The 115,343-nt window shown below is 46.0% G+C and carries 122 protein-coding genes, 1 tRNA gene, 3 pseudogenes, 2 riboswitches and 1 other annotated feature (2 of these 129 cut by a window edge); of the genes and pseudogenes, 98 read left to right on the plus strand and 28 right to left on the minus strand.

The features are described from left to right. From ACWA2B_RS20770 to ACWA2B_RS20790, 5 genes are all read left to right on the plus strand, one after another. Positions 1–74, plus strand: partial view of a copper amine oxidase N-terminal domain-containing protein gene (locus ACWA2B_RS20770; RefSeq protein ID WP_029517236.1) — the 3' portion only. 2,149 nt of this gene lie to the left of the window's left edge; only the last 74 of its 2,223 coding nucleotides appear in the window; its start codon lies off the left edge, out of view; the stop codon is at positions 72–74. Between the two features lie 253 nt (positions 75–327). Then, positions 328–819 (plus strand): Fur family transcriptional regulator, encoded by a 492-nt coding sequence (locus ACWA2B_RS20775; protein ID WP_039270917.1) that lies wholly within the window; start codon positions 328–330, stop codon positions 817–819. A 1-nt stretch (position 820) separates the two neighbouring features. Then, on the plus strand, positions 821–1,111 hold the full coding sequence (yidD, locus tag ACWA2B_RS20780) for a membrane protein insertion efficiency factor YidD (RefSeq protein ID WP_029517238.1): 291 nt from the start codon (positions 821–823) through the stop codon (positions 1,109–1,111). Between the two features lie 414 nt (positions 1,112–1,525). Continuing rightward, positions 1,526–3,544 (plus strand): methionine--tRNA ligase, encoded by a 2,019-nt coding sequence (metG, locus tag ACWA2B_RS20785; RefSeq protein ID WP_342434270.1) that lies wholly within the window; start codon positions 1,526–1,528, stop codon positions 3,542–3,544. 160 nt (positions 3,545–3,704) lie between these two features. Continuing rightward, the gene (locus tag ACWA2B_RS20790) at positions 3,705–4,421 is read left to right on the plus strand and encodes a cytochrome c biogenesis CcdA family protein (RefSeq protein ID WP_029517240.1); all 717 of its coding nucleotides are present in this window, start codon (positions 3,705–3,707) and stop codon (positions 4,419–4,421) included. Here ACWA2B_RS20790 and splB read toward each other — a convergent pair. Next, entirely contained in the window at positions 4,414–5,478 is a 1,065-nt protein-coding gene (gene splB / locus ACWA2B_RS20795; RefSeq protein WP_023989268.1) for a spore photoproduct lyase, read from the minus strand. The two genes, ACWA2B_RS20790 and splB, sit on opposite strands and share 8 nt — an antisense overlap. A 252-nt stretch (positions 5,479–5,730) precedes the next feature. Here splB and mntR point away from each other — a divergent pair, with 252 nt between their 5' ends. From mntR to ACWA2B_RS20810, 3 genes are all read left to right on the plus strand, one after another. Beyond that, on the plus strand, positions 5,731–6,156 hold the full coding sequence (gene mntR, locus ACWA2B_RS20800) for a transcriptional regulator MntR (protein WP_029517241.1): 426 nt from the start codon (positions 5,731–5,733) through the stop codon (positions 6,154–6,156). Between the two features lie 136 nt (positions 6,157–6,292). Then, the gene (locus tag ACWA2B_RS20805) at positions 6,293–8,035 is read left to right on the plus strand and encodes a family 10 glycosylhydrolase (protein WP_449292586.1); all 1,743 of its coding nucleotides are present in this window, start codon (positions 6,293–6,295) and stop codon (positions 8,033–8,035) included. Between the two features lie 95 nt (positions 8,036–8,130). Beyond that, complete coding sequence (locus tag ACWA2B_RS20810; RefSeq protein WP_165147072.1) at positions 8,131–9,120, plus strand: patatin-like phospholipase family protein; 990 nt, start codon at positions 8,131–8,133, stop codon at positions 9,118–9,120. 119 nt (positions 9,121–9,239) lie between these two features. On the opposite strand, the gene ACWA2B_RS20815 is transcribed toward ACWA2B_RS20810, so the two are convergent. The 3 genes from ACWA2B_RS20815 to ACWA2B_RS20825 all read right to left on the minus strand — a co-directional run bounded on the left by ACWA2B_RS20815 (position 9,240) and on the right by ACWA2B_RS20825 (position 11,727). Further along, the gene (locus ACWA2B_RS20815; protein WP_029517244.1) at positions 9,240–9,560 is read right to left on the minus strand and encodes a hypothetical protein; all 321 of its coding nucleotides are present in this window, start codon (positions 9,558–9,560) and stop codon (positions 9,240–9,242) included. 7 nt (positions 9,561–9,567) lie between these two features. Beyond that, positions 9,568–10,560, minus strand: a complete 993-nt coding sequence (locus ACWA2B_RS20820; RefSeq protein ID WP_029517245.1) for a DUF1385 domain-containing protein — start codon at positions 10,558–10,560, stop codon at positions 9,568–9,570. Between the two features lie 165 nt (positions 10,561–10,725). After that, entirely contained in the window at positions 10,726–11,727 is a 1,002-nt protein-coding gene (locus tag ACWA2B_RS20825; RefSeq protein ID WP_029517246.1) for an ABC transporter substrate-binding protein, read from the minus strand. Positions 11,728–12,012: 285 nt separating this feature from the next. Here ACWA2B_RS20825 and ACWA2B_RS20830 point away from each other — a divergent pair, with 285 nt between their 5' ends. The 35 genes and pseudogenes from ACWA2B_RS20830 (at position 12,013) to ACWA2B_RS21000 (ending at position 43,808) form a co-directional block, all read left to right on the plus strand. Continuing rightward, positions 12,013–12,594, plus strand: a complete 582-nt coding sequence (locus ACWA2B_RS20830; RefSeq protein WP_029517247.1) for a YqhR family membrane protein — start codon at positions 12,013–12,015, stop codon at positions 12,592–12,594. A gap of 81 nt (positions 12,595–12,675) precedes the next feature. Next, positions 12,676–13,749 carry a M24 family metallopeptidase gene (locus ACWA2B_RS20835; protein WP_029517248.1) on the plus strand — a complete coding sequence of 358 codons (1,074 nt, stop codon included), beginning with the start codon at positions 12,676–12,678 and terminating at the stop codon, positions 13,747–13,749. Positions 13,750–13,782: 33 nt separating this feature from the next. Then, positions 13,783–14,340 (plus strand): elongation factor P, encoded by a 558-nt coding sequence (efp, locus tag ACWA2B_RS20840; RefSeq protein WP_029517249.1) that lies wholly within the window; start codon positions 13,783–13,785, stop codon positions 14,338–14,340. A gap of 194 nt (positions 14,341–14,534) precedes the next feature. Next, on the plus strand, positions 14,535–15,788 hold the full coding sequence (locus tag ACWA2B_RS20845; protein ID WP_165147069.1) for an aspartate kinase: 1,254 nt from the start codon (positions 14,535–14,537) through the stop codon (positions 15,786–15,788). Between the two features lie 413 nt (positions 15,789–16,201). Next, positions 16,202–17,197, plus strand: coding sequence for a stage III sporulation protein AA (gene spoIIIAA, locus ACWA2B_RS20850; RefSeq protein WP_449292587.1), 996 nt, complete (start codon positions 16,202–16,204; stop codon positions 17,195–17,197). Continuing rightward, on the plus strand, positions 17,190–17,708 hold the full coding sequence (gene spoIIIAB / locus ACWA2B_RS20855; protein ID WP_029517252.1) for a stage III sporulation protein SpoIIIAB: 519 nt from the start codon (positions 17,190–17,192) through the stop codon (positions 17,706–17,708). The genes spoIIIAA and spoIIIAB overlap by 8 nt, the downstream gene beginning before the upstream one ends. 12 nt (positions 17,709–17,720) lie before the next feature. Further along, the gene (gene spoIIIAC / locus ACWA2B_RS20860; RefSeq protein WP_010345636.1) at positions 17,721–17,924 is read left to right on the plus strand and encodes a stage III sporulation protein AC; all 204 of its coding nucleotides are present in this window, start codon (positions 17,721–17,723) and stop codon (positions 17,922–17,924) included. An 8-nt stretch (positions 17,925–17,932) separates the two neighbouring features. Then, a complete protein-coding gene (gene spoIIIAD, locus ACWA2B_RS20865; RefSeq protein ID WP_013310826.1) occupies positions 17,933–18,322 on the plus strand; it encodes a stage III sporulation protein AD in 390 nt (129 codons plus the stop codon). A gap of 12 nt (positions 18,323–18,334) precedes the next feature. Next, a complete protein-coding gene (gene spoIIIAE, locus ACWA2B_RS20870) occupies positions 18,335–19,525 on the plus strand; it encodes a stage III sporulation protein AE (RefSeq protein WP_029517253.1) in 1,191 nt (396 codons plus the stop codon). A 39-nt stretch (positions 19,526–19,564) separates the two neighbouring features. Next, entirely contained in the window at positions 19,565–20,335 is a 771-nt protein-coding gene (gene spoIIIAF, locus ACWA2B_RS20875; RefSeq protein ID WP_029517254.1) for a stage III sporulation protein AF, read from the plus strand. 16 nt (positions 20,336–20,351) lie between these two features. Beyond that, on the plus strand, positions 20,352–20,993 hold the full coding sequence (spoIIIAG, locus tag ACWA2B_RS20880) for a stage III sporulation protein AG (RefSeq protein ID WP_029517255.1): 642 nt from the start codon (positions 20,352–20,354) through the stop codon (positions 20,991–20,993). 62 nt (positions 20,994–21,055) lie between these two features. Beyond that, a complete protein-coding gene (locus tag ACWA2B_RS20885) occupies positions 21,056–21,880 on the plus strand; it encodes a SpoIIIAH-like family protein (protein WP_029517256.1) in 825 nt (274 codons plus the stop codon). A 138-nt stretch (positions 21,881–22,018) separates the two neighbouring features. Further along, positions 22,019–22,510, plus strand: coding sequence for an acetyl-CoA carboxylase biotin carboxyl carrier protein (gene accB / locus ACWA2B_RS20890; RefSeq protein ID WP_029517257.1), 492 nt, complete (start codon positions 22,019–22,021; stop codon positions 22,508–22,510). A 61-nt stretch (positions 22,511–22,571) separates the two neighbouring features. After that, a complete protein-coding gene (gene accC, locus ACWA2B_RS20895; RefSeq protein ID WP_029517258.1) occupies positions 22,572–23,915 on the plus strand; it encodes an acetyl-CoA carboxylase biotin carboxylase subunit in 1,344 nt (447 codons plus the stop codon). 125 nt (positions 23,916–24,040) lie between these two features. Continuing rightward, positions 24,041–24,454, plus strand: coding sequence for an Asp23/Gls24 family envelope stress response protein (locus ACWA2B_RS20900; protein WP_029517259.1), 414 nt, complete (start codon positions 24,041–24,043; stop codon positions 24,452–24,454). 73 nt (positions 24,455–24,527) lie between these two features. Then, positions 24,528–25,068 (plus strand): annotated as a pseudogene (gene amaP, locus ACWA2B_RS20905) (alkaline shock response membrane anchor protein AmaP). A gap of 15 nt (positions 25,069–25,083) precedes the next feature. Further along, complete coding sequence (locus ACWA2B_RS20910; RefSeq protein WP_023989248.1) at positions 25,084–25,317, plus strand: DUF2273 domain-containing protein; 234 nt, start codon at positions 25,084–25,086, stop codon at positions 25,315–25,317. Positions 25,318–25,453: 136 nt separating this feature from the next. After that, on the plus strand, positions 25,454–25,903 hold the full coding sequence (gene nusB, locus ACWA2B_RS20915) for a transcription antitermination factor NusB (RefSeq protein ID WP_013310817.1): 450 nt from the start codon (positions 25,454–25,456) through the stop codon (positions 25,901–25,903). 37 nt (positions 25,904–25,940) lie between these two features. Beyond that, entirely contained in the window at positions 25,941–26,798 is an 858-nt protein-coding gene (gene folD / locus ACWA2B_RS20920) for a bifunctional methylenetetrahydrofolate dehydrogenase/methenyltetrahydrofolate cyclohydrolase FolD (protein WP_029517261.1), read from the plus strand. Between the two features lie 12 nt (positions 26,799–26,810). Next, positions 26,811–28,175, plus strand: a complete 1,365-nt coding sequence (gene xseA, locus ACWA2B_RS20925) for an exodeoxyribonuclease VII large subunit (RefSeq protein WP_165147057.1) — start codon at positions 26,811–26,813, stop codon at positions 28,173–28,175. Then, on the plus strand, positions 28,165–28,425 hold the full coding sequence (xseB, locus tag ACWA2B_RS20930) for an exodeoxyribonuclease VII small subunit (RefSeq protein WP_013310814.1): 261 nt from the start codon (positions 28,165–28,167) through the stop codon (positions 28,423–28,425). The genes xseA and xseB overlap by 11 nt, the downstream gene beginning before the upstream one ends. Next, entirely contained in the window at positions 28,397–29,320 is a 924-nt protein-coding gene (locus ACWA2B_RS20935; protein ID WP_069012726.1) for a polyprenyl synthetase family protein, read from the plus strand. Before xseB ends, ACWA2B_RS20935 begins: the two co-directional genes overlap by 29 nt. Before the next feature lie 107 nt (positions 29,321–29,427). After that, entirely contained in the window at positions 29,428–31,326 is a 1,899-nt protein-coding gene (gene dxs, locus ACWA2B_RS20940; RefSeq protein WP_318627127.1) for a 1-deoxy-D-xylulose-5-phosphate synthase, read from the plus strand. Positions 31,327–31,402: 76 nt separating this feature from the next. After that, the gene (locus tag ACWA2B_RS20945) at positions 31,403–32,254 is read left to right on the plus strand and encodes a TlyA family RNA methyltransferase (protein ID WP_029517267.1); all 852 of its coding nucleotides are present in this window, start codon (positions 31,403–31,405) and stop codon (positions 32,252–32,254) included. Between the two features lie 155 nt (positions 32,255–32,409). Next, positions 32,410–32,886: a hypothetical protein gene (locus ACWA2B_RS20950; protein WP_029517268.1), complete on the plus strand. Its 477-nt coding sequence runs from the start codon at positions 32,410–32,412 to the stop codon at positions 32,884–32,886. A 16-nt stretch (positions 32,887–32,902) separates the two neighbouring features. After that, complete coding sequence (gene ahrC / locus ACWA2B_RS20955) at positions 32,903–33,352, plus strand: transcriptional regulator AhrC/ArgR (protein WP_013310809.1); 450 nt, start codon at positions 32,903–32,905, stop codon at positions 33,350–33,352. Positions 33,353–33,410: 58 nt separating this feature from the next. Further along, positions 33,411–35,129: a DNA repair protein RecN gene (gene recN / locus ACWA2B_RS20960; protein ID WP_029517269.1), complete on the plus strand. Its 1,719-nt coding sequence runs from the start codon at positions 33,411–33,413 to the stop codon at positions 35,127–35,129. A 123-nt stretch (positions 35,130–35,252) separates the two neighbouring features. After that, positions 35,253–36,413 carry a SpoIVB peptidase gene (gene spoIVB / locus ACWA2B_RS20965; RefSeq protein WP_029517270.1) on the plus strand — a complete coding sequence of 387 codons (1,161 nt, stop codon included), beginning with the start codon at positions 35,253–35,255 and terminating at the stop codon, positions 36,411–36,413. 216 nt (positions 36,414–36,629) lie between these two features. Further along, positions 36,630–37,433, plus strand: a complete 804-nt coding sequence (gene spo0A, locus ACWA2B_RS20970; RefSeq protein ID WP_029517271.1) for a sporulation transcription factor Spo0A — start codon at positions 36,630–36,632, stop codon at positions 37,431–37,433. Positions 37,434–37,896: 463 nt separating this feature from the next. After that, a complete protein-coding gene (locus tag ACWA2B_RS20975) occupies positions 37,897–38,370 on the plus strand; it encodes a hypothetical protein (RefSeq protein ID WP_029517272.1) in 474 nt (157 codons plus the stop codon). 610 nt (positions 38,371–38,980) lie between these two features. Further along, complete coding sequence (locus tag ACWA2B_RS20980) at positions 38,981–39,295, plus strand: tyrosine-type recombinase/integrase (RefSeq protein WP_161626998.1); 315 nt, start codon at positions 38,981–38,983, stop codon at positions 39,293–39,295. 318 nt (positions 39,296–39,613) lie between these two features. Then, complete coding sequence (locus tag ACWA2B_RS20985) at positions 39,614–40,363, plus strand: class I SAM-dependent methyltransferase (RefSeq protein ID WP_449292588.1); 750 nt, start codon at positions 39,614–39,616, stop codon at positions 40,361–40,363. Positions 40,364–40,666: 303 nt separating this feature from the next. Continuing rightward, positions 40,667–42,367, plus strand: coding sequence for a methyl-accepting chemotaxis protein (locus ACWA2B_RS20990; protein ID WP_341070957.1), 1,701 nt, complete (start codon positions 40,667–40,669; stop codon positions 42,365–42,367). A 164-nt stretch (positions 42,368–42,531) separates the two neighbouring features. After that, positions 42,532–43,035: a hypothetical protein gene (locus tag ACWA2B_RS20995; protein WP_449292589.1), complete on the plus strand. Its 504-nt coding sequence runs from the start codon at positions 42,532–42,534 to the stop codon at positions 43,033–43,035. 368 nt (positions 43,036–43,403) lie between these two features. Then, positions 43,404–43,808 (plus strand): hypothetical protein, encoded by a 405-nt coding sequence (locus ACWA2B_RS21000; RefSeq protein ID WP_069012721.1) that lies wholly within the window; start codon positions 43,404–43,406, stop codon positions 43,806–43,808. 106 nt (positions 43,809–43,914) lie between these two features. Here the strand turns inward: ACWA2B_RS21000 and ACWA2B_RS21005 are convergent, their stop codons facing one another. Together ACWA2B_RS21005 and ACWA2B_RS21010 are read right to left on the minus strand one after the other, a co-directional pair. Beyond that, a complete protein-coding gene (locus tag ACWA2B_RS21005) occupies positions 43,915–44,691 on the minus strand; it encodes a sporulation protein (RefSeq protein ID WP_449292590.1) in 777 nt (258 codons plus the stop codon). 169 nt (positions 44,692–44,860) lie between these two features. Next, the gene (locus tag ACWA2B_RS21010) at positions 44,861–45,457 is read right to left on the minus strand and encodes a thymidine kinase (RefSeq protein WP_029517279.1); all 597 of its coding nucleotides are present in this window, start codon (positions 45,455–45,457) and stop codon (positions 44,861–44,863) included. 207 nt (positions 45,458–45,664) lie between these two features. Here ACWA2B_RS21010 and ACWA2B_RS21015 point away from each other — a divergent pair, with 207 nt between their 5' ends. The 6 genes from ACWA2B_RS21015 (at position 45,665) to lipB (ending at position 51,827) form a co-directional block, all read left to right on the plus strand. After that, the gene (locus ACWA2B_RS21015; protein WP_013310799.1) at positions 45,665–45,898 is read left to right on the plus strand and encodes a hypothetical protein; all 234 of its coding nucleotides are present in this window, start codon (positions 45,665–45,667) and stop codon (positions 45,896–45,898) included. A 126-nt stretch (positions 45,899–46,024) separates the two neighbouring features. Continuing rightward, positions 46,025–47,446 (plus strand): dihydrolipoyl dehydrogenase, encoded by a 1,422-nt coding sequence (gene lpdA, locus ACWA2B_RS21020; protein WP_069012719.1) that lies wholly within the window; start codon positions 46,025–46,027, stop codon positions 47,444–47,446. Between the two features lie 140 nt (positions 47,447–47,586). Beyond that, positions 47,587–48,615 carry a thiamine pyrophosphate-dependent dehydrogenase E1 component subunit alpha gene (locus ACWA2B_RS21025; RefSeq protein ID WP_029517281.1) on the plus strand — a complete coding sequence of 343 codons (1,029 nt, stop codon included), beginning with the start codon at positions 47,587–47,589 and terminating at the stop codon, positions 48,613–48,615. Between the two features lie 2 nt (positions 48,616–48,617). Continuing rightward, complete coding sequence (locus tag ACWA2B_RS21030) at positions 48,618–49,604, plus strand: alpha-ketoacid dehydrogenase subunit beta (protein ID WP_029517282.1); 987 nt, start codon at positions 48,618–48,620, stop codon at positions 49,602–49,604. An 87-nt stretch (positions 49,605–49,691) separates the two neighbouring features. Next, positions 49,692–51,083, plus strand: coding sequence for a dihydrolipoamide acetyltransferase family protein (locus ACWA2B_RS21035; protein ID WP_340932510.1), 1,392 nt, complete (start codon positions 49,692–49,694; stop codon positions 51,081–51,083). Between the two features lie 45 nt (positions 51,084–51,128). Further along, positions 51,129–51,827 carry a lipoyl(octanoyl) transferase LipB gene (gene lipB / locus ACWA2B_RS21040; RefSeq protein WP_029517284.1) on the plus strand — a complete coding sequence of 233 codons (699 nt, stop codon included), beginning with the start codon at positions 51,129–51,131 and terminating at the stop codon, positions 51,825–51,827. A gap of 120 nt (positions 51,828–51,947) precedes the next feature. On the opposite strand, the gene prli42 is transcribed toward lipB, so the two are convergent. Beyond that, a complete protein-coding gene (prli42, locus tag ACWA2B_RS21045; RefSeq protein WP_023989226.1) occupies positions 51,948–52,052 on the minus strand; it encodes a stressosome-associated protein Prli42 in 105 nt (34 codons plus the stop codon). Between the two features lie 85 nt (positions 52,053–52,137). Between prli42 and ACWA2B_RS21050 the strand changes: the two genes are divergently transcribed. Beyond that, positions 52,138–53,271, plus strand: coding sequence for a tripeptidase T (locus tag ACWA2B_RS21050; RefSeq protein ID WP_029517285.1), 1,134 nt, complete (start codon positions 52,138–52,140; stop codon positions 53,269–53,271). A 71-nt stretch (positions 53,272–53,342) separates the two neighbouring features. Here the strand turns inward: ACWA2B_RS21050 and mciZ are convergent, their stop codons facing one another. After that, positions 53,343–53,486, minus strand: a complete 144-nt coding sequence (gene mciZ, locus ACWA2B_RS21055; RefSeq protein WP_080658620.1) for a Z-ring formation inhibitor MciZ — start codon at positions 53,484–53,486, stop codon at positions 53,343–53,345. Between the two features lie 125 nt (positions 53,487–53,611). On the opposite strand from mciZ, the gene ACWA2B_RS21060 reads away from it, so the two are divergent. From ACWA2B_RS21060 to ACWA2B_RS21090, 7 genes are all read left to right on the plus strand, one after another. Next, on the plus strand, positions 53,612–54,223 hold the full coding sequence (locus ACWA2B_RS21060; protein WP_449292591.1) for an NUDIX hydrolase: 612 nt from the start codon (positions 53,612–53,614) through the stop codon (positions 54,221–54,223). Positions 54,224–54,227: 4 nt separating this feature from the next. Continuing rightward, positions 54,228–55,424, plus strand: a complete 1,197-nt coding sequence (locus ACWA2B_RS21065; protein ID WP_029517287.1) for an endonuclease Q family protein — start codon at positions 54,228–54,230, stop codon at positions 55,422–55,424. Positions 55,425–55,612: 188 nt separating this feature from the next. Further along, positions 55,613–56,266, plus strand: coding sequence for a stage II sporulation protein M (gene spoIIM / locus ACWA2B_RS21070; RefSeq protein ID WP_029517288.1), 654 nt, complete (start codon positions 55,613–55,615; stop codon positions 56,264–56,266). 99 nt (positions 56,267–56,365) lie between these two features. Next, positions 56,366–56,863: a ferric iron uptake transcriptional regulator gene (fur, locus tag ACWA2B_RS21075; protein WP_013310789.1), complete on the plus strand. Its 498-nt coding sequence runs from the start codon at positions 56,366–56,368 to the stop codon at positions 56,861–56,863. A 166-nt stretch (positions 56,864–57,029) separates the two neighbouring features. Continuing rightward, entirely contained in the window at positions 57,030–57,272 is a 243-nt protein-coding gene (locus ACWA2B_RS21080) for a YqzK family protein (RefSeq protein WP_341039548.1), read from the plus strand. 108 nt (positions 57,273–57,380) lie between these two features. Beyond that, positions 57,381–58,325, plus strand: a complete 945-nt coding sequence (gene xerD, locus ACWA2B_RS21085; RefSeq protein ID WP_029517290.1) for a site-specific tyrosine recombinase XerD — start codon at positions 57,381–57,383, stop codon at positions 58,323–58,325. Positions 58,326–58,397: 72 nt separating this feature from the next. After that, positions 58,398–59,222, plus strand: coding sequence for a purine-nucleoside phosphorylase (locus ACWA2B_RS21090; RefSeq protein ID WP_013310786.1), 825 nt, complete (start codon positions 58,398–58,400; stop codon positions 59,220–59,222). 124 nt (positions 59,223–59,346) lie between these two features. Here the strand turns inward: ACWA2B_RS21090 and ACWA2B_RS21095 are convergent, their stop codons facing one another. Beyond that, positions 59,347–60,558: an O-antigen ligase family protein gene (locus ACWA2B_RS21095; protein WP_449292592.1), complete on the minus strand. Its 1,212-nt coding sequence runs from the start codon at positions 60,556–60,558 to the stop codon at positions 59,347–59,349. Positions 60,559–60,761: 203 nt separating this feature from the next. On the opposite strand from ACWA2B_RS21095, the gene ACWA2B_RS21100 reads away from it, so the two are divergent. The 20 genes and pseudogenes from ACWA2B_RS21100 to ytfJ all read left to right on the plus strand — a co-directional run bounded on the left by ACWA2B_RS21100 (position 60,762) and on the right by ytfJ (position 80,305). After that, on the plus strand, positions 60,762–62,408 hold the full coding sequence (locus tag ACWA2B_RS21100; RefSeq protein ID WP_029517292.1) for a glycosyl hydrolase family 28-related protein: 1,647 nt from the start codon (positions 60,762–60,764) through the stop codon (positions 62,406–62,408). Between the two features lie 214 nt (positions 62,409–62,622). Then, positions 62,623–63,816, plus strand: a complete 1,194-nt coding sequence (locus ACWA2B_RS21105; RefSeq protein ID WP_029517293.1) for a D-alanyl-D-alanine carboxypeptidase family protein — start codon at positions 62,623–62,625, stop codon at positions 63,814–63,816. 96 nt (positions 63,817–63,912) lie between these two features. Next, a complete protein-coding gene (gene spoIIAA, locus ACWA2B_RS21110) occupies positions 63,913–64,266 on the plus strand; it encodes an anti-sigma F factor antagonist (RefSeq protein ID WP_013310782.1) in 354 nt (117 codons plus the stop codon). Beyond that, a complete protein-coding gene (gene spoIIAB, locus ACWA2B_RS21115) occupies positions 64,263–64,718 on the plus strand; it encodes an anti-sigma F factor (RefSeq protein WP_029517294.1) in 456 nt (151 codons plus the stop codon). Before spoIIAA ends, spoIIAB begins: the two co-directional genes overlap by 4 nt. An 11-nt stretch (positions 64,719–64,729) precedes the next feature. Beyond that, entirely contained in the window at positions 64,730–65,485 is a 756-nt protein-coding gene (gene sigF / locus ACWA2B_RS21120) for an RNA polymerase sporulation sigma factor SigF (protein WP_023989213.1), read from the plus strand. Between the two features lie 176 nt (positions 65,486–65,661). Beyond that, a complete protein-coding gene (locus ACWA2B_RS21125; RefSeq protein WP_029517295.1) occupies positions 65,662–66,315 on the plus strand; it encodes a stage V sporulation protein AA in 654 nt (217 codons plus the stop codon). Continuing rightward, a complete protein-coding gene (locus ACWA2B_RS21130; RefSeq protein WP_029517296.1) occupies positions 66,312–66,734 on the plus strand; it encodes a stage V sporulation protein AB in 423 nt (140 codons plus the stop codon). Before ACWA2B_RS21125 ends, ACWA2B_RS21130 begins: the two co-directional genes overlap by 4 nt. 26 nt (positions 66,735–66,760) lie before the next feature. Beyond that, positions 66,761–68,455: a spore germination protein gene (locus ACWA2B_RS21135; RefSeq protein ID WP_029517297.1), complete on the plus strand. Its 1,695-nt coding sequence runs from the start codon at positions 66,761–66,763 to the stop codon at positions 68,453–68,455. 110 nt (positions 68,456–68,565) lie between these two features. After that, positions 68,566–69,933, plus strand: coding sequence for a diaminopimelate decarboxylase (gene lysA / locus ACWA2B_RS21140; RefSeq protein WP_069012713.1), 1,368 nt, complete (start codon positions 68,566–68,568; stop codon positions 69,931–69,933). 162 nt (positions 69,934–70,095) lie between these two features. Further along, positions 70,096–70,530 (plus strand): peptidylprolyl isomerase, encoded by a 435-nt coding sequence (locus ACWA2B_RS21145; protein ID WP_013310775.1) that lies wholly within the window; start codon positions 70,096–70,098, stop codon positions 70,528–70,530. A 253-nt stretch (positions 70,531–70,783) separates the two neighbouring features. Continuing rightward, entirely contained in the window at positions 70,784–71,797 is a 1,014-nt protein-coding gene (locus ACWA2B_RS21150; RefSeq protein ID WP_029517299.1) for a 2-oxoacid:acceptor oxidoreductase family protein, read from the plus strand. Continuing rightward, a complete protein-coding gene (locus tag ACWA2B_RS21155) occupies positions 71,797–74,085 on the plus strand; it encodes a thiamine pyrophosphate-dependent enzyme (RefSeq protein WP_449292593.1) in 2,289 nt (762 codons plus the stop codon). The genes ACWA2B_RS21150 and ACWA2B_RS21155 overlap by 1 nt, the downstream gene beginning before the upstream one ends. A 219-nt stretch (positions 74,086–74,304) precedes the next feature. After that, complete coding sequence (locus ACWA2B_RS21160) at positions 74,305–74,769, plus strand: IDEAL domain-containing protein (protein WP_029517301.1); 465 nt, start codon at positions 74,305–74,307, stop codon at positions 74,767–74,769. Between the two features lie 71 nt (positions 74,770–74,840). Beyond that, positions 74,841–75,014: riboswitch (FMN riboswitch) on the plus strand. A 330-nt stretch (positions 75,015–75,344) separates the two neighbouring features. Beyond that, positions 75,345–76,010: a riboflavin synthase gene (ribE, locus tag ACWA2B_RS21165; RefSeq protein WP_449292594.1), complete on the plus strand. Its 666-nt coding sequence runs from the start codon at positions 75,345–75,347 to the stop codon at positions 76,008–76,010. Positions 76,011–76,070: 60 nt separating this feature from the next. Next, a complete protein-coding gene (ribB, locus tag ACWA2B_RS21170) occupies positions 76,071–76,754 on the plus strand; it encodes a 3,4-dihydroxy-2-butanone-4-phosphate synthase (RefSeq protein ID WP_449292595.1) in 684 nt (227 codons plus the stop codon). A 30-nt stretch (positions 76,755–76,784) separates the two neighbouring features. After that, positions 76,785–77,249 (plus strand): 6,7-dimethyl-8-ribityllumazine synthase, encoded by a 465-nt coding sequence (gene ribH, locus ACWA2B_RS21175; protein WP_023989205.1) that lies wholly within the window; start codon positions 76,785–76,787, stop codon positions 77,247–77,249. A gap of 174 nt (positions 77,250–77,423) precedes the next feature. Then, positions 77,424–78,218 (plus strand): segregation and condensation protein A, encoded by a 795-nt coding sequence (locus ACWA2B_RS21180; RefSeq protein ID WP_029517304.1) that lies wholly within the window; start codon positions 77,424–77,426, stop codon positions 78,216–78,218. Then, entirely contained in the window at positions 78,187–78,798 is a 612-nt protein-coding gene (gene scpB / locus ACWA2B_RS21185) for an SMC-Scp complex subunit ScpB (protein WP_029517305.1), read from the plus strand. Before ACWA2B_RS21180 ends, scpB begins: the two co-directional genes overlap by 32 nt. Positions 78,799–78,966: 168 nt before the next feature. Further along, positions 78,967–79,683 carry a DUF2953 domain-containing protein gene (locus ACWA2B_RS21190; protein WP_029517306.1) on the plus strand — a complete coding sequence of 239 codons (717 nt, stop codon included), beginning with the start codon at positions 78,967–78,969 and terminating at the stop codon, positions 79,681–79,683. 129 nt (positions 79,684–79,812) lie between these two features. Further along, positions 79,813–80,305: pseudogene (gene ytfJ, locus ACWA2B_RS21195) on the plus strand (GerW family sporulation protein). Between the two features lie 91 nt (positions 80,306–80,396). Here ytfJ and ACWA2B_RS21200 read toward each other — a convergent pair. Then, entirely contained in the window at positions 80,397–81,119 is a 723-nt protein-coding gene (locus ACWA2B_RS21200; protein ID WP_449292596.1) for a protein-glutamine gamma-glutamyltransferase, read from the minus strand. Positions 81,120–81,328: 209 nt separating this feature from the next. On the opposite strand from ACWA2B_RS21200, the gene ACWA2B_RS21205 reads away from it, so the two are divergent. From ACWA2B_RS21205 to ACWA2B_RS21230, 6 genes are all read left to right on the plus strand, one after another. After that, the gene (locus ACWA2B_RS21205) at positions 81,329–82,591 is read left to right on the plus strand and encodes a D-alanyl-D-alanine carboxypeptidase family protein (protein ID WP_340885749.1); all 1,263 of its coding nucleotides are present in this window, start codon (positions 81,329–81,331) and stop codon (positions 82,589–82,591) included. Positions 82,592–82,648: 57 nt separating this feature from the next. After that, complete coding sequence (locus tag ACWA2B_RS21210; RefSeq protein ID WP_209947367.1) at positions 82,649–83,398, plus strand: nucleoside recognition domain-containing protein; 750 nt, start codon at positions 82,649–82,651, stop codon at positions 83,396–83,398. A gap of 7 nt (positions 83,399–83,405) precedes the next feature. Beyond that, positions 83,406–83,936, plus strand: coding sequence for a spore maturation protein (locus tag ACWA2B_RS21215; protein ID WP_209947369.1), 531 nt, complete (start codon positions 83,406–83,408; stop codon positions 83,934–83,936). A gap of 78 nt (positions 83,937–84,014) precedes the next feature. Then, entirely contained in the window at positions 84,015–84,773 is a 759-nt protein-coding gene (locus ACWA2B_RS21220) for a pseudouridine synthase (RefSeq protein ID WP_023989197.1), read from the plus strand. 109 nt (positions 84,774–84,882) lie between these two features. Next, positions 84,883–85,599 (plus strand): response regulator transcription factor, encoded by a 717-nt coding sequence (locus tag ACWA2B_RS21225; RefSeq protein WP_029517311.1) that lies wholly within the window; start codon positions 84,883–84,885, stop codon positions 85,597–85,599. 1 nt (position 85,600) lies between these two features. Beyond that, positions 85,601–87,043, plus strand: coding sequence for an ATP-binding protein (locus tag ACWA2B_RS21230; protein ID WP_069012706.1), 1,443 nt, complete (start codon positions 85,601–85,603; stop codon positions 87,041–87,043). Between the two features lie 218 nt (positions 87,044–87,261). On the opposite strand, the gene serA is transcribed toward ACWA2B_RS21230, so the two are convergent. Then, on the minus strand, positions 87,262–88,854 hold the full coding sequence (serA, locus tag ACWA2B_RS21235; RefSeq protein ID WP_013310756.1) for a phosphoglycerate dehydrogenase: 1,593 nt from the start codon (positions 88,852–88,854) through the stop codon (positions 87,262–87,264). Between the two features lie 261 nt (positions 88,855–89,115). Next, positions 89,116–89,365: a binding site (T-box leader), on the minus strand. Between the two features lie 185 nt (positions 89,366–89,550). Here serA and ACWA2B_RS21240 point away from each other — a divergent pair. Together ACWA2B_RS21240 and ACWA2B_RS21245 are read left to right on the plus strand one after the other, a co-directional pair. Further along, positions 89,551–90,138, plus strand: coding sequence for a type II CAAX endopeptidase family protein (locus tag ACWA2B_RS21240; protein ID WP_165147012.1), 588 nt, complete (start codon positions 89,551–89,553; stop codon positions 90,136–90,138). Then, positions 90,135–90,476 carry a hypothetical protein gene (locus ACWA2B_RS21245; protein ID WP_029517314.1) on the plus strand — a complete coding sequence of 114 codons (342 nt, stop codon included), beginning with the start codon at positions 90,135–90,137 and terminating at the stop codon, positions 90,474–90,476. The genes ACWA2B_RS21240 and ACWA2B_RS21245 overlap by 4 nt, the downstream gene beginning before the upstream one ends. Before the next feature lie 142 nt (positions 90,477–90,618). Here ACWA2B_RS21245 and ACWA2B_RS21250 read toward each other — a convergent pair whose 3' ends face one another. Beyond that, positions 90,619–91,542: a polysaccharide deacetylase family protein gene (locus ACWA2B_RS21250; protein ID WP_029517315.1), complete on the minus strand. Its 924-nt coding sequence runs from the start codon at positions 91,540–91,542 to the stop codon at positions 90,619–90,621. 94 nt (positions 91,543–91,636) lie between these two features. On the opposite strand from ACWA2B_RS21250, the gene ACWA2B_RS21255 reads away from it, so the two are divergent. Continuing rightward, positions 91,637–91,999 carry a hypothetical protein gene (locus tag ACWA2B_RS21255; RefSeq protein ID WP_449292597.1) on the plus strand — a complete coding sequence of 121 codons (363 nt, stop codon included), beginning with the start codon at positions 91,637–91,639 and terminating at the stop codon, positions 91,997–91,999. Then, positions 91,987–93,288, plus strand: a pseudogene (locus ACWA2B_RS21260) (transglycosylase domain-containing protein); the annotation flags it as partial. The gene ACWA2B_RS21255 and the pseudogene ACWA2B_RS21260, both read left to right, overlap by 13 nt. A 146-nt stretch (positions 93,289–93,434) precedes the next feature. On the opposite strand, the gene ACWA2B_RS21265 reads toward ACWA2B_RS21260, so the two are convergent. Both ACWA2B_RS21265 and ACWA2B_RS21270 read right to left on the minus strand, forming a co-directional pair. After that, positions 93,435–93,899 (minus strand): transporter, encoded by a 465-nt coding sequence (locus ACWA2B_RS21265; RefSeq protein WP_069011486.1) that lies wholly within the window; start codon positions 93,897–93,899, stop codon positions 93,435–93,437. A 108-nt stretch (positions 93,900–94,007) separates the two neighbouring features. Then, complete coding sequence (locus ACWA2B_RS21270; protein WP_340953620.1) at positions 94,008–95,084, minus strand: hypothetical protein; 1,077 nt, start codon at positions 95,082–95,084, stop codon at positions 94,008–94,010. Positions 95,085–95,202: 118 nt separating this feature from the next. Here ACWA2B_RS21270 and ACWA2B_RS21275 point away from each other — a divergent pair, with 118 nt between their 5' ends. Continuing rightward, positions 95,203–95,595, plus strand: a complete 393-nt coding sequence (locus ACWA2B_RS21275; protein WP_165150540.1) for a VOC family protein — start codon at positions 95,203–95,205, stop codon at positions 95,593–95,595. A gap of 118 nt (positions 95,596–95,713) precedes the next feature. Then, entirely contained in the window at positions 95,714–96,526 is an 813-nt protein-coding gene (locus ACWA2B_RS21280; RefSeq protein ID WP_069011488.1) for a pentapeptide repeat-containing protein, read from the plus strand. Positions 96,527–96,751: 225 nt separating this feature from the next. Here ACWA2B_RS21280 and ACWA2B_RS21285 read toward each other — a convergent pair whose 3' ends face one another. After that, positions 96,752–97,105 carry a YunG family protein gene (locus ACWA2B_RS21285; RefSeq protein ID WP_342426106.1) on the minus strand — a complete coding sequence of 118 codons (354 nt, stop codon included), beginning with the start codon at positions 97,103–97,105 and terminating at the stop codon, positions 96,752–96,754. A 56-nt stretch (positions 97,106–97,161) separates the two neighbouring features. After that, the gene (locus tag ACWA2B_RS21290) at positions 97,162–97,707 is read right to left on the minus strand and encodes a histidine phosphatase family protein (RefSeq protein WP_342425493.1); all 546 of its coding nucleotides are present in this window, start codon (positions 97,705–97,707) and stop codon (positions 97,162–97,164) included. Positions 97,708–97,848: 141 nt separating this feature from the next. Here ACWA2B_RS21290 and ACWA2B_RS21295 point away from each other — a divergent pair, with 141 nt between their 5' ends. After that, positions 97,849–98,598 carry an MBL fold metallo-hydrolase gene (locus ACWA2B_RS21295; protein ID WP_449292598.1) on the plus strand — a complete coding sequence of 250 codons (750 nt, stop codon included), beginning with the start codon at positions 97,849–97,851 and terminating at the stop codon, positions 98,596–98,598. Positions 98,599–98,698: 100 nt separating this feature from the next. Here ACWA2B_RS21295 and ACWA2B_RS21300 read toward each other — a convergent pair whose 3' ends face one another. Further along, positions 98,699–99,205 carry a PTS sugar transporter subunit IIA gene (locus ACWA2B_RS21300; protein ID WP_029514933.1) on the minus strand — a complete coding sequence of 169 codons (507 nt, stop codon included), beginning with the start codon at positions 99,203–99,205 and terminating at the stop codon, positions 98,699–98,701. A gap of 438 nt (positions 99,206–99,643) precedes the next feature. Further along, a complete protein-coding gene (locus tag ACWA2B_RS21305) occupies positions 99,644–100,150 on the minus strand; it encodes a YwhD family protein (protein ID WP_449292599.1) in 507 nt (168 codons plus the stop codon). A gap of 124 nt (positions 100,151–100,274) precedes the next feature. Between ACWA2B_RS21305 and ACWA2B_RS21310 the strand changes: the two genes are divergently transcribed. The 4 genes from ACWA2B_RS21310 (at position 100,275) to ACWA2B_RS21325 (ending at position 104,854) form a co-directional block, all read left to right on the plus strand. After that, the gene (locus tag ACWA2B_RS21310) at positions 100,275–102,287 is read left to right on the plus strand and encodes a M1 family metallopeptidase (protein WP_449292600.1); all 2,013 of its coding nucleotides are present in this window, start codon (positions 100,275–100,277) and stop codon (positions 102,285–102,287) included. Between the two features lie 11 nt (positions 102,288–102,298). After that, entirely contained in the window at positions 102,299–103,126 is an 828-nt protein-coding gene (locus tag ACWA2B_RS21315; RefSeq protein WP_029514937.1) for a hypothetical protein, read from the plus strand. Between the two features lie 276 nt (positions 103,127–103,402). Then, positions 103,403–103,540, plus strand: a riboswitch (cyclic di-AMP (ydaO/yuaA leader). A gap of 5 nt (positions 103,541–103,545) precedes the next feature. Beyond that, positions 103,546–104,046 (plus strand): C40 family peptidase, encoded by a 501-nt coding sequence (locus ACWA2B_RS21320; protein ID WP_029514939.1) that lies wholly within the window; start codon positions 103,546–103,548, stop codon positions 104,044–104,046. A 301-nt stretch (positions 104,047–104,347) separates the two neighbouring features. Beyond that, positions 104,348–104,854 (plus strand): GNAT family N-acetyltransferase, encoded by a 507-nt coding sequence (locus ACWA2B_RS21325; RefSeq protein WP_449292601.1) that lies wholly within the window; start codon positions 104,348–104,350, stop codon positions 104,852–104,854. A 78-nt stretch (positions 104,855–104,932) separates the two neighbouring features. On the opposite strand, the gene ACWA2B_RS21330 is transcribed toward ACWA2B_RS21325, so the two are convergent. After that, positions 104,933–105,232, minus strand: a complete 300-nt coding sequence (locus tag ACWA2B_RS21330; protein ID WP_007428083.1) for a 4a-hydroxytetrahydrobiopterin dehydratase — start codon at positions 105,230–105,232, stop codon at positions 104,933–104,935. Positions 105,233–105,349: 117 nt separating this feature from the next. Then, entirely contained in the window at positions 105,350–105,643 is a 294-nt protein-coding gene (locus ACWA2B_RS21335; protein ID WP_013308186.1) for a hypothetical protein, read from the minus strand. A 187-nt stretch (positions 105,644–105,830) separates the two neighbouring features. On the opposite strand from ACWA2B_RS21335, the gene motA reads away from it, so the two are divergent. Both motA and ACWA2B_RS21345 read left to right on the plus strand, forming a co-directional pair. Next, positions 105,831–106,625 carry a flagellar motor stator protein MotA gene (gene motA, locus ACWA2B_RS21340; RefSeq protein ID WP_029514943.1) on the plus strand — a complete coding sequence of 265 codons (795 nt, stop codon included), beginning with the start codon at positions 105,831–105,833 and terminating at the stop codon, positions 106,623–106,625. Beyond that, positions 106,618–107,445 (plus strand): flagellar motor protein MotB, encoded by an 828-nt coding sequence (locus tag ACWA2B_RS21345; protein WP_029514945.1) that lies wholly within the window; start codon positions 106,618–106,620, stop codon positions 107,443–107,445. Before motA ends, ACWA2B_RS21345 begins: the two co-directional genes overlap by 8 nt. A 134-nt stretch (positions 107,446–107,579) precedes the next feature. Here ACWA2B_RS21345 and rluF read toward each other — a convergent pair whose 3' ends face one another. Both rluF and ACWA2B_RS21355 read right to left on the minus strand, forming a co-directional pair. Then, positions 107,580–108,281, minus strand: a complete 702-nt coding sequence (gene rluF / locus ACWA2B_RS21350; protein WP_029514947.1) for a 23S rRNA pseudouridine(2604) synthase RluF — start codon at positions 108,279–108,281, stop codon at positions 107,580–107,582. 51 nt (positions 108,282–108,332) lie between these two features. Next, positions 108,333–110,609 (minus strand): PAS domain S-box protein, encoded by a 2,277-nt coding sequence (locus ACWA2B_RS21355; RefSeq protein ID WP_449292602.1) that lies wholly within the window; start codon positions 110,607–110,609, stop codon positions 108,333–108,335. Positions 110,610–110,937: 328 nt separating this feature from the next. Here ACWA2B_RS21355 and tadA point away from each other — a divergent pair, with 328 nt between their 5' ends. Further along, positions 110,938–111,438: a tRNA adenosine(34) deaminase TadA gene (gene tadA / locus ACWA2B_RS21360; protein ID WP_029514951.1), complete on the plus strand. Its 501-nt coding sequence runs from the start codon at positions 110,938–110,940 to the stop codon at positions 111,436–111,438. Between the two features lie 60 nt (positions 111,439–111,498). After that, complete coding sequence (locus tag ACWA2B_RS21365) at positions 111,499–112,065, plus strand: GNAT family N-acetyltransferase (RefSeq protein WP_069011492.1); 567 nt, start codon at positions 111,499–111,501, stop codon at positions 112,063–112,065. An 87-nt stretch (positions 112,066–112,152) separates the two neighbouring features. Here ACWA2B_RS21365 and ACWA2B_RS21370 read toward each other — a convergent pair whose 3' ends face one another. From ACWA2B_RS21370 to serS, 6 genes are all read right to left on the minus strand, one after another. Next, a complete protein-coding gene (locus tag ACWA2B_RS21370) occupies positions 112,153–113,229 on the minus strand; it encodes a hypothetical protein (RefSeq protein ID WP_069011493.1) in 1,077 nt (358 codons plus the stop codon). Between the two features lie 198 nt (positions 113,230–113,427). Next, positions 113,428–113,583, minus strand: coding sequence for a small acid-soluble spore protein P (locus ACWA2B_RS21375; RefSeq protein ID WP_029514956.1), 156 nt, complete (start codon positions 113,581–113,583; stop codon positions 113,428–113,430). A gap of 72 nt (positions 113,584–113,655) precedes the next feature. Further along, the gene (locus ACWA2B_RS21380) at positions 113,656–113,826 is read right to left on the minus strand and encodes a hypothetical protein (RefSeq protein WP_007428073.1); all 171 of its coding nucleotides are present in this window, start codon (positions 113,824–113,826) and stop codon (positions 113,656–113,658) included. A gap of 28 nt (positions 113,827–113,854) precedes the next feature. Next, positions 113,855–114,196, minus strand: coding sequence for a hypothetical protein (locus ACWA2B_RS21385; protein WP_029514958.1), 342 nt, complete (start codon positions 114,194–114,196; stop codon positions 113,855–113,857). A gap of 144 nt (positions 114,197–114,340) precedes the next feature. Next, a tRNA-Ser gene (locus ACWA2B_RS21390) sits at positions 114,341–114,429 on the minus strand. Between the two features lie 89 nt (positions 114,430–114,518). Next, on the minus strand, positions 114,519–115,343 hold the 3' portion of the coding sequence (gene serS, locus ACWA2B_RS21395; RefSeq protein ID WP_025720034.1) for a serine--tRNA ligase. 459 nt of this gene lie beyond the right edge of the window; only the last 825 of its 1,284 coding nucleotides appear in the window; its start codon lies off the right edge, out of view; its stop codon occupies positions 114,519–114,521.

The raw sequence follows: 115,343 nt of genomic DNA on the forward strand, positions 1-115,343 counted from the left end.
ATTTCACTGCTGCTGCAGGAAGTAACTTGCCGGTTTCCGTAGTAGTTATGCCTTTACCAGCTATTAAAAATTAATATGAATTAACCGGTACTGTTTACCGGCTTAGACCTTGGGTCTCGTCATTCACCGTTTAAAAGTCGATGTCACTTGCAGAATATAGGCGTTCTCCTGCTGCGAATTTGATCGTAGCGCTGGAGAGCGTCTTTTTCTTATGTATAGATGCGAATATCTCTTATAATATTGACTTTAATCGTGGTATAATAAATAGATGCAAGCCTAAGCCTGCATCAGAAAACCTGAAACTACAGACAGGGGAGGGTGAAACGCATGCTGACAAAGGATGAGATTATTGCAACAATGTCCGCTCAGGGGCTGCGTATTACAGATCAGCGCAAAACGTTGGCCACGTTATTTTCCGAGAATGAAGGGTATCTGTCCCCCAAAGACGTTTATGAATATATGGGTAAGAAGTACAGTGGACTTAGCTTTGATACAGTTTATCGTAATTTGCGTGTAATGCAGGAATTAGGTGTGCTGGAACAGGTATCTTTTGAGGATGGAATGAAGTTCAAGGTGAGCTGTAATGAGCATCATCACCATCACCATATGATTTGCTTGAGCTGTCAGAAAACATTACCGATTTCTTTTTGCCCAATGCAAATGACGGATACAACGGATCAATTCCAAATCGTCGAGCACAAGTTTGAAATTTTTGGTTATTGTAAAGAATGTCAACAGAAGAATGGACATACTGATAGTAATTCGGATGGGGGATTCAGACAGACGAGCAGTCACACTCACAGCCACGGGGGCTACTGAAATGAAAATCACCACACGCAGAGTGGTACAGGCTCCGATTAAGTTTTATCGTTCCTATATTTCACCGTTAAAGCCGGCTACCTGCCGATTCTATCCAACGTGTTCAGCGTACGCGTTGGAGGCGGTAGAAGTGCATGGTGCGCTCAAAGGTTCATGGCTTGCTACTAAGCGTATAGCCAAATGCCATCCCTTTCATCCAGGAGGCGTAGATTTGGTTCCTCCTGCAAAAAAGGAGACAGACAGGTCTAGCGAAGATCGTTTGGCTACTCATTCCGAGAAGAGTCTGACTTGACAGCGCTATGCGGATTTGGTTATATTTTGGTTAATATTGTTTTCCTGCGAAGGGATGAGTAGGGTGAATTGTCCAGTACAGAGAGCCGGGGTTAGCTGCAAACCGGTCTGGAGTGAAGCCTGAATATGGTCCTGGAGGAACCTTTTTCGAGCGTATTTGCCACAGTTATTTGTGCACGGGAGGCAAACGTAAGGGGGAGGCGTGTTCCAGCGTTAATGGGCGGTCAGATGTGACCGGTGAAGCCTGTAGTCTGCGAGGATACAGGAAAATTGGGTGGTAACGCGTGAGGTGACTCTCGTCCCATAGGGGCGGGGGTCTTTTTTGTGCCCAATTTGTTCCAAATTCATAAATTGGAGTACCATCATGTCAGCAGGTCTTATCGAGCTGCCGTGAACAAAACAGGAGGCAACATACATGTCCAATGAGAACACATTTTACATTACGACACCGATCTATTATCCGAGCGACAAGCTACATATAGGTCATGCTTACACGACAGTTGCGGGAGATGCAATGGCCCGTTACAAGCGGCTACGCGGTTATGAAGTGCGTTATTTGACAGGAACGGATGAGCATGGTCAGAAGATTGAGCAAAAGGCAAGTGCAGCTGGAAAAACGCCACAACGTTTCGTAGATGACATTGTGGCAGGCATCCAAGACCTGTGGCGGAAGCTCGACATTTCCAATGACGATTTTATCCGTACTACGGAGGAACGTCATAAGGCTGTCGTACAGGAAATTTTTGATCGTTTATTAAAACAAGGCGATATTTACAAGGGAGAATACGAAGGCTGGTACAGCATCCCTGACGAGACGTACTACACAGAAACTCAGCTGGTTGACGTGGTGAAGGACGCTAAAGGCAATGTGACTGGAGGTAAGAGCCCGGATAGTGGGCACCCTGTAGAATTGGTCAAGGAAGAGAGCTACTTTTTCCGCATGAGCAAGTATGCTGATCGGTTGCTGCAATTTTATGAAGAGAACCCGCAGTTTATCCAACCGGAATCCCGGAAAAAAGAAATGATTAACAACTTCATCAAGCCGGGGCTAGAGGATCTGGCTGTTTCCCGTACAACTTTTGACTGGGGTGTTAAGGTCAAGGGAGACCCGAAGCATGTCGTATACGTTTGGATTGACGCACTTTCCAACTACATCACAGCCTTGGGATATGGTTCTTCTAATACTGAACTGTACGATAAATTTTGGCCAGCAAATGTGCATATCGTGGGTAAAGAGATTGTACGGTTCCACACGATATATTGGCCAATCATGCTGATGGCATTGGATATTCCGTTACCTAAAAAAGTATTTGCACATGGTTGGTTACTTATGAAAGATGGTAAAATGTCGAAATCTAAAGGCAATGTGGTAGACCCGGTAACGTTGATTGACCGTTATGGTCTGGACCAACTTCGATACTACTTGCTGCGCGAGGTGCCTTTTGGGGCAGATGGAACATTTACACCAGAAAGTTTTGTAGATCGAGTTAATTCGGATTTGGCAAATGATCTGGGCAACTTGTTGAATCGTACCGTGGCGATGGTAGATAAATATTTTGACGGCAAGGTTCCGGCTTATGAAGCAAATGTAACAGAATTCGACGGAGCTCTGGAAGACATGGCAACATCGACTTATAGCAAAGTAGAAGAAGCCATGGAAAACATGGAGTTTTCCGTGGCATTAACGGCGATTAGCCAATTTATTAGCCGTAGCAACAAATATATTGACGAGACGCAACCATGGAATTTGGCTAAGGATGAGGCAAAACGTCGTGAATTGGCATCGGTTATGTTGCATTTGGTAGAAAGCTTGCGCATCGCTTCCATCTTACTTCAGCCATTCTTAACCCGTGCTCCTCATAAAATTTGGGAACAGCTCGGTATTAGCCAAGGTGAGCTGACTACATGGGATAGCGGCAAGCAGTTTGGTCGTATTCCGGAAGGAACACAGTTGGTCAAAGGTAATCCGATCTTCCCACGTCTGGATTCAGAGCAAGAGGTTGCTTTTATCGTGGAAGCAATGACAGGAGGTAAGAAACCAGAGGAAGCTACGACACAAGTTCAACCACAGAATGCATCTGAGGCGAGCCAGGAAGCGCCGGAGGCAAAGGAAGAGATTGGCATTGAGGATTTTGCCAAGGTGGAACTGCGCGTTGCTCAGGTCGTCGCCTGCGAGCCTGTAAAGAAGGCCGATAAACTGTTGAAGCTCCAACTTGATCTTGGTTATGAGCAACGGCAGGTAGTATCAGGGATTGCGAAGTTTTATACACCTGAAGATATCATTGGGCGCAAGGTGATCTGTGTGACCAATCTTAAGCCAGTAAAACTTCGGGGAGAGCTGTCGCAAGGTATGATTTTGGCAGCTTCACATGGAGATCAGCTTACGCTCGCCACCGTACCGGAAGGTATGCCGAATGGTGCAGTTGTAAAGTAGTACGCTAGTTAATAAAAGAACGTAATGAGCGTATGCCCGAGAATCATTCTTCTTGGGCATGCGCTTTTTGGCGTGCATCATATTTTGCTCCCGCTACACGTATGTTTAGTTGGCAGGGCTTGTTTGCTCGTGTTCACTTAAGACAGGGGAGGAAATGAGGATGACAGATATTAACGCCGGATTGGCGATCGTAGCCGGACTGGTTTCTTTTTTTTCACCGTGTTGTTTACCGCTGTATCCATCTTATTTATCGTATATGACAGGGATGTCTGCGCGTGAACTGGCTGAAGGACGGCATAAGGCCGAGGTTCGTTATCGTACGATGGGGCATACACTTGCTTTTGTACTGGGCTTTTCGGTCGTTTTCTATTCACTGGGTGCAGGTGTCGGGTTGCTTGGAGAATGGTTTGCCAATTATGGGGATACGCTAAGAGTGGTAGCAGGGTTACTTATTTTACTAATGGGACTGGTATCTCTCGGTGTGGTAAGTCCTTTGATTCTAATGAGGGAGCATAAGCTTCGCTGGACATGGAAGCCTGCCGGGTACGCCGGCTCCTTTGTAATCGGAATTGGTTTTGCGGCAGGCTGGTCGCCCTGTATCGGTCCCATGCTAACAGCTATTATCGCTTTGGCTGCAGTAGAGCATCACATTTGGTTCAAACTGATTACAGGCTATGCGCTCGGGTTTGCGATTCCATTTTTTGTATTAGCTTTGCTGGTAGGCTCTGTTCGGCTATCCTCTCGCTATACCTCCATCCTCATCAAAACAGGTGGCATACTACTTGTTATCACTGGCATTTTACTGGTAACGGATCATATGACCGATGTAACGCTATTTTTACAACGGATTACCCCGGGTTGGATGCTAGTTATGTGAAATACTCAATACGACTTAAAGGAAAATGTTCAAAAATACGCTCTGTGATAAACTCTCGCAGTGCATTTTGCTGTTCATCGGGATAAACGTATTTGTTTTGTCCCCAGCGTCCCCATTTTTTCTTGCGTTTCTCTATGTCCATCTCCAGCTTGGTTTTCGGATAACGTTTCTCGATGACAGCTTTGGATGTTTTGGTGAAGCGATGCTGTATTAATTCGAACGTCAAATCTTTTGTAGCATGCTGGGGCAAGGTTTCTCCCAATTTGCGCAGTAACTCGCCGTAACCTTCTTCCCAGCCGTCATACCAGATGATGGGTGCAATGATGAACCCCAGCGGATAACCGGCTCGTGCGATTTTGCCCGCGGCTTCAATACGTTCCTCGAAGCGGGAAGTTGCAGGTTCAAACTGTTTAATAACATAATCGGAATTAATGCTAAAGCGGATGCGAGTATGACCATTATGTTTAATATCCAGCAATGGATCAACATGATGATATTTAGTAACAAAACGCAGACGGCCAAATTCCTCATCTGCCATGAAACGAATCAAGTCTCCAAGCGTTCCGGTGATATGCTCCAAACCAACCGGATCGGAGGTACAAGCTGCTTCAAAACGGGTAATTTCAGGCGCACGCTCCTCGATATAAGCTTTAGCTGCTGATAAGATATCGTCAGTGTTGACATATACACGAATATACGGCTTTGCTCCCAAGGTTGTTTGTAAATAACAGTAGTGACAATGCCCCATGCAACCAGTCGAAATGGGGATGGCATATTCAGCAGAAGGCTTGGATTGATCAAAAGTTAACGTTTTACGGATACCAACTACCAAAGTTTTTTTTGCCATTCGGTACTTTTCAACTTCAGTTTCACCTGGTAAATTGGTAATTCGGTTGTGAGAGGTAGTCATCCGGTACGGAATATCCTTGGCTTTAACCCAATCCATAATACGCTGGCCCTTGGGATAATTTAGTGCGTCTGGCTCAAAAAACACCAGGTCAGGCAAAAATGGCTTGGTTCCTCTGGTTTGGACAGGAGTACGCTCAAGCGTAGACATGGCTAACGCTCCTTTCAAAATAAATCCACAGTGCTCTGGTGTCCAACTTTAACATATTGCCGCAGAAGTAAACGATACAGGGACGACGATATTAGTGTACCCGGCTTAAATTGAACAAATCGTGGCAATAGATGTGAGTGAAGGGATGAGACTTGCCAATGGGCAATGATAACATGTATCATTACATAGTAGGTTTAACGCAGGAAATGAAGGCGGTAAGCGCCCGTTCAATAACAGAAAAGAGGGAAACAAGTGCCAACGCCAAGCATGGAAGATTATTTGGAACGCATTTACCAACTGATTGATGAGAAGGGATATGCTCGTGTCTCGGACATCGCAGAGGGTTTAGAGGTGCATCCTTCGTCCGTCACCAAAATGATTCAGAAGTTGGATAAGGACGATTATCTTGTATATGAGAAGTATCGGGGACTGATTTTGACACCAAAAGGGAAAAAGGTCGGCAAACGGTTGGTTGATCGCCATCAGTTATTAGAGCAATTTCTGGATATGATTGGGGTTGAGAAGGACCTGATATATAAAGATGTGGAAGGTATTGAGCATCATTTGAGCTGGGATTCCATCACCCGTATCGAAACATTGGTTGAATATTTTCGTCGGGATGAAGATCGCTTGCGCCAGCTTCATGACATACACAAGGAATTGAGTGGAGATTCCTAAAAGCATCTGTCCTTATGGACGATGCTTTTTTATTTGTCCCGACCGCAACAAATATCCGGTGATTAGCGTCTATCCATTATATAGCAGGACAAGATAGGGGTTAAAATTAACAGGGTTAGCGGAGGATTGTAATAATATGAATCGAAAGAAAATAGTGGCATTGGCTGCAGGCCTACTCTTAGCAGTGCAGACTGCCATCGTTCCTGGAGTTCAAGCAGCTTCAACTGGTGATATTGAAATTATATTGGACGGACAGTCCCTGCAAAGTGACGCATCACCGTATATTGTACAGGGAGCCAATGTTACGATGGTTCCTTTGCGAGTGATTAGTGAGGGATTGGGCGCTCAGGTCAACTGGTCGGAATCGTCCGGTACGGTAACGATTACAGCACAGAACAAAAATATATCTATGGAGAATGGTGCACAAAGCGCTACGGTGAATGGTAAGTCCGTTCGACTGGATGCATCTGCCCGTATGACACGCGGGAGAGTCATGGTGCCTCTGCGTTTTGTTGGAGAAGAGTTGGGATTAAAAGTGGATTGGCAAGCTTCAGAGCGAGTCATTACGTTAAGCAGTGGTAAGGAAGGTGTCTCAACGGGTGGGAGTAGCTCAGCGGGAAACAGTGCTTCCACATCAGATACGTCTGCATCTGGCAATCAGGAGAGTGTAAGTACGGATCAGGGAGCCAGCGATAATGAGCAGACGGTTGTCACTTCACCGTCAACGTCTACTAGTGAGGACGGTTCAAGTTCTTCACAGGCAAATGTTGTTCAGGTAAAGGCTTCAACTTCCATGCGTGGGGCATGGATTTCTACCATCAATGGAGATTGGCCTTCTTCCGCTGCCCGAAGCAGCTCCGAGAAGCAAAAGCAGGAGTTTACTAAAATGCTCGATGATTTGCAGGGGATGGGCATCAATGCGGTATTTGTTCAGGTTCGTGCCAGCGGTGATGCGCTCTACCCGTCGAGTCTCGTACCCTGGAGCAAGTATTTGACCAACACCCAAGGTAAAAATCCAGGCTATGATCCCTTGAAATTTATGATTAGCGAATCGCATAAGCGAGGGATGGAATTCCATGCCTGGTTTAATCCGTTCCGTGCGAATTCTACAGGAACAACCAGCGGTTTGGCTGCAAACCATGTGGCTAATCAGCACCCGGACTGGATTGTTAAGAATGGTAGCCAATTGTACATCAATCCAGGAATTCCGGCTGCACGTCAGCATGTCATTGCGGCGATTATGGAGGTCGTGGACGGATATGATATTGACGGCGTCCATTTGGACGATTATTTTTATCCTTACAGCGGGACTTTTGATGATGATGCGACCTTCAAAGCATATAATGCCAACAAAATCTCTAATAAGGGCGACTGGCGGAGAGATAATGTGAACAGTTTTGTTCGCGATTTGGGCAAAAGCATTCATGCCAGCAAGTCTAAAGTTCAATTCGGAATTAGCCCATTTGGAGTGTGGCGCAACAAATCTCAGGACTTAACGGGTTCAGACACGAAGGCAGGCGTTACAGCGTATGATACGACGTTTGCGGATGTGAGAACCTGGATTAACAAAGAATGGATTGACTATGTAGCTCCACAAATTTACTGGAGTATCGGTTTCCCTGCGGCTGGATATGACAAGCTTGTCGCATGGTGGTCCAATGAGGTCAAAAATTCAGATGTTAAGCTATATATCGGTCATTCTCCGTATAAAATCGGCACCCCTGAAAAGGGCTGGCAAACGGCTCAAGAGCTAATTAAGCAGCTTGAACTGAACAAAGATTATAAACAGGTCAAAGGGGATATTTACTTTAGTGCACAGCATTTGCGTAAAAATCCATATGGACTCATTCAGCTTCTTCAAAATTATTATCAAATGTGATATAAATTGGATCATATAGGTTCTATTTGGGCCTCCGTTCTCATAGATAAGCAGTAGAACTGCTTACTCCCAAGAGAACGGAGGTTTTTTGATCTATGCTGATCAATGCTGTGTTCCAGGGTGGAGGGGTTAAGGGAATTTCGCTGGCGGGTGCAGTTAAGGCTGCGGAGGAGCATGGAATTGTATTCAATCGTTTAGCAGGTACATCATCAGGTGCTATTGTAGCTGCTTTATTGGCTGCGGGATACTCTGCGGATGAAATGAAAGCCGTAATTGAGAAAACCCCCTTGGTCAAGTTGTTACGACGTTCTCCAGTGTTCAATATTAAGTGGATTGGACCAGCAGCTCGTATCTTTCTTAAAAAAGGTCTCTACTCAGGGGAGGCACTGGAGCACTGGGTACGTGAGCTGTTACGAGCTAAGGGAGTGCGTACGTTTGCGGATTTACCTCCTGGCAAACTGCGCATTATTGCATCAGATATCACGAATGGACGCATTCTGGTGCTACCTGAGGATATCAAACGTTTTGGTATCAATCCCTCTTCACTGGAGGTAGCCAAGGCCATTCGGATGAGCACAAGTATCCCTTATTTTTTTGATCCCGTTATGTTAAGGCTTGATTCTGCACTTGCCAAGGGAAAGACCTTTTCTCAGCAATTTATATTTGTAGTTGATGGGGCTTTACTAAGCAATTTGCCTTTGTGGCTTTTTGATGAGCCTGTAAATGAACGTGAGGCCAAAACGATTCCAACGGTAGGGTTTCAAATGGTGGGCAAGACGGGTACGGAGACCAAAGTTTCTTATATACGGGGTCCTTTGACCATGCTGCAGGCTATTTTCGATACCATGCTATCAGCACACGATGAACGATATATTGAGCAGGAGAATCGGTATCGGACGATTAAAATTCCAACATTGGGGATCCGCACTGCACAATTTAACATTTCTACAGTGCAAAGTGATTTGCTGTATGCTTCCGGTGTGCAGGCAGGGGATGCTTTTTTCCACAAATGGAGCATCACTTCTTACCAGCAGCAGTATAGCAAATACCAATTGATGAAGGATACCATGTACGCTATGAAATGAACACTAATTGGCAGTTAAAGTAATTTAAAAGGGTGTAAAAAAGGAGCCTCTTCCCGGTCATATTTGAATATGCGGGTGACGGCTCCTTTGTGCTGCATTTTAAAGGATGATTATTATCGTTAATGATATTTAGGTTGTTCTTCTTCATTTTTGCCCTTGGAACCTTCAATCACATGAAAAGGATACGCTTTGCGCTTGCCCGTAGTCTGCTGCTTACGTGCGTTGGCTGTTTTAGCCATGGTGCGCACAGAGGGTTTGATTTTGGGAGTACGATTGCTTTGTCCTGGCAGGTATTTGTATAGCAGAAATATAACTGCAAAAACAAGGACGGGAATGAGTAAACTCATGAGAAAGCCCCAACTTCCTCTCCACAGCATATCCACAATCCCATATGCACCCAAAGCAAGGGTAAGCCAGAAAATAACAGCATGTCTGTTCATTATTCACTCATCCTTTCACAGGATCAAGTGCAGGACTGTTGAAGGTCTCCTTTACAGGTACATTTTCCAACTCAGCATCCAATTCAAGCATACGCTTAAATGAGGCAATGGATACCTCCACTTGATCATCAGTCGGTTCTTTGGTGGTAAGTAGTTGCAGCCACAGACCGGGGTAACCTAAATAACGAAGTACCGGAATTTCACGAAGAGCATTGGTCAGCTTGAGAAATTCAAAAGAAAGCCCCAGTACGATCGGAAGCAGTAGAAGCCGTTGCCCCATACGCTCCCACAGATTATCGTAGGTGAATAGGGAATAGACTAGTACCCCGATGATCACGGTCAGCATAATAAAGCTGCTACCGCAGCGGTAATGCAAACGGCTGTATTTTTGCACATTGGCCGGGGTTAGTTCTTCTCCAGCTTCGAATGCCGTAATTACTTTATGCTCTGCACCGTGATATTGAAACAGTCGTTTGATCAATGGAGTTTGGGAAATGCCCCATAAATAAGCCAGCAGCAGAATCAGCTTAATGGCTCCTTCGGCGAGGTTATGCAAAATTTGGCTGTGAAACAAGCCGTCGAACAGGAAGTCTTCTACAACAACCGGAACGAGGGTTAACACAATTTTGCCGAACAAAAAGGAGATAATCCCGACTGCCGCTACACCGATCATCATACTCAGACTCCAGCGAGATTCTTCTTTTTTCTTTTGCTCAGCGCGTTCTTCCGGATCTACTTCATCATCAGCATACGCATCGGCTGAATAGTTCAAATGCTTGGTACCTTTGGCGCTGGAGTCGATGATGCTTACAATCCCCCGCAATAAAGGAATTCTGCGGAATTTGGATACCCAGGATTGCTCCTTGCGTGGTACTTCCAAATATGTGATTTCGCCAGTTTTGCGGCGAACTGCCGTGACATTGACACGCTTGCCGCCGAACATGACACCTTCAATGACTGCCTGACCACCGTAGCTCACAGGCTTGGATGCTTGTGACAACCGTCTCACCTCTCTTAATACATGCTTTTTTGTATATTGTATCGAATTTGGAAGGGAATATCTAGTTAGATGAAACTGGTGTAACCACAGGCTTATAAAAAAAGCATTTATGGAGCGTCAGACTGCTCACATAAATGCTACTCATTATAAAACTTCGGAAACAACCTATTGCGTAATTGCCCCAACAACCTGGTCAACCAGTCCTTTTGATGAGAGGGGGCCGCCAAATGTCCATGTCGTACCGTTCAGTGGATAGGTGCGTTTTTCTTTAACGAAATTCAGACCGTTCCAGACCGAATTATTTTTCATAGGTGCCCCGAAAACATCATCGTCCGGCTGCACAATATAGATAAAGTTGCTGTTCTGAACAGCAGACAGAGCTTCAATACCGACGGTTGTAAAGCCATACGGTTCAACTTTGCTTGGTTTCCAATCATTAATCATACCGATCTTCGCCAGTGTTGCCACGACGACTGAGTTATCCGAAAACATACGGAGGCTGGCCGCATTTTGCGAAGTGAAAGCTTGTGTCAGTACATAATGATAATCCGACTTGCCAGCAGCGGCGAGCTTTTCTTTGGCTTCAGCATAATGCTGATCCAGTTCGGCAAGCACCTGCTTAGCTTTGTCTTCTTTTCCCAGAGCAACCGCGATGCTATTAAAAATTTCTACCATTTTATCATGATCGTAGCCATTACCATTGTTCAGATTATATTCGATCGTAGGAGCGATGGCCTTAAGTTGCTCATAGATAGCTTCATTCCCATCAACATTGGAAATGATCAGATCCGGCTTCAATGCAGCAATCGCTTCCAGATTCGGCTCGTTACGCGTGCCGACATCGACCACGCTACTATCCAGAGCCGCCTCCGGTGTCACGTATACCTTGTAGTTGGCATTGTCAGCATTACCCACTGGCTGAACGCCCAACGCAACCAAATCCTCTGTAAATGTCCATTCCAGCACTACGACACGCTGTGCGGGCTTGTCGAGCGTGATCTCACCACGATTATGCTTTACCGTCACAGGACCGGTCGCTGTGTCAGTCGGTTTACTACCCGATGTGGCTACCTGATCTTTGTCCGATGCATTGTCGGCTGCTCCGCAACCTGCCAGAGTGAGCGTAAAAACCATTAACAATAAAATCCCGATGAATCCCTTTTTCATAGAAGCGTTCTCCCGTATATATGTTTTTATAAAATGATAATGATTATCATTTTCACCATTATATTATGATAGAGGATTGAAATTTTGTCAATGTAAAAAACGGGTCCGTACCCTCAAGTCGAAAGCTGCCATTATTCAGCATTCCTGTTCGTTGTTAAACTCTCCCCCCTTGGAGCATACTACCAGCAAAATGGAATGCAGAATCCGATGGAAGTACATGCATATCCGATTGCGATAGTCTTTACGATGGGAAAAAGTTTTCATATTGAAAGGGGATTAAACAACATGAGCGAAACCTTCTCTATACCCAAGATAGGACATGAACAGGAGCAACCTCGTGGATCTCAGGATCAACGTAATCATAACGACAGTGGTAGAGGCAGGCAGCAGTCAGGCAAAATACATACGCCTCTCATTCCTTTTGCGCTTGAGTTGGGTTTTTTTTCGGGTTTGCTCTGGGGATTGCTGCGCTGGCTGTTTTATAAGTTGCACTTTACCGTAGTAGCGCCTGGCTTTCTCGCAGAGCCTTTTTTCAAGCATTCATTTATGAACACCATGGCGGGACATCTGGTAGGGCTACTGTTTTTTATTGGATTATCCGTCGTAGCTTCACTGGTGTACACTCTGTTGCTGCGCAGATTTAAGGGTCCTTTACCCGGCATTGTGTATGGCCTGATTTGGTGGGTTGTTTTATTTGTATTAACAGGTCCTAAGCTAGGGATGATGAATGCTCCTGATCGGTTAACATGGAATTCCCTGTATACGGAAATTTGTGTGTTTTTACTGTGGGGACTATTTATCGGATATACCGTTGCTGTCGAGTATACGGATGAAAGAAAGCGCGAGCCTGAGAAAGCTGAGAGCTGAACGTAACAAAAACTTCTCAAGCGCCTATTCCCTGTGTTAAAATAGCATTTGGTTATTTGACAGAGGGGAGCGGAATGAAAGATGAAGAATGACCGGGTGTTAAAGCTGCGGCTGGCGCTGGGCGAGCATAATCTGCGGGCTATGCTGATTACTAGCCCTGTCAATCGTCGATATTTGACAGGCTTCACAGGTTCGGCAGGTTATGTGCTGATTACGGAATCCCATAGCTATTTGCTGACTGACTTTCGCTATATGACGCAAGCGACCGAACAAGCCGAAGGCTTCACGGTAGTGCAGCACGCTGCACAGGTCATGGAAACGGTGAAAGAATTGCTGTCTTCCCATCAGATCAGCGAAACAGGCTTTGAGCAAGACGCTGTAACTGTTGCGACGCATAAAGCTTATAGCGAAGATTTGTCACCTATTTCACTGGTTCCGGTGTCGGGCATTGTAGAGAAATTACGGGTGTACAAGGATGCAGAAGAGCTGGAAGTGATGCAGCGGGCAGCGGATTTGGCAGATGCTACTTTTGCACACATTTTACCTTACATCAAGCCAGGTGTCAGCGAGCGTGAGCTGGATCTGGAAATGGAATTCTTCATGCGCAAGCAGGGAGCTACATCCTCTTCATTTGACACAATTGTGGCTTCTGGGGTTCGTTCGGCATTGCCTCATGGCGTAGCCAGTGCTAAGTTAGTACAAGCAGGCGAGCTGATTACGTTTGATTTTGGTGCGTTGCTGGATGGCTATTGCTCCGATTTGACACGTACAGTGGCCACACAAGGGGATTTAGCGCCCCAGTTGCGTGAGATCTACGATATTGTACTTAAGGCGCAACTTCACGCACTTGAACATATTAAGCCGGGCATGACAGGCCGTGAAGCGGATGCACTGACCCGGGATATTATTGCAAGCCATGGCTATGGAGACAATTTCGGGCACAGTACAGGTCATGGTCTGGGTCTTGAAGTACATGAATCTACACGCCTGTCGAAGGCGAGTGATGATATTCTGGAGCCGGGTATGGTGGTAACGGTCGAGCCAGGTATCTATGTGCCTGGATTGGGCGGTGTACGGATCGAGGATGATATCGTTATTACAGATAGCGGCATCAAATTATTAACACATTCGAGCAAAGAATTTACAGTCGTTTAATAACGATAACAGTCCTGTAGGAGGGGTATTTTAGTGATTAACGTTAATGATTTTAAAACAGGTTTGACCGTCGAGGTAGACGGAGATATTTTTACGGTGCTGGATTTCCAACACGTAAAACCGGGTAAAGGTGCAGCATTCGTACGCTCCAAGTTGAAAAACTTGCGTAACGGTAACACCGTTGAACGTACATTCCGTGCGGGTGAAACGATCGGTCGGGCGCAAATCGAAAACCGCGGTGTATCTTATCTGTATGCTAGTGCAGACGATCATACATTCATGGATAATGAAACATATGATCAATTCACATTGTCCAGCGATCAACTGAAATGGGAACTTAACTTCCTGAAAGAAAACATGAATGTAAATATCGTTAGCTATAATGGCGAAATCCTGGGTATTAACCTGCCTACCAGCGTGGAACTCAAAGTAATCGAAACAGAACCAGGTATTAAAGGTAATACAGCTACAGGTGCTACCAAAAATGCCAAATTGGAAACGGGTTTGAATGTTCAAGTTCCTTTGTTCATTAACCAAGATGACGTATTGTTAATTGATACACGTGACGGCAAATACATGTCTCGCGCATAAAATTTGCTGCTTTTAGATTTCCTCTGTCCTTGTGAAGGGCAGGGGATATTTTTATAAGCACTAATATTAAAAAACAATGGCTCCGCACAGCACTTTCGTATTATACTGTACTAAAGTTATTCCGCAGGATGTCACGTTCAAGTCGTTGGGTGCCATCTCAAGGTTACATACTGAGTCTGAGGGAGTGAATATCGTTGTCTTTGTATGTCATGAAATTCGGAGGCAGTTCCGTCGGTGACACGGAGCGCATGAAACGCGTGGCAAAACGCGTTGTGGAGAAACAGAGTGAAGGGCATCAATGTGTAGTGGTCGTTTCCGCAATGGGAGACACGACAGACGAACTGATTGACCAGGCCAAATTGTTGAATGAGCAGTTGCCTGCACGTGAGTTGGATATGTTGATGACGACAGGTGAGCAAATTTCAATCGCCTTGTTGTCGATGGCTATTCAGCAGTTGGGTCATGAAGCGGTATCGTTTACGGGATGGCAGGCTGGTTTCCGTACTGAATCTGACTTTGGTCGAGCACGGATTACGGATATTCAACCTCAGCGTGTGCTGGATGCACTGAGCAGCAACAAGATCGTTGTTGTAGCTGGTTTCCAAGGGATGTCTGTAGAGGGAGACATTACGACGTTGGGACGTGGTGGATCTGATACGACGGCGGTTGCGCTGGCGGCGGCGATTCAAGCGGATGCCTGTGAAATTTACACGGATGTGGACGGCATTTATTCAACAGATCCACGGATCGTGAAGGTTGCTCGTAAGCTAAAAGAAATTTCTTATGATGAAATGCTGGAATTAGCTAATCTGGGTGCAGCTGTATTGCATCCTCGTGCGGTAGAATATGCCAAACATAACCGGGTACCGCTGATCGTGCGGTCCAGTTTTAACCATAATGAAGGAACGGTCGTAAAGGAGGATGCAGTAATGGAACAAGGCGTTGTAGTCAGTGGGATTGCATATGATAAAAATGTAGCAAGAATCAGTATTTTGGGCGTCGCCGATATTCCCGGCGTACTGGCGAAAGTATTTGGAACACTGGCGGCAGCCAAAATTGATGTAGACATTATTGTACAGAGCGGGGTTGAAGCTGGTAAAGCGGATTTCTCCTTTACAGTAGCTCTGACGGATCGTGAAGCGGCACTGGAGACGCTGGAAGGTATTCGTGGAGAGCTTCCGTACCGTGAAGTAACGTCTGAGGAAAACTTGGTGAAGGTTTCCATTGTAGGTGCAGGAATGGTTAGCCATCCGGGTGTTGCTGCGCAAATGTTTGCCGTACTGGCAGAGCAAGGCGTTAGCATTAAAATGGTAAGCACATCTGAAATCAAAGTATCGTGTGTAATTGAAGCGGGTAAGCTTCATGAGGTTATTCAGGCGTTGCATACAGCTTATAACCTGGACACCGAGGAGCAAGCGTTTGTGGGTGGACCGAAAGACCGTCGTTAATAACTGCAACGTGATCTAGACACTGAATATGGCTAATGTGAACGATGCTTATGACAGGTAAAGGTTGATACATTATATGCCTTCTATTTATAGTTTGATAAATCATAGAATACAGCAGTAGGTTAAGAGGTTGTTCCATCAGTGAGAGTTAAACTGAGGGGCAGCCTCTTTTTTTCTGAATCTATCTTTTCTACCCAAGGGTTTCCCTTAGCCGACAAGGCTTTGAGAGGCCCTTTTTTATTTGTGCAAATTAGAGAATGGTGCTTAAACAAGCGGGAGAAAGGTCTGTTGAGCGTTGATAGGAGTTAGCAAAAGTTTGCCTAGGTTTTCAATATATTTTCGGCATAAAAAGCGAGAGTCAACCATAGACTTGTCTTAAAGAAAAAGGACAACTGTGAGGGGGCTGCATCGGTATGGAATGGCTGGAGTTATTTCCCGAACCGTTGCACGGTATACTCGGAAGGCTTCCAGAAACGGTATTTGAGCAACTGGAAGAAATCCGGGTCAGGGAAGGAAGGCCGTTGGAAATTAATGCAAACGGTGAACATCATTTTGTAACGTCTGCTGGTCAGCTGACTTTGAACCATGTGGAAGCCTATAAGCCTGACCGTGAGGATGCCCACCGACTGCTGGATTTTATCAGCAATCATTCCCTCTATACGATGGAAGAGGAGCTTCGTAAAGGGTTTATTACGATCCCTGGCGGTCATCGTATTGGCTTGGCAGGGAGAACCGTGCTCAACCGAGGACGAGTGGAGCATTTGAGGGATATAAGCAGCTTTAATGTAAGAATTGCGCGTGCAATTCCCAGCATAGCTGATCGGATATTGCCTTATGTAGCAGATCGAATGTCCGGGAAAATCCGGCATACCCTCATTTTGTCCCCTCCTCAGCATGGCAAAACGACACTGCTTAGGGACTTGGCTCGGCAACTCAGTTACGGAGGGATGGAAAGCCATGGGGGGCGACGGAATGGACTCAAGGTAGGCATTATAGACGAACGCTCTGAGATCGCTGGTAGTCACAAAGGTATCCCGGGTTTTGATGTCGGGCCTCGCACCGATGTATTGGACGGATGTCCGAAAGCAGAAGGCATGATGATGATGATCCGCTCGATGTCACCGGATGTCCTCATTGTTGATGAAATCGGACGACCGGAAGATGCGGAGGCGGTGCGCGAAGCGCTCCATGCAGGCATTGCAGTCATTGCTTCCGCACATGGTCGCGATGTGGCTGAAATGGCGACCCGGTCTGCTTTTGCTGGATTAACTACAGGACAAGAGCTATTTCAACTCTACGTCATGCTGGAGCGGACGAGCCGGGGCGTCTCATTCCGACTGGCAGATGCCAAGCAACGCAGGCTTACACTGTCTGGAGAAGGGCAGAATGGGGGTATCTCCTATGCTTAAGCTGCTGGGTGCAGCCTTGGTTATACTGGCCGCTACGCTGGCAGGTTGGCAACGGGCAAGGCAGTTTGCAATGAGGCCGCGGCAAATCAGGGAGTTGATTCTTGCGCTGCAAAGATTGACCACCGAGGTTTCCTACGGGGTGTCTCCGCTACCAGATGCTTTCGCCAAGACAGGAGAGCCCTTGCGAGAGCCCTTACGCACTCTGTTTCAGCAAGCCTCACGCTGGATGCACCCCTCTTTTGGCCTGACTGCCAGAGAAAGCTTGCATAAAGCCATTGAAGACTCGTGGAGCCGTTCCTCTATGAAGCAAGCCGAGAAGGAAGCGATGCGGCAGCTTGCTTACAGTCTTGGAACCAGCGACCGTGAAGACCAGATCAAGCACATTGCGTTGACCATCCAGCAGTTATCCCATGAGGAAGCGCAGGCGCAGGCAGATCAGGTGAGGTACGAGCGTATGAGCAGGAGCCTGGGACTGCTGATCGGAGCATTGATCGTCATTTTGATCTATTAGCGGGGTGCTCGAATGAATTTAGAAGTGAACGCAATTTTCCAAATTGCCGGAATTGGCATTATTATCGCTATGATTCATACCGTATTAAAGCAAATGGGCAAAGAAGACATGGCGCACTGGGTAACGGTCATCGGCTTCGTCGTGGTCCTGTTCATGGTGGTGCGAATGCTGGATAACCTTCTGCAAGAGATCAAATCTATCTTTCTTTTTCAGTAGGTGGACACATGGAAATTATTCAGGTGGTGGGCTTCGCCCTCATTGCCACAGTCCTTATTTTAGTCATTAAGGAACAGAAGCCGATGTTTGCCTTTTTGATTGCAACAGCTGCGGGAATCGTCATTTTTTTGCTGCTGATTGGCAAGATCGGATCTGTGGTTGCTGTACTGGAGCGACTGGCCCGGTCTTCAGGCATGGACATGATCTATTTTAAAACCGTCTTGAAAATAATCGGTATCGCTTATATTGCTGAATTTGGAGCGCAAATCGTTCGGGATGCAGGACAAGACGGGATTGCTTCCAAAATTGAGCTTACCGGAAAGGTACTCATTATGGTGCTCGCAATCCCAATTATCAGCATTATTATTGATACCATTCTGAAGCTGATGCCCGCCTGAGGGGGTGATGCCATGAAAAGGCTGGGGGGCATGCCGAATCTCAAAGTAATTGCAATGTTGCTGCTATGTCTATGGTGTGCCTCGGCTGCGTTCCTCTTTGCAGATACACCGACAAACGAATGGATCAGACAGCAGGCGGAGCAAATGCCCAAAGATGAAGTAGAACATTATTGGGACGGGCTCATGCAGCAATATGGCGGATTTTTCCCTGATCAGAAAACGCCTTCCTTCATGGACATGCTGCTTCCAGGCGGTGAAGGGTTCAGCATAAAGGGTGTATTGAGCGCTATAGCTGATTTTTTCATCCATGAAATCCGAGTAAATGCCAAGTTGCTCGTCACCATCGTCATGCTCAGCATTATGAGTATGGTGCTGGAAACGCTACAAAGCGCTTTTGAAAGCAAACAGGTCAGCAAAGTGGCCTACGCTATCGTATACATGGTCATTATCATTTTGGCGATTAATAGCTTTAGTGTAGCGATTGGTTATGCCAAAGAAGCGATTGATAGCATGATTCACTTCATGATGGCAATGTTGCCTTTGCTGTTTACTATGCTAGCCTCGATGGGGAACGTCGTAACAGTTTCGGTGACCCACCCGCTGATTGTATTTATGATCAACACAGTCGGAACAGTCATTCATACGCTGGTTTTCCCGCTGCTGTTCTTCTCGGCTGTGCTGTACTTGGTCAACTCGCTGACGGGCAAATACAAGCTGACCCAGCTAGCCGATCTGTTGCGGAACGCTGGAGTAGCAGTGCTGGGAGTGCTGCTGACCATTTTTCTAGGAGTCATTTCGGTACAAGGCTTGACATCGTCCGTTACTGACGGATTAACGATCCGTACAGCCAAATATATTACAGGTAGCTTTGTTCCGGTGGTCGGCAAGGCGTTGGCAGATGCGACAGATACAGTTATTTCGGCTTCGCTGCTCGTTAAAAATGCCATTGGTCTGGTAGGAGTCATTATTATTTTGTTCCTGTGCGCCTTTCCCGCCCTCAAGATTCTGACGCTGGCGCTCATTTATAAAGTGACAGCAGCGATCATGCAGCCTTTGGGTGATACGCCTATCGTGGCATGTCTGGATGCGATCGGCAAGAGCATGATTTATGTTTTCGCGGCGCTGGCAGCAGTGGGATTGATGTCCTTCCTTGCAATTACAGTCATGCTCGCAGCAGGCAATATGACAGTCATGATGAGGTGAACCAATGCACGTAAACCAACAAGGGGGGAGGAGAGTGACGTGACCTGGCTGGCAGGCTGGCTCAAGGAACTGGTGCTAATCGTGTTGCTGGCTTCTTTTGTCGATATGATCTTACCGAGCCGATCTATGGAGAGGTATGTCAAACTCGTTCTCAGCCTGCTTATTCTGCTGACGTTGCTGTCTCCGGTCGTGCGCTTACTGAGTACCAGTCCTTCCGAGGTTCTAGGGCGAGCATTGGATCTTCAACGTCAGGCTGAGACAGGCAAGAGGGAACCGACATTGGAGGAGATTCTAGCAAAAGGCAGCCAGTTAAAGCTACAGCAAGAACAAAGCTCCATGCAATGGGCTGGCAAAGAGGTAGCTAAGGAAATGAAAGGACAGTTGGAACAGTATACTGGGTTAGCAATTCAGTCGGTCCAGGTTACCCTTGCAAAGATTCAACAGGAGGAATCAGGGCTGGAGGCAGGAACGGGTGTCCAGTCGGTAGTGGTCCAATTGGCAGAACAGCAGCCAGAAAAAGAAAAGAAAAACACAGACGTCTCGCCTGGTGCAGATGTCAAGCCGATTATGGTGGAGCCTGTAACCGAAAAGACAGTGAATATTCGTGTAGAGCCAACACATGCAAAAACTTCAGATTTTAATGAAGGAACGCGAGAGAATGATCGTAATCCTGACAAAACTGTTGAGGACGGAAAGCCAACAGATACGAAAGCATTTGGCTTAATTACAGGACTTTTACGTGAAAAATGGGGGATAGATAGCAAAAATGTTCAGGTGCTTTCTTCGCAGGATGGAACACATGAATGGTAACAGGAGGTGAGCAGAAATGAGCAAATGGCTGAAAAAGCTGGAGCAATGGCTGGGTGGAGGGGCGGATGGGGCGAAAAGGTTCAATTCATTTCGTTGGTTGCTTATTCTTGGCCTTATCGGTGTAGCGATTATGCTCTTTAATTCATTCGTTAATGTAAAAAAGGTTGATCCAGAAAACGTAGGGCGTGAGCCGCCTGGCGTGATGAAAAATGAGCCTACGTTAGAGACAACAACAGGTGAAGAAAGTTCTTTTGCCGGGATTGAGAAGGTTTTTGAGGACAATATGAAACAGATGCTGGAGCAGATTGTTGGCGTAGGAACCGTTGATGTCATGGTTACGGTAGACTCCACCGAAGAAGTTATCGTTCAACGCAATGTAAAGGACATGCAGGAAGAGAACAATGAGACGGACGCCAATGGTGGACAACGGCACACTACTCAATATACACGTGATGGCGAAATTGTCACCTATGAATCATCTGGTGGTCAGCACACCCCGATTGTGACAAAAAAAGTAAAACCGCAGGTGAGGGGAGTGCTTGTTGTGGCTATGGGGGCAGAAAACCCTACAGTGAAGCAGCTAATTGTCGATGCTGTACAGAAGGGGCTAAATGTACCTTCCTACAAAATTTCAGTCGTACCGCGCAAGCAGGGATAATTTGGAATTCAGGAACAAAGAAGTTTATATTTTAAACCATTAATGAATATGGAGGACGGAACATGAATAATAAAAGACAAACCGTTTGGCTGGTGTCCATGCTGAGTTTAATGGTCGTGCTGTCTGCGTATTATTTGTTTACGGAGGACTCAAGCCCTGCAAATCCACCAGTAGCCGATAGTGAACAAGTGAGCAAGGTTAAGCAGGATGCCGCACAGGAAGCAACGACGAAGGCAGAGGAACAATTGAACGAACTGAAGGTAAACGAAGTAGTGACGAATGGAGAAGTAACTGATGGAGCATCAGCAAATTCCACAAAGTCGGATACGGCTTCTACAACTGACCCAGCAACAGAAAACTCAAAAGGCGACAAAGGTACGGCAGCTACCCCTACTACTGAACCGGCGACATCCAATCAAAACACAACAGCGACTAAGACGGACGCGACAGCACAAAATGACGACAAAGCAGCCTCTACAGCCAAAACCGACCAGCAGGTACTGGATCAAGTGGCAACTGATCAAGCTGCCCAACCTACAGCAGCAGCTGTGATTGACAACTATTTGCTGGAACGGGACGTGGAAAATCAGAAGAAAAATGATGAACTGACTACCGCAATGAACGACAGCACACCAAAGAAAGCTGCGGAGGCTCAAAAGGAATTACATGTACTTGAAGATAAGCAGGCTAAAATTACTGGAATTGAAGAAGAGCTTCAGCAACAGTTCGCCAATGCGGTCGTCCGTGAGGAAGACGCTGATAAATACAAAGTAGTGGTTCTGAGTGAAAAATTGGATGCTAAGCAAGCGGTAACAATTGTCGACAAAGTCATGAAGGAACTGAATGTAACGCAGGATAAGATCAGTGTCCAATATGTTACACAATAAGACAAAAAACGCGAAAAAGCCCGGATTTCTGCATTATTCCGGGCTCTTTCTATTTTTAATGATTGTGATATAATACATAAAGCTGTTTCAACAATGTTATCAGCAACCGGCAAAATGCTGAAGGAGTGATTAATAGAGATGTTTAAATTAAGCGAGATTAAGGAATTGATCAAGCTGGTGGATGAAACGTCTGTGCATGAGCTTGAAATTGAAAATGAAGGAACTCGCTTGTTGATCCGGAAACCGGGCAAAAGCGAAATCGTTACAGTACAGGCTCCTGTGGCAACACCTGCTTATGCAGTGGCACCACAAGCTGTTATTCCAAATCCACAAGTACAGTCCGATGTTGGATCTACAACTGCTGGAGAACCGAGGGAATATGCAAGCAATCTACATAAAATCGTATCTCCGATGGTAGGCACTTTCTATAGTTCTTCATCACCGGATACGGCTCCGTATGTGAGTATCGGCAGCAAAGTGGGCGAAAAAACAACGGTATGTATCATTGAAGCGATGAAGCTGATGAACGAGCTGGAAGCTGAAGTGAAGGGCGAAATTGTGGAAATTTTGGCCGAAAACGGACAGTTGGTCGAGTATGGCCAGCCATTGTTCCTTGTGAAACCGGAGTAAAAAGCTTGTTTGCACCCTCTTTTGAGGGTTCGGCAAGACTGCTCCCAGGGAGGATAAAGTCATGACATTTCAAAAAGTATTGATTGCGAATCGTGGAGAAATTGCGGTTCGTATCATTCGCGCTTGCCGCGAAATGAATATTTCGACAGTTGCTGTATATTCGGAAGCTGACAAGGATTCGTTACATGTGCGTCTCGCAGATGAGGCTTACTGTATCGGACCGACGCTATCTAAGGACAGCTACCTTAATTTTACGAATCTGATGAGCGTTGCTACATTGACTGAATGTGATGCCATTCATCCAGGTTACGGATTTTTGGCGGAAAACGCAGACTTCGCTGAAATTTGCGAATCGTGTAATATTACGTTTATTGGTCCTTCTCCTGAAGCCATTAACAAAATGGGAGATAAGGCCGTAGCTAAGCAGACCATGAAGGATGCCGGAGTTCCAGTTATTCCGGGTTCAGACGGGCTGGTTGAGGATTTGCAGGATGCGATCGGCATCGCACGTGATATCGGATATCCGGTAATTATCAAGGCCACAGCAGGAGGCGGAGGTAAAGGTATTCGTATCGCCGAAGATGAGGATAACCTCATTCAGCAAATCACTACCGCTCAGCAGGAGGCGCAAAAAGCATTTGGCAATGCGGGTGTGTACCTAGAAAAATATTTGACCGGTATGAAACATGTGGAAATACAGATCATAGCGGACAAGCATGGTAATGTTGCCCATTTGGGCGAACGGGACTGCTCTGTGCAGCGTCGTCGTCAGAAGTTGTTGGAGGAAGCACCATGTCCTGTACTTTCGCAGGATGTCCGTGAAGAAATGGGTCAGGCAGCTGTTCGTGCAGCTTTGGCCGTTCAATACTCTGGTGCAGGTACTCTCGAATTTTTGCTCGGCCCGGACAACAATTTCTATTTCATGGAAATGAATACACGTATTCAGGTAGAACATCCCGTAACAGAAATGATTACTGGTGTAGACCTGATTAAGGAAATGATTTCTGTCGCTGAAGGGCATCCGCTTTCCTTTACGCAGGAAGAAGTCACCATCAATGGTTGGGCGATAGAGTGCCGTATTAACGCTGAGGATCCGGATCGTAATTTTATGCCTGCACCGGGTAAAATCGGATTTTATCTGCCTCCAGGCGGTCCTGGGGTACGGGTAGACAGTGCAGTATATCCAGGTTATAGCATTCCTCCTTATTATGACTCTATGATCGCCAAGCTGATTGTGTGGGCACCTACACGGCAGGATGCAATTGCCAAAATGAAGCGGGCTTTGACTGAGTTTGCTATTGAGGGCATACCCACAACGATTTCTTTTCATCAGCGCTTGCTAGAGCATCCGACCTTTATTAAAGGCGATTTTGATATTAAATTTTTGGAGGAAAACGAAGTTTAATCGGTATATTTCCTCCGTTTGTCATAATGAACGCCAAATGATATAGTATGGATAATAAGTGAGCATGTCTGCTTTGAAATCTAAAGCTGGAATGAAACTTATTTTGACCGAAAGGTGTTGAAGGTATGAGCACAGTGCCAACCGAATTCGAACGTACAGAAATTGGGGAGATTCAAATTGCCCCAGAAGTTATTGAAGTCATTGCCGGACTGGCTACCGTTGAGGTACCGGGCGTGGCGGGAATGAGTGGCGGATTTGCTGGTGGGTTTGCCGAACTGCTAGGCCGCAAAAATTTATCTAAAGGTGTAAAAGTGGAAGTCGGACAGCGTGAAGCTGCTGTAGACGTCTCCGTCATTATTGAGTACGGTAACCGTCTGCCTGAGGTGGCTGCTGCTATTCAGCATAATGTTAAGCGTTCGATTGAGAACATGACAGGTCTTAACGTTGTTGAAGTGAACGTGCAAATTCATGATGTTCAATTCAAAAATGCCGATAAAGTAGAAGAGCCGGAAGTGCTGGGCGCCGGACGGGTTAAATAGAGCGATACTTTGTACAAACCCCCGACCCTTATGGGTCGAGGGTTTACTCTAATTTAAGGAGGCTGTGCGTTTCGTGGCTAAAGTTATGGACAGACTTCTGCTGTTCTTGTACAGCTTAAGTATCGGAATTATTTCCATTCTCGCCATCCTCCTCCTGAGCGGGGCCATTCCGTATGTTTTAAGTATTGAGGATGAGCGAGTAGTGTGGTTTACCAGCCTGATTATTGCAGGGGTTCTGTTGTTATTGAGTCTTCGTTTTTTTTTATATCTCTATTCGACGGAACCAAACCGTACAGCATTCTATTGATCAACGAACGGAATACGGTGACATTCAGATTTCAGTGGATACCATTGAAAATCTGTGCCTCAAAGCAGCTTCCCGATTTCGCGGGATGCAGGATTTGAAAGCACGCGTTCGTGTGTTGGATTCGGGACTTGATATTACGATTCGGGCGGTTGTAGACGGGGAAAGCTCCATTCCGGTGTTAACCTCCGAGGTACAAAAGGGGGTACACGATCATGTGGAAGAAATTACAGGAATTCCTGTGTCCAATGTATCGGTGTACATCGCTAATGTTTCTCAGTCACCCAGCTTTAAGAGTCGTGTGGAATAGAGGTGATTTTCCCTGATGCCCTGGAAAGAAATATGGGGAAGTTACAAGGGCCGGATCATGGGGATCACGGCTGGTATTTTTTTCGGTTTTATTTATTTGTGGGCAGGCTTTTGGAATATGTTGTTCTTTGCATTGATGGTGTTCATCGGATATACGCTAGGAAGACGTAGCGATTCAGCGCTCGGTTCATTCCTCCCTTGGAAGGAATGGGGCGATTGGTTGTCGCAACGTTGGCGTCCTTTTAAATGAACCCTGTGATACGTGTTCTCCAAAAATAGAGCTGTAGCTTCTTTGCGCCCAACGTTTTGGAGGATGCGTTCACAGGTTTTTTTGTGGAAATTGGTTAGAATGAAAAATAGATATAGGCAAGCGTAGGAGGCAGGGCATGAAAAGACGTCTGGCGAGGGAATTAGCGGTACAGAGTATGTACCATATGGAAATGAATGAAGTGGATGCGGCAGCAGCCGTGGACATGTTGCTTCAGGAAGCCGCTGAGGAAAACGAAGCGGAAGTTGTCGTTAAAAATGCAGCAGTGTTAAGAGCGTATGTCTTGGAGCATGTGCGGGGTACGTGGGAGCACAAGGAAGCCATTGATGGGCTGCTGGTGGATTATCTTAAAGGCTGGCAGATCAGCAGGCTTTCACGTGTAGATCGTCAAATTTTAAGGCTTGCGGCATATGAGATGATTTTCCGTGAGGATGTTCCAGCCAAGGTAGCTGTTAATGAAGCGATTGAGTTGTCGAAGCACTTTGGTACCGAGGAATCCGGTAAATTTGTTAATGGTGTACTGGGACGAGTGATACAAGAACTGGAGCAATTGAAAGCACGTTTTTAAGTAGAGACTACTGAATCAGGTTGGAGAGTGGTAAAACATGTCAGCACCGATCATTGATGGTAAACAAATCTCTCAGGATATTCGCGCAAGCATTCAGCAAGAGGTCATTCGTCTGAAAGAGCACAGCTTTCAACCCGGACTGGCTGTTGTATTGGTAGGCGAAGATCCCGCTTCGCAAGTGTATGTTAAAAACAAGGAAAAGGCATGCCATGATCTCGGCTATTACTCCGAGGTTCATCGGTTGGCAGCAGATACTTCGCAGGAAGCATTACTGGAACTGGTAAACAAGCTGAACCATCAAAGTACCATCCATGGAATTTTGGTGCAACTGCCGTTGCCAAAGCATATTCATGAAAAAGCTGTCATTGACGCGATTGCAGTGGAGAAGGATGTGGATGGATTCCATCCGGTGAACGTAGGGAATTTGGTCATCGGTGACGATAGTCTATTGCCTTGTACTCCTGCTGGAGTCATTGAGTTAATTAAGCGTGCAGGAGTGGAGATAGCCGGTAAACATGCGGTAGTTATTGGTCGCAGTAATATCGTGGGCAAGCCAGTGTCTTTATTGTTGCAGCGTGAAAATGCTACGGTTACGATGTGCCACTCCCGTACAGCGAATATTGCGGACCTAAGTCGACAAGCAGATATCTTAGTCGTTGCGATCGGCAAAGCCAACTTTATTGATGCTTCGTTCGTGAAGCCCGGAGCGGTAGTGATAGATGTAGGGATGAACCGTCTGGAGAACGGAAAGCTGGCGGGGGACGTTGATTTTGAGAGCGTGAAGCAAGTGTCTGGTCCGATTACGCCTGTTCCCGGCGGAGTAGGGCCGATGACAATTACGATGCTGATGCAAAATACGCTCGTAGCGGCCAAGCGGTCGCACGGTTTGGCATAAGGACAGCTGCCTGTGGCTGAACAACGTATTTACTCTATAAAGGACCTGAATCGTTATATCCGGATGAAATTGGAGTCGGATCAGGTGCTGTCTGATGTATGGATACGCGGGGAAATTTCTAATTTTACGCATCATTCAAGTGGTCACATGTACTTTACGCTCAAGGATGAGGGGAGCCGCATACGTTCGATTATGTTTGCAACCCATAATCAGCGGCTCCCTTTCGTACCGAAAGAAGGTACGCGTGTTATTGCCCGGGGAAACGTATCCGTGTACGAACGAGATGGACAATATCAGTTTTATGCGACTCAAATGCAGCCTGATGGTATAGGAAGCCTTTATTTAGCTTACGAGCAGCTCAAGCAAAAGCTGGATGCAGAGGGACTGTTTGATACTGCTCGTAAGCGTAACCTCCCTGCCCATCCAGTAACCATTGGCGTGATTACGTCACCGACTGGAGCGGCTGTGCGTGATATTATTACGACACTTCAGCGGCGATACCCGCAGGCTGGAATTGTGTTGTATCCTGTGCTTGTACAAGGAAAAGGTGCCGCCCCCTCGATCGTCAAGGCAATTGAAACTATGAATCGTATGCAAGAGGTTCAGGTGATGATTGTCGGACGGGGAGGTGGCTCGTTGGAAGAACTGTGGGCGTTTAATGAGGAAGCGGTTGCGCGCGCCATTTACGCATCGGTCATTCCGGTTATTTCGGCAGTTGGACACGAAACGGATTTTACCATTGCCGATTTTGTGGCTGACTTACGTGCGGCAACGCCAACCGCAGCAGCCGAGTTGGCCGTGCCTAATCAGGCAGAGCTACGGGATCAGCTGCTCCAGCGGGAGCAACGGTTGCGCAACGCCCTCCGGCAGCGGCTGGAAACCAGCCGTGTACGCTTGGCGAGGCTTCAGCGTTCACCAGTCCTGCTGCACCCACGCCGCTATATGCTACAGCATGCAGAGCGAATGGACATGCTGCATCAGCGTCTAATCCGCGCAGCGCGTAACCGTTCTCGTTTGAACGCAGAAAAGAACGCACGTATGCGTCAGGTACTAGAACGGTTTAATCCGCGTGAACAAATTCGTTCAGCACGCAAGCAGACGGATATGGCGCAACGTCAGCTGGAGTCTGCGATGCGTGCTATTACGAAAACGGGACGGCAGCAGTTGCACACGGGAATTCGTCAACTGGATGCGCTGAGCCCACTCAAAGTCATGGCCCGAGGCTATAGCTTGGTATACGATGAGCAGGAAAAACGGCTGATTAAGTCGCTCAAAGACGTACAGCCGGGAGATTCCATCAAGATTAAAGTGAGTGATGGGCAGTTGGACTGCCAAGTATGGGGAATGAAGGAGGACGCGAAGCACGGTGGCGAATGAAACGGAATTGAATTTTGAAGCGGCTATGGCTGCTCTTGAAGAAATTGTCGGACAACTGGAGCATGGAGACGTTCCTCTGGAGCAAGCCATTGATTTGTTCCAGCGGGGGATGAAGTTGTCTCAACTTTGCAGTCAGAAGCTGGAGCAGGTTGAACGTAAAATTGAAATGATCGTGGAAGAGGATGGAGATTTGCGCAAGAAGCCTTTTGGTGGGGGACTGGATGAAAACGGCGGTGAAGGACTTGAATAGACCGTCGTTTAAGGAATATTTGACCGGGACGACGGATGCGGTTTCGTCCGCACTGACCGAGCAATTCCCGGCCGATTGGGACATTCCCGATGTTCTTCGAGAATCCATGAATTATTCACTCACCGCAGGCGGAAAACGGCTGCGGCCTCTGCTTGTGATCGCTGCTGCTGAAGCATTCGGTGGAAGCAGGGAAGCTGCGCTGCCAGTGGCATGTGCGGTAGAAATGGTACATACGTACTCCCTCATTCATGACGACTTGCCAGCCATGGATGATGATGACTATCGGCGAGGTAAGCTGACGAATCATAAGGTATACGGCGAGGCGGTTGCCGTCCTTGCGGGTGATGCTTTGTTGACCCATGCCTTTTACAGTATTGTGCAAGCAGGACGGCGTCACGGTGTTTCGTCTGATTCGCTATTGTCCATAGTTGAGGATTTGTCCGAAATGAGTGGCGCGCGGGGCATGGTAGGCGGACAGGTCGCCGATATGTCAGGCGAGCAAGGAATGACGGGGATCGAGGAACTGGAATATATCCATCTTCATAAAACTGCTGATTTGATTATTTTCTCGCTCTTGGCAGGTGGACGGATTGGTGGGGCGGACAAGGGTCAATTAGAGGCGCTTCGCCGCTTTGGACGAGACTTGGGGCTGGCTTTTCAGATACAGGACGATATACTGGACCTCATAGGCGATGAGAGTAAAATGGGTAAGAAAACGCAAAGTGATGTTGAACAAGAGAAGGTCACCTATCCGTATTTCATTGGTATGGACGCATCTTTGCAGCAGGTAGAGGAACTCACCGCATCTGCTAAAAGAGTGATAATAGAGAGTGGTATTCCCGATTCTTCTCGTTTGCTGGAGATAGCCGATTACCTGATGAAGCGTGATCATTAGTTGCGTTAGAGCTGTTTTGACTTGTCTGCGTTTAAGCACAGTCAAAAAGTGTGATATAATACTTGTTAACTTTACTCACAAACTTGAAGGAAAGCGGGGAGATATGCGTGCTGCTTCCACACATAAAGCAACCAGGCGATCTGAAATCACTGTCGGTTGAGGAGTTGACTTCTCTAGCCGAGGAAATCAGGAGCTTTTTGATTGAGAAGCTGTCCGTGACTGGGGGGCATCTGGCATCGAATCTGGGAGTGGTTGAGCTCACGATCGCCCTGCATTATTGCTATAACAGTCCGAAGGACAAGATGATTTATGACGTTGGGCACCAAGCCTACGTACACAAAATATTGACAGGGCGAATGGACCGTTTTGATACACTTCGTCAGCGTGATGGACTTTGTGGTTTTGTAAAAAGAAGTGAGAGCGAGCATGATGTTTGGGAAGCCGGTCATAGCAGCACTTCTCTGTCGGCCGCAATGGGAATGGCTTTGGCTCGAGATTTGAAGGGCGAGGACAATAAAGTCATTGCAATGATCGGAGACGGCGCGCTGACTGGGGGGATGGCCTTCGAAGCGTTGAATCATATCGGACATGAGCGCAAAAATTTAATGGTCATTCTGAATGACAACGAAATGTCCATAGCACCTAATGTAGGGGCCATGCATAATTATTTGAGCAAAATCCGCTCGGACCGTCATTATTTGCGAGCAAAAGATGAGCTGGAAGTTTTGCTGAAAAAAATACCCGCGATCGGCGGTAAACTTGCCAAATCGGCTGGCCGTGTCAAGGACAGTCTTAAATATATGATGGTGCCTGGTGTACTGTTTGAAGAGTTGGGACTTACGTATCTCGGTCCAGTGGACGGACATGATTTGCCGAAGCTAATCGAAACCTTCCAGCAGGCTGATAATGTCACTGGCCCTGTATTGGTGCATGTCGTAACCACCAAGGGCAAGGGCTATAAACCTGCGGAGGCAGATTCACACAAATGGCACGGGATCAGTCCTTACAAGATTGAATCGGGCCAGGTACTCAAAGCTGTGGGTAATCCGATGTATACGGAAATTTTCGGCCGAACGCTGATTGAGTTGGCTGAGCAGGATGAGCGCATCGTTGCGGTCACACCTGCTATGCCTGGTGGATCAGGACTGGTACCGTTTAGTAAAGAGTTTCCTAGCCGTATGATTGACGTCGGTATTGCTGAACAGCATGCAGCTACCATGTGTGCTGCGTTGGCAATGGAAGGGATGAAGCCGGTGTTTGCGGTGTATTCCACTTTTATGCAGCGTGCTTATGACCAAATTGTGCATGATATCTGTCGTCATAATGCGAATGTGATGTTCGCGATTGACCGTGCAGGTTTTGTTGGGGCTGACGGGGAAACTCATCATGGCGTGTTTGATGTGGCATTCTTACGTCATATCCCCAATCTTGTGCTTATGATGCCAAAGGATGAGAACGAGCTACGTCATATGATGAAAACAGCGCTCGACTATGAAGATGGTCCAATTGCTTATCGTTACCCACGTGTTAATGTGGTTGGCGTGCCGTTGGATAAAGAATTACAGGCTATTCCCATCGGCAGTTGGGAGCTCCTGCGTAAGGGTGAGGGCTTTGCTGTAATTGCATCAGGACCGATGCTCCAGGTGGCGACAGAGGCTGCGGAGGCGATGAAACGGGAAGGTTTGCAAGTGGGCGTCGTGAATGCTCGTTTCCTGAAACCTTTGGACGAGGATATGTTGCGTGAGCTGGCTCGTCAGCATACGAAGCTGATCGTATTGGAAGAAGCTTCTGAAGCAGGAAGCTTGGGTAGCGCTGTACTGGAATTTTACGCTAAAGCCGAAATACAAGAGGCACAGGTGCGCCTAATGGGGATTCCCGATCTGTTCGTGGAGCATGGCTCCATCAAAGAGCAGCGTGCTGAAGTAGGTCTCACCATTGAAGATGTATGCTTAAAGTTGCGTAAATGGGCTGCTGAGCCAGCATATGGCATGGGACAATCTGTATAGGGTAACTTGAAGTGAAGACCATGACGTTTATAAAAAGTATGACAAGAGCAGCCTGGCTGCCTAAAGGGAGATTAACATGTCTGTTCCGAAGGAACGCATTGATGTATTACTTGTAGAACAAGGCTTTTTTGAAAGCCGTGAAAAAGCTAAAGCTGCGATTATGGCTGGGCTAGTGCTGGCGGACAGCGAACGGATCGAGAAGGCGGGGATGAAGGTACCACGCGCCAGCGAGCTTAAAGTTAAGGGTTCGGTGCATCCGTATGTAAGCCGTGGAGGATTGAAGCTGGAGAAGGCCATCCGTCAATTTGAGCTGGATATGAAGGGCAGGACAATGCTGGATATTGGCTCGTCCACTGGAGGTTTTACGGATTGTGCGCTTCAGCATGGAGCTGAATACGTATACGCCATTGATGTGGGTTATAACCAGCTGGATTGGTCGCTTCGTAATGATGAACGAGTATGCGTAATGGAGAAAACGAATTTCAGATATATGACACCCGCGGATTTGAATGGTTCCGTGCCGAATTTTGCTAGTATTGACGTTTCCTTTATTTCATTACGTATTATTTTGCCCCCGTTGCTTGCCTTGTTGCATCAACCTGCTGATATTGTAGCTCTAATCAAGCCGCAATTCGAAGCTGGACGCGAAAAGGTCGGAAAATCCGGTGTGGTCCGTGATCCTGCTACGCATAAAGAAGTGTTGCAGACCATTCTGATGTTTGCACATGAGCTTGGACTTACGCTGCAAGGTTTGGCTTATTCACCTATTACAGGTGGAGAAGGCAATATTGAATTTTTAGCGCATTGGCGTTTGGATGGGTTTCCTGCTGCAGAATCGCAGTTGGAGAAGATGGATTTCAGACCACTGATTGAACGTACCGTTCAGGAAGCAGGTCAGACTTTTAATAATGGTCCATCGCGTAAGTAACATTCAGGGGTTCTCCATGAGTTCTGTGAACTTAAGGGAACCTCTTTTTGGTGTGAGGGATTGATTATAGAACTCACGTTCGCCTATAATGAGATGTACAAAGGAAAAGGGATTTTACATCTTGTCCTAGAATATGTCCATGAGGTGATCGGTCCATGGACACAAGATATGATACGGTTATCATCGCTGTGATCGGGGTGATATTAGGAATATGGGCTTTGTATAGCCTACGTGCCTGGTTGAAGGAGCCAGAGCCGCTTGTGCTAAAGACGATACCGATTAACGAGGACTTGGACGAAGGACCTGCCACACACCTACTCGAAGAAGCAGGATATGAAGTAGTGGGCGGGAAGATGAAAATACCGCTTGCTTTTAAAGTGAACGGACATACCGTGTATAGCCGTTTGTTTATAGACTACGTGGCTGTACGAAACGGTTCGACATATATGGTCAAAACGTCACGCCGCAAGAAACCAATGGAGTGGAGTGGTCCTGATTTAAGGGACAGGCTCATGCCGTATTTATTGCTCTATCCGGGTTGCGCGGGTGTATTGTACGTTGATACGGACGAGCGAAGTATTCGCCTTATTACATTAGTGGAAGACCTCGAAGAAGAGGAATATGAAGGTTAATCCATAGGAGGATTATATGAAGGGTCAACGACATATTAAAATTAGGGAAATTATTTCACAACATGAGATTGAGACGCAGGATGATCTGGTTGAAGCATTGCGTAAGGCTGGTTTTCAGGTCACACAGGCGACCGTATCGCGTGATATCAAGGAGCTACTGCTCATCAAGGTCCCGATGGACGATGGCAGATATAAATATTCGATGCCTTCAGATCAGCGCTACAATCCAGCCCAGAAACTGAAACGTACGTTGGTTGATAACTTTTTGCATATTGACTACACAACCAATCTGATTGTGATGAAGTGTCTGCCGGGAACAGCCAACTCGATTGCTGCTTTATTGGACAATATTGAATGGTCCGAAATTATGGGTACGATTAGCGGAGATGACACCATTTTGATTATTTGCCGATCGGAAGAAAACAGCGAAGCTATCGTGAATCGTCTTATGGGCTACATTTCCTAATTATAATGGCTACGCATATTAGGCGTTTTAATTTGTACATCATAGAGGTGAAAGAACGATGCTGGTCACTTTGTCTATACGGAATTTGGCGGTCGTAGAGGCCGTCGATGTTCATTTTTATAAAGGGTTTCATGTGTTGAGCGGGGAAACAGGTGCTGGTAAATCCATTATTATCGATGCGCTTGGGCTAATTGCAGGCGGTAGGGGCTCTGCTGATTTAGTACGTTACGGTTGTGATAAAGCAGAGATGGAAGCCTTGTTTGAACTGCCAGTAAAACATCCCGTTTGGAATACACTTGAGGAACAAGGGATTAAGGCTAATGCGGAGGAGCATTTGCTAATTCGTCGTGAACTTACGGTTCAGGGAAAAAGCTCTTCTCGAATTAACGGCCAGATGGTTAATTTAACGATGCTGCGTGAGGTAGGTGAACAACTCGTCAATATACACGGGCAGCATGAGCATCAAAGCCTGCTACGTGCAGATCGCCATCTGGCGCTGCTGGATACGTTCGGTGATTCGGTGATCGGTCCGGTCAAAACGCTTTATCGGGAGCGTTACAATGCTTTTGTCAAAGCGGAAAAAGAAGTAAGAGAACTGCAAAGCTCCAGTCAAAAGGCTTATCAGCTTTTGGATATGTACCGATTTCAACTAGAAGAGATCGCTGCGGCGGAGTTGAAATTGGGAGAAGATGAATTATTGGCAGAAGAACGGGTCAAGCTATCCCATAGTGAGAAAATGATGGATGGGATATCAGGAGCATACGAACTCTTAAGCGGCAGAGGTGGACTGGATACGATCAATAACGTGTTGTCCAGATTGAACGATGTCCAAAACTATGACAGCAAAAGCCTTCAGCCCATTGCAGAGCAGATTCAGTCTGCTTTTTACCAGTTGGAGGACGCAGCATTCCAATTACGTTCTTATCGTGAGGATATTGAATTTAATCCAGGCAAGCTGCATGAAGTGGAACAACGTTTGAATCAAATTACCGGATTACAGCGAAAATATGGTGATAGTATAGAGCAGATTTTGGAATACTATAGCCGTATTGAGCAGGAAACCGATCTGCTGGAAAATAAAGATGAGCGGCTGGAGCAGCTCATTGCAAAACGGGACGAGTTGCTGTCCGATTTGCTTGAGATTTCGGAAGAGCTTACAGAAGCACGTGAAATTTGCGCTGAAGAGCTTGCAGAGCAAGTGGAGCAGGAGTTAAAAGACCTACAGATGGAAAGAACGTCACTCAAGGTGCGCATTGATCCAATTGAAGATCCACGCGGATATGAGTACAAAGGTCTGAAGGTAAGACCTACCAAGCAGGGCATTGATAATGCTGAATTTCTTATTTCCCCTAATCCAGGTGAGCCATTACGTCCACTTGGTAAGATCGCTTCAGGCGGTGAGCTATCACGTATCATGTTGGCGATGAAAAGTATTTTTGCGCGTCATGATCAAATTCCAGTACTCATTTTTGACGAGGTGGATACTGGGGTGAGTGGTCGTGCAGCTCAATCCATTGCCGAGAAGCTATATCGTTTATCTTCCGTTTGTCAGGTGTTCTCCATTACTCATTTGCCACAGGTGGCATGTATGGCAGATCATCAGTACCTTATTGAGAAAAATGTTCATGACGGACGGACCATGACTCAAATTGAGGGACTTACGGAGGACGGGCGTGTTAAAGAATTGGCACGGATGCTGGGCGGTGTGGAAATTACCGAAAAAACATTGCATCACGCACAGGAAATGCTGAATTTGGCGGAAGGAAAGAAAGCCTGAAAAGAGCGGCCGGCGTAATGTTTAACAGTTATAAAAGCCTGGGGGCAAGGTTACCTTATAGGTACGCAATTGGCGACCACCTTTACTCGTCAAGCGAAAGAAGCAAAGGGAGCGTGACAGCCATTGAATTTTTACTCCAGGATCAAATTGCTCGGTCTTTTGCTTGTTTTTCTTATGTGTTCTATCGGTAACGCTCAGCATGTGCAAGCAGCGCTGCCTCCACAAGCTTCTTTGGATTTGTTCGGTTCTAAAAGCGTGAGGACAACCCAAGAAAGTGTAATTCCCGATTTAAAAGTATACCCGGGAGGGCAGACGATTGGGGTTAAAGTAAAATCTTCAGGAGTGCTTGTCGTCGGTCACCATATCATTCAGGAAAGTAATGATCGTAAGGTATCACCTGGTGAAACAGCGGGGATTCGCCTAGGGGATCGGATTACACACATGAACGGCAAACCACTCAATAGCCTGGCAAGGGTTGCTGAAGTAGTAGACGAAGCAGGTAAGAATAAAAAGCCGCTCGACATTACGCTTTGTCGAGGTGAGCAGACCATTTCCACCAAGTTAACACCAGCATATGATCAGGATGATAAAGCATGGCGGCTTGGGTTGTATATTAGGGACTCGGCTGCAGGTGTAGGTACATTAACGTTTTACGCACCAGACCAAGGTGTATACGGGGCCTTGGGCCACGTAATTACCGATATGAATACCCAAACCCCTATTGTCGTGGGAAGCGGAGAGATTGTGCAGTCCAATGTGACATCAATTGCGAAAAGCCAAAGTGGGGAACCAGGAGAAAAACGCGCTCATTTTCTCAAAGATCATCGGGTATTAGGAAATATTGAACGAAATACGAATTTCGGAATCTTTGGGAAAATGTCAGATGAGCCGCAATATGGATTGTATTCGACTCCTATTCCGGTGGCTCTTGCGAATGAAGTAAAGGAAGGACCTGCAGAAATTTTGACTGTACTGGAAGGTCAACAAATTCAGCGGTTTCAGGCGGAAATTGTACACATTTCTCAGCAGGACAAACCGGCAACCAAAGGACTTGTGATTCGTATTGTAGATCCAAAGCTGTTGGATAAGACCGGGGGAATCGTGCAAGGAATGAGCGGTAGTCCGATCATCCAAAATGGTAAGCTTATCGGGGCTGTAACACATGTATTTGTGAATGATCCTAAATCAGGTTACGGTTGTTTTATCGAATGGATGCTGCGCGATGCAGGAATCATGCAGAATAACGTAAGCTTAAAATCATCTTCTAATCTTAAGGCGAGCTAGTGGCCTTAAGATTTTTTTGTCGAAAAGCAGGGGAATAGCTCATAATTGCAAGATAAAGAATCAATTATAATAGAAACTATAAAAAAAATAAATAAAAATAATTTTCGACAGAAGGAATTCATAATTCGATGTCGAAATCATATACTCCGACAAGAAATATTTATATACTGTAAACAGATATCACAATGGAATATCACTCAATGAGGAGGAAGTACATTGCAAAAAATTGAGGTATTGTTGGCTGATGACAACCGGGAATTTACGAATTTGCTTGCTGAATATATTTCCGATCAGGAGGATATGGAAGTTACAGGAATCGCCTATAACGGCGAAGAAGTGCTCCAACGCATCGCAGAATCCCGCAACATACCTGATGTACTTATTTTGGATATTATTATGCCTCATCTGGATGGTCTGGGTGTATTGGAGCGTTTGAGAGAAATGAACCTGACTCCACAGCCGAAAATCATTATGCTGACTGCATTCGGTCAAGAAAATATTACACAGAGGGCCGTACAGCTCGGGGCATCTTATTATATTTTGAAGCCGTTTGACATGGAAGTGCTGGCTAACCGTGTTCGCCAATTGGTGGGACCTCAGTTAGTTAACAGCAGTCCGGTGACCATTTCATCCATGCGGTCCAACGTTGTACCTATGGGTAAGACGAAAAACCTGGATGCCAGTATCACGGCCATCATACATGAAATTGGTGTACCAGCTCACATCAAGGGCTATCAATATTTACGTGAAGCCATTACGATGGTGTACAATAATATCGAAATTTTAGGAGCCATCACCAAAACATTATATCCGGCAATTGCCGAAAAGTTCAAAACGACGGCATCTCGCGTAGAACGCGCCATTCGTCATGCTATCGAGGTAGCATGGACCCGCGGAAATATCGACAGTATTTCACACCTGTTCGGTTACACCATTAATATCAGTAAGTCCAAACCAACCAATAGTGAGTTCATAGCGATGGTGGCAGATAAGCTGAGAATTGAGAACAAGGTGTCCTGAAAGGATCAGAATGATTGATAAAGCAAGGAATTCTTGGGTTTTGACATTTATGAATGATAATTGTAGGGACGGCTACGAATCTCCATAACAGTCGTCCCGATACCGATTAACTTCTGAATAGTAGACAACTGATACCGCCTTTTTATTGGTTCTTCCAAAGACCAGTAAAGGAGCGGTATTTTTTATAAACGATTTTGAAATTCCCCGTCACCATATCAAGTATCTACTTGAGACAGGACGAGTAAAAGCTTGTAATCCAATAAGTACTAAACAATTTTGGTCGGAAGTGGTGAACAAAACGAAATGAAATATTAAAAAAATAATATATAAATTCAAACATTGGATAAAAATTTCAAAAAAACATATTAGTACCTTTTTACTATTGTATATGGATTAGATAAATGCAATACTAGAATGGTAGCTGGCCAGCTTAAATACTTTGCCCATAGGAGGCTTGGTTGTTGTGAAAAAAAGAATCGCCGTAATTTTATTGTTTATGTTTGCAATGTTCTCCACATTTAGTTCTGTAAGTGCAGCCGACGGAACCGTTCCGCTGTATCGTTACTACAACAACGTTGACCATTTCTATACCACTAATTTTGATGAGCTTGGCAACGGTATGAGTGGATATAGACTTGAAGGCATACAAGGTTACATTTTCTCGCAACAGCAACCAGATACATCACCGTTATATAGATACTATAATGGTACAGATCACTTTTATACCATTAATTTTGATGAGCTTGGCAATGGCATGAATGGTTATAGCCTTGAAGGCATACAAGGTTACATTTTCCCGCAACAGCAACCAGACACATCACCGTTATATAGATACTATAACGGTACAGATCACTTCTATACCACTGATTTTAACGAGCTTGGTAATGGAGGATCCGGTTATTCTTTTGAAGGCATAGCAGGGTATATTCCGAATTGAGACGCTCACCTCAGGAATCGAAAGTTCATCGCAGTGGTGGCAGATAAACTACAGATTGAGAATAAGGTGAAGCATAACAATTCAGCCAATACCGCTGATTTATTGGGTCATCCGTGACCAATAGATCAGCGGTATTTTTTTATGGAAGATTTTGAATTTCAACTGTATAGTTTTATGCTTTACTGTTCGTCTAAGAATATTGCACGTAAAACTTTAGTAGTTACGAAACTGACCATAAAGTTGTTCGGTAAGCATTTACAAGATCAGTATCAGATTGAATACGTGAAGAAAGTTCAGTCTTGACACTTCCGGCAGTACATTAAATATTTGCAGGAACCTTGGAAGTATACAGTAGTCAATAGGTGGAGACTAGGAGAAGAAGCACCTAGAGAAATATTCAGACCTCAAGAAGAACATTTCCACAACCACAATTGCAAACTATATTCGGAATATAAAGGTGTTCTTCAATTATCTCTACGAAGAGGAACTTGAAATACCAAAAAATCCGGTTGAAGCATTGAGAACCCGAAAGTATAACGTAAGGTAAATAAGACTTTAACAACAGAACAAATCAAAAAGGTGTTGGGTCAATTTGATGCGGCTACTTTTCATGGGTATTCGAAACTATGCAATTACCTGTTTACTGCTTGGTAAGGGGATGAGAAAAGGTGAATGCCTGAGTCTACAGCCAGAATCCTTTGATTTCAAGCACAAAAGTATATTTGTGAAGAATGCTAAGAATAAGAAGGAGAAGTATGTTTATTTTTCCTTCAGATCAGTTAACAAGATAAAAAGCTGGATGCGTTATAAAGACCGCTACTCTGAAGCCTATTTCTGCATTGCCAACCTTATATTCTGTCTAATCAATCGTACCGCTGCCAATAGTCTGCCATGGGCTTTGCTTGTATTAGCTTTCGCCCTTTAAGTACTGTTGTACGGCTCCTTCATTAAAGATAATGGCATGGTGAGCGTCTCAGCTTTTATTCTAGTGGACGTACAATGGTGTTGGTGCGAAGAATATGCTTGATCGACAAGTTCTATTAGAAATATAATTGAAACAATCTTTCAAATGAGGTGAATCGGATGTCTTTCCGTATTGTTCGAAGTATTTAGTTTCCGGGTTGGAAAAAACGCGTACCAGCCGTCAAGGGGGGAGTTTATCCTTTTGACTAAACAAACTAAAATTTTGAATATCGGTCTGCTAGCCCGTAGCTTTTATCCTTATTTGGAAGGTGAAAAGTAAATGAATTCAATAGAGTATAAAGAGTTTTATGATAAGATTGGAAAAATCAACGGATGGGATTTCAGTAAGGTGAAATGTATCTCCAAAGGCGTAAAATGGGACTTCTACAATGAAGTAGCGAAGACATGCAAGAAGTCGGACATATTGCTTGACATCGGTACTGGCGGCGGGGAAGCCATTTTATCAATAGCAGATTCTGCATTACTTCTAGTTGGGATTGACCATTCCACCGGAATGATTGAAACAGCAACCAAGAATTCTGCTGAATCAGACATAGCAAATGTTCGTTTTCTCCAGATGGGTGCTGAAAATCTAAATTTTCCTGAGAACTTCTTTAATGTAATCTCTTCTAGACACTCATGTTTTTATGCAAAAGAAATAGAAAAGGTGTTAGTAAAGGGTGGTATGTTCCTGACACAGCAAGTAAGCGAAAACGACAAATTAAATATTAAAGAAGCGTTTGGAAGAGGTCAGGCATGGGGGGCTAAGAAAGACTCATTAAAAGCTAAATATATTACGGAATTAAGTGATGCGGGCTTTAACGACATACAGTCATTTGAATTCAATGCAACCGAGTATTATCAGACTCCTGCAGACTTAATATTTCTCTTGAAACACACTCCAATAGTTCCTAACTTCGGAGAAGAAGAAATTGATTTTCAAATACTCCAACAATTTATTTTGGAGAACCAAACCGAAATAGGAATAAGGACAAATTCAGAACGATTTATGGTAATTGCTAGGAAGTAAAATATAAAGGGATACCTGTTTTTGGGTATTCTTTTTTTAAACCTTATAAGTTTGATGGTATAAGTGAATAAAGATATTCAGCATCTCTCTTGCTATATATGACGGTACAATTGTTGGGAATTATAAAACATAATGCTCTACAAGAGGTATATAATATAAACCTGAATCAGTTGCACTCACCATCACAAAGAAAAATTTTCCTTTTGTAGACAGTTCTGAAATTCTCTTTAATTTTGATATAAACTATGTGTCGTTTCTTGTCGATATAGTATCTAATTATAAAGAGAACTGAGGAGCGAATATATGAAATTTAACATTCGAACAAAATTGATATTGGGTTTTCTTGCGGTAATAATATTATTGATTGTCATTAGTACAACATCTATCTCCAGAATGAAAAAATTAGGTGACACTTCGATGGCAATCGATAGCCATTGGATGCCAAGTGTGACTATCCTGGGAACACTAAATGGTGATATATCTGATGTAGAGCGGATCTCATTAAACATTATTGTAGAACGCGACGCGGAGGAAATGGAGAAGGTTCAGGCCGAATTTGATAAGGTTCTAAAAAAGGTTGAGGACGGCCGAAAAACATACGAAAAATTAATTGCTACCCCTAAAGAACGCGAAATGTATGAAGAATTCTCCAAAAATTATACGGAGTATTTGGCTAAGTTGCCAGAAGTGATTGAAGCGGGTAAAGCTAATGATTACACTCAATCAAGCATCCTTCATCAAGAGTCCTATAAGTTATGGTATAGTTCAAACGATATGATCAGTCAGCTCATTAAATTGAATGCAGATGGATCTAAACAAACTACGAAAGAAGCGGTTGACAACTTTATTTCAGGTAGACAACTGGTCATCGTTTTGAGCGTTGCAGCCGTTATATTAGCATTGATCATGGCAATCATCATAGCCCAAATTATTTCTAAACCTATCTTGCGAATCAGTCGTGCTGCTGAAAGTATCGCATCGGGTGATCTTACAAGTGAAGATATCATTGTGAAGGGCAAGGACGAAATCAGTACGTTGGCACATTCTTTCAATGTCATGGTTGAGAACCTTCGTGAACTGATTCAATCTGTGAGTAAGACGACTGAGCTGGTAACCACTTCCTCAGAAGAATTGACGGCCAGCGCAGAGCAAAATAGCCAAGCTTCTGCACAAATAACCGAAACGGTGCAAGAAGTAGCTACTGGAACAGGAGACCAGGTAGATATGGTGACGAAATCGTCCCAAGCTATTGAGGAAATGTCTATCGGTGTTGAGCAAATCGCCATCCGCGCGCAAAATGTATTCGCATCTGCGCAAGATGCGGCCCATAAATCGGCTGAAGGTAACCAGATGATTCAACAGGCAGTTACGCAGATGAACGCCGTGAATGATTCGATGAATGGATTGGCAGATCTCATGGCTGGATTGGGAGAGCGCTCAGACGAAATTGGCAAGATCATTGATGTTATCACCAATATTTCTAGTCAGACCAACCTTCTTGCCTTGAACGCTGCGATTGAAGCGGCCCGTGCAGGAGAACATGGTCGTGGATTTGCTGTAGTTGCAGGCGAAGTTCGCAAGTTGGCTGAACAATCGGCTCATTCTGCTCAACAAATTACGGAGCTTGTGGGATTGATTCAAAAGGATACTACCCATGCTATTGAGGCGGTAGCGTCCAACGGGAAGGATGTCATGACAGGTCGTGAAGTTGTACAAAATGCAGGCGCATCCTTTGAACTCATTCAGGAAACCGTAAATAAAGTGGCCAGTGAAATTGAAGAGGTTTCTGCCGGATCAGAACAAATGTCTGCAAGTACTGATGAGATTGTTGGTTTTGTCAGACAAATTTCAGCAATTGCTGAAGAGGCTGCAGCCGGGACACAGCACGTGTCTGCTGCGACTCAAGAACAACTGGCATCGATGGAGGAAATTGCTTCCTCTGCAAGAAACCTGTCCAAAATGGCAGAAGATCTGCAAGGGCAAATTGGTAAATTCAAAGTATAATTCATATACTGCTTTTTATGTCTCAGAGGAATAGCTGCTCTATTGTGAGCGGCTTTTTTCTGTTTTTTATTAATACATTGCAATTAAAGAGTGGAGATAAGAAGAGCCTGTAATTGGAACGATATGATATAATGGTGGGAAATTCTTTGGGTTGGAGTGACATCATGGACAATAAGACTGAACTTAAAGCAAGTGACCTACGTCAGTTAGCGATAGATAAAATCATAGCCACACCATTTTTGAATAATTTTAAGTATCTGAAAAGCAGAAAAGTTTTGAAAAAAGACACCAAGGAATTTATATTTGAAATTTATTTTGGTGCGACTAAATATGGTGCATTAAAAGTTTATATTATCGTGGAATCCAAAAAAATAAAAAAGAAGTATAGTACGGGGGCTTGTTTTCAGAGTGAGTTGATTGCTCTGACCAAGAAATATACGGGAAACAGGGATTACCTTGTGTCCACAGAAGCAGAAAGAGAGCGCGTGATCCAAGAGATTATTGAAGATATCTACACTTTCGCGTTGCCTTTTTTCAAGCGATTTGAACATATAGAAACACTAGCAGAACGAGTACATAAGTCAGGTTTTTTACCGCATCGCAAACGCTTTGATAAGTTTAATCCGTTGACGAAAAGATTCATTGATTTTTATTATCAAGGGGAGTAATGTAGCCATCTGAGGCATTTTTGTTCTTGTTCTCACCATTGAGCAGTAGATAAGCATTTTGATAAGGAGAACGATTTCCATAGAGTAGATATTATCGTTTTTCAAAAGGATGATGTACAATTTGTAAAACGGTCAATGTACTCCTCAGGAGAAGATGATTTACCTAACATGCTCAATTTCTTGCTAAGAGGCGAGTCGGATGTTGCATTGGAGGGTACGGTTTTTATGTGGGTAGGCATTGGATGAACAGCACAAAGGCTGTACACACGGGTATATTTTAATGAATAAAACTATAGGCTAAGTCATCGCATTGAACGGGCTAGTGGTATTAACCCAATTGATTCTGAAGCAAAGGCGGGGATGAGAGCATGTGGAATAGTCTGACTTGGGTGTTCTTCGGCGTGTTGTTGGTGGCATTGGGTTGGATTGTTAAAGCAAGGCGTAATCGCAGCAGCAACAAACAAGTGAATGAACAGCGGGGCAGTAATGTCGTTGAATTTCGTCCTCGTAAGTCTGCTCGACAATCCCGCACTGGAAATGAATCTAAGTCTAAAGGGTCTTCCGGTTCACGCGTGAATACAAAAGCAGCAGGTATTCAGGCCCAAACTGGATTTGGACTGTCTGACTCAATCCAGGGCACTGGCAAGCAAAAATGTTCCTTTTGTAAAAAAGAAGAGAAATTAACCTTCTATGCGGATGACAATGGATCGCTGTATGGGGTCTGCAAAGAGTGTAAACATAAGGCGGAAAGACAAGATATGTTGCCACTTTAGTCTATACAGACTGTTGAGGACCATCATTAAGAGAATTCTTAAACTAATAAAAACTCCCAACCCATGTAGTAATTGGTTAGGAGTTTTTTGCCTATGTTCTACATTGTTATCTAAGTTGCCTGTCAATTAATTCCTCAAGCGCATCTGCTATGTGATCTGGTCCATAGGATAGCTCTTCCCGGCTTAAGCTCAACCAGGCATGACGCTCATCCATATCAAAGGCACTCTCCAGCCAACCAGACAACCCTCTGCCCCTGCGGTCTACTTCTACAAGCACATGCACACCCTCGGGTTCCAACTGCATAACCAACTCTAGTTCCTCGATATCCCGTGCATATTCCGAGCCGGGCGTAAATTCAAACTCCTGCACGAATGGAACACTGCGTCCAAGCTTGGGGTGACGTTCGCATGAGGAGGAGCGGAATCGGAAGCCCAACAGGTGAACCGCCTCAAACACTGTATTCATATAGGGATGTGGCTCAATTTTGAGTGAATCACGATCGGTCGGGTCCAAAGCCATGCCAATATCTAATGCTGTTTCCAGCCAGACGGGCTGTTTGGCGTGAGTAACAGGAGTTTCCAACGGCAATCTGAAGGAAAAAGGAATTTCAAGCTCTTGTCCTTGCTCTAGATGAAAGCCGTCAGATACCTTAATTCGTGCAATGCAGCAGGTGGTGGTAGTTTTTTTATCATCGTGCTCCACGATATATTCAGTCTTGAGCTCGATGTCAATTTTGCCGATTTCTTGATCAATTTTGCCGCCTTTGATGCGCATGATGCCACTAAGTTCTTCCCCAGGCACATATACGGCTTGATTCACCAGCGTATCGACTTTAGCTGAACCGATTCCTGCGCTTGCTAAGATTTTGTTAAAAAAACTCATTATTCCGTCCCCCCATATAATCTCATGGTCATGATATACAAACGAAAACTAAATACTTGTACAGCTTAACCGGATATACGGGGCAATGGTTCGATTCGTTCCAAAAAAATGCAAGAAAACGTCACTGGTACTCACTAGGCATATTGCAGCTTGTCGATCTATCTGTCCACTAATCGCAGTTCACTTTATGAGGAGGTATAAAGCAATTTCGACAACGAGGCTCATAAGCCTCAGAGTCGCCGATCATCACAATAGGTCCCACAGTGGAAGGTTTACCATTTACCATACGTTGCGTAAATACTGCTTCCGAGCTGCCACATACAGCGCAAAAGGAAGTTAGCTTCTCGATGTCATCCGCCATGGCGAGCAGACCACCGACATAGCCGAATTCCTTGCCTCGGTAATCCAGATTCAGCCCATCAGCAATGACATGCTTGCCGCAATAAGCTAGCTCTTGTACGAGCGACATAATATGACGACTGAAAAACTGGACTTCGTCAAAGGCAACCACGTCGGCATCTTGTGTTTCTTGCAAAATACGCTGAACGAGCTCATCTGTGAGTTTTCTTGGGATAGAGATAGCGGGCAGCCGATATCCGATCCGGCTTACTATTTCGTCCTCGGCATAACGGTTATCTTCAGCGGGTTTGTAAGCGACCACTTTACGATGCCCGTATTGGATTAGTTTTTGACAGCGGCGAATCAATTCGCCGGATTTTTCACTGAACATGGGGCCTGTAATAATCGTAATTCGTCCTGTAGGCAAAGCGAATTCCCCTCTCTCTAACATGTACATAACACTGTTAATCTTCTTCTCGGAAAGAAAACGCCATTATAGATTACCATAACAGCCGTATACAGACTAGAGAAAATATATTGATTTTCGACATGTTTTTGTATGTCCATTCCTAAAACGTAAATGTGGTCGTCATTGCTCTGCCGCCGCGGGCATGATATGGTGAAGCGTAGTGGAATGAAGGGAAGAGTGAAAGGCATGGACGAAAAAAATACGGATTATAGTGCCAAAAAAGGAGCATTACTGGAGCAAGGGCTTATCAGCCCGCAAGCTCTAGAACTCATCACTGAGCTGGAGACAGAGCTGAACTTTCTGCGCAAGCAAAATGAATCATTTCGCAAGGCGCTGCGAGCCAAATCAGCACAAAGTCCAAGGATGTCTACCAAATTACGAGATGCGCTGTATGAATGATATGGAAAGAGATCTGGATTAAATGGTTAACTTTTTTGTAGCCTATGCCTAAACGCTATATTTTGTACAGTGAAATAAAGAGAGTACAATAAGCTGTATATAATCAATTGTTAATGGAGGAGAAACATGACTATACATTGTGATGTCGCTATTTTGGGTGGAGGAACCGGGGGGTATGTAGCAGCCATTCGTGCCGCCCAGCTTGGTAAAGAAGTGGTTATCATCGAAAAGGACAAGCTTGGCGGAACCTGTCTGCACCGTGGTTGCATTCCGAGTAAGGCCTTGCTGCGCAGTGCGGAAGTATATGCGACAATTAAGGAAAGTGCACAATACGGTATTGAGACATCGGGAGCACAGCTTGTATTTCCCAAGGTTCAGGAGCGTAAGGAAGCCGTTGTGGAGCAGTTGCATCAGGGCGTTCAATTTTTGATGCGTAAAAATAAAATTACGGTGCTGAGCGGTAAGGGACGCGTGATTGGGCCGTCTATATTTTCTCCAAAAAGCGGGGCAGTTGCTGTGGAATTAGAAGATGGCGAGATGGAGACGATTGTTCCTGCACATCTCATTATTGCAACGGGATCACGCCCGCGTGTGCTGTCCGGGCTAGAGCCAGATGGCGAATTTATTCTGAGCAGTGACGAAGCGTTAACGATGGAGGAGCTACCCGCATCCCTGATTATCGTGGGCGGTGGTGTGATTGGCGTGGAGTGGGCTTCCATGCTAAATGATTTTGGCGTAGAGGTTACGGTGGTTGAAGCCGCGAATCGCCTCATCCCCACGGAAGACGAAGACGTTTCGCGTGAAATGCAGCGCTTGTTAACCAAGCGTGGTGTCAAGGTGCTGACGGGTTCACAAGTGCTGGCTAAAACATACGGCAAAGATGAGGAAGGCGTACAGATTGACGTGCAAAAAGGGGAAGAAACCGAAACCCTCAGCGCTTCCAAATTGCTCATTTCTGTAGGGCGTCAGGCCAATGTGGAAAATATCGGGCTGGAAAATACGGATATCCGCGTAGAGCATGGCTTTATCTCGGTTAATGAGCATTTGCAGACGAATGAGCCACATATTTACGCCATTGGAGATTGTATCGGCGGCTTACAACTGGCGCATGCGGCAAGCCATGAAGGTTTGCAGGCGGTTCATCATCTGGCGGGCGAAGAGTTTCACAGTGTACCTAACCATCTGATTCCGCGGTGTATTTATACACGGCCTGAAGCCGCGAGCGTCGGCTTAACGGAGCAAGAAGCCCGTGAGCGTGGACATCAGGTGAAGACAGGGAAATTTCCTTTTCAAGCTATCGGAAAATCGCTAGTATACGGCAGTCGGGACGGCTTCGTCAAAGTAGTGGCCGACGAGAAGACCCATGATATTCTCGGTGTACATATGATCGGTACGCATGTGACGGATCTGATCAGCGAGGCCGCTCTTGCGCAACTGCTGGATGCTACGCCGTGGGAAGTCGGACAGCTTATTCACCCGCATCCGACGTTGTCGGAGATTTTGGGAGAAGCGATGTTGGCCGTTGATGGGCAGGCGATTGGCATATAGACCTTTCAAATAAATCGGTGCTTTTCTTTTTGGGCAGAAAAGGATTATAATGGGGTTAGCCAGAGTTTAGTACCAGGTTTTAAGACAAGATGGTACTAGGTATTGGAAGTAGGATGTTTGACACTTAAGGAGGTGCCTCAATGAGTTCTAAAGGCGCTGTAGACGCTGGCTTCAGACATGAGCAGCTGGGACTTACTCACGGACAAGTTATTGATATGTACAGATATATGTTGCTCGCAAGAAGATTTGACGAGCGCAACATGCTCCTGCAACGGGCAGGGAAAATTAATTTCCACGTTTCTGGCATTGGACAGGAGGCGGCACAAGTAGGTGCAGCTTTCGGCCTTGACCGGGAAAAGGACTATTTTCTTCCCTATTATCGGGATTATGGATTCGTGCTTGCGGTAGGAATGACGCCGCGCGAACTGATGCTGTCGGCATTTGCTAAGGCAGATGATCCCAATAGCGGTGGTCGCCAGATGCCAGGTCATTTTGGTAGTAAACGGCTACGTATTGTGACAGGCTCCAGCCCAGTAACGACACAGGTTCCGCATGCAGTGGGTGTAGCTTTGGCTGCCAAAATGCAGAAAAAGGATTTTGTATCATTTGTTACGTTTGGGGAAGGCTCCAGCAATCAGGGAGATTTTCACGAGGGCTGTAACTTTGCTGGTGTACAGAAGCTGCCAGTCATCATTATGTGCGAGAACAATCAATATGCGATATCGGTTCCGATTCATAAACAGTTGGCAGGCAAGGTAAGCGACCGTGCATTGGGATATGGATTCCCAGGGATTCGAGTCGATGGTAATGATGCGTTGGCCGTATATGCGGCGGTGAAAGAAGCACGGGAACGTGCTGTCCGTGGTGAAGGTCCTACGTTGATCGAAGCCATGATGTACCGTCTGTCTCCTCACTCCACCTCGGATAATGATCTGGCTTACCGAACCAAGGAGGAAGTGGATGAGAATTGGGCCAAGGATGGCGTAGCCCGTATGAAAAGCTACTTGATTGAATGCGGCATTTGGGATGAGGCCAAGGATGCGGATCTGTCGGCTGAGCTGCTGCTCGAAATCAAGGAAGCGATTGAATATGCAGATAATGCGCCTTTTCCAAAGCCCGAAGATACGCTGCTGCATGTGTATGCAGATAGCGATGGGGAGGGCCTGTAACGATGGCGATTATGGAATATATTGATGCGATTCGTCTTGCGATGAAAGAAGAGATGGAGCAGGATGAAACAGTTTTTGTATTAGGTGAGGATGTTGGGGTGAAGGGCGGTGTCTTTACAACGACAAAGGGACTGATGGACCAATTCGGTGAGCAACGTGTCATGGATACGCCATTGGCTGAGTCGGCTATTGCCGGGGTAGCGATTGGTGCAGCCATGTACGGAATGAAGCCGATTGCTGAAATGCAATATTCGGACTTCATGCTTCCGGCGACGAATCAGATTATTAGTGAAGCAGCTAAAATCCGCTACCGCTCTAACAACGATTGGAACTGTCCTGTTGTAATTCGCGCACCAATCGGTGGAGGGATCTTTGGCGGTTTGTATCACTCTCAGTGTCCAGAATCTATCTTTTTTGGTACGCCGGGTTTGAAAATTGTTGCTCCATTTACACCTTATGACGCAAAAGGATTGCTGAAAGCAGCCATTCGTGACCCTGATCCAGTGCTATTTTTTGAAAATAAAAAATCCTACAAGCTGATCAAGGGTGAAGTGCCTGAGGATGATTATATCGTTCCGATTGGCAAGGCTAATCTATTACGTGAGGGTGACGATATTACGGTCATCGGTTATAGCCAGCCTTTGCATTTTGTCATGCAGGCTGCTGAGGAATTGGAGAAGGAAGAGGGCATTACTGCACAGGTTGTGGATTTGCGCACACTCCAACCGCTGGACCGCGAAGCCATTGTTGAGGCTGCACGACATACGGGTAAGGTATTAATCGTGCATGAGGACAACAAAACGGGCGGCATCGGTGCCGAGGTATCGGCTATTATTAATGAGGAATGTCTGTTCGAGCTGGATGCACCGATTGAGCGCCTATGTGCTCCTGATGTGCCAGCCATGCCGATTAGCCCACCGATGGAGAAGTTTTATATGTTAAACAAGGATAAAGTGAAGGAAGCCATGCGCCGTCTTGCAATGTATTAATATAGGGAAGATTGGACGAAAGCATTCCAAAAGTGTAGTGGGGTAGCGGTAAAACGCGCCCTTCTATGATGTTAAGGAGTTGAAAAAATGTCAGACCAAACACAATGGAACGACGTGACCATGCCACAATTGGCAGAATCGCTCGTATCGGCGACAATTGCCAAATGGCTCAAACAACCTGGGGAAACGGTAGAGCAATTCGAGCCGATTTGCGAGGTTATTACAGATAAAGTGAATGCAGAAATTCCATCCACATTGGACGGCATTATGGGTGATCTGTTGGCAGAGGAAGGTCAGACAGTAGCGGTAGGTGAGTTAATTTGCCGTATTCAGACGAAGTCGGCTGCACCTGCAGTGGCATCAGGGGCGACACCTGTTGCACCAGCATCTCAAAGCACCGTACAAACACAAACTCAGCAGAGTGCTGGATCGGATCAGTCCATGAGAGGACGGTTTTCCCCAGCGGTGCAAACCCTGGCTGCTGAGCATAATGTGGACTTAAGCCAAGTACCAGGCACGGGCATGGGGGGACGAATTACCCGCAAAGACGTGCTGAATTATGTGCAGCGGGGCAGTTCCGCTGCCACTGGAGCATCTGGACAGCCGACTGTGACGGCAACAGGACAAGGCTCTCCTTTTGCAGGAAGACAGCAGTCTGCCCCTCAGTACAGTACACCGATTCAAAATATGGACCCTGCTATTCCGGTTCGTAACAGTGGGATTCATTTGACGGAGGCTCCAAAAGCTCCTGTGATCGAAGTTGAGGGTGGCAACAATAACAGATCCGAGTATTTTATTGATGTTACACCCATTCGCAGTGCAATTGCTCGCAATATGCGACAAAGCGTTTCGGAAATTCCACATGCATGGACGACGATTGAGGTGGATGTGACCAATCTGGTGATGCTCCGCAACAAGATTAAAAACGAATTTAAGCAAAAAGAAGGAATTAATATTACGTATCTGGCTTTCCTCATGAAAGCAGTCGTGAATGCAATCAAGGAATATCCGATTATGAATTCGGTCTGGGCAGTGGATAAAATTATCGTCAAAAGAGACATCAATATTTCGCTAGCCGTGGGTACAGAGGACTCCGTTCTTACCCCTGTTATTAAAAAAGCGGATCAGAAAAATATTGCTGGATTAGCTCGTGAAATTGACGATTTGGCACGTAAAACCCGGGAAGGCACGCTCAAATTGGACGACATGCAAGGCGGAACGTTCACTGTAAACAACACAGGCTCCTTTGGTTCCATTTTATCTTATCCGGTGATTAACTATCCGCAGGCTGCAATTCTTACCTTTGAATCCATTGTCAAAAGACCCGTGGTTATCGATGATATGATTGCAGTTCGCTCAATGGCTAATTTGTGCTTGTCGCTGGATCATCGTATTTTGGATGGAGTGATCTGTGGACGATTCTTGCAACGGGTTAAAGAAAATCTTGAAGGCTACACTTTGGATACGAAGCTGTACTAATCATCCGAACAGTTGAGGAAATGTACGGAGAGGAAGTGACAGGCCGTGAACAGACGACCGCTTGATGTAACCTATACGAATAGGATGGAATATGCCCATGCATGGGATGTCCAGAAGGAGATTGTGGGAAAGCTGGATGCGGGAGAGGCAAGAGAAACGCTTATGCTTCTCCAGCATCCACCGACCTACACGATTGGCTCTCAGCGGCATCCTGAGCATTTGCTCCTCACACCAGAGCAACTGAAGGAGCAGGGAATCAGCGTCTTTCAGATTGACCGTGGGGGAGACATTACATATCATGGGCCGGGGCAGCTTGTCGGATATCCTCTACTTATGCTCGGCAACCGGGAGGCGCTGAATCTGCATGGATACCTTCGAAGTCTGGAGGAAGTGATCATTCGGTTGTTGGCATCTTATGGGGTTGAGGGAAGTCGTAAGCCTGAATATACGGGGGTATGGATCGGGAATCTTAAAATTGCGGCCATTGGTGTCAAATTCAACAAGTGTAAGCACCGCCGGGGCTTCGTAACCAGCCATGGCTTTGCCTTTAACATCAAATCAGGGATACAGCATGAGGGCTTTGAGGGCATTGTCCCGTGCGGAATTCAGGAATACGGTGTGACATCATTGGAGGACTGCATACAGAAGCCTACGTCGGTGGAGCAGATTGCGAAGGAAATTGTACCGTACTTTGAACAGCAATTTTCATTTGCTGCGCAATGGCAAACGCATTCTTTCCAATAAAGGTAAGGCGGGCTATTGTGTATTTACACGGGAGCCCGCCTGTTTGCTTTACGTAACAGCTCGTCCACTCAAGGCTTCATAATGCCTTAGAGCAGCCGGATACCTTGAGCGGTATAGTTATTATAGTGGCATAATAAACGGCTCAATTACCATGAACAGTGTAGAACCAATCATAGCTGCGAGCATAATGTAGACGAAAAAACGAACCCATTTTTTGTTCGACATGTGTAACTCCTTTAGGATAGGTTTAAGTCATAGATAAGAACATCTATCCGTATTGTAACGTAATCGGGAAAGAGAGGAAAGTTTAATGACAGTAAAAGTAGTAAAAGACCGAATCGTACAGGAATTTATGGAACTCGTACAGGTGGATAGCGAAACGAGAAATGAGCAGGAAATATCACGCGTCCTAAAAGAAAAGTTTAATGCTCTCGGGCTGGAAGTAATGGAAGACGATTCTCGTGAAAGAACTGGACATGGTTCAGGCAATCTGATCGTCACCTGGAAAGCGGAAGGTGTAGAGCAAGCACCCAAATTATTTTTTACCTGCCACATGGATACCGTTACTCCGGGTAAAGGCATTAAGCCGCAGTTGGGTGAGGATGGCTGGATTCGTAGTGACGGTTCAACGATTCTGGGGTCTGACGACAAGGCGGGAATTGCTGCTTTGTTCGAGGCGATTCGTGTCGTGCGTGAACAGAATATTCCCCATGGTCAAATCCAGTTCGTGATTACGGCTGGCGAGGAATCTGGTTTGATGGGGGCACGTGCGATGAAGCCAGACGTGCTAGATTCTGATTTCGGATATGCTTTGGATTCGAATGGTGAGGTCGGCTCTATTTGTATAGCTGCCCCCACGCAGGCACGTATTGAAATGAAGATTACTGGGAAGTCCGCTCATGCGGGGGTAAATCCCGAAGATGGCATTAGTGCCATTCAGGTCGCTTCTAAAGCAATTTCTAAAATGAAACTAGGACGGATTGATAAGGAAACGACCGCTAACATCGGCAGTTTTGAGGGCGGCGGCGCGACGAATGTGGTATGCGATTTTGTGTTGATCCGTGCAGAGGCACGTAGTATTGTGCAGGAAAAGGTTAATCATCAAATTCAGCATATGCGTGAAGCGCTGGAAACCACCGCACGCGAATTTGGTGCACAGGGAGAGTTCCGCAGTGAAGTCATCTATCCGGCATTCAGCTTTACGGAGCATGATGAAGTTGTACAGGTTGCACAACGTGCAATTCAAGGACTGGGACTGGCAACGCCAACCTTTCATTCCGGTGGTGGCTCAGATGCAAATGTGTTCAACGGGCTTGGAATTCCGACGGTGAATTTGGCTGTGGGCTATCAGAACATCCATACAACAGAGGAAAAGATCAAGGCCGATGACCTGGTGAAGGTTGCTGAAGTTGTCGTAGCTCTGATTCAAGAAACCACAAAATAAACTTGTATCATACACTTGCAATATATTGAAAAAAGGTTCAGGTTAAAGACAGGAACAGTGTTCCTTCGTCTTTAGACCTGAACCTTTTTTGGAACAACTAGCGAAGCGATAGTGGCTGTAGGTCCGTGTTCCTTTTGCCATTGGCGCAAGAGTGCTTGAATCTGCCAAGCTTTACCAACGATATGGAGGGTGCTTTCAGTACGGTAGCTTTTCATTTCTGCATCTCCTCATGACAGGAAGTTTGTTATTCTACCACCAGCTTATGTACAAAGTGGACAAGTTAGACTAACTTTGGTGATAATTAATAAAGAAAGATAGATATGAAGGAGGAAACTTACTGATGAACGAGCAAACGAATGGACAATTGAACAATTCAACAAACGATGCACCTCGCAAGCCTTATTCGAATCCTGCGCTAGACGAAAAGACCGTGTCCACACAGCCTATCTTTGAGGGAAAGGTTATTACATTACAGGTGGACACGGTAGAGCTTCCCGACGGCTCCACTGGAAAGCGTGAGATCGTAAAGCATCCAGGTGCGGTGGCTGTTTTGGCTCTACATGAAGGGAAAATGCTGGTCGTGGACCAGTACAGACAGGCGATGGGGCGCTGTGAGGTGGAAATTCCTGCAGGTAAGCTGGAGCGGGGTGAAGACCCGATGGAAGCAGCGGGACGTGAGCTGAGAGAAGAGACAGGTTATACTGCCAAGTCGTTGAAGCTGCTGCATTCCTTTTATACCTCTCCTGGGTTTGCGGATGAAATCATTCATCTGTATGTGGCCGAAGAGCTGGAGTTAGGTCAGATGGAACCGGATGAGGATGAATTTCTGGAGCTGTTTGAGGTGACGCTGGAAGAAGCACAGACGCTCATTCGTGAAGGACGGATTAGTGATGCCAAAACGATTCTGGCCGTCTATGCATGGCAACTCCGCCAACTTACAGGGAGCTTCTAAGCGTATGGATGAAAATATAGTAGAACTTAACGACTACTTTGCAGACTTGCATATTCATATTGGCAGGACAGAGAAGGGAAATCCGGTCAAAATTAGTGGCAGTCGCGATCTGACCTTTGCCAACATAGCTAAGGAAGCCTCCGGTCGCAAAGGAATTGGGCTGATCGGTATCATTGACTGCCATGCACCTAATGTACAGGAGGATATTCGTACCTATTTACATACGGGTGAAATGAAGGAAATCAGCGGCGGCGGTATCGCATACCAGGATACGGTTATTCTCCTTGGCACGGAGCTGGAAATACGTGCTGAAGGTCGCCCTGAGGCGCACGTACTGGCCTACTTTCCAGATCTGGCGGCGATGGAGGATTTTACCCAATGGCTGGCCCGGCATATGAAAAATGTTAATCTCAGCTCACAACGAATCTATGCACCGCCACGCGAGTTGCAGCAGCAAATTTACGGACGTGGAGGCATTATGGTGCCAGCGCACGTGTTTACTCCTCATAAGGGCATATACGGCAGTTCAGCGGCCCGTATGGAGGAACTGCTGGATATGGAGCTCATTAGTGGGGTGGAGCTGGGACTGAGCGCAGATTCGTCTATGGCCGGTTTAATTTCGGAACTGGATCGCTTCAGCTTTCTCACGAATTCAGATGCCCATTCACTCGGGAAAATCGGACGAGAATACAATAAATTATCACTGGCGAAGCCGTGTTTTGATGAATTCAGAATGGCTTTGGAGCGGCGGGAAGGACGACGGGTGCGTGCCAACTACGGATTAAATCCAAAACTGGGCAAATACCATCGCTCTTACTGTCAAAGCTGCGGTACGATTATTGACGAGCAACAGATGGCGGATGAACGCTGTCCTGACTGTGGTCATACCAAGCTGGTGCGAGGAGTGCTGGATCGAATATGGAGCATTGCCGACCGTGAGCAACCCATGATTCCCTCCCATCGTCCGCCGTACATTTACCAGATTCCACTGGAATTTATTCCAGGTCTGGGCAAAGCCAAGCTGAACCAGCTATTGGCTGCATTTGGAACAGAAATGAATATTTTACATGAGGTTACACAGGAGGAGTTAGCAGCAGTCGTCGGAAAAGTGCTGGCAGAGCAAATTGTGCTTTCACGCGAGGGGCGACTGTCGCTTGTATCCGGTGGTGGTGGAACATACGGCAAAATAGCTAAGTCCTAGTAAAGTCTTGTCCCTCTAAAGGCATATCAGCGTCTGCTTGTTCATAACCATAAATTATCTATGCCGCTGGCTTGGCACATCATTCGTGATGTTTGATCCGCAGCGAAAGCTGCCCCATTTCTAGCCATCAGCCGTCGGATTACGGTTGTTTTTTGGACAAACAAGCAGATGAAAGGGGCAGGACGCCGATGCAATGGTTTCGTCATACGTTAAAGGATCAGACGCCATATTATGTGTTCTTGGCTGTGCTGTTTCTGGTGGGAGTCGTCTTTGGCGCACTTATGGTAAACGCACTCTCGCTGGAGCAGTTACAGGATTTGTCCCGTTACCTGAAGGATTTTTTTGTAACGGTCAATCAAAACGAACAGGGCTTCGCTGATTCGCAGGCGGCTTCGACCTTTTGGGATAGCGTATCTTTACATCTGAAATGGGTCGGCCTAATTTGGGTGTGTGGCCTTTCGGTTATTGGTCTACCGGGTATTCTTGTATTGAATTTCCTCAAGGGTGTGCTAATCGGATTTTCAGTAGGTTATCTGGTGGGGCAATATTCGTGGAAAGGACTGCTATTTTCTTTGGTTTCAGTTGCTCCCCATAACCTGCTCGTGATTCCGGTACTGCTCGTCTGCAGCGTGGCTGCGATGACTTTTTCCATCCATATGATCAAAACCAAAATACTCGCTACCCGGCCGTCAGACGGAATGCTGCGTCCGTTGCTGTCTTACGCAGGGTTGACTGCTGTGATGATCGTGCTTCTTATTGGTAGCGCGTCCTTTGAAACTTGGATCACCCCGGTTATGATGCAATGGGTCACTCCTATGCTGACAGCTTCCGTGTCATCTTGATCCGTTTCAAAATGTTTGACTTTATTTGTATAGACCCCCTATAATAATAGGAGTGAAAAAAGTGCAGTAGGCAGTAGCTTTGCAGGGGGAGGGAGACACATGGAAGCACGGATCGAAAAAATTAAGCAGCAGCTGCAATCCCAGGGCTACAAACTAACGCCTCAGCGGGAAGCCACCGTCAGAGTTTTACTTGAGAACGAAGATGATCATCTGAGTGCGGAAGATGTATTTATGCTCGTCAAAGAGAAAGCTCCCGAAATCGGTCTGGCAACCGTATACCGTACCCTAGAACTGCTAAGTGAACTGCATGTCGTGGAGAAAATTAATTTTGGTGATGGCGTTGCGCGTTATGATTTGCGCGGCGATACAACCAAACATCACCATCACCATTTGATATGTGTGCAGTGTGGCAGTGTAGATGAAATACTGGAAGATTGGCTTGGACCATTGGAGGAGCGCTTGGAACGGGAATATAACTTTACCGTAGTGGACCATCGTTTGGACTTCCACGGTATTTGTTATCGTTGTAAGGCGAAGAACGATACGACCGCTCAGAAATCTTTGGGCAAATCCAGAAAAAACAAATCTCAGGACTAAAAGCTGACTACCCAAGCTCTCACCGACGAAGATGCGTTCGGGAGAGCTTTTTTGGTTCGGAGCCTGTTGTTCGGGATTAAGCGGTATAAAAAGGAATAGCTTGTCATACCCTTCCATAGAGAGTCCTAATTAGGACCATATTCTGGGGAAAAGGCGGCTGATCCACATGGTACTATCGTTGCGGAGCGGACTAAAATGGCTACGTTTGGTAATCTTGTTCGGGGCGCTGGCATGTATGTTCTTTTTTAGCCTCAGGCTGTTTACAGATTGGATAACACCTGTAGATCATTACCGAATACCGGAAGGACATGCAGTGAAGGTATTTGGCGGACAAAAAGTAAATGAAGGGTCCGAGCATCGAATAGCAGTGTTGGAACGTTTACGTTTCTTTTACTGGTATGGTGAATAGTCTAAGTAATCGGTCTTGATGAGCTTATGAAATGATGAAGGTAGCACACGAAGAAGCAGGCGCTGAGACTGAACCGCTGTATGCAGAACAAGGAGACTTTTGGAACTCATGAAAATGTACATTCAACCTTTCGTTCAATTTATGGAAGAGGAAAAGGGTTTGTCGCGCAGCACTTTGGAAGCGTATCAACGAGACGTACAGCAGTTTGTCGAGTTCGCAGAAAGCTGTGGTATTGAGCAGCCGGATAATGTCCAACGGTCACATCTGGTACTGTATTTGGGCCATTTGAAGGAACAGGGAAAGGCTGCGGCGACAATATCACGTAGCGTCGCCTCCATTCGCTCCTTTTTTCATTTTCTTATTCGGGAGGGAATTACGATCCATGATCCGTCTGTTCTGCTGGAGCTGCCCAAAGCGACTAAAAAGAAGCCCTCGGTGCTAACGCAGGATGAGATAGAGCGTTTGCTGGCCGCGCCAGATGTGACTGCCCCGCAAGGGGTGCGAGACAAGGCGATGCTGGAGTTGCTGTATGCGACGGGCATTCGCGTATCAGAGCTGATTGCCTTAAACGTGCGTGACGTGCGCACCGATTTGCGCTTTGTGCATTGTGGCGGCGAGGCAGGCAAGGAGCGTGTTGTACCGATCAGCCGTGAGGCATCACAGTGGGCACAAGCCTATATGGACGAGCAGCGTCTATTATTGCTGAGATCCGGGCAGGGTGAAGAAGCTCAGGTAGAGCAGGATGCCATGTTCCTGAACGTATCTGGACAGCGTCTCAGTAGACAGGGCTTCTGGAAAATGATTAAGAAGTACGGCCAGGAAGCAGGCATAAGCGAGGATATCACGCCCCACACGCTGCGGCATTCCTTTGCGGTACATATGCTGGAGGGCGGAGCGGACTTACGCTCTGTACAGGAAATGCTGGGTCATGCTGATCTGTCAACGACGCAGGTATATGCGCAGACGGCCAGACGGAATATGAAGGAAGTATATGAAAAGCATCACCCGCACGGCGGCAACCGCACTTCTCATGAAAGCAAAGATCGAACATAACGATACTTTGGTTTCATAGAAAATGTGATAATGACTATAACTTTACGATTGTACAAGTCAGGAGAGATATTAATGTCAACAGCCAACCAAGCTACAATTCAGGAAGCAGCAGATTATATCCGCGCCAAGAGCGGAATACGTCCAGAGATTGGCCTTATTCTGGGATCGGGTCTCGGTATTCTGGCCGATTTAATTCAGGATGGAATTAGTATTCCTTATCAGGATATTCCCCATTTTCCTGTATCGACGGTAGAAGGTCATGAGGGTGAACTACTGTTAGGCACGATTGAAGGTCGCGCTGTCGTCATGATGAAAGGGCGCTTCCATATGTATGAGGGCTATGGCCCGCAGCTGACGGCTTTCCCAGTTCGGGTGATGAAGCAATTGGGGATTCAAAGTCTGCTGGTGACGAATGCAGCAGGTGGTGTAAATACTTCCTACGAAGCAGGCGATCTGATGGTCATCTCGGATCATCTTAATCTGACAGGACAAAATCCGCTGATTGGACCAAACGATGCCGGTCTGGGCGTTCGTTTTCCAGATATGTCGGAGGCGTACAGCCGCCGTTTGCGTGAAATTGCCAAGCAAACGGCTAACCAACAGGGCTTCAGCCTGCAGGAAGGTGTATATGCTGGATTGCTGGGACCTAACTATGAAACGCCTGCTGAAATCGTCATGCTGCGTACACTGGGTGCAGATGCAGTGGGTATGTCGACCGTATCTGAGGTTATTGTAGCCCGTCATGCAGGAATTGAGGTACTGGGCTTCTCTTGTATCACAAATATGGCCGCAGGCATTCTGGATCAGCCTTTGTCCCATGGTGAAGTGATGGAGACGGCAGAGAAGGTACGTGAGCAATTTTTAAAACTTGTGCTAGCGATTATTCCACAAATGTAGATTGGGGATCATGTTCAACCGAAGTGGTGGACATATATCCCAAGAGCCCCATATCCAAACGCCTTTTGATGGCGTGGGTATGGGGTTCTTTTTTACATACAGCGGTTGATTTGAGTAACATCTCCTAATGGAGAGGCTGTGTGCTCAATGCAGTTGAATTCGCTTTTTCTGCTACAGCCAGTTTATGTCGTTCTTGCACCTTGATCACAATAACCATAAAAATAATCCAGTAAATGGATAGCGAGTTCAGGAAACGGCTGTCCGTTATATTGTTCAATATGATAAACAGGAAAAAAACAGCTGCCGTCAGCCATGTATACATATCTGCTTTGCCAATTCTAAATTTAAATAAAGTGGTTATGGCGAGTGTAATGGTTGCCAGTAGTCCTGTAAGGCCCACATCGATCCACAGATCTCGGAAACCGCTATGGCTGCTTGTCAGATCAAAACGAATTCCATTCGCATAGATACTGGGCCGGGCTGCCCAGTAGGAGCCATAACCATGTCCGAACCAGTAATGGCTCTGAATCGCACCAGCAATCCCCTGCCAGATTTCCGTTCTTCCAGTTAAGGTCGTTGTTTTTCCGAATTCCGACGCAATCGCATCTCCAAAAGTAAAGGTGAACACCAAACCCAAAAGAACGAGTAAGCAGGAACAGCTAATGAAGAAACCACGCAACGCAATGCTTCGGATTCTCTTGAATAGCAATATAAACAATATAAATACGAAGAACGAAGATGTCAGCATCAAAGAGGTGGTAGATTGGCACTTGATGAGCAATAAGGCATTGAGTAAGATGAAGCCAATATGCAAAACTTTATGTTTACCCCTGAAAAAGTAAATGACATGTGAAACAAAACCTAACAGAGAGAGAGTTCCGAGTGTATTTTTATGACCAGAGATGCCCTTCCATAGCCCAGTATGTTCCACGCCACCATGAATAGCAAAGGAGGGAACGAGCAAAACGGCGAGTAAATTGAGTATGCTCAAAATACTTAACGTAACGACTAAGAGACGAATGCAGCCCTGTATTGTATAATGGGTGGCCAAATAGAGCCCAAAGGTAGAGAAGGCAAGAAATTTGAGAACCATCAGCAAGGAAGAGGTCTGCTCTTGTTCAGCCCACAAACAGGAGGCAGCGATGTACAGCATGAGTAAAGTCAGCAACGGATTGTCGGCTAAGGTTGCGATCAATGATCTGAGTGAAGGTAGTAGCATGATATAGCTAAACAACAAGATGAGCAGGGAAATCGTGATAACTCTGGGAGACAAACCCTGACAAGCATAGGGAATCGAAAAAGCCAGTAAACCAGCTACTGTAAGTATATGTTTCACGGTTCCACCGCCTAGATACGTTATGTATCTATAATATACAAAACGTATCTTCTTGTACAATAATAATAAAATATTTATTTTCATTTTTCCCACGCCTAGAGCAAGCCCTCTTGTGCATATACTCAGTCCATGCTAAGAAAATGAAGGATTCTTCGGCTGGTCAAAGAGGAACTTTTTACGTTTTTAAACATGGGGGTGTTCGGGTGGCGGATCATTTTTTTACAGACCGTTTGAAGTTGAATTTGAGTGGTACGGGCAAAGAGTTAACGCCGCAGCAATTAAATGAAAATTTTAAAACCATTGAAAAAGAATTCATTGAACGCAGTGTAAACGTAAGCTGGTTTGGAACTGCTGGTGATGGTATTCAGGATGATACGGCAGCTTTGCAGGAATTGATTAATAAGACCCCCGATTATTCTATTCTTCACATTCCCAGTGGACGATACAAAATAACCTCTACCCTACAGATTCGCAAGCAGGGTGTACGCATTTTTGGCATTCATAAGGGCAGATACCGACAAGGCAAAGGGGTTACGTCGATTGAATATTATGGTACGGGCCCTTGTTTTCAAATTGGAGATGAAAGTCTACCAACGTTTAGCGGATTTCAAAATGTGCAGTTTCATGACTTATCGATCCGGTACGAGGGGGCTGACAGAGCCACATTAAATAATCCGTTTTCGCAGTCGGTGAAGCGTGGATATTATGGTAAAGGTACTTTGGGTATTCAGGATTGGAAGGGCGGCGGAGTTGCCCTGGATAATGTCCTAATTGAGCATTTCGAAACGGCTTTTTGGGGCTACGAAAGTGATGTCAATTTATTTAAATGCACAGAGATTAATTACAATAAAACAGGGATTCACTTGCAGAATAGAAGTTCACAGTTTACTAGCATAGCGCTTTTTACATTGGGGAACGATACGGCATTGGATCTGAATAGCTCCAACGGGGCTAGATTTTTGGCTAGCCAGCACATTAAGGATGGAAGTTCCAATGATATTCCCATTCTCATTAATGATTTTATGAACGCTGAATTTATAGGCTGCTGGTTTGAGGGACTAAGCAGAGAGCATAAGATGACAGTACCTTCTTTTATTCAAATTGGTGCTACTAAAGAAACCAAAAATGTGGCATTGCGTGACTCCATTTTAGCGATAGCGGATAAATTCAATGATACCCAATCCGTATGTAACTATTTTGTAGATGTGGTCATTGGCAAAAAAGTTTTGGTGGACGAGGTGGGAGGGTATCCCCGTAATCTAAAAAAGCTTATTTCTTTCTCTGGTAGTTCTTCCACACAGCAGGTGACACTTCGCTCACATTTGGATTTTAACTATAACAATAATCGTTATGACGAGAATAATGGGACAGGGCAGGCTTTGCTGCTGGTCGAGAAATACTCGAACAACGGAATTGAGCATTTGGACGAAACCTTTGTTAAAGCCTACCTGGGAGCGAGACAAAATCTTCCGGCAGGTAGTTGGCAGAAGGTGAAGTTCAATCAAATCAACCAGGATGAGCTGATCGAATTCGATGCGGTGAATAGTCGATGGCGAGCCAAGCGAGCTGGGAAATACAGAATACAAGTCTACATTTCGACCGATCCCCAAGTTGATGGAAACCGTACACGGTTAGCACTTCACTTGAATGATGAGCAGCTTGCCGGGAGTTCCGCCTATGCTTATCTCGATGACAGGATAATTGGCGGACTGAACTATAGTGCATTGAGTGGAGCAATGGAACTTAGACTGGAAGCGAATTCTTTTATTGATATACGGGTGTTCAGTCAAAATGCAATGGATATTCTACCAGGTGGAGGTATCACATATCTCACCGTAAGCCGAATTTAAACAATTATTTCACAGACGATAGATGTTCTGTCATTTTAGATATTGGAAAATGCGCACCATGCTGACTCAGCTTGGTGCTATTTGATGTTTTTAGTCATATGGAATATTTTTCTTTCATTCTGACGACAATGGTTAGCAGCACAGCGAATAGGCCGGAGGAGTAAGTAAATAGGCTCCGGTGGTTTACGCCAATATGTTGAGGAGGGAACCGATTGTGAAGAAAAAAGTGGTGGCGTTCATCCTGGCTTGCCTGGTAGCCTTGACTGCCGTCCCTGTCGGCGGTTGGGCCGAAGAAAGCATACCTGATAGCAAAACCAAAGAGGGATCAGCGGCTGAGCTAGCTCCCCAGGCTCTCTCGGCGATCCTGATGGATGCAGATACGGGCACAGTCATCTATGAAAAAAACAGTCGTGAAAAGCTTCCTCCAGCGAGCATCACCAAGATTATGACGATGTTGCTAACAATGGAGGCCATTCAGGATGGCAAGCTTAAGCTGACCGATAAAGTTCGTGCCAGCGAATATGCATCTTCAATGGGGGGCTCGCAAATTTTCTTGGAGCCGGGAGAAGAAATGACGGTCGATGAGATGCTGAAGGGAATTGCGATGGCTTCAGGCAACGACGCCTCTGTGGCGATGGCTGAGAAACTTGCAGGGTCTGAGCAGGCATTTGTTGAGATGATGAACGCCAAGGTGCAGCAACTCGGGCTCAAGGATACGCATTTTGCCAATTGCAACGGTTTACCCGTAGAGAATCACTATTCTTCTGCGCATGATATTGCGGTTATGAGTCGGGAGTTGTTGAAATACCCGCAAATTACGAAATATACGGGAGCCTATCAGGACTATTTGCGTAAGTCCTCAGTCAAGCCCTTTTGGCTGGTGAATACGAATAAACTTGTCCGTTTCTATACTGGAGCAGACGGGCTGAAAACAGGCTATACGGCAGAAGCAAAGTTCTGTCTTTCCGCTACCGCGAAGCGTGATGGCTTGCGTGTCGTGGCTGTCGTGCTCGGGGAGCCAAATACGAAGATACGCAACAATGAAGTGTCTTCCATGTTCGACTATGCATTTTCTCAATATACAATGAAATCCATATACAAGCCGGGTGAATTGCTGGGCAGCGTAAAAGTTGAAAAAGGCGTGTTGCCAGAGCTGAAAATTCAGGCTGATCGTTCTTACAGTGTGCTGGTGAAAAAAGGTGGCAACAAACAAACGTTGCGTCATGAATTGCAACTGGCCCCAAGCCTCAAAGCTCCTGTCCGGGCTGGTGATCCAGTTGGTAAGCTGGTCGTCTATCAGGATGGACAACGGCTTAAGGAGTTTAATATCACTTCGCCTGTGGCTATCGAGAAGGCCGGATGGTGGAAATTGTTTAAACGTACCATGTCGAACCTATTTTCTTTGTAGATTTTACGGGGTTTTCTTCTAGTTTTGTCGGAGGGCAGGAATCGTCTGCGGCTACGTAGAAATCCTTGTCCAAGACCGGGAGGAGAGTGAGCAAGCATGAACCTGCAAATTGAAATGGAGCATCACCGGGGGGTACTGATTGTAAGGCTGTCTGGTGAGCTTGATCACCATACGTCGGACATGGTCCGTATGCAAATGGATGAGGCGATTCAGCGCCGGCAATGCGAGCATATTGTGCTCAGCCTGAAGAATCTTCAGTTTATGGATAGCTCCGGCCTTGGCGTTATCTTGGGACGGTACAAACTGATCAAGCAAAAGGGCGGAAAAATGGCAGTCTGTGATGTCAATCCGCCAGTACACCGACTGCTGGATATGTCAGGGCTGTTCAAAATCATGCCCATTTATGACAACGAGGGAAATGCGCTCACGGAACTGGAGGTAGTGTCATGAGAGAAGGCACGGGTAACAATTTCATGAGCTTGCAGTTTGCTGCAAAATCCGAGAATGAAGCATTTGCTCGTGTGGCTGTCGCGGCCTTTATTTCCAGGCTTGATCCCACAATGGATGAGCTAAGTGATTTGAAAACCGTGGTGTCTGAAGCGGTGACAAACAGTATCATTCACGGCTATGACAGCGACCCGTCAGGTGTCGTAACGATTAGAGTCGGGATTGAAGCGGACGTGATCACGTTGGTTGTTGAGGACGCAGGCCGAGGAATTGAGGATCTAGAACTCGCCAAGCAGCCTTTATATACGTCCAAACCTGAATTGGAACGCTCCGGCATGGGCTTTACAATTATGGAAAATTTCATGGATGAGTTTGAAGCAGTCAGTGAGCCGGGCGGAGGCACGTCGGTCCGGATGAAGAAAAGGATTGAATCCAAGAAAGCTTTATATAATTAGGAGTTGATCCTATGGAAGCAGGAGGAAAAAAAACTTCGCACAGCTATTTAGAGGATGCGGAAGTCAAGCGGCTTATTGCATTGAGTCAATCCGGTGATAATGAGGCTCGTGAGACACTGGTCAATAGTAATATCCGGCTCGTCTGGTCTGTCGTGCAGCGCTTTATGAACCGGGGGTATGAACCTGACGATCTTTTTCAAATTGGTTGCATTGGCTTGTTAAAATCGGTGGATAAATTCGATCTCAGCTACGAAGTCAAATTTTCAACATATGCAGTACCGATGATTATCGGTGAGATTCAACGGTTCTTGCGTGATGACGGTACACTCAAGGTTAGCCGTTCCTTGAAGGAAACGGCCAATAAGGTCCGCAAAATGAAGGACGAGCTATCCAAACGGCTCAACCGCCTGCCTACAGTCAAGGAAGTTGCTGATGAGCTGGGAGTGACGCCAGAGGACGTTGTTTTTGCGCAGGAGGCCAATAAGCCGCCTACTTCAATTCACGAAACGGTGTTCGAAAATGACGGTGATCCGATTACACTTATGGATCAGATTGCTGACGAATCCCAGGAAAGATGGTTTGACAAGCTGGCACTCAATGAGGCCATTGGCGGACTATCTGAGCGGGAGCGGTTGATTGTGTACCTGCGCTATTACCGGGATCAGACGCAATCAGAGGTTGCAAGTCGGCTTGGTATTTCTCAGGTGCAGGTATCACGGCTGGAAAAAAAGATTTTACAACTGATCCGCGATCAGATTGCCCAATAATAACAGTCAGGATCTTAGTGAAATCCTTATGCTTACGTATTTTTAAAGGGTATTCCAAAGCCATTTTAATGGTCAGGGGTACTCTTTTTTGCGTGGGATAAAAGACAATACACAGAATAGGTTTCCTTGCTTCGTTCCATACTAACTGATAATTACGAGGATAAGGAGGGGATCGGATGACTCATACTCCGGCTCCTACAGTAGCTCCTATTGTCTACTTGCGGCTCCGCAGCCGTGTCCGCATGATACAAGGACAGGATTTACATTTGGGTGATGTAGCCAATTTGCTGACTAATCCTGAATGGGAAAAGGAACTGCTTGAGCTTGTTCTCAAGCGGCCGCAGCACCAGGACGGTAATCTGATACTGATAGATATGCTGCAGATCATAGCAAAAATTAGAGATCATATTCCGGGGGTCGTAGTTGAATCTCTTGGGAAGCCGCATGTACTTGTCGAACTCGTGGAGAAACCCCGTAAGCCGTCCAAAATACTGTTTGTTTTGGTATGGGTGCTTCTGTTTTTTGGCTCTGCGCTGACAATTATGAATTTTCATGCCGACGTTAGCATGATGGAAGTACAGGTTCGGATTGTGGAGATGATTACGGGACATAAGGATGAGCATCCGTACCTGTTTCAAATTGCTTACTCAATCGGCATCGGCTTTGGCATGATCGTTTTTTTTAATCACTTGTTCAAGAAAAATTGGAACGAGGAGCCGACACCGCTGGAGGTGGAAATGTATCTGTACCAGGAAAATGTGGATCAGTATGTTGTGGCAGAGGAATATGAAAAGATGGCCCGTCTGCAGACAAAGGCTAAGAAACCATGATATTTGTACAGGCTGCACTTCAGATTATTTTAGGTATTGCTGGGGGCCTTGCGGTGGGTAGCGGTGTAATTGCTTTTTTTATTGTGCTGGATATCATGCCGCGATTAGCTCAACTCACCCGTACGTATAAAAAATCACGTGCATACGAAAAGGCAATGATTATAGGTTCAGTGCTGGGGACTGTGGTCGATTTTTGGAACATTTGTTTGCCACTACCGGGCATATTTACATGGATACCTGGGCTATTTTGCGGAGTGTTTATTGGTTTGCTCGCCGCGGCTTTAACGGAGGTATTAAATCTCCTGCCTATACTCGCCAAGCGACTCCACATGACCGTGTATATGCTCGGTCTGCTAATGGCAATGGTGCTTGGTAAGGTGACGGGTTCCTTATTTGACTGGTTTGTATACAACCGTTAACAACGAAAGCGAAGGGGACAAGGAATATGGATCACAGAGCGGATCAAGAGCATCGGGAGCAGCATCAAGAAGACGGGGTAATCGGAAGGGAATATCATACTGGCGAAGAAAAGTTGAGTCCATGGCAGGAAAAGCAGGCGCAGGAATCTGCACGTTTTAAACACAAAAAAGAGAGTGAGCGATCTGATAACGTAGAGGAGTCCGTTCGCTACTGGCAGGCCGAAGATAATATATCGCCGAGGATGAAGGATAACAAGAATACACTTGAAACAGTATTAGGTTTGGGGGAGACCTTTGATGTCGTATTCAGGGAAATGACACTGGGAGGGCGTCATACTGGATATCTGTTCCTGAATACCTTTGCGAAGGATCAAATTATGCTTGAAGTGCTAAAGCGGCTCACCTATCTGACGCCGGATAATCTCTCTTCCGATGGACTACAAGCGTATTTCGAAAACTTTATTCCACATATTCAGGTGGAGAAGACAGATAAGATGTCAGTCGTCATTAACAAGGTACTGACGGGGATGAGTGCCTTTTTCATGGAAGGTGAACGTTTTTCCCTTATTCTGGATACCCGTAATTATCCGGTGCGTAGTCCAGAGGAACCCTCTTTGGAGCGGGTTGTGCGCGGTGCCCGCGACGGGTTTACTGAAACAATGCTTACAAATGTAGGTCTGGTACGCCGGCGTTTGCGGGACCCAGGACTTAAATTTGAGGCTATGCAGGTCGGACGCCGAACTCGAACGGACGTATGCTTGGGCTATATTGACGATATTGTAGATAAGGTGATGGTGGATACTGTACGAGACAAAATTAAAAATGTTAATTTGGATGGTATTCCGCTGGCCGATAAGCAATTAGAGGAGACGATTATCAATAAAGGTTGGAATCCATATCCATTAGTACGATATTCGGAGCGACCAGATGTCGTGGCATCGCATATTATGGAAGGGAGACTCGTTATTTTCGTAGATACCTCACCCAGCGTGATGATCTTGCCTACCACTTTTTTTGACTTGTGTCAGCATGCAGAAGAAAATCGGCAAACCGCTTTTATGGGAAGTTATTTGCGGTGGGTACGTTTTTTAGGCATATTCGCCTCAATGTTTCTGCTTCCGATGTGGCTGCTAATGGTCATCAATCCCGAATTAAAACCAGCTTTTCTTGATTTTATTGGTCCTCAAAAGGAAGCACATCTTCCGCTGATTGCACAGTTTATCATCGTGGAACTAGGGGTCGATCTCATGCGAATGGCGGCTGTGCATACTCCGACACCACTGGCTTCCGCTATGGGCTTGATCGCAGCCATTCTGGTCGGTGATATAGCGGTTAAGACGGGACTTTTCGTGAATGAGGTCGTGCTGTATATGGCTGTCGCTGCCATAGGAATGTTCGCAACACCGAGCTACGAGCTGGGGCTGGCAAATAGACTGATTCGACTATTCCTGCTGGTTGCTGTTGCGATTTTTCACGTACCGGGCTTTGTCGTGGGTACGACACTGATCATTTTGATGCTGACGCTGCATCGGTCATATAATTCTTCGTATTTGTGGCCGTTCATTCCTTTTAATGCCAAAGCGTTAGCTTCCATCTTGTTCCGTATGCCTGTACTAGATGCGGCTAACCGCCCGTCATCTAACAAAACGAGGGACAATACGCGTATGCCCCATACGGATGCCGACACAGATTCGAACTCAGGCAATGGACAGGAGCATTAATATAAATGATCTGCATAAAAATCCATTGTTCTTGATGTTTTTTTTGCTATACTGGTGTAAACATTCGATGGAATATGACTAGCTTGTTCCAGAAAGAGAGGCGCCAGAACATGTATTTGCATGGAAGCAGTAAAATTAACAGCAATGGACATTTGGAGATCGGCGGTTGTGATACAACGCTTTTGAAAGAGCGTTTTGGCACGCCGCTATATATTGTTGACGAACAGTTAGTCCGCCGGCGTTGCCGGGAATTCATAGAAGCTTTTCGTGAAACTGGATTGAAGTTTCAAGTTGCTTATGCAAGCAAAGCGTTTTGTGTTATGGCGATGTGCGCTTTAGCTGCTGAAGAAGGGATGTCGCTTGACGTTGTTTCCAGTGGAGAATTATTTACTGCGCTACAAGCAGGGTTCCCGGCAGAACGAATCCATTTTCACGGCAATAACAAAACACCGGAAGAAATTGAAATGGCGTTAGATGCGCAAATTGGTTGCTTCGTCGTCGATAGCGAAATGGAGTTGCATTTGTTGCAGGCCCTTGCCTCTGAGAAGGAACAGCAGGTGAATATCTTACTGCGGGTTACACCAGGGGTTGAGGCGCACACGCATGAATATATGGCCACAGGTCAAGAAGATTCGAAATTTGGCTTTGACATTGGGAACGGTACAGCACGCCAAGCAGTGGAACAGGCTATCAAGCTAGATCATCTTAACCTGCTGGGGGTACATTCTCATATCGGTTCGCAAATATTCGAAGTGAATGGCTTCCAAATGGCTGCTGAACGGGTTGCAGCTTTTTCCAGAGAAATTAAGGAACAGCTTCAGTTTTCTTTCAAAGTGATTAATCTGGGTGGGGGATTTGGCATTCGCTACACAGAGGAGGACACACCGCTGAAAGTTTCCACCTATGTGCAGGCTATCGGCGAAGCGGTGAAAACTTATTTTTCAGGACTTTACGATGAACTTCCAGAAATTTGGATTGAGCCGGGACGCAGTATTGTAGGCGATTCAGGCACGACCTTATATACAGTAGGAAGCATCAAGGATATTCCGCAAGTACGTAAATATGTTTCGGTAGATGGTGGGATGACAGATAATCCACGCCCTGCACTGTATCAGGCCAAGTATGAAGCGATGCTGGCTAATCGAGCGCAGGATACGAACGAAGAGACGGTGTCCATTGCGGGCAAATGCTGCGAAAGCGGCGATATGCTGATTTGGGATGTAGAGCTGCCTCGTATAAATAGCGGCGACTTGCTCGCTGTTGCCTCAACCGGAGCCTACAATTACTCGATGGCGAGTAATTATAACCGAATACGTCGACCTGCAGTTGTATTTGTCAACAACGGTGAGGCCGAGTTGGTGGTGCGTCGGGAAACCTACGAAGATATCGTACGCAACGATGTTGTGCCACAGCGCTTGGTTCGTGATCAAGCCAGTCCGGCGGTTCAGCCCAACGCCAAGATTACGGTTTCGTCCTGATTTTAACATTGTAAGATCAAGCAGGCCATTGAGTCGGTAATCATATACCGGGGTCAATGGCCCTTTTTTTTGGACAAGACTTTGCTAAGCGCGGCAATTCATAGTAAACTGGAACTTGATGTTATTTAGTTCTCAAAACAGGTTGAAAAGGAGATACAAACAATGAAAAAAGGTAGAATAGATCTTGAAAACGGCGGTATCGTCGAAATTGACTTTTTCCCAGAGGAAGCTCCAAACACCGTTGCTAACTTTGAAAAGCTGGCAAACAGCGGTTACTACAACGGTTTGAGCTTCCACCGTGTCATTCCTGGCTTTGTTGCTCAAGGTGGTTGTCCGATCGGTAACGGTACAGGCGGTCCTGGTTACACGATTGACTGTGAAACAGCTACGAATACAACAAAGCATGCCAAAGGCGTTCTGTCCATGGCTCATGCAGGTCGCAACACAGGTGGCAGCCAATTCTTTATCTGCTACGCTCCACAACCACATTTAGATGGAGTACATACTGTATTTGGTAAAGTAACCAAAGGTATGGAATTCATTGATGCTGTAAAGCAAGGCGACAAAATGAAAGAGGTTAAAGTATTTGACGTGTAATTTTACCGTTAATTACATGATCTTTTTTTAATAGCGTTGCACCTAAGCCGTTCTGTCTTTGGACAGGGCGGCTTTTGTTGTCTTTTGTTTGACGGTTTATTGATTTTCGCAATCACGTAGGCATTACAGTGCGTAAGATCACATTCGAAAAGTAAGTGTTGTGATAGCCTTTTCATAAGAATGCAATTTCCAATTTTTTTTTATATGAGTATTCAAACTCGTTAAGGATTGGAAAAGAAGGGGGCTTATCACATTGTCTATTTTAACGAGCACAAATCGACTCGGATTTTTTGAAATCCGGCTGGAATCCATTGGTGGACTCGGCGCTAATCTGGCTGGCAAAATGTTGGCCGAAACCGGGGTGCTTGGTTTGGGGCTGAATGCTTCAAATTTTTCGTCCTACGGTTCGGAAAAAAAGGGAACTCCGGTTAAAAGTTTCGTCCGTTTCTGTGAGCCAGAAGTCGATATTCGGGATCACAGTCCGATTGAGCAACCGCATGTGGTAGGCATTTTCCATGAAACGTTATACAAAACGGTAAATGTAATCAGCGGACTGCCAGCGGATGGGATTGTAGTGGTTAATTCCACGCGTCCAGCAGAAGAAATACGGGCTGATTTGGGACTGGTATCCGGAACATTAGCGGTGGTGGATGCGATGGGCATCGCACTGGAAGAGCGAACCAAACTAAATACGTCCATGCTCGGTGCCTTGTTCCGTGTCTGTGACTTCCTGGACCCGGAAGCGATGAGATCGGTTATACGCAGTACCTTTGAAAAGAAAAATCCACTGTTAGTGGAACCTAATCTGCGTACGTTTAACCGTGGTTATGATGAAATGGAACTGCACGTATATCCGGTTACTGATGACGCGCAGGATCGGGTTTTTGAACGTCCGCAGCCATTGCTGGGATACGAAACGCAATTACTGGGGGGCGTTATTGCAACTCAGGGAAACAGCATAACGAGAGATGTTAGTGGTTCACGTCAGGGGTATGTGCCTGAATATGAAGTTGATAAATGTACCCATTGTGCCAAGTGTGATTCGATTTGCCCGGATTACTGTTTTGTATGGGAAGAGCAAGCAGACAAACGCGGAAGAATGATGCCATTTTTGCAAGGGATTGATTACCAGTATTGCAAAGGATGTCTGAAATGTGTAGATATTTGCCCATCGGGGGCACTAAGCTCGCGTCGCGAGCAATGGGGATGGGCTGAACAGAATCGAGTTGCCCACCAATTTCCGGTATATGAAGGAGGGCGTGCGTAATGGCAAAACTGGAGGAAGAACTCAAACAGACAGGCGCCGCGCAAGTGACAACGTTCGAATCCGGTAATGAAATGGCAGCAATGGCGGCTGCGCAGATTAATTATCATATGATGGGATATTTCCCGATTACTCCATCTACCGAGGTAGCGCAGTATCTAGATCAGATGAGAACGAGAGGTCAGCATAATATTAAGCTGGTTGCAGCAGACGGAGAACACGGATCGGCAGGGATTTGTTATGGAGCTGCCGCAGCGGGAGCGAGGGTGGTGAACGCCACTAGTTCGCAAGGTTTCCTGTACATGCTGGAGCAGTTACCTGTTCAGTCAGGTACCCGTTTTCCTATGGTTATGAATCTGGTGACACGAGCTGTCAGTGGTCCCCTAGATATTCGCGGAGATCATTCGGATCTGTACTATGGTTTGAATACAGGCTGGGTCATTTTGACGGCAAGTACACCACAGGCTGTGTATGATATGAACATTATGGCACTAAAAATTGCAGAGCACAGCGATGTTCGGCTGCCTGTAATGGTCGCATATGACGGTTTTTATACGTCCCATCAAAAACGTAAAGTGCAATATTTTGCCGATGCTGAGACCGTGCGTGGTTTTGTAGGTCCTAACCCGAACTTAAATTATCCGAATATTACGGATTTTGATCATCCTGTTACTGTGGGCGCGCATATGAACGGCGATGACTTGACGAATAATCATGTTCAGCTGTCCGAAGCACTGAAGCTGTCAGAAGGAGTATATGAGCAGGTAGCAGCAGAATATGCCGCTTTATCCGGTCGGGAATACCCGATTTTAGATCTGTATCAAATGGAGGATGCTGAGGTTGCGGTATTTCTGTTGAATTCGGCGGCTGAATCGGCCAAGGATGTGGCGGATCAACTCCGCGCGCGCGGAATTAAAGCTGGTGTGATACGTCCGAACATCATCCGACCGTTCCCAGCCGCACAACTGCGGGAAGCATTACGCAATGTCAAGGCGTTGCTGGTAGGTGAGCGTGCAGACTCGTATGGGGCAGACGGCGGTAATTTAACGCATGAAATTAAAGCGGCCTTGCAGGAGGACCCGCTGAATCGGACACTCGTGTTGAGCCGTATCTTTGGCTTGGGCGGCAAAGATTTTTATGCAGAAGATGCAGAGGCGTTCTTCCAGCTTGCAATCGAGGCGGCAGAGGCCGGACGAGTAGAGAAGCCCTTTGATTACTACGGAATTAATTCGGGTTCACCGGACAAGGTGATGCCGCAAGTTATGCAGCCGCCACGTGGTAATGATTACCGTACGGGTCTGATTCAGGTTACGCCGGACGAGGAGACCGGGAAGCTCAAGGTCAAAGTACCCCCTTTGCGGTCGTTGACAACCAAACCACGGCGTCTTTCACCAGGCCACGGAGCTTGTCCAGGATGTGGGGCATTGTCTGCGCTGGAACTGTTTTTCAAAGGTATTGAAGGGGATATTGTCGTGCTGTTCCAGACAGGCTGCGTATATGTGACGACGACAGGGTATCCATATACATCACACAAACAACCGATGATCCACAATCTTTTTCAAAACGGGGCCGCTACCCTTTCAGGAGCGCTAGAAGCTTACATGGAAATGAAACGGCGTAATGAAATTGAGATGTCGGACGATCCGACCTTTATCATGATTAGTGGTGACGGTGGGATGGATATTGGTATGGGTTCTGCGATTGGTGCGGCTCTGCGTAATCATAAGCTAATCATGCTGGAATATGATAACGAGGGGTACATGAATACAGGTTCACAGCAATCTTACTCCACTCCGCTCGGTCACATGACCAGTACGTCGGGTGTAGGTAAAATGCAAAAAGGAAAGCAAGGGCATCACAAGGATACCGTGCAAATCATGGCTGCTTGTAACATTCCGTATGCTTTTACCGCTGCTGAAAGTCATCCGCAGGATATGCTGCGTAAAGCAGCCAAGGCTCAATGGTATGCAAACAACGTGGGTACGGCCTATGGTAAAATCCTGTGCGCCTGTCCGCTGAATTGGAAATCCGAAGACAGACTGGGTACCAGCATTGTGGGCGCCGCAGTCGAGTCCTGTTTCTTTCCTTTGTACGAAATAGAGCAAGGCAGTACGACGATTACGTACAATCCGGAGGACAAAGGAAAACGAATTCCAGCTGCTGAATGGCTGAAATTAATGGGTAAAACGAAGCATCTTATTAAGGAGGAGGCTACGCTGGCGACCTTTGAACAGGAGATTGAGCGTCGCTGGACTATCCTGAAAAAGAAACATGAAATTTCAGAGCTATAATCCTGTTTTTTGCATAATCATCGATTAACATTGTTAGCCGCTGTTACTGTAGTGGCTCGATCAAGATTCTTTGCGCTTATTGCGCAAAGAATCTTTTTTGTCGTTTATGGGTTGAAGCATAAAAAAACAGGTAATGATTTCCGATATAGGAGTGGAGGCCTATAAGAGGCACGTTAAAAAGTTTTCTTCTGAATTTTAAGATGCAATGAGGTGCAGGTAATGATTAAGCTGAATACAGTTGAAATAATCGAAATTATAAAGAAGCAAATCCCTAAAGTTATGAACATCAAGCCAGTGGAACTCAAGTTTACGGATGATTTTGGACGGACCTCGCTGGCAGCGACAGAACACAAATTTACGCTGACGAACCAGCATTATTCTGCCAAGGTGATGGATTGCGTGTTAGAAACACAAGTACGCCCCATTTTAATGTGCGAAATTATTTATTTTCTAAAATGCGAGTTTATTGACGGACATGTTGATGTGCGACTGGATTATGAAGCATGTTCTGAGGAAGGGCGAGGACCGGTTGCTTCAGCCGTAATTACCTTTGATCATGCAACAGAGCTGGGAGTCGAGGAACTGGCCGATCTGATTGACTTGGCGCTTCATATGAACGATAAAACCTGGTTTGAAGAACTCTCCAGCCAATATGTCAAAACCAAAGCAGGAGCTTCTATTTGATAACTTGCTTTTTTTAGAAGTCGGTGCTAATATACGTAACAAGTTTAATGTTAATTCAACTGAATAAGAGCAAGATCCTTCGGGGCGGGGCGAAATTCCCCACCGGCGGTGATGACATGTTTGTGGATCGTTTTTGTGAGAAACAGCATGGCTTAGTCCGTGACCCGGATGCTGAATGATCAGCAGAAGGTGGACCTGGTGCAAATCCGGGACCGACAGTATAGTCTGGATGGGAGAAGGATACGAAGCGCATGCACATGACGTGACATGTGCCGATTTTTAGCATACCCAATTGTGCGTACGGCTTATTTCGTTGTAGGATGGCATCGGGCGATAGCTTTCTTAAGCTTTCTTTTGATGGGTGTTCTGAGCGTATTTGGTTGTATCCCCAGTCATGCTTTCTATTGGCAAACCTATGATTTCATGTCGTCTTAAGATGCATATGAACTGCGCTTGTATACTACAAATGTGACTCTCATCACCCCCATGACGGATTGAATCCGAACTGGGGGTTTTTTGCGCTTATAGCTGATGAATTAGGGATAAACTGAGATGTAGTGGAAAGGAGTGAAGGCATGTTTACCGGATTGGTCGAGGAAGTGGGTCGTATTCAAACCATTTCCAAAAGCGGTGAAGCGATGGTGCTGGGGATTTCGGGTTCCGTGGTGTTGGGCGATTTAAAAATAGGAGACAGTGTCTCAGTGAATGGCGTTTGCCTGACGGCGATACAGATCGGTACGAAAGACTTTAAGGTTGATGTGATGCCGGAAACCTTTCGTAGCACTAATCTGAAAGAGTTGAGATCCGGCAGCCGAGTCAATCTGGAGCGAGCGATGGCGGCGAGTGGAAGGTTCGGAGGACATATCGTGCAAGGACATGTGGACGGGACGGGAACGATTCGCGGGGTGACATCAGACCAGAATGCAGTGGTGTTCGAAATTGAGCCTAAAAATCAAACATTATTTAAATATATTCTTCTCAAAGGGTCAATCACAATTGATGGTATAAGCCTCACAGTCGCACAGCGTACGGGAGATACCTTTGCCGTATCCATTATTCCCCACACCTTATCCGAAACGGCCTTACAAGCCAAACGTGAGGGGGATACCGTCAATATCGAATGCGATATTTTGGGCAAATATGTAGAACAGCTTTTAAATTACAGAGGTGCAGCGGAGGCGGAGAGAGTAGAAAAAACTCCTCTCAGTTTGGACTATTTGGCGAAACACGGCTTTGCCTGATATTGAATGGTAAGCCTGTTTAGGAGCATTCGTGGCACAAGACATAAGGAGGGAAGTGTTATGGATAGAGGTAGCCAAACAAGTGCAATGGCAAACGTCATAGAGCATGGCGAGTTGGAACATGACGAAGAGATTCGTTTGGATTCCATCGAAGAAGCGTTGGAGGACTTAAAAAACGGTAAGGTCGTCATTGTAGTGGATGATGAACAGCGAGAAAATGAAGGCGATTTTATCGCTTTGGCTGAAAAAGCGTCGCCTGAGGTCATTAATTTCATGATTACAGAAGGTCGCGGGTTGGTCTGTGTGCCGATCACACGACAAAGAGCCGAGGCCTTGGAATTGCATCCTATGGTAGAGCAAAATACAGATTTCCACGGTACTGCCTTTACGGTATCGGTAGATCATATGGAGACAACAACGGGGATTTCAGCGGCCGAGCGTTCCTTGACTGTACGCGCCTTGGCAGACGAAGCAGTCACAGGAAGTGATTTCCGCAAGCCTGGTCACATGTTCCCGCTGATTGCTCGCGATGGGGGTGTCTTGCAGCGTGCTGGTCACACGGAGGCGGCTGTTGATCTGGCTCGACTCAGTGGCTTCAAGCCTGCTGGAGTCATTTGTGAAATTATAAAGGAAGATGGCTCAATGGCCCGCCTGCCTGATCTGGCATTGGTCGCTAAGCGACATCAATTGAAGCTGATCAGTATTCAGGATTTGGTGGACTACTGTCGTCGTTTGTCATTGTAAATAATTTAAATTAAGAGAGGTTGATTAATTATGGCACGTTTTCTAGAAGGTAATCTTGTATCGAACGGTTTAAAATATGGTATTGTGGTGGGCAGATTTAATGAGTTTATTACGAGCAAGCTGTTAAGCGGTGCAATTGACGCACTTCAACGACATGGTGCACAGGAAGATGAAATTGATGTAGCCTGGGTTCCGGGTGCATTTGAAATTTCACTAATTGCGCAAAAAATGGCTGCAAGCGGCAAATATGATGCCGTAATTACGCTGGGTACGGTCATCCGTGGTTCTACTTCACATTATGATATCGTCTGCAATGAAGTGGCCAAGGGTGTGGCAGCGAGCAGCCTAAAAACGGGAGTACCTGTTATTTTTGGGGTAGTGACTACAGAAAACATTGAACAGGCTATTGAACGAGCAGGTACGAAGGCTGGTAATAAAGGTTGGGATTCAGCACTGGCTGCGATTGAAATGGCCAATCTCGGCAAGCAATTTTAATGATAGGAATAGCTGAATAGAACGGTATAAACTGCAAGGGGAAAAAAGGGATTGGATTGTTAAGCAAGGCGATGACGTATATACTACAGAAAGAGGGATTGATAACGCAGAGCATAAGTGCTATAGGGAAAGGTATTGTTGAATGATGATTGGAGTAAGGCAGGGGGAAGCACATTGACAGTCGTAAACTACAAGCTGGAAACATTCGAGGGTCCGCTGGATCTACTGTTGCATCTGATTGATAAAGCCGAAATCGACATTCAGGATATCCCGATTAGCGATATTACTGATCAGTATATGGCTTTTTTGCACAGTATGCAGGAGCTGGAACTGGACATTACGAGCGAGTTTCTGGTGATGGCGGCGACGCTCTTATCCATTAAGAGTAAATTGTTGCTTCCCAAGCCACCTGTGATGGAATATGACGATTTGGATTTTTATGAGGAAGAGGATTATGATCCACGTGAGGAACTGGTCCGCAAGCTGGTGGAGTATCGTAAATATAAAGGGATTGCTCGCCATCTAAGTGAACGTGAGTGGGAGCGGAGTCTAATTTATGGCAAAGAGCCAGAAGATCTGAGTGCATTCCTGCCCACTGAACCCGTAAATCCGGTGCATGGGCTGCATGCAAGCGATTTGGTCGCAGCCTTTCAGCGTGCTTTGCGCAAAGCAGAACGACGTACGACGGTAACCCGTGTTCATCGGGACGAAATTTCAGTCAAGGACCGTATCCGGCAAGTTATCGGGGCTTTAGAGATGGTGGGGAATGGAGGACGGCTGCTGTTCTCCAAGCTGATGCATGAGGATATGTATCGGCATGAAGTGGTTGTGACCTTTTTGGCTATCCTTGAACTGATGAAAATGAAGCAAATTTTCTGTTATCAGGAGAAGCTTTTCGATGATATTGTAATGGAGTGGAGAGGGGATTTACGGGTTAATGGATTATCTGAAGCTGAAATCAATTATTGAGGGACTGCTGTTTCTAGCAGGAGAGGAAGGGTTGTCCACCAAGCAGATCGCCGACATTGTAGAGCAGCAGCAAGAGCTGGTTGAACAGTGCCTGGAAGATATGAAGCAGGACATGGAGCAGGGGGGAAGAGGCCTGCAACTTGTCCGTATTGCCGGTCATTATCAGCTTGCAACTTTATCCGAACATGCACCTTACTTTGAAAAGCTCGCATACTCTCCGGCACGTGCGTCACTGTCTCAAGCTGCTTTGGAGACGCTGGCCATTGTGGCCTACCGCCAGCCCATTACAAGAGTTGAAATCGAAGAGATTCGGGGGGTTAAATCCGAGCGGGCCATACATACACTGGTCAACAAGGAGCTCATTGAAGAGAAAGGTCGAGCTGAAGCCATCGGACGGCCGATATTGTACGGAACGACGAAATCATTTTTGGATTATTTCGGTCTGGGCTCTCTGGCAGATCTACCGCAACCGGAGCTGTTCGAGAATTCGGACAATTTGGAGGAAGAGACTCAATTATTGTTCGAGCGTCTGGAGAGTAGCCAGCCTGCGGCCAACGATCTAGATCTTGAATCCCAATAAAGTTGCTTCGGATCTTGCGGTTCACTTATGTAAAAGTTCAAACAGACAGCCAGTCCTCATATCGTTGGGGGCTGGCTGTTGGTATTTTAAGATGCATGATTTTCCGGCGAACGGTCATACTATTTTTGCCATGATATTCTATAGCAAAAAGGTAGGGAGGACACGCCAGTGTGGAAATGGATCAGTATCGCCATCATCGTCGTTATATTACTTGTACTGGCAGTTCTGCTCTCTCGTATTCGTTTGAAGCTGAATATTGCCAAACATGACAATGATGATCGGGCGCATCTAGAGATCAGATTTCTATACGGGATGATAAAAATGAATTACGATGTGCCGGCCATTCTCATAACAGGGTTGAAAAAGGGGCTTCTCTATCGGCTAGATCGCAACAAAAACATACATAAAACGGATGCTTCCGTGGATAGCGGTAATATTGATACAGTAAAAATCAAGCAATTTATACATGATATACGGGTTTTGCTTAAGGGAACGAAATCCTTTAATAAATGGTTGCGACATACATTGGCACATGTGACGATGTCCAAAATGGAATGGTCTACCAACATTAGTCTTGCTGACGCGGCATATACAGCTACCTCAACTGGTATTTTGTGGGGATTAAAAACAACCTTGATCGGTTATGCTTCAAGCTTTGTACGCATGGATTGTACCCCTAAGCTGTATGTTGTGCCCTATTGGGTGGATCGCTTGCGTTTTACCACCACTTTGAACTGTGAAGCAAACGTATCGCTCGGCTATTTAATGTTCTCCATGCTCATCTTATCTTACCGCATATGGCGCGTTCCGGGTGGACCGGAGGCATGGAAACGGGTTTTTTTCAAAAAAAATGCGGCGGATCATCAAGCTAACAATGAATGGTAAACAGTGGAGAGAGGTGAGACTCAATCCTTTCTGAACTATCGAATGACATACATATTTCCTTGAACCCCTGCGCACAATAGCGAAAGAAAAGGCAGTCTACGCTTGAGATAAGCAGAGGAGGAATAAATCATGTCAGATCACCCGATTCAAGGGCTCATGCAAACCGCAATGGAAAACATCAAAGCCATGGTAGACGTGAATACGATTGTAGGAGACGCAGTGGAAACACCCGATGGTTCTGTTATTTTGCCAATCAGTAAGGTGGGATTTGGTTTCGCTGCCGGGGGAAGTGATTTTAACGTAGACGAAGAGGCACTTCATACTTCTTCGGCATCGGGTAATCATAGCGGGAAGGAAGGGCATCCTTTTGGAGGCGGTAGCGGTGGTGGTGTATCTATTCATCCCATTGCTTTTCTGGTTGTTGGCAAACAGGGGGCACAAATCGTTCCATTGGACAATCAAACGCATCTGATTGAGAAGCTCATTGATTCCACGCCATACCTGATTGATAAGGTTCAGTCTATCTTCCGGAATTCAGGCGGCGACTTGCAGACTCCCCCCCCCACAGGTACCTGTAGATGTTGCTACGGATCACAGTAATTCTGGCCCGGCTTACTTGTAAAAGTTATTGAAATTAAAAGCGTTCTCTCAGGAAGGTATCCCAAAGCCGAGTACAGGCTAAGGAATACCTTCTTTTCTGCTTGTACTTGGCCCTATCCCCGAATATACTGCCTTCCCCCAATGAAAGCATGTATATGGTGACTGTATTCCTGTTGATACAAAGTATGCAGCGAGATTTCATTTTTTCGATTTCCTTCGGCAGCAAACTGCGATAGGTAGATGAAGTCCGGATAGATCACTTCATCCGTCAAATAAGCAGATACCGTGGCTTCCGGTCGACGATGTTGATTCAGGGAATCGATAATACCCTTCGCCGGCAAGATACCAATCCCATGGCCGTAAAACAAGTCTTCCTTTAGCTTAATGACATTTTCTCCTTTCCATTCCAATGTTTCAGATGACACATCCGGATTGTTGAAATACAGAATATCGCCAGGAGCCGCTTTATGACTTCCTTGCTGCTGTATGAGCCTAAGGTCGCTATCATAGTGCCAGTCATACAGCAGCATATCAGCAAAAATCCGATTAAACTCACTTTCCAGAATGGAATCCAGCACTCCATTGTACAGCACAATAACCATAGCTGTTGCACATTCAAAAGCGTATTGATGACCGTTTAAAAAGATATCTCTGATGCCTTGGGCCGGTGTGACACCTGCTTTGATCTGAAAGCCACCTTTTTCCGTTAAATTCCAAAATTTCGGGTTGCAACGTGCGGTAGCAAAAGTGGCAAAGGATACACCGCTTCGATGCAATGCTTCTGCGGACTCTACAATCCGCGATCTTAAAATCATTTCAAACTGTAGTCGCTGCATGTTTTAACCCCTCGATCCATATTTAACGTTTAGTAACTAATATATATGTGCTCAGGAGGGCATGTTGCTTGGTTTGTGTAGAAAGAAAGCGAAAAAGGAGCAGCTAATGGTTAGTCCTATAAAGGAATTTTCTGTTATAAAGGTGGACATACTTTGAACAGCTTGGACATAGAATGGTACAAGACTTGCTTAAAACCGGAGGAATCCAAATGTTTAAAAAAAAGCAACACATTCACGCGGACCACAGCCATTTCTTGAATAAGGCACGCGCATTTGTTTTGCCGCTGGTACTACTGCTTATTTTGTCATTGCCGCTTACGTTGCTAAGTCCGCAGCCCGTTCGGGGAGCGATAAAAACAGAAGTAGCGCCGCCCGCATTAGGAACCCACGCACAGGCTGCTTCTTTAATTGATGTCACATCAGGAAGAATCATTTATTCTACCGAAGGTGATCGGGAGCTACGTATTGCCAGCCTGACCAAAATTATGACAGCGATCGTGGCTATTGAACATGGACGCTTGCAGGACCGGGTAAAGGTGAGCCCAACCGCATATGCCAAAGAAGGGTCCTCGCTTTTTCTGCAAATGGGTGAACAAATGTCATTGGAAAATATGCTGTACGGCTTAATGCTCCGTTCTGGTAATGATGCCGCTTCTGCCATTGCAGAGCATGTGGGGGGGACAGAAGAGGGATTTGTTCATTTGATGAACGACAAGGCGGTTCAGCTTGGGCTAAGCCATACACATTTTGCTAATCCGCACGGGCTGGATGCCGAGGGACATTATTCCTCAGCCAATGATATGGCCCGGCTTACTGCTTATGCGCTGCATAATCCAACTTTTGCCCGTATCGTAAAAACAGAATTGAAAAAAGCACCGAATCCCAACGACTCTTGGGACTACTCATGGCACAATAAAAACAAAATGCTGCGGCTGTATGACGGAGCTGACGGGGTGAAAACAGGCTTTACCAAAAAAGCGTTTCGCTGTCTGGTCAGTTCGGCTACACGTGACGGTCGCCAGCTCGCTGCTGTTACCTTGAATGACGGGGACGATTGGAACGATCATGCCCGTATGCTTGATTACGGATTCCGATATTATCCGCTCATTCCGATTACGGACAAGCAGCAACCTATCGATGGTTACCCACTATTAACAGGTACAAGCTTTGCCTATCCTTTACATGATGGCGAGAAAACCCAGTTGCACAAAAGACTGGTGTTGTATAAAAATTCCGCTTCTGCCGATAGAGCGGACGTATCTTTTGGCTTACGAGGACGGGTTGAATTCCTTTTGGAAGGTAAACTTATCGGTTCTGTTCCTGTGTATGCAAAAGGTAGTAAGCTGCCTGCTCAAAATACCGTACAGCCACAGAAGGAGACTCCAACTGCACAAGAACCTGCGAACAATACTCAGCAACGAGGTTGGACGAGCAGATGGAACGAAATCCTTAAGAATTTGTTTGGAGCATAGGGCAACCAGGAAATAGAGCTGTACGTGTCACATCATTGGGAAAAGGAGGAATCAGCCATGATTCATCTCATATGGGTGGCTTTGATTTGTATTGGATTTGTATTTGCTGCCGCACAGGGAAATATTGAGGTGGTGACGAAAGCAGCTTTTGACGGGGCAACTACGGGGGTTACAGTGTGCTTTGGACTGATAAGTGTGCTGGTGTTCTGGATGGGCATGATGCGGCTGGCTGAAGATGGAGGGCTCTTACAGAAAATATCCAAGCTTCTTTCTCCTTTGGTTGCCTTTCTCTTCCCTGATGTTCCGCGTAATCATCCCGCTATGGGTTACATTTTGTCCAATATGAGCGCCAATCTGCTGGGCCTGGGGAATGCAGCCACACCGATGGGAATCAAGGCGATGCAAGAGCTGCAGACGCTCAATCCAGATAAGCAAACCGCCACACCAGCCATGTGTACGCTACTCGCCCTGAATACAGCCAGTATTACGCTTATTCCTACGACGTTGATCGCGATACGGCTAAATTTTCATTCCGCACATCCGGCAGAAATCGTCGGTACGACACTGGTAGCGACCGCAATAGCCACCTTTGCTGCAATTGCGGCGGATCGTTGGTACCGTAGTCGAGAATTGCGCCGCCGTCCTCCAGCGATTCCGCCGTCCCAGTCATCCTTGGCGCCACTCGCCCCACCAGCACCAACATCAACATCTACTGCCTCTTCAACGACGTTGCCCGCATCTTTACCTGCCGTTCCGCGAACGGGAATCACGGCTGCCAAGGGCAGGGACACCACTTGGAAAGGATGAGGGAGGCATGCTTAATTTTATAAACCTCGTATCGACTTGGGCCATTCCGGTTATTCTCGCTTTTATTCCTTTATATGCATATGCTAAAAGGGTCCCTGTCTACGATTCTTTTGTGGATGGAGCCAAAGACGGATTTTCTACCGCCATCAGCATTATTCCTCATCTCGTAGGCATGATGGTGGCAATTAGCATTTTTCGAGCATCCGGCGCCTTGGACTATTTGATCTCTTGGGTTACCCCTTGGATTAAACACTGGGGTGTACCGGGCGAGATATTGCCTTTAGGTTTGCTTCGTCCATTGACGGGCACTGGCTCACTTGCGTTTACGACGGATCTAATTCGCACCTATGGCCCGGATTCCATGATCGGTCGGATCGCTTCAACGATTCAGGGCAGCACAGACACGACGCTATATGTGCTAACTGTATATTTTGGTGCGGTAGGTATCCGCAATGGACGGTATGCTTTGAAGGTAGGACTATTTTCAGATGTGGTTGGTTTTGTGGCAGCCATTGCGATTTGCCTGCTTGTATTTTAATTTCTGCATCGTTTTTTGAACGGGGGTTGTGATTTTGCTCATGGATGGGTATCATTAGCATGAGGTGAATTAGCGAACATGGAAAGATTGCAGAAAATATTGGCCCAAGCGGGTGTAGCTTCCAGACGTAAATGTGAGGAGCTTATTCAGGCGGGTAGCGTGGAAGTGAACGGGGTTGTCGTAACTGAACTGGGAACGAAGGCAGACCCTGATCAAGATATGATTACGGTAAAGGGACGCCCGATCAAAACCGAGAAAAAAATCTATTTGATGATGAACAAACCTAAAGGGGTCATTACGAGCGCTTCCGATCCGGAAGGCCGTAAAATCGTGTCAGACTATCTGAAAGGCGTTAAGGAACGCGTATATCCGGTGGGACGTCTCGATTACGACACCGAAGGACTGCTGTTGCTCACCAATGATGGCGAGTTCGCCAATCTGCTCACCCATCCCAAGCATCATGTGCCCAAGACATATGTGGCAACAGTCAAAGGCGTTCCACATGGTACTGAGCTGGACAAGCTGAAAAAGGGAATCGTGCTGGAAGATGGCATTACTGCACCAGCCGAGGTAGAATATAAAGATGTAGATCCGAATGGTAAGGAGTCTGTGATCCAGATTACCATTTATGAAGGCAGAAATCGCCAAGTAAGACGGATGTTTGAGGCCATTTCACACCCAGTCATCAGACTCAAGCGGATAGCCTTCGGAGATCTTTTGCTACAAAACTTGAAGCGCGGTCTGACCAGACCCCTAACCAAGGACGAAATCAACCGTCTCATTCAACTTGCCAAATCAGACAACACGAAAAAGAAACGGACAGGACGGGGGTCATAACCCCGGCCTTTTTGGTGTAAAGAGACTGTTGGATGAGAGTAAAGTTTGACCAAGCACGGGAAAATAGTAAAATAGAGAGAATGCTTTTTTTAGCGAAGGGGCTGGGAATATGTCAGAACAAAGCAACCGCATATTAATTGTAGATGATGAAGAACGCATTCGACGCCTTCTGCGGATGTATCTGGAAAAAGAAGGATATGCAATTGACGAAGCTGAGGATGGGGAGATTGCCCTCCAAAAAGCGACTGCAAGCGATTACAGCATTATTTTGCTCGATGTGATGCTTCCGGGGATGGATGGGATTGAGGTGTGTACACGGCTACGTCAGACCAAAGCTACACCTGTGATTATGCTGACTGCCAAAGGCGAGGAAGTGAACCGTGTACAAGGCTTTGAAGTCGGAGCTGATGATTATGTGGTTAAGCCCTTTAGCCCGCGAGAAGTCATTTACCGGGTAAAGGCGATTTTACGCCGTTCGTCGGAAACTGCCTTTTTAACGAAAGAAGCGGTACCAAGCAATAGTATTGTTTTTCCGAATCTTATCATTGAGCATGATGCGCACCGGGTAACTGCGGGTGGGATTGAAATCAGTCTCACGCCTAAAGAGTACGAGCTGTTGCATTATTTGGCGGTGTCACCAGATAAAGTCTTCTCACGCGAAGAACTGCTGAAAGACGTTTGGAATTACGAATTTTTTGGTGACCTGCGCACTGTGGATACGCATGTGAAACGGCTTCGTGAAAAGCTGAATAAGGTATCGCCAGAGGCAGCCGCTATGATTACGACCGTGTGGGGCGTAGGTTATAAGCTGGAGGTTCCAAAATAACGTGAACTTCTGGAGATCGCTGGTAGGCAAGCTGTGGATCACCATCATTTGCCTTGTAGGCTCTGTGCTTATTTTTTTAGGGCTTTTTTTATTGCCGTACATCAACAGAAATTTTGCGGCGTATGAATCGACGGAAATCAAGCATTTGTTCACCTATACATGTATAGTCGGATTTTTATTGACGACCTTTTTTGCCCTATTTCTTTTTACTAAAATCACACAGCCTATGCAGCTGTTGATTCAGGCGGCGAATGCCATTCGTGAGGGAAGGTATGATACTCGGCTTTCGCTGGTGACCAGTGATGAAATTGGAGAACTGGCGAAAACTTTTAATCATATGTCTACGGAACTGGAAGCAACGATCCGCAGTCTGAATGAGGAGAAAAACCATTTATCCAGCGTACTGCGAAGCATGTCTGATGCAGTAATCACCTTCGACAGAAGCGGACAAATCATCTTGACGAATCCGCCGGCACAAAGTTTGCTGAATATCTGGGAAAAGCTGGAGTGGCAGGAACGTGATCTGGAGGAGTTTGGAGCTTCTGTACCTGAGCCTTTGCAGTCTCTGTTCCATACCGTTATGGACAGGGGAGAGGATGTCGGAGACTATATCCATGTCAAGAAGGGCTCCTGGTCGGTGCAGATGGCGCCTCTGTATACGGATAATGCAATCCGCGGTGCAGTAGCTGTGCTTAGAGATATTACGGAAGAAGTGAAGCTAGAGAAGATGCGGAGCGATTTTGTGGCCAACGTATCTCATGAAATCCGTACACCTTTATCTATGATGCAGGGCTACAGTGAGGCGTTGCTGGATGGTATGGCGGGTTCACCAGAAGAATCCGAGGAACTGGTGCAGGTCATCCATGATGAGTCATTACGCATGGGAAGGTTAGTCAAGGATCTGCTTGATCTGGCCCGAATGGAGGCTGGTCATACAGACATGCACCGACAGGAATTGGATGTGAACGAGTTGATCGAGCGTGTTCACCGTAAATTTACGGTACGATCAAAGGAACAGGGACTGACACTCGATTACCATGAGCATGGCCAGCGTTTGTTGCTGCCTGAGGCAGATGAAGACCGGTTGGAACAGGTATTGACCAATTTGCTGGATAATGCATTTAGACACACACCCGGTGGGAAAAAGGTTACTATTGCGGCGGATCGAATTTTGGGAGAACGGCATGAGTTAATCCGTATTCGGATTAAGGATGAAGGTGTAGGCATTGCCAGCGAGGATCTACCTTATATTTTCGACCGCTTTTACAAGGCAGATAAAGCCAGAGTACGTGGTGAGGATAAAGGGACTGGCTTGGGGCTTGCTATTGTCAAGAATATTGTAGAGGCTCACGGAGGCTCTGTCTCTGCTGCCAGCGTATTGGGGGAAGGGACGGAATTTACTATTTTGCTGCCTATCTCCAGCAAAACTAAGCTGGGTCTGTAACAGGCTTATAAGCCCAATCTGATATCCCCCGGTTTGCAGGCATCCTCGGAAGAGGGTGCTTTTTGTTGAAAAATCAACATTTATCTTGTTCAACGTGGAACATCCTGTTTCAAAATGATTACTCACATGATAGATAACTCGGTATAAGAAAAAGACGCCTGGGTAGCCAGGCGCCTCTCTTTATTATAAAACCATGGACCTCTCAATAGGGTCTGGAACTAATCTAGCACTACTTCTTGGGCAGTATTTAGTTCTGGCAAACCAACGAGTTGAATCAGTACGTCTTTCGGCACGGCTTTATCGACGGTCAGGATCATGATAGCTTCTCCGCCGACAATTTTACGCCCTACTTGCATAGAAGCGATATTGACGCCGTTCTCCCCAAGCAAGGTGCCGACACGACCGATAATGCCTGGTTTATCATTGTGCGAGATGAGCAGGAAATGAGCTTCCGGTGCCACGTCTACTGGGAACTGGTTCAACCTAACAATACGTTCGCCATAGCCTGCCAGCAGGGTGCCAGATACACGTTGCTCTTCGCCGCTCTGCGTTTTGAGTGTAACGGTAATCAGGTTGGTAAAACCCTTGGTGGCGGGCGCCTGAGATACGACAAGATGGATGTCACGTGTTTTGGCCAGATGTACAGAGTTTACAATGTTCACATCGCTGCCCAGATGACGGCTAAGTACGCCTTTCAAAATATACCGTGTCAGCGGCTGTGTATCCACAGAGGACAAATCGCCAGCGTAATCTACCTGAATTTCACGTACAGCCTGATTCGTGATCTGAGCGGCAAAGCTGCCCAGCTTCTCTCCAAGCGAGAAATATGGCTGCAATTGCGTCATGACGTTGGATGGTACTGGAGGCATGTTGACCGCATTTTTAAAAGGCTCATCACGCAAAATATGCAGCACTTGCTCGGACACGTCGATAGCTACATTCTCCTGAGCTTCGACAGTCGAGGCACCCAGATGTGGTGTAACGATAATTTTCGGGTGGCTCAGGAATGGGTGGTCCTGTGCTGGCGGCTCTGACTCAAATACGTCAAAAGCTGCACCGGCAACGATACCTTCATCAATGGCTTCAACAAGAGCCATTTCATCGATAACTCCGCCCCGGGCACAGTTGATAATGCGCATTCCTTTTTTCATCACTTCAAACTGTGGACGAGCAATCATATGTTTCGTTTCCGGTGTTAATGGTGTGTGTACGGTCATAAAATCTGCGTTGCGGATAATTTCATCCACGCTCGCAAGCTTAATGCCCAGCTTCTCAGCGCGTTCTTCCGTTAGAAATGGATCATAGCCGAGGATACTCATGCCAAATGCTTTGGCACGTTTAGCCACCTCACTGCCGATACGTCCCATGCCGAGGACTCCAAGTGTTTTGTTACGCAGTTCGACACCGAGGAATGTTTTACGATCCCATGTACCGCCAATGGTTTTGGCATATGCCTGTGGAATATGACGTGCTAGAGCCATCATCATCGCAAAAGTGTGCTCACATGTCGTAATCGTGTTGCCGTCAGGAGCGTTAATAACGATAATCCCGCGTTGTGTTGCTGCTTCGAGGTCGATGTTATCCACTCCGACCCCAGCTCGCCCTACAACCTTGAGGTTCTTACCTGCCGTCATGATGCGTTCGGTTACCCGAGTTTGGCTTCGAACGAGTAATGCGTCATAGTCACCAATAATTTGAACCAATTCATCCTCGCTGAGACCTGTGTTCTTGTCCACCGTGACATCGTCTGCATCCATCAGTTGCTGGATGCCCAGGTCACTGATTGGATCGGATACTAACACTTTAAACATTTGGTTTCCTCCTCAAAGTTAACTTCTTTTATGGACAGGATGCACTTCAAACTGAAATACATTCCATAAAGAACATGAAAAAACTTGAAATGCTTCTAAAAGTACAGGAGAGCGGTGTGAAATACTAGTGTGATAACGCATTGACGCAGAAAAGGGATGGAATAGCATTATGCACCAAACTAACGACCAAAAGTCTTATGCGGAGACGCTTTGCGGTTTTCGGGCATCAAAAAAACCCCCGAATCACATACTATCTCCATAGTAAGGGACGAGAGTTATCGTGGTACCACCCTAATTCGCAGCCATTTCGCAATGGACTGCCTTCAGCGGTCATAAAATGACCGAAAGGATAACGGTTTTCTGCCGATTGCATCTAATGCCGGGAAATATTCCCCAGACCTCGGTGCAATAACTCAGGAGCGCTGAAAGTAGTTACTTCGTCACCGGCTTCCACCCAAGCACCGGTTCTCTGAGGACGAAATCAATACCTTTTCTCCATCATTGTTGTTGTCGCTAATAATTTTTTCATAATGTATCATGGCTTACATGGGCATGTCAATAGGACATGCGACATGTGAGGATAGCAGGCTAGATATATAGCTACAGAATGCGGAAAATTAAGATTTAAGTCTTCTTGAATCCGCCCGACTTTTTGGCTATGATGCTAAAGAAGACTATGCAGAGGACTAACTAACTATGAAAAAGCTTAAAGTGAAATGGAAAAGAGCGCAAATTCATGAATTGAACGACCGCTTGCTGCTTTACAATTTGTATCTAACTCAGGGGCTGACCCTGCTGATTGGCGCAATCTGGATATTTTTTCAGAAAAGAAATTTGTTAGAACTATTTGCATTGCCGAACACTCTGCACGTCTTATGGTGGGGATTGGGATTGGCCGCCGCTATGTTACTTGTGGATCTGTTGCTATCCCGGATTATGCCTGAGGATGCTATGGATGACGGTGGTATTAACCAAATGCTATTTCAAAATCGTCCGGTTTGGCATATTATTTGTATAGCAGCTATCGTTTCTATCTGTGAGGAACTCTTGTTCAGAGGTGCGATTCAGTACAGCATTGGTCCTTATTGGACAAGCATTTTATTTGCGGTGATTCATATCCGATATTTACGGCATTGGATTCCCACTGGCTGGGTTTTTGTTAGCAGTTATGGATTGGGCTACATATATGTGCAGACCGGTAGTCTGTGGGCACCGATCATTTGTCATTTTGTGATTGACCTTATATCTGGTTTAGCGTTACGTTTTCGGAGGTATGAAGAATGAATCAGGAACTTAGCAGAGTGCAGACCTATGGTAGCCGTCGAAATGGTCGCAAAGGCAAGGAAGAGGACAGGTCAAAATCTAAACCAGTTCGCTCCCGTGCTTCACGGCCCGTGCCAGAATTGGCTCACGTTGCCGCTGCACCAGAAGTTGCTGTGACGATGGAGGGTGACACTCCTGCCAGTGAGTACCGAACGCGGGCAGAAATGTTTCCGTCCCGCCGTATTCGGGTAAGCAAGTGGTTTTTAAATTTTTTGAGCACTCTTTTTGTGCTGATTACTGCAGCATTACTGTGGTGGGGCGTCAAGGGTGCACCACCCATCAGTGAAATGCTTTGGTAATATAAAGTTATTATGGACGTCTGTGCTTAGGTCAAGGCGCGTAATGATACGGCGAAAAAGCCTCCATCTCCACATGAATAACGGAGAATGGAGGCCTTTATTGCATCATCTATAGTTAATCCGGAGTATACGCAAGTGTCTACTAGCTAGCAGGAACCTCAATCCCTTGCGGATCGACAAATTGGTAACCCTTTTGCTCAAGGCGCGTCAATAGACTGTCCAGCGCCTCAGCTGTCCATGGCAGTTCGTGCATCAAGATATTGCTGCCTGGATGAAGTTGTTCTGTTACATTTTTGAGAAGTGCCTCCGTTTTATTAGGCTGATTCTTTTTCATTGTCCAGTCCAGAGAACCGACGGACCATGTCATGTATAGGAGACCGTTTTCCTTAGCGACCTTGCGACCTACGTCCCCGCCTGCACCATGAGGGGGGCGGAAGAAGACGGGGGCTTGGCCTGTAATGTCCTTAACAGCTTTTTGTACCGTTTCAATCTGTTTTTTGACCTCGGGCTCAGATTTATTCTTCAGCACGATGTGATCCCAGCTATGGTTGCCGATGGGCTGTCCACGGTCATGGATAAGCTTAAGCAACTCAGGATGCTTTTTTACACGGTAACCGTTTACGAAGAAAATTGCTTTCGCTTTGTGTTTGTCCAGTACATCTATGATTTTGTTAATCATGGCTGCTTCCTTAGGACCATCATCAAAGGTCAATAACACGACTTTTTTTTCGGTACCTTGTTGGTCAGGGATTACATTGTAAGCTTTGTCCAAGTGATACATTTTGTTATTGATAGTTGCAGATGTCGCAGCTCCTGTTTCGTTGCTTTCGCTGGTTTTATCATTTTGTGCATTGGTTTTATCCGCTGAGTTATGTTCATCACTGCCTGCTTGCTTACTGCTGTTTTTTGGGGAAGAGACGTTGCTCTGATCTTTGGCGCTGTTACTTGAGTCAGACGCTACCGAATCCTGCTGGTTGCTTGTTGCCGCAGATTCAGGCTTGGTTGCAGTGCAAGCACTAAGCAGCAGACATGCGGTGAACAAAATGGCTGCTGTTTTTGTACCCATTATTTCATCTCACCTTCCTGTATTTTATACCGTATGAGTTTGTCACTACTGACGAACACTATGCTTGATTCTACCACAAAGGGAGGTTCTAATTGTGAAAACATCTTCATTTTTCCTGGGAATCGTTTTGGGCGCTGTCGCAAGCTCTATGATCTCCCGTAACCGCAACATGTTGGGCTTATCTATGGACATAGGTGGAAAAAAAGGCGGCAATTTAGTGCAGCAAGCCCGTACTAAAATGATGGACGCGGCATTCCCCGGGATGGGCGAGATTACGCTCAATAAAGAAGACACCCATAAGGATCAAGACCATCATTCACAAACAGATAAAACCGCTTATAACGCCCATACTGCCAAGAACAAAGAAGAGAATATGAAGTTGATTAAAGACTTCATCAGCACAAGTCCCGATGTTAAACGTGAGGTCGAGCAAATTTTGAAAGAAAGGAAATGTTAGCCCTGCGGCCCGAGAGCCAGCGTCGGACAGTGGAAACCGCTCCCTGGTTCCGCGATTACGTCCGCCAGTTGGTGACACATCAGCTCGGGATTAGCGAAGGGGTGCTTGAGCATGGCGGCCTGAGTATTTATACCACGCTGGACATGCACATGCAGCAAGCAGCCGAGGCGGCTGTAAACGAAGGCATGAAGAACAGCAACGGACTGGAAACCGCGTTAATCTCCATGGACCCGCGCAACGGACATGTCAAGGCCATGGTCGGCGGAACGAACTATGTCGGGAATCAATATAATCATGCGCTTGCCACAACCCGGCAGCCTGGCTCCTCCTTCAAGCCGATTATGTATCTATGCGCACTGGATTCCGGCGAATTGACGAGTACGTCCAAGTTCGAAAGCCGACCGACGTTGTTCCACTACGATAACAACCGCAAGACCTATAAGCCCAAAAATTTTGGAGACAAATACTTGGGCGAAATAGATCTTCGGCGCGCAATTGCGGCGTCCGATAATATCTATGCCGTAAGCACCATTTTGAAGGTGGGAACGGATAAGGTCATGGATCTCGCCAGCAAAATGGGCATTACAAGCGAGCTCAAGCCCGTACCTTCGCTAGCGCTGGGTGTGTCGCCCGTCAGCCCGTTCGAGATGGCCTCGGCCTTCTCGGTCATCGGTAGCGGCGGGCAAAAGGTGGCTCCGGTGGCAGTGCTGCGCATCACCGATGCTGCCGGGCGGTCGCTGTACGAAGCGCCCCAAGCCGCGCTCGTGCAGGTGGTGAAGCCCGCCTCCGCCTACGTCCTCACACGCCTTATGGAAGGCGTGTTCGAGGAAGGCGGCACTGGCAACCGGGTCGCGAAGCTGATCAAGCGCCCGGTTGCCGGCAAGAGCGGCACGACCAACACCGATGCGTGGATGGTCGGCTTTACCCCCGAGCTGTCCACCGCTGTCTGGGTCGGCTATGACAAGGGCAAGGACATCAGCACACAGGATGCCCGACGGGCGGCTCCGATTTTTGCGCAATATACGGAGAAAGCGCTGGAGAATGTGCCACCCAAAATCTTTCCTATCCCTGACGGCGTAGTCAGCGCTTATATTGACCCGGCCAGCGGCAAGCTGGCTGCACCGGACAGCCCGGACAAGCGGCTGGAGGTATTCGTCAGCGGCACGGAGCCGAAGGAGACGCTATCGGGGCAAGATAACCAACCGGCATCCACACCAACTGACCAAGCGGAGCGACAAGCTGAAAAGAAATCGTGGTGGGGCAATTTTAAGCGTTGGTGGATGGATTAATAGCAAAAAAAGACTGGGGGAACGCGATGAGCGCTCTCTCAGTCTTTTTATTTTCGCATCACTTACCTCATATGCCCATTTACCTCTCTTGCCAGTGCCATCAGCCATCATCCCGTTAAACCCCGCTCTTCCCTAAAGCTGCGCTATTACCAATAACAGCTAAACGACTCAATACGGTTGAGGTCTACACCATAATAAAACCAAAAACGTCCACTCCACCGAAAACCCGCTACCGATGTTCTGCCTACAAAGACAGGGTACAGCCAAAAACGCTCTCCGTTCGTCAGCCATACAAACGTGTTGCGGAACAAACAACCGAAGATGGCTCCAGGGTCAACAGCATAGGCCGAAACCAGCGGCTTCGGTGGCGTAAATTGCGGTGGTGGAGAAGTGGGTGCTTGAGCTTGCTGCCCACCTTGCGGACCGAACGGCCCTTGCGGCGGCGGTGAGAACGGCTGTGGCGAAAATGATCCTGGGCCTGGTGGCGGACCTATCGGAGACGGGAACGAATCCTGCATATCAGGAAATTGTGGAATCGAAGGACTTGACGGCGTGAATGGACCCGGAATACCCGGTTGCGTTCCGAAAGGAACTTGTGGCAGTAAAGACATGTGTTTCACTCCTTGTGTCTAGGCTGATGTATCCTATGCGGGACACCAGCCCGCGGACTGGGCGAATCCCCATATCTCCGCCAAACTCCGCTATTTCGTCCTTTTACATCAAAAATTCTTATTTCCTGATACGATTAACTTCCTTTTTTGAACATGCTCCAGCTCAATTTCATGTATCATTTTAATCTCGACTCGTTTCCTGAGCTCATCATACTGTTCCAGCAGCCGATGCTTATACCCTAAATTGTCGTTCATCCAGCCTATCATAGAGTCATCCTTATGCTCTGTGGACCAGCTAAATAAATCGCTATAGAGCTGACCAAATGATTCCTCGTTACAGCGAGCGAACCGGATCGGTCGGGCTGTATAACTTAGTTTTAGTTCCAGCATCTCATACAACACTTCCAAACGGTACTCCAAGTCCTGTACACCTGCTTTGGACACATCACAGCTTTTTATATCCTGAATAAGCTCTCTAAAGGTCAACCCTACATGCTGCATAGCAATATAAGACCACACACAGCTTCCCGTAGCTGTTCCATGAGCCTCCCAAAGCGGATTCCACAAAATAGACCGAATCGTATCCCTTTGCTCCTCTCCAAATAAGGCAATTCCAGCAATAATTCCCGCATTACAGTCTACCGAGGCATGTTGCTCTCCCCAATGTACCAATCGCGGAATCATATCTTCAGTAGTACATTTGAAGCTTAGCAGAGGTAAGAATTCATTAAACAAATGCTGATCCAATACTTTTTCCAATTCAGCCGCCAGTTTCTCACGGTACGGTTCGCATGGAAGATGTACCAGTCCCAAACAGGCATCCACAGACACAGCTCCATACGATCCGTTCACCAAAGCGACAAGATCAGCAGCAGCCTCCACATAACCCAAATAACCTAGCACATACAGCACACCGTCAGGTATATGTTCTGGGGATGCCTGATTTCGCACATAACGCTCGTACATATCCTGCGCCAAAGTAACATCCCCGCATCTCATGATCGGCTGGAGGAGCAACCCCCTGATATAATGGTGGGGATCTTCTACAAAAAGCCTATATAACTCCCACGCATCCTCCACTGTCCCATATTGGGCAACCACATCCGTATAGGCGGAAATGATGCTGGCGTCCAGCTTCTTGCCTGAGCCGAACATATCCATAAGTCTTGCTGTCGCGTCCATCATCCTGTTTTCTCCTTTCACGTGTGTACGTCTTCATAAAGCAATTCTCTAATGCTGAATATTTCTATTAAAAAAGAGGAAAGATGTTACCATCTACGATCCAGTCTAGGGAGTTGATCTCATGCATGATTCCAATCCAAAAATTACAACATTTTTCATGTTCTCTGGTCAAGCAGAAGAAGCCATGCAATATTATACCTCTGTCTTTAAGCCGTCTGGTATCATGAGCATTTTCCATCAGGAAGATGGGACCGTGTTACATGCCGTATTCAACCTCAAAGGGCAAACCTTTATGGCTATAGACTATAACCATCAGGACAAACACCCTTTTACCCCAGCTCTATCGCTATTCGTCACTTGTGATTCGGAAGAAGAAATTCATCGTGTGTTTAGTCAGCTATCTCAGGAAGGCCGAGTTCTAATGCCCCTTGAAGCCTCGCCCGTAAGCCAACAATTTGGCTGGGTTGAAGACAAATACGGTGTTTCATGGCAATTAAATTTGGCAAAAGACTAAATTTCTTCTCTAAACGATCCAGCAGACTCTAGAAGTCTATAGAAAAACAATAGACCATGCTCCATCTTTTTTTGGTAATATTATATTTAATAGGTGCCAATAAAAGGATGTGTGTTTATTGTATAGTGCAAATTGTGAACAATGTTTTGGTTTATGCTGTGTAGCCTTGCCTTATGCTAAATCAGCCGATTTTGCTTTTAATAAGGACGGAGGAACCCCTTGTCAAAACCTAAATGCGGATTATCGTTGTAATATTCATAAGAACCTAAGAAATAACGGCTTGCGAGGCTGTACAGTATATGATTGCTTTGGAGCAGGCCAAAAAGTTTCCCAAGTTACATACAACGGAAAAAGCTGGCGAGACGATCCGGCAATAGCTGAGGAAATGTTCAATATATTTCCCATCATGCAACAGCTTCATGAAATGCTTTATTACCTAAATGAAGCCCTTAACTTAAAAGAAACTCATCCCATCTATACAGACTTACAAAAGGCTATGGCGAAAACCGAGCAGCTTACGAATCAAGATCCAAAATCTCTCATAAATCTTCATGTACCCACCCATAGGGCGTTAGTCAATGATTTACTTTTACAAACAAGTGAGTTAGTACGAGAAAAAGTTAAGAAAAACATAGAGCACAACAAATATAGTAAAAAGATCAGGAGTAGAGACCTTATCGGGGCCAATTTGAGAGGCGCTGATCTTAGAGGTACCAACCTGAGAGGAGTTTTACTGATTGCTGCTGATCTGCGAGAGGCTGATCTGAGAATGACGGACTTGATCGGTACGGATTTTAGAGATGCTGATTTAAGTGGGGCTAATCTGGAAGGAAGTATCTTTCTTACACAGGCGCAATTAAATTCGGCTAAGGGCAATTGTAAAACCAAACTGCCCCCTTCTCTAAGCATTCCAAACCATTGGCTGCATTAGTTTTTTTCTAAGCAGTGGTTGTATATTCGAGTCGTGTTAGCGCACGACTTCTTTATTATTCTCACCTCAGTATATAGCTCATTTTATAACGTAAATACAGCTTTTATCTTCAAGAATTTTACTGATTACTCAGTTCTTTAATGTATATTGGGCAACAAAAAGCACCTTCCATTGGATCAGGTTCAAAAATCACGCCTTTATGACTGCATCCAGATTTAAATCCCCTTATTCTTCTTCGTTTAGAAATTCCTTTAATCTCTGACTTAGGGCTGCATACTGCTCTGCATTGGTGTCTGAGAATGCTTCTTCCCGGTTGGAGTGTACATGCTGATACTGTGGAAGGCTTGAAAATTGCGACCTCGTAAAATCTACAATGTCCTCACCAATACGGTTGTAATAGTGCCAACCACTATCCAGCCATGTTTTCAAAATATCGCCGCCAAGCCTGTCCTGAACGACGAGTGCTGTGACACCACATTGCCCAGACGCAGGATTATTTGCGGTCCATTTAGAGCTAGACTCCAAAGACCAAGCTTGAAACAACGCCTTTTCTAATTCTAAAAAACGGTTTGCATCCAACATGCGCCTCCCCTTTCGATTCCATTCTGCACTTATGTGAACGTGCTTTATTTATTTCAACCCGTATTCCACACTCTGCGAATCTTGGCTTCTGCTTCTTTCAGTTCTAGCAAATACACGTCGGGATTCGAAAGCTTTTTCCAGTCCTCAAACCCAAACTGCGGATCGTAATATCGAATGAGAAGAGATAGTAAAGCTCCATGAGTTACAATGATAACCGTTTTTTCCGCCCGCTCTATAAGCTCCTGAACAAGCTGGATTCCTCGATCTACTGCTTCACGGGATGATTCCCCTCCCTCCAGCTTCAAGTCCTCGTCCAAATAGGTCTGTTCCAGCACGTCCAGCCAATGATCCAAATGCTCATGGCTAATTACCCGTTCTTGAAGACGTACATCAGTATACACCTGCAACTGTTTCCGTTCAGCCAAGGGCTGAATGGTTCGCACGGCCCGTTTCCACGGGCTGGACACAATATATTCCACACCTACATTCTCCATAAAATCAACCAACTGCTCAGCTTGTCGGGTACCCTCATCGGTAAGTCGGGCATCTGGTTCCTGTCCTGTTGCTTGGGCATGTCTGACAAAATAAATTCTCTTCACGTCATCACTCCTAACTGTCACACAAATTTAAAATTCTACATATTTACAAATGATTATTTTTATGATATAATATAGGTTTACATATTTATATTTTATGATACGATTCCTTTGTATTATATCAACTCTTATGGGAGGGATTCGATGCAATTAGACAAGGGAATACACATGCTCCAGGTTTCTGCTAACATTATGGGAAGTATAGAGGGTATTCACCCGACTTTAGTGTGGGACGAAGATAACATGATTTTAGTTGATACGGCTTACCCCGGGCAACTCTCACTTTTACATGAGGCTATTCTAGACACCGGATTAGCAATCCATAAACTTACCTCTATATTAATAACACACCAGGACCTTGACCATATCGGCAGTTTAGCAGATATAGTCCGAGCCTCTTCATCCCCAGTTCAAGTATTAGCCAGTTCTATCGAAAAGCCCTATATACAGGGAGAAAAACAGCTTATAAAGCTGACTCCAGAAGCAATAGATCAAGCTGTAAGCTCCATGCCCGAATCCGTTCCGGTAGAGTGGAGACACGCATTCCGGCGTACACTTGAAAATCCCCCAAAGGCTATTGTAAACTCCACCATCGTTGCCGGAGAGGAACTGCCCTTCTGTGGGGGGATCGTAGTTATAGATACTGCTGGACATACACCAGGACACCTAAGTTTCTATCATAAATCCAGTCAAACCCTGATTGCAGGAGATGCTCTACGCGTGGTAAGCGGCAAATTACTGGCTCCAGACCCGCAATATTGCTGTGATTTCAATATGGCCAAAGAATCTCTTAAAAACCTGCTGACATATGATATTAAAAAAGTGGTCTGCTTTCATGGAGGGCTGTACGAAGGCAATTGTAATCAGCGGATATCTGAAATATATGAATCCTAACCTTTGATTTACATGGTCGTACCCACCCCTTGACTGGTCAGTGAATCATCTAAAGAAAAGACTAACCAGGAATTCCTGGTTAGTCTTTTTTGAATGAGAACTAGGCTTTTAAGTGAACTCTTAATACAGGTACTTCTGGAGAGGCAGATGTACCTTCCAGGATTTCCACATGGCTAATCATCTCTTGCCCATCTGGAACGATTACCGGCGTAATTACAGGCAATCCACCCTGTTGAATCGCATCCAGGTCAAACTCCATCAATAATTGCCCAGCTTTAATGCTATCTCCTACTTGGACATGAGGATTAAACCCTTGTCCTTTGAGAGAGACGGTATTAATCCCGACATGTATCAAAACTTGTACGCCGGATTCATGTTCAATAATCAGAGCATGCTTACTTTTCTCCATGACATGGGCAACTTTTCCCGCGAAAGGAGCGGTGACCCTACCCTCAGACGGATGAATAGCGATGCCATCCCCCATAGCTTTCGTAGAGAACGCAGGATCTGGAACCTCCTCCAGGGAAACCACTTTTCCTTTGATTGGTGCTATCATTTCGAATTCTTCAATACGAGGAGCCGCCTTCTTTTTCAACCATTTAAACATAACGATGCCACCTTATTTAGAGATTACATTCATAAACAGTAAATAGGACTTAACTACATCTTTCAAGGAACCGGTTCCACAAAATGAATAGAAAGAAGAGTGGAAGCGATTTCTATCTGAATTATAGTGAATGCCTTTCCAGGATGTCAAGGAGCTATCAGTTCATAACTACATATCTGTTACAATAATTTTCATGTAACTTGGAGGTGCTCTAACAAATTGCGGATTTAAGTGTTTTATCTCTTAAAAACAGATTTTTTATAGTATACTTTTCCAGCAATTTCTTTGATGATCATGTTTGGCATGTTCATTCAGCATTGCTTACCTACATGAAAAAGAAGTAGACCGCCCCCAACCAAGGTATCGGTCTACTTCTGAACCTTACTGCCGACTGCTTTTTAAGCAGTTGTGTACACTGGAATCGTGTTAACGCTTGGCCTACCCTTCCAGTGCCTGCTTCAATTCCTCAGGCGAAGCTTCCCACCATTCCTCGTTATGCGAAATGAGCAGGCTTTTGAGCGCTGCCTTATCTTTGCTGCCGAGATCCTCCAGCATGAAACGACGCTTGAGCGCGTAATCCATACGGTTGACGTGATCGGCGAGGATTTTCCAGCCGCGTTTGGCCTCGTCGTCAATCAGCATCTCGCAGGCGGTGGCGCCGCCGTACATACGTCCTTCGGCTGTACGGTCCACAGCTACCCATACGAGCCATACCTGGCGTCCGTTCGGTACGTCCTCTTTATTCGTAGAGAACTTGATACCACGTTCTACTTTACTTTTGGCATGCATGGCACCGATATCAATTTTCGCCTCTCCTCGGTCAATGATGACCGGTGACATGCTGTTCAGGTCAATTGAGCCTGCGCCGAAACCCTTATGTTTACTCTTGCCACTGACAATGTTCAGTGCAATCTGTTTTTTGCCGTCCGGCTGATTTTCACTCATGCGTCACTAGACCTCCATTTTCCGTCTTCACACTCATTCTACACTATAAATATTTTAACTAATAATCTCCTGAAAGCAAACATATACATGCTGTAGATGCTTGTCAACGGGAGGTATCCATTGTATGACCCCAGCACGCACTAAAATCGTTTTATTGTCTACACTAGCCCTCGGTCTCCTCGCAGGGACGTTATGGTTTGCCTGGCAGCCCCAATCGCAATCCGACCCGCAGTCCATAGGCCAACCACTATACGGCTCCCTGTCTGAGTCTGCGCTTGCCCCAAATGTGGGCAAGCCTCTAGGGGCAAACATCCTGCCTGACCTGCCCAAGAACCCTCCACAACCCGCTACAGAAATCCTCAGCAAACGGGTGGTAGAGTACCACATTGATGTATCTCTGGAAAAGGGACAGGTTTTGCGAGGCACTGAGACACTGACCTGGAAACATCCGGGCAAGAAAACCGTGAATGATCTGTATCTTCATCTATACCCGAACGCCTTCTCTTCCATGGAAACCACCTTTATGAAGGAATCCGGTGGAAAGCTGCGCGGAGACACCATGCCCAAAGACGGCTTTGGCTCTATGACGCTGACTGAACTAAAAACAGAAGACGGTTTATCCCTCATGCATCGCATCCAATATGTGCAGCCAGATGACGGTAACGCAGGCGACCGTTCGCTCATGAAGGTGCGTCTACCCAAGCCAGTACGAGGTGGCGAAGAAATCACATTATATATGAAGTTTGAGGTAAAACTGCCTGCCATCTTTGCTCGTATGGGTGGGACAGATGATTTTGTAATGGCAGGACAGTGGTTCCCGAAGCTCAGTGTCTACGAGACTGCAGGGCAGCGTGGACGCGCCGAGGAGGGCTGGAACCTCCACCAGTATCATGGTAACTCCGAGTTTTATGCCGATTTTGGAATTTACAGCGTACGGATTCGGGTGCCTGAAACTCATATCGTAGCAGCGACCGGATTTCCCACCCGTGGTGCCGTCCGACAGAACGGACAAAAAATATATCAATTTTATGCCGATGATGTACACGATTTTGCCTGGTCCGCTTCACCCAACTTTGTAGCCGTAGAAGAACCCTTTTCTTCTGCTGAAGTCCCTGGTGTCAAAATCAAGCTCTACCTTGACCCATCGCACAAGGAGCTCAAAGGACGCTATATGAGCGCAGCGAAGGCCGCTCTTTTGTACTACAGCAAATGGTACGGGCCTTATCCATATTCCACCCTGTCCATCGTGGTTCCACCTAAATCAGGCAATGGAGCTGGCGGCATGGAGTATCCGACACTCATCACGGCCGCTGCTGCGGGTAATCTCAATCCTGGCTATAGTCTGGAACGGACATTAGTTCATGAGATTGGACATCAATATTTCTATGGAATGGTAGCCAATAATGAATTTGAGGAGCCGTGGCTGGATGAAGGCTTCACCTCCTATGCAGAGGAGCGACTTATGGAGCAAGAATATGGGCTCACCCCCAACTTGCCATTACAATCGGGACAGGTATCCTCCCCACAGCCGCTAAACCGTGAGTCATGGAAGTACGGCTCGGCTGCTGAGTACGCGCAAAATGCCTACTCTCGAGGCAAGCTGGTACTACGGGGCATTGAACGTCAGGTGGGTATAAAAAAAATGGATCGCATTATGCGGACCTACGTCCAGACGTACCGATTTAAGCATCCGTCCTCACAGGATTTTCAACGTATCGTGGAGAGAGTCACCGGACGCTCATGGAGCCACTATTTTGAACAGTATGTATATGACGGCCAGATGGCGGACTTTTCAGTGGATCACATCACAAACCACAAGCTGGAGAATGGATATGAAGCAGTCGTAACGGTCAGCAAAAAAGGGGCGGATTATCCCAAGATCCCTGTCCAATTTACCTTCAAGGATGGAACCAAGAAATTCAAGGCTTGGGACGGCGCGGGCAAAAGCACAACTTTTCGGATCAAAAGTACTTCTCCCGTTTCCTATGTAACCCTTGATCCCCTATATACCATTGCACTGGAGAACAAGCATATTAACAATACCCTAAAAGCCGAATTGGACGAAAAGCAACAAACCCGTTGGAGTATAAGTGTAACCAAGCTGCTGGAGACACTGCTTGGAAGTCTGTCATGGTGAGGTGTCTATAGATGCGGACTGTTATAAAAGAGGGCTGGGCGCTGGTGCGCATACGATTCTATATCGTTATCATTTTATTTCTGTATCGACTACTGTGGGGGGTGTTTCTCTATCGACTGGTGCAGTCTGCCGTTATCCCGCTATTGCTCCGTTATCCTGATCAGGGTCAAAACGAGCTGGGACAGACCTTGTTTTGGATGGAGAGCCAGATTGCTCTGATGGACAGCCGGGAAGTACATGTGTATTTGTGGATACTACTAGGGGCGACTGTACTACGCATACTAATCACTCCCTTCATTAGAGCCGGAATATATCAAAGCCTGCATACCGATGCGACTGAGCCGCAAAGCCTGTCCTTTTTCAAAGGTATGAAACGCCATGGCATGTCGTCGCTGTTGTATTACATCATCGAGTTGGGACTGCTGCTGATTCCCGCCTTTTGGGTAGTACCGAGACTCTACCCTATTGTAGCAGGTACGCTTCAATCTCCCTCTTACCTGCTGCACTTGTTGCCCTATGCCATGGGATGGATGGCATACGGATGGTTCATTCGGCAGTGCATCCTGTATATGCAACTAGGCACTGTCGGTGGTCACGCCATACTATCGTCCCTGCTCGCCTTCTTTCGCCAGCTTCTCCCAGCTGTCGGTATATCCCTTTTGCTCGGTGCTTGTGTGCTGCTGGTCTTCGGTCTATTTGGCACCGTGGCGATGATTTGGACTGGCATGCTCGCGCTCATTCTCCAACAATCGTATCATTTTGTTACTAGTCTGGTCAGACTGTGGCATATCAGTTCGCAGTACAGACTATGGCATACCGATATCTCCAGTAGAAGCTAAGCCCTTCCTTTATGTTAATCACTTCATTTCCGTCTGTCGAAAAAACTTTATGCATAACCGCGCAAACGGCACATAACTGAATACTGTTAACAAGATCTGTTCCTGGGACATTAGGAGCAGATTTTTTTTGTAACTTTTTGCAATGAAACATTTGCCAAAGCCAGCCGACTTTGTTACAATAATCGCAGTGAACTGATAGTAACAACTTTGTAATCTTTGTTGTAACCTTTATCTCAAAAATATCGTTATTGTGAATACTGCTCTCCAAGGTGCACATCTTAAGTTAAGCCTAATTCCTGGCACCTAGGAAGCGGGGGAACCAGTTTGGGTGAATTGATCTCGCAACAGAGTGGTCATAGGGGAACCTTCTACCGAATCCTTAAGCTAACCTCGCAGGCATTGGAAGGGGTATATTTTTTTTGAAGAAGAAGCTAACGATCGCAGCTATGAGTCTTGCCATTGCCTTTACATCTTTTACATTCGGTGGCGGCAGTGCATTTGCAGACTCCAAGATGGACCAGGTCATCCAAGATGCCAAAGGAACGAACTACAGAAGCGGAGGCACTACACTCGAGGGATTCGATTGCTCCGGCTTCACAATGTATGTATTCAACAAACTGGGAATTAAACTTCCGCATCAATCTGGATCACAATTCAAAATGGGATCTTCTGTATCCCGCGATGAAATGAGACCTGGGGACCTGGTGTTCTTCAACACCACAGGAAGAGGCATTTCCCATGTAGGTATCTTCGTAGGTGAAGGGAAATTTGCCCACTCCTCGACTTCACGTGGTGTAGTAGTTAGCTCACTGAACGAAAATTATTACGCTAACCGCTATGTCGGTGCAAAAAGAATTATGAGCACAGACGCTTACCATTCTGTAGCTTCAGATATTCCTGATGACGACAACGTAGAATAACTAACGCACAGCAAGCTAACTCTAGCCGCAATTTGATTCTGCCGGAATCGAATTGCGGCTTTTTATGTCCACAACATCAGCAATGATTATCATTACTGACGAACTGAAACCTCAAAAGGTTTCAATTTTAGCAAACATCGTCGGTTTTACCGTCACCGCTGGGGGAGCATATGAGCAGTAATTCCTTCTTATTGAATGTATACCCGTCTTGGGTATAAAATAAACACGCTTGCCATTCCCCTGCAACTTGTCTACAATCTGTTGTTAATGATTGAAGTACTGTAAAAGGAGGATGGAACACATGCCGGCCTCAATATCCAACTATCGGATCGTACCGATGGACGAGCATCAAGCGGCTGCAATCTGTGAGTGGCGCTATGATCCACCTTATAACATATACGGTTGGCTCCCCTGGGAACAAATGAAGGCGCTTGAGGTCGAATTTGGAAGTCCCACGCTTCGCCAAGAGCAATATGTTGCCGTACTGGATGAAGAGAACAAGCTGATGGGGTTTGCTCAATATTTTCCTATGATCGGTGTGACCCGGCTAGGCCTTGGCATGCATCCTGACAGATGCGGACATGGCAAAGGCTCTGATTTTGTCCGTGCCATTGCAGAGGAAGCCCAACGACGCAACCCGAAGAATGAAATTGATCTAGAAGTGCTCACTTGGAATGAGCGCGCTATCCGGGCCTACAAGGCGGCTGGATTTGAGCTTACAGATACCTATGAACGACAGACCCCCGATGGCAAAAAACCGTTTTATTGTATGGTATATCGTCCCGAGCACCCAACCCAGGTACTATGATAAAAGCGCCTTCGGCATACAACCACGATGTTGTATAGCGAAGGCGCTTTTATCATCATACGACAGATCATTACAAGCTCAATGACTGCTACGCATTTTTTCAAAAGCTTCATTATATTGTTGGGCTTCCTTAATATCCACGGCCATAATACCGCCATCGTCCCAAGAGGTCAAACGCAGAGTCACGGTCTTGTAATCAATCGTAATAAATGGATGATGATTGAATGCTTCAGATATAGCGGCAACTTCATCCACGAATGCAATCCCTTTCATAAAACTGGAAAAATTATATTTCCGAACGATCCAACGTCCTTCCTCCAGCTCCCAGCCCTCCAGTTTCTCCAGATGTGCTTCAATCTCTTCTTGTGTAAAAGGCATGTTACGAACTCCTCCCCGTTTATACGGAAGCCTTTCGACCGCTTAAATACGGCCAAAACTACGATATATTGGTGTACATATTACCACGGCCCCGTTGATAAATCCATAAGACGGACCTCAAATCAAAGGGACTGACGTCAGCTCCTCGTCCCCAATCAGTACATAGATACGATGCTGCTCCGGCTCATAGATCACAACGCCACTCCCTACAGTGATTGTGGGCTCTGTACCCAGTGCATAAAATAAGTCTTCTGCCAAAGCTTCATTGACTTCCTGACGTCCCGCCGGGTCCAACCTGTCCCAATCTTCTGCTTCCATCTCAAAAAATTCATAGCTATCTGGGATGCGCCCCACAGCCTCTGTCAAATCGTTCAAAATTTGTTCATACTCACGTCCATGCTTTACTCCCATGCCATTTCCTCCAATGGTTCCGCCATTCAATACATAATCACCTTATTATACCGGAAATTCGCACTTAACAAAAAAGAGAGTTTTGTCGATAAATACTATAATCCGTCTTGTAATGACGCGCTTGGGGCAAGGACGACCCCGGCGGCATGAAAGGATTCAAAATCTATTCTCATGGATGAGGTGTATCATGCAAATTTCAACCATTATTGGACTTGTGCTCGGGATTTTGTCACTGGTCGTCGGGATGATCTTAAAAGGCGCTCCGGTCGTCAATCTGGTCAATAATCCCGCTGCTTACATGATTATTTTCGTCGGAACGGCAGCGAGTATATTTATGGCCTTCCCGATGGCAGAAATCAAACGGATTCCGAAGCTGTTCAAGGTTATTTTCACCGAACAAAAACTGTTAGACCGCAAAGAGCTCATCGGTACGTTTACCGAGTGGGCATCCATTACCCGTCGTGAAGGTCTGCTCGCCTTGGAATCCAAGGTAGAGGAAATCGACGATCCCTTTATGCGTGGCGGCATGCGAATGATTATTGACGGCAATGATCAGGAATTCGTACGGGACGTTCTAATGGAGGATATCAATGCCACCGAGGATCGACATCGCTCTGGCGCGCTGATCTTCTCCCAAGCCGGTATGTACGCTCCAACGCTCGGGGTACTCGGTGCGGTTGTAGGTCTGATCGCCGCTCTGGCCGACCTTAGTGACATGGAAAAGCTCTCTCATGCCATTGCAGCAGCCTTCATTGCGACGTTGCTCGGTATTTTTACAGGTTATGTCCTGTGGCATCCGATGTCCAACAAGCTGAAACGGTTATCCAAAAAAGAAGTCGAGCTTAAATTAATGATGGTCGAAGGTCTGCTTTCCATTCAATCGGGGATATCGACGATCGCCATCAGTCAGAAACTGACGATCTTCCTGACTCCGACCGAACGGGCTACGATGACCCAGAAGGATGGCGATTCCAGTGAGTAAAAAGAGACATGAACCGCATGAAGAGCATGCTGACGAAAGCTGGCTGTTGCCATATTCCGACTTAATGACCCTTCTGTTGGCTCTTTTCATTGTCTTATTCGGTATGAGCTCGCTCGACGCCAAAAAATTTGAAACTATGGCTCAATCCCTGAGTGCAGCTTTTAATGGCGGCACTGGCGTGCTGGATCACTCAGCCGCGAATCCGTCGTCACAATCCATGGATATGGGCAAAAATAAAGAACAAGTGTCACAACCCGTAAAATCGAAAGCTACTTCTACCTCTGAACTGCAAAAACAGCTGGCCCAACGGGAAGAAGAAGATTTAAAAAAGCTTAAAAAACAGATGGATCAATATATTCAAAATAACGGCCTGACCCCGTTGCTGAATACCAAGCTAAACCAATCGCAACTAATGATCACCATTAGTGATAATGCCTTGTTTTCATCCGGGCAGGCCGAAGTAAAGCCGGAAGCAAGAAAGCTGGCCAAGTCCATTTCTAGTATGCTCCAGCAGTTCCCTGGCTATGATGTTATCGTATCGGGTCACACGGATAATGTACCGATCTCCAACAGCCAGTTCCCGTCCAATTTTGATTTGAGCGCCAAGCGCTCTCTGAATTTCTTGCGTATCTTGTTGCTCAATCCAGATCTCGACCCAACCAAGTTTGTATCCATCGGTTATGGCCAGTATCGTCCATTGGCAAGCAATCAAGATGGTCAAGGGCGCTCTAAAAACCGTCGTGTTGAAATATCTGTTCTCCGCAAATATCAGAACGGGACACAAGTCATCAGTCCTACCTCAAGCTCGAGTGAAGGTTGATTATGCATATGTTATATGAACAAAGGCACCGCCGCATTTTTATGCAGCTGGTGCCTCTTTGTTTAGTGCTTCCTGTACTTTGCCCTTTCAGATACGACGATCATACGCTCTAGGCTATACAAGCCCCTCTGGCATTAGCTAAGCGTATAATCGAGCATCTGACCAAGCTCCAGCTTCTCAGCCTCTGTCAGATCACGCCAGGCACCTTTCTGAAGGGACCCCAACCGAATATTCATGATTCGCAGCCTTTGCAGTTTTTTAACTTCATAACCGAAGGCTGCACACATACGCCGGATCTGACGATTTTTCCCTTCAGTCAGGATAATACGGAATACATACTCAGATACACGCGTCACCTCACAAGGTAGCGTCCGCTGACCGAGTATTTTCACCCCGCTAGACATGCCCTGCACAAAAGACGGTACGACAGGGCGGTCCACTGTTACAATATATTCTTTCTCATGCTTGCCTTCTGCCCGTAGAATCTTATTCACAATGTCTCCATCGTTGGTAAGTAAAATGAGACCTTCCGAATCCTTATCCAGGCGTCCAATCGGGAATATCCGCTGCGGGTGCCCCACAAAATCAACAACATTGCCTCTAATGTGGCTCTCCGTTGTACTTGTAATGCCCACCGGTTTGTTCAATGCAATATAGACGTGATCAGACTTATCGCGCAGTGGCTTGCCGTTCACGCGAACATCATCGCCTTCTTCCGCTTGACTACCCAGCACAGCCACTTCGCCGTTAATCGTCACGCGACCGCTCTCTACCAGCTTGTCTGCCTCCCGGCGCGAGCAAAAACCGGTTTCGCTGATAAACTTGTTAATGCGCAACCTGTGTACCCTCCATTTCTACTAACACACTTCCTCCTGCGCCCCAGCCCGTTACTCCGGCTTGGCAATCGGAAGCTGCACCAGGGCTGTCGTTCCCTCTCCCTCTGTGCTTTCAATATCCAGTGTGCCTTTATGACTCTGTATAATACGCTGGCTGACCATAAGTCCTAGTCCTGTACCTGTTTCTTTGTTTGTGAAAAAAGGTTCTCCCAACTTGGACAGCATTTCTGCGGGAATACCCGCTCCCTGGTCCCGTATGAAGATTTTAACGTTTTCTCCCTCCAAGAACAAATGAATCGTGATGATGCCACCTTTACTCATAGCCTCCATGCTATTTTTAAGTAAATTAATGAATACTTGCTTTAACTGATTTTCTTCAGCGTATACCAGGGCAGGCTCGTCCGTGACCTGAAGGTTGAATACAATGTCCAGCAGATGCGCCTGACTATCTAGTAAAGAAATCACGTCGCTCACAATATAACGAACATCTTTTTTCTGAAAATGCACTGCCTGTGGCTTCGCCAGTATTAAAAACTCGCTAACGATCAAATTAATGCGATCCAGCTCAGACATCATAATATCGTTGTGTTTCATATTCAACACTTGATTTTGCTGCTGTAGTTGGAGAAAGCCACGTAGCGTGGTTAGCGGATTACGAATCTCATGCGCTACGCCTGCCGCCAGTTGCCCGACGGTTGTCAGTTTCTCTGATCTGCGCAACAACTCCTCCATCCGGTTGCGACCCGTGATATCACGCGACACGCAGATAAACCCCAAAATCTGGCCTTCTTCATCCAGAATAGGCGATGTGCTCATACTAATCTCTACTGTACTTCCATCCTTCCGCATTCTAAGGGACTCACTTGATACGATGCTCTCTCCCTGAAGCAGGCTCTTCTTCTGAAATTCATATTCCTCCTGTTGCTGTGGAGGTACAAATTCCAACTTACGACCAACCAATTCTTTCTTGGTCCAGCCGTACAAAGCTTCAAAGGCATGATTGACCCGAACGACGCGATCCTCCTCGTCGGTTACATGAATCGCATCTGCTGTCTGATTAATAACCGATTCTAGATGTTCCTTTACAGAACGGTTCTCTTCATACATCTGCTCGAGTCTTCTCGTGTACATCCCTAGGTTGTAGGCCATCGCATTGATGCGCTCACCCAACTGTGCAAGCTCATGACCACCTTTTATTTCTAGCCGTGTATCAAAATGACCGTCAGCCATCTCATTCACTTTCCCCAGAATCGACTGAATTGGGCGGACAAACAGACTTGCCAGCACATAGCTTCCAATGATCACCACCTCTAAAAGGACAATGGAAATGGCAATTAAACTTATCAATTGCTTGGAAATAACAGAAGTGATCGTATCATAATTCATAACAATACGGATAACATAAGCATCACGATTAGCCGGATAAAAAGGTATGTAACTGACGAGAACCCGCTCACCTTTAATATAGCAGTCTTGTACAATACTCTCCCCCGAGAGGATAGCTCTGGACACGGCCAAACGATCTTCCTGCACCCTTGTTAGTTGATACGTGCCGAATTGGATCGGTTTGTTGTACATGTAATAGTATTTCGAATCGTTTCCGTTCTTGTCCATCGAAGCGCCACCAAAGGTTGCAGGGTTAATTCCTGTAATCTCCATGATGCGATAATCCACTTGTTGAGTTTGCTTTACGATCTCATCGGGGCTCAGGATGGTTATGAAATTTTGTACTGAAGTATCCTGAAAGGAAATTCGAATTAAGTAGTTACGTTTTTGATCATAATAAAATCCCCATTTGTTAATATCTGAGGAGTCTGAACCGGTGTAGTCAAATGACCCCGTCCAAAAATGATCCAGTTTCTGACCTTGCACCATTGCAGCCTGTCCGTGCTCATATAATTGGTCAACTGCATTTTTCCAATATCCTGTCAATGGATCGGATGGCGTTACTTCTTTAGGATCCGAGGATCTAACAACCTTATACCCCTGCCCGTCTCGAATCATCAAGGAAATATTAGTATCTCTGTGGAGTGAGGCCACCTTTTGAAGCTGTTCCTGCTGAATATTTCGAATGTCAGGATCGAGCTGATTGGCAGCCAACGTGGCAGAAAGCCACAGATTATATCCGAGCTGTTTGTCAACGGCCTCCCAGCTATGTTGGGTTTGTTCGATAGCTCCTCCGATAATTTTAGCCGTCAGAACCATTTTAGTTTCACTGTCACTTCTTAGGTTTTCGTGGGTCGTGTAATAATTAAGTGCGATGTTTAATAAAAGGATAAACAGGACGGACCCCGACAAAATGATCGTTATTCTGATTTTTATCGACACACTGATTTCTCACCTCTTGCCGCATGCTGGCGATTACTGGGAATTGCTAACTCAATGATACCGTAATAGCGCCTGTGATACCAGCATTTACATTTACCGGATATACATAAATACACACCTTGTGTACAGTATTGTCAATAGACGAGGATTTGCCTACAATATAAAAGATAATCATCCACAGGTAGTCCACAAATACACAGATTTTATTATAAACTGTGGATAAACCTGTGGACAAGTACCTTGTTATCCACAATTTTATTCACATCATGTTAACAACGGAATATTTGTTCGTTGGATAATTCCGCGTTTTGAAAGGAGCATTTTCCCAGTGACCACCATGGATCACGCCTATTGGATGAAAGAAGCCATTCAGGAAGCGTATAAGGCAGAAACGTTAGGTGAAGTCCCTATCGGGGCTGTCATCGTAAAAGATAATGAAATCATCGGTCGCGGCTACAATTTGCGCGAGACGGATGCTGACCCAACCGCACATGCAGAGATGGTCGCCATTCGTCAGGCCAGTGAGCACTTAGGTGCCTGGCGCCTGCTGGATTGTAGGCTGTATGTCACTCTGGAGCCGTGTCCAATGTGCGCCGGAGCCATTGTGCAATCACGGGTTCCCCATTTGATATACGGCACTACAGATCCCAAGGCAGGCTGCGCAGGCACGCTGATGAATTTATTACAGGAGCCTCGGTTCAATCATTGTACAGAAGTAACTAGTGGTGTACTGCAGGAGGAATGTGCATCGCTGCTAACGAGCTTCTTTCGGCATCTCCGGCAAAAAAGAGCGGCAGCCAAATTGTCTCCTCCCTCGTCTTCATTCTGAGGAGACACAGTCCAAAATACCTCATCTCATTGCTAATTCCCCATGGAAGGAGATCACCCCATGCCTATGAGCTTGTATAATACGCCTCAAGGTATCTTTTTACGGCCATTTAGCTTGGCGGATAGCGAAGCCCTTCTCGCCCTTAGGCACCGAAATAGGGATTCCCATGCGCCTTATGAGCCGCTTTACGAGGATTCATTTTTCACATTAGAGAAACAACAGGACTACATCCGTCAGAAATTGCGGCAAGCCGAAGAAGATCGAGGTTACGTATTCGGTATCTTTCTCTTAAAGGAAGAACGGCTCATCGGTTATATCTCCATTTCCAATCTAGTACGTGGAGTTGGACAATTCGCTGATATCGGCTACATGATGGATCATCATGAACAGGGTAAAGGGCATATGACCGCTGCCTTAAAGTTAATCATACAATATGCCTTTCGTGCCTTATCTCTACATCGTCTCCAAGCGGGTACTCTTTTGCATAATGATCGCTCACAACGTGTATTAGAAAAATGTGGCTTTCGACCAGAAGGCATTGCTCGCAAGCTTGTACAGATTCAGGGCACATGGCAGGATCACCAGATGTTTGGACTTTTAGCCGAGGATGACGTGTGGCAGAGCTAAATGACTGTACAGGGACAACATTAAAAGTAAACAAAAAACCGCCCGGCCTATGCCGAGCGGTTTTCTTGCAATCATGTTATCCCATACTTAAGGAGCAACAGTTTGCATTTTTTGTTGCAGTTGTTCCATCGTCAGGACTTGATCAGCTGTTGGAATACCTACTTTAAATGCTGCTTTAGCATTGATTTTGTTGTATTGCGTGTAGCCTGTTACAGACAATTTCACATTGTCTTTTGTAGCCGGATCATTCATCTCTACATTCGCATTCAGGTCTTGATACACAGGAATGTTATCCTTGTTCAAAGCTGTGTTAATGTCAAACTGCTTCACTGTCAAGTAGTTTTTCAACTCATCCAGCTTTTTCCTAAAATCGCTGGTGTTTGTTTCTACTGCAAGTTTTGCTGCAGTAAGATCTTCTTTCTTCAATTGGAACAAGCTAATGTACTCGTCTTTTGACATAATATCAATAGCTTTAGGAACTGCTTTAGTAACAAATGTATCGACAGCTTTCTTCACGTTGTCGTTCGTTATTTTAAACTGAACTACTTGTTTAGCTTCAACGCCTTGTGGCAACTTAGCGTCTTTAGGATCAATATCAAAGAAGTACGTAGCTTGATCATACTCGTTCATAATAGCAGCGATCACTTCATTCGCAAATTTCTGCGATTTTTCTTGATCCATAGCTGCAGGGTTAAATTCTTGTCCCGATTGTTTAGCCAGTTCTTGTGGATCAATGATCAGGAATTTACCTACAACATCCTGTGGAAGCGGGTAAAATGGAATATTAGGAATTTTAACGTACAGTTTATCTTTAGTCATCACCATTGGAATCGTGAAGCTGGTGGAAAGATCACCTTTCAGATGAATGCCGAGCGTCATTTCAGATTGGAAAGGTTCTTTTTGATATACACCGTCCAGCGTAATGTCTGCATTTTTCAGCATACTGGTTATCATTGCACTTTGTTCACTTGGTAAAGTAGCGGATGAAATTGTCAGATCCTTAACGGTAAATTGACTTTTGGATTCATAAGAATTCAATTTCATTGCATTTGCAGTACCGGTCGTAACAGCTTCCTTCGGTTCTAACTTCTTGCTACAACCTACCAGGGCTACCGTCAAAAGCAACACCATAGTGAGTACCAAGACGGATAACTTTTTACTCATTGTGTAGATTCTCTCCTCTCGTAATTAACCCCTTTTTTTATGCTAACAAAAAAATACACACCTCCTATTTTAACTCATATTCTCAAACGGCGAAACACTTATTGGAAAATTTTCTTACAATAAGCACAAAGACACCCTGGCTCTCTAACCAGAGTGTCTTACACTATGCAATATATTTTAGGAGAAAGGTCTGTCTACTTATGATCCTTCTCTGTTATGATGATCCACGTGATTCCGCTGTTTCACCTTCTTGGAACCGGATAACGGCTCCTGCTGATGACTACGCTCACGCTTTTCGTTACTTCCACCAGAATCCTGTGCTTCGGGGACAGGAATGGCTTTAGGCTTGCCCATTTATGCATCCTCCATTCTCAGTCTATATTTGTGGTACATCAACAAATCCGTTTATTACCATTTAAAATAGGACTATAGATGGTGTAGATCTTCCGTTTTATCGTGATTTAGTGAATCCTGATGACGGCGATCATTACGATCCTGCTGCACTTGCTGTGCCTGATGACTATTAACTGGACGTTGCTCCAAATCATCAACAATGTTAGACAGGTTTTTATCCAGTCCGTTTTTGGCTTTTGTCATGTAGTCTTCCTCCTCATTCCTTCATGACCTACGAGTGCGTCAATGACTGTAATGTTTGGGCACATTGGTGAATATGCCGAGTATAATCGGACACTAACTGCTGAATGATATCTGTTCGTTCATCCACAGACTGTCCGTCCCGTTCTACATCGACTAAGCTAACCTGTACTTCCCGAGAGTCTACATAAGTACATGCAAAATCAAAGGAGTACATTTGCCGGCCTTCTACCTCGATATGGATTCGTATAGCCCGGTTGTCGGCTTCATCTGCTTGTACTTGTGATTTGTCCCCTGAATTCAAAAGAATCGGCAGTTGTTCCTGCCAGGCCTCTACCAGCTTTTGCTGATCTACTGTCATTTCTCGATTCATGCCAGCACCTCCACATCTGATAACGTGTGAAAAAAACGAGCTTTTTATACAACAAAAAAGCCATTCCCCACGATTCCTGATCATTGGCGTATAAAGGCCAATGTACCAGCTATCGTATTCGAATGGCTTGGTTTATTTAGAATATGGCGGAGAGGATGGGATTCGAACCCATGTGGAGTTGCCCCCTAACGGTTTTCAAGACCGCCCCGTTATGACCGCTTCGGTACCTCTCCAGGTGGTAAATGGATAAAGCTGCTTCCCCTTTAAACATACTCAGGCGCAACAAAATTATTTTACCACAGAACTTCTAAGAATGCAACACTTACTGTTTAGGAGCGATAACCTCAATGCCTCGCATGTATGAACGTAGCACTTCTGGGATCACGATGCTTCCGTCCTCTTGCTGATAGTTCTCCAAAATAGCAGCCACCGTCCGCCCTACAGCCAAACCTGAACCGTTCAGCGTATGTACAAATTCAGGCTTTGCCTTCGAATCTGGACGAAACCGGATGTTCGCCCGACGCGCTTGGAAGTCCTCCGTATTTGAACAAGAAGAAATTTCGCGGTACATGCCACTCTCAGGCAACCATACTTCCAGATCGTACGTTTTGGCAGACGTAAAGCCCATATCTCCAGTGCAAAGTGCCAGCACGCGATATGGAAGTCCGAGCAGTTGTAGAACACGCTCAGCGTTATTCGTCATTTTCTCCAATTCTTCATAAGAGGTATCCGGGTGAACCAGCTTAAGCATCTCTACCTTATTGAACTGATGCTGACGGATCAGGCCACGTGTATCACGTCCCGCTGATCCTGCCTCCGAGCGAAAGCAAGAGCTGTATGCCACATAATATTTCGGAAGCTGTTCCGCATTCATGATCTCTTCACGGTGGTAGTTCGTTACCGGAACTTCAGCCGTAGGAATGAGATAATACTCCGTATCACGCAGCTTGAACAAATCTTCTTCAAACTTCGGAAGTTGGCCCGTTCCGTACAAGCTGTCCCGATTTACGATGTATGGAGGAAGCATTTCTTCATAACCATGCTCACTGCTGTGCAGATCCATCATAAAGTTAATCAGCGCACGCTCTAGTCTTGCTCCCAGTCCTTTGTAGAACGTAAAACGAGAACCCGTTACCTTGGCTGCTGC

The organism is Paenibacillus sp. CMM36, assembly GCF_053570945.1.

Coding starts and splice junctions, on each gene's coding strand:
- ACWA2B_RS20775 (WP_039270917.1), top strand. CDS start 328: ATGCTGACAAAGGATGAGATTATTGCAACAATGTCCGCTCAGGGGCTG.
- yidD (WP_029517238.1), top strand. CDS start 821: ATGAAAATCACCACACGCAGAGTGGTACAGGCTCCGATTAAGTTTTAT.
- metG (WP_342434270.1), top strand. CDS start 1,526: ATGTCCAATGAGAACACATTTTACATTACGACACCGATCTATTATCCG.
- ACWA2B_RS20790 (WP_029517240.1), top strand. CDS start 3,705: ATGACAGATATTAACGCCGGATTGGCGATCGTAGCCGGACTGGTTTCT.
- splB (WP_023989268.1), bottom strand. CDS start 5,478: ATGTCTACGCTTGAGCGTACTCCTGTCCAAACCAGAGGAACCAAGCCA.
- ACWA2B_RS20805 (WP_449292586.1), top strand. CDS start 6,293: ATGAATCGAAAGAAAATAGTGGCATTGGCTGCAGGCCTACTCTTAGCA.
- ACWA2B_RS20810 (WP_165147072.1), top strand. CDS start 8,131: ATGCTGATCAATGCTGTGTTCCAGGGTGGAGGGGTTAAGGGAATTTCG.
- ACWA2B_RS20815 (WP_029517244.1), bottom strand. CDS start 9,560: ATGAACAGACATGCTGTTATTTTCTGGCTTACCCTTGCTTTGGGTGCA.
- ACWA2B_RS20825 (WP_029517246.1), bottom strand. CDS start 11,727: ATGAAAAAGGGATTCATCGGGATTTTATTGTTAATGGTTTTTACGCTC.
- ACWA2B_RS20830 (WP_029517247.1), top strand. CDS start 12,013: ATGAGCGAAACCTTCTCTATACCCAAGATAGGACATGAACAGGAGCAA.
- ACWA2B_RS20835 (WP_029517248.1), top strand. CDS start 12,676: ATGAAGAATGACCGGGTGTTAAAGCTGCGGCTGGCGCTGGGCGAGCAT.
- spoIIIAA (WP_449292587.1), top strand. CDS start 16,202: ATGGAATGGCTGGAGTTATTTCCCGAACCGTTGCACGGTATACTCGGA.
- spoIIIAB (WP_029517252.1), top strand. CDS start 17,190: ATGCTTAAGCTGCTGGGTGCAGCCTTGGTTATACTGGCCGCTACGCTG.
- spoIIIAC (WP_010345636.1), top strand. CDS start 17,721: ATGAATTTAGAAGTGAACGCAATTTTCCAAATTGCCGGAATTGGCATT.
- spoIIIAD (WP_013310826.1), top strand. CDS start 17,933: ATGGAAATTATTCAGGTGGTGGGCTTCGCCCTCATTGCCACAGTCCTT.
- spoIIIAE (WP_029517253.1), top strand. CDS start 18,335: ATGAAAAGGCTGGGGGGCATGCCGAATCTCAAAGTAATTGCAATGTTG.
- spoIIIAG (WP_029517255.1), top strand. CDS start 20,352: ATGAGCAAATGGCTGAAAAAGCTGGAGCAATGGCTGGGTGGAGGGGCG.
- ACWA2B_RS20885 (WP_029517256.1), top strand. CDS start 21,056: ATGAATAATAAAAGACAAACCGTTTGGCTGGTGTCCATGCTGAGTTTA.
- accB (WP_029517257.1), top strand. CDS start 22,019: ATGTTTAAATTAAGCGAGATTAAGGAATTGATCAAGCTGGTGGATGAA.
- accC (WP_029517258.1), top strand. CDS start 22,572: ATGACATTTCAAAAAGTATTGATTGCGAATCGTGGAGAAATTGCGGTT.
- ACWA2B_RS20900 (WP_029517259.1), top strand. CDS start 24,041: ATGAGCACAGTGCCAACCGAATTCGAACGTACAGAAATTGGGGAGATT.
- ACWA2B_RS20910 (WP_023989248.1), top strand. CDS start 25,084: ATGCCCTGGAAAGAAATATGGGGAAGTTACAAGGGCCGGATCATGGGG.
- nusB (WP_013310817.1), top strand. CDS start 25,454: ATGAAAAGACGTCTGGCGAGGGAATTAGCGGTACAGAGTATGTACCAT.
- folD (WP_029517261.1), top strand. CDS start 25,941: ATGTCAGCACCGATCATTGATGGTAAACAAATCTCTCAGGATATTCGC.
- ACWA2B_RS20935 (WP_069012726.1), top strand. CDS start 28,397: ATGAAAACGGCGGTGAAGGACTTGAATAGACCGTCGTTTAAGGAATAT.
- ACWA2B_RS20945 (WP_029517267.1), top strand. CDS start 31,403: ATGTCTGTTCCGAAGGAACGCATTGATGTATTACTTGTAGAACAAGGC.
- ACWA2B_RS20950 (WP_029517268.1), top strand. CDS start 32,410: ATGGACACAAGATATGATACGGTTATCATCGCTGTGATCGGGGTGATA.
- ahrC (WP_013310809.1), top strand. CDS start 32,903: ATGAAGGGTCAACGACATATTAAAATTAGGGAAATTATTTCACAACAT.
- recN (WP_029517269.1), top strand. CDS start 33,411: ATGCTGGTCACTTTGTCTATACGGAATTTGGCGGTCGTAGAGGCCGTC.
- ACWA2B_RS20980 (WP_161626998.1), top strand. CDS start 38,981: ATGGGTATTCGAAACTATGCAATTACCTGTTTACTGCTTGGTAAGGGG.
- ACWA2B_RS20985 (WP_449292588.1), top strand. CDS start 39,614: ATGAATTCAATAGAGTATAAAGAGTTTTATGATAAGATTGGAAAAATC.
- ACWA2B_RS20990 (WP_341070957.1), top strand. CDS start 40,667: ATGAAATTTAACATTCGAACAAAATTGATATTGGGTTTTCTTGCGGTA.
- ACWA2B_RS20995 (WP_449292589.1), top strand. CDS start 42,532: ATGGACAATAAGACTGAACTTAAAGCAAGTGACCTACGTCAGTTAGCG.
- ACWA2B_RS21000 (WP_069012721.1), top strand. CDS start 43,404: ATGTGGAATAGTCTGACTTGGGTGTTCTTCGGCGTGTTGTTGGTGGCA.
- ACWA2B_RS21005 (WP_449292590.1), bottom strand. CDS start 44,691: ATGAGTTTTTTTAACAAAATCTTAGCAAGCGCAGGAATCGGTTCAGCT.
- ACWA2B_RS21015 (WP_013310799.1), top strand. CDS start 45,665: ATGAAGGGAAGAGTGAAAGGCATGGACGAAAAAAATACGGATTATAGT.
- lpdA (WP_069012719.1), top strand. CDS start 46,025: ATGACTATACATTGTGATGTCGCTATTTTGGGTGGAGGAACCGGGGGG.
- ACWA2B_RS21025 (WP_029517281.1), top strand. CDS start 47,587: ATGAGTTCTAAAGGCGCTGTAGACGCTGGCTTCAGACATGAGCAGCTG.
- ACWA2B_RS21030 (WP_029517282.1), top strand. CDS start 48,618: ATGGCGATTATGGAATATATTGATGCGATTCGTCTTGCGATGAAAGAA.
- ACWA2B_RS21035 (WP_340932510.1), top strand. CDS start 49,692: ATGTCAGACCAAACACAATGGAACGACGTGACCATGCCACAATTGGCA.
- prli42 (WP_023989226.1), bottom strand. CDS start 52,052: ATGTCGAACAAAAAATGGGTTCGTTTTTTCGTCTACATTATGCTCGCA.
- ACWA2B_RS21050 (WP_029517285.1), top strand. CDS start 52,138: ATGACAGTAAAAGTAGTAAAAGACCGAATCGTACAGGAATTTATGGAA.
- mciZ (WP_080658620.1), bottom strand. CDS start 53,486: ATGAAAAGCTACCGTACTGAAAGCACCCTCCATATCGTTGGTAAAGCT.
- ACWA2B_RS21060 (WP_449292591.1), top strand. CDS start 53,612: ATGAACGAGCAAACGAATGGACAATTGAACAATTCAACAAACGATGCA.
- ACWA2B_RS21065 (WP_029517287.1), top strand. CDS start 54,228: ATGGATGAAAATATAGTAGAACTTAACGACTACTTTGCAGACTTGCAT.
- spoIIM (WP_029517288.1), top strand. CDS start 55,613: ATGCAATGGTTTCGTCATACGTTAAAGGATCAGACGCCATATTATGTG.
- fur (WP_013310789.1), top strand. CDS start 56,366: ATGGAAGCACGGATCGAAAAAATTAAGCAGCAGCTGCAATCCCAGGGC.
- ACWA2B_RS21080 (WP_341039548.1), top strand. CDS start 57,030: ATGGTACTATCGTTGCGGAGCGGACTAAAATGGCTACGTTTGGTAATC.
- xerD (WP_029517290.1), top strand. CDS start 57,381: ATGAAAATGTACATTCAACCTTTCGTTCAATTTATGGAAGAGGAAAAG.
- ACWA2B_RS21090 (WP_013310786.1), top strand. CDS start 58,398: ATGTCAACAGCCAACCAAGCTACAATTCAGGAAGCAGCAGATTATATC.
- spoIIAA (WP_013310782.1), top strand. CDS start 63,913: ATGAACCTGCAAATTGAAATGGAGCATCACCGGGGGGTACTGATTGTA.
- spoIIAB (WP_029517294.1), top strand. CDS start 64,263: ATGAGAGAAGGCACGGGTAACAATTTCATGAGCTTGCAGTTTGCTGCA.
- sigF (WP_023989213.1), top strand. CDS start 64,730: ATGGAAGCAGGAGGAAAAAAAACTTCGCACAGCTATTTAGAGGATGCG.
- ACWA2B_RS21125 (WP_029517295.1), top strand. CDS start 65,662: ATGACTCATACTCCGGCTCCTACAGTAGCTCCTATTGTCTACTTGCGG.
- ACWA2B_RS21130 (WP_029517296.1), top strand. CDS start 66,312: ATGATATTTGTACAGGCTGCACTTCAGATTATTTTAGGTATTGCTGGG.
- ACWA2B_RS21135 (WP_029517297.1), top strand. CDS start 66,761: ATGGATCACAGAGCGGATCAAGAGCATCGGGAGCAGCATCAAGAAGAC.
- lysA (WP_069012713.1), top strand. CDS start 68,566: ATGTATTTGCATGGAAGCAGTAAAATTAACAGCAATGGACATTTGGAG.
- ACWA2B_RS21145 (WP_013310775.1), top strand. CDS start 70,096: ATGAAAAAAGGTAGAATAGATCTTGAAAACGGCGGTATCGTCGAAATT.
- ACWA2B_RS21155 (WP_449292593.1), top strand. CDS start 71,797: ATGGCAAAACTGGAGGAAGAACTCAAACAGACAGGCGCCGCGCAAGTG.
- ACWA2B_RS21160 (WP_029517301.1), top strand. CDS start 74,305: ATGATTAAGCTGAATACAGTTGAAATAATCGAAATTATAAAGAAGCAA.
- ribE (WP_449292594.1), top strand. CDS start 75,345: ATGTTTACCGGATTGGTCGAGGAAGTGGGTCGTATTCAAACCATTTCC.
- ribB (WP_449292595.1), top strand. CDS start 76,071: ATGGATAGAGGTAGCCAAACAAGTGCAATGGCAAACGTCATAGAGCAT.
- ribH (WP_023989205.1), top strand. CDS start 76,785: ATGGCACGTTTTCTAGAAGGTAATCTTGTATCGAACGGTTTAAAATAT.
- scpB (WP_029517305.1), top strand. CDS start 78,187: ATGGATTATCTGAAGCTGAAATCAATTATTGAGGGACTGCTGTTTCTA.
- ACWA2B_RS21200 (WP_449292596.1), bottom strand. CDS start 81,119: ATGCAGCGACTACAGTTTGAAATGATTTTAAGATCGCGGATTGTAGAG.
- ACWA2B_RS21205 (WP_340885749.1), top strand. CDS start 81,329: ATGTTTAAAAAAAAGCAACACATTCACGCGGACCACAGCCATTTCTTG.
- ACWA2B_RS21210 (WP_209947367.1), top strand. CDS start 82,649: ATGATTCATCTCATATGGGTGGCTTTGATTTGTATTGGATTTGTATTT.
- ACWA2B_RS21215 (WP_209947369.1), top strand. CDS start 83,406: ATGCTTAATTTTATAAACCTCGTATCGACTTGGGCCATTCCGGTTATT.
- ACWA2B_RS21220 (WP_023989197.1), top strand. CDS start 84,015: ATGGAAAGATTGCAGAAAATATTGGCCCAAGCGGGTGTAGCTTCCAGA.
- ACWA2B_RS21225 (WP_029517311.1), top strand. CDS start 84,883: ATGTCAGAACAAAGCAACCGCATATTAATTGTAGATGATGAAGAACGC.
- serA (WP_013310756.1), bottom strand. CDS start 88,854: ATGTTTAAAGTGTTAGTATCCGATCCAATCAGTGACCTGGGCATCCAG.
- ACWA2B_RS21240 (WP_165147012.1), top strand. CDS start 89,551: ATGAAAAAGCTTAAAGTGAAATGGAAAAGAGCGCAAATTCATGAATTG.
- ACWA2B_RS21245 (WP_029517314.1), top strand. CDS start 90,135: ATGAATCAGGAACTTAGCAGAGTGCAGACCTATGGTAGCCGTCGAAAT.
- ACWA2B_RS21250 (WP_029517315.1), bottom strand. CDS start 91,542: ATGGGTACAAAAACAGCAGCCATTTTGTTCACCGCATGTCTGCTGCTT.
- ACWA2B_RS21265 (WP_069011486.1), bottom strand. CDS start 93,899: ATGTCTTTACTGCCACAAGTTCCTTTCGGAACGCAACCGGGTATTCCG.
- ACWA2B_RS21270 (WP_340953620.1), bottom strand. CDS start 95,084: ATGATGGACGCGACAGCAAGACTTATGGATATGTTCGGCTCAGGCAAG.
- ACWA2B_RS21275 (WP_165150540.1), top strand. CDS start 95,203: ATGCATGATTCCAATCCAAAAATTACAACATTTTTCATGTTCTCTGGT.
- ACWA2B_RS21295 (WP_449292598.1), top strand. CDS start 97,849: ATGCAATTAGACAAGGGAATACACATGCTCCAGGTTTCTGCTAACATT.
- ACWA2B_RS21300 (WP_029514933.1), bottom strand. CDS start 99,205: ATGTTTAAATGGTTGAAAAAGAAGGCGGCTCCTCGTATTGAAGAATTC.
- ACWA2B_RS21305 (WP_449292599.1), bottom strand. CDS start 100,150: ATGAGTGAAAATCAGCCGGACGGCAAAAAACAGATTGCACTGAACATT.
- ACWA2B_RS21310 (WP_449292600.1), top strand. CDS start 100,275: ATGACCCCAGCACGCACTAAAATCGTTTTATTGTCTACACTAGCCCTC.
- ACWA2B_RS21315 (WP_029514937.1), top strand. CDS start 102,299: ATGCGGACTGTTATAAAAGAGGGCTGGGCGCTGGTGCGCATACGATTC.
- ACWA2B_RS21325 (WP_449292601.1), top strand. CDS start 104,348: ATGCCGGCCTCAATATCCAACTATCGGATCGTACCGATGGACGAGCAT.
- ACWA2B_RS21330 (WP_007428083.1), bottom strand. CDS start 105,232: ATGCCTTTTACACAAGAAGAGATTGAAGCACATCTGGAGAAACTGGAG.
- ACWA2B_RS21335 (WP_013308186.1), bottom strand. CDS start 105,643: ATGGGAGTAAAGCATGGACGTGAGTATGAACAAATTTTGAACGATTTG.
- motA (WP_029514943.1), top strand. CDS start 105,831: ATGCAAATTTCAACCATTATTGGACTTGTGCTCGGGATTTTGTCACTG.
- ACWA2B_RS21365 (WP_069011492.1), top strand. CDS start 111,499: ATGCCTATGAGCTTGTATAATACGCCTCAAGGTATCTTTTTACGGCCA.
- ACWA2B_RS21370 (WP_069011493.1), bottom strand. CDS start 113,229: ATGAGTAAAAAGTTATCCGTCTTGGTACTCACTATGGTGTTGCTTTTG.
- ACWA2B_RS21375 (WP_029514956.1), bottom strand. CDS start 113,583: ATGGGCAAGCCTAAAGCCATTCCTGTCCCCGAAGCACAGGATTCTGGT.
- ACWA2B_RS21380 (WP_007428073.1), bottom strand. CDS start 113,826: ATGACAAAAGCCAAAAACGGACTGGATAAAAACCTGTCTAACATTGTT.
- ACWA2B_RS21385 (WP_029514958.1), bottom strand. CDS start 114,196: ATGAATCGAGAAATGACAGTAGATCAGCAAAAGCTGGTAGAGGCCTGG.